108 protein-coding genes, 3 tRNA genes and 3 pseudogenes (2 of these 114 only partly in view) are annotated in these 114347 nt (G+C 69.0%); 62 read left to right on the forward strand and 52 right to left on the reverse strand.

Annotation, left to right across the window (positions count from 1 at the left end; genetic code table 11):
- The 4 genes from AB0367_RS00825 to AB0367_RS00840 form a co-directional block, all read right to left on the reverse strand.
- A protein-coding gene (locus AB0367_RS00825) for a hypothetical protein (protein ID WP_366224080.1) crosses the window boundary here: on the reverse strand, positions 1-743 show its 5' portion. 583 nt of this gene lie to the left of the window's left edge; 743 of the gene's 1326 nt are visible here — the first part of the coding sequence; the start codon lies at positions 741-743; the stop codon falls past the left edge of the window.
- The gene (locus AB0367_RS00830) at positions 733-1635 is read right to left on the reverse strand and encodes a hypothetical protein (protein ID WP_366224081.1); all 903 of its coding nucleotides are present in this window, start codon (positions 1633-1635) and stop codon (positions 733-735) included. The genes AB0367_RS00825 and AB0367_RS00830 overlap by 11 nt, the downstream gene beginning before the upstream one ends.
- A 248-nt stretch (positions 1636-1883) precedes the next feature.
- Positions 1884-2117, reverse strand: a complete 234-nt coding sequence (locus tag AB0367_RS00835; RefSeq protein WP_366224082.1) for a DNA-binding protein — start codon at positions 2115-2117, stop codon at positions 1884-1886.
- Positions 2118-2151: 34 nt separating this feature from the next.
- The gene (locus AB0367_RS00840) at positions 2152-2376 is read right to left on the reverse strand and encodes a helix-turn-helix transcriptional regulator (protein WP_366224083.1); all 225 of its coding nucleotides are present in this window, start codon (positions 2374-2376) and stop codon (positions 2152-2154) included.
- 90 nt (positions 2377-2466) lie between these two features.
- Between AB0367_RS00840 and AB0367_RS00845 the strand changes: the two genes are divergently transcribed.
- A complete protein-coding gene (locus AB0367_RS00845) occupies positions 2467-3315 on the forward strand; it encodes a hypothetical protein (protein WP_366224084.1) in 849 nt (282 codons plus the stop codon).
- Complete coding sequence (locus AB0367_RS00850) at positions 3312-4688, forward strand: site-specific integrase (RefSeq protein WP_366224085.1); 1377 nt, start codon at positions 3312-3314, stop codon at positions 4686-4688. The genes AB0367_RS00845 and AB0367_RS00850 overlap by 4 nt, the downstream gene beginning before the upstream one ends.
- A gap of 104 nt (positions 4689-4792) precedes the next feature.
- Here the strand turns inward: AB0367_RS00850 and AB0367_RS00855 are convergent.
- Positions 4793-4880: transfer RNA gene (locus tag AB0367_RS00855), tRNA-Ser, on the reverse strand.
- A 657-nt stretch (positions 4881-5537) separates the two neighbouring features.
- Here AB0367_RS00855 and AB0367_RS00860 point away from each other — a divergent pair.
- A complete protein-coding gene (locus AB0367_RS00860) occupies positions 5538-6491 on the forward strand; it encodes an NAD(P)H-quinone oxidoreductase (RefSeq protein WP_366224086.1) in 954 nt (317 codons plus the stop codon).
- Here AB0367_RS00860 and soxR read toward each other — a convergent pair whose 3' ends face one another.
- Together soxR and AB0367_RS00870 are read right to left on the reverse strand one after the other, a co-directional pair.
- Positions 6492-6938: a redox-sensitive transcriptional activator SoxR gene (gene soxR / locus AB0367_RS00865; protein WP_366224087.1), complete on the reverse strand. Its 447-nt coding sequence runs from the start codon at positions 6936-6938 to the stop codon at positions 6492-6494. It abuts the gene before it with no gap.
- Entirely contained in the window at positions 6935-7633 is a 699-nt protein-coding gene (locus AB0367_RS00870) for a glycosyltransferase family 2 protein (RefSeq protein WP_366224088.1), read from the reverse strand. Before AB0367_RS00870 ends, soxR begins: the two co-directional genes overlap by 4 nt.
- Before the next feature lie 112 nt (positions 7634-7745).
- Here AB0367_RS00870 and AB0367_RS00875 point away from each other — a divergent pair, with 112 nt between their 5' ends.
- A complete protein-coding gene (locus AB0367_RS00875; protein ID WP_366224089.1) occupies positions 7746-8135 on the forward strand; it encodes a PPOX class F420-dependent oxidoreductase in 390 nt (129 codons plus the stop codon).
- Between the two features lie 111 nt (positions 8136-8246).
- Here the strand turns inward: AB0367_RS00875 and AB0367_RS00880 are convergent, their stop codons facing one another.
- Positions 8247-8456: a BldC family transcriptional regulator gene (locus tag AB0367_RS00880; protein WP_033365012.1), complete on the reverse strand. Its 210-nt coding sequence runs from the start codon at positions 8454-8456 to the stop codon at positions 8247-8249.
- A 649-nt stretch (positions 8457-9105) separates the two neighbouring features.
- On the opposite strand from AB0367_RS00880, the gene AB0367_RS00885 reads away from it, so the two are divergent.
- Positions 9106-9246 carry a hypothetical protein gene (locus AB0367_RS00885; RefSeq protein WP_366224090.1) on the forward strand — a complete coding sequence of 47 codons (141 nt, stop codon included), beginning with the start codon at positions 9106-9108 and terminating at the stop codon, positions 9244-9246.
- A 287-nt stretch (positions 9247-9533) separates the two neighbouring features.
- Here the strand turns inward: AB0367_RS00885 and AB0367_RS00890 are convergent, their stop codons facing one another.
- Positions 9534-10373, reverse strand: coding sequence for a hypothetical protein (locus tag AB0367_RS00890; RefSeq protein WP_366224091.1), 840 nt, complete (start codon positions 10371-10373; stop codon positions 9534-9536).
- 146 nt (positions 10374-10519) lie between these two features.
- Between AB0367_RS00890 and AB0367_RS00895 the strand changes: the two genes are divergently transcribed.
- Positions 10520-11578: a Glu/Leu/Phe/Val dehydrogenase dimerization domain-containing protein gene (locus AB0367_RS00895; RefSeq protein ID WP_366224092.1), complete on the forward strand. Its 1059-nt coding sequence runs from the start codon at positions 10520-10522 to the stop codon at positions 11576-11578.
- Positions 11579-11798: 220 nt separating this feature from the next.
- Positions 11799-12026, forward strand: a complete 228-nt coding sequence (locus AB0367_RS00900) for a DUF3073 domain-containing protein (protein ID WP_350554942.1) — start codon at positions 11799-11801, stop codon at positions 12024-12026.
- A 196-nt stretch (positions 12027-12222) separates the two neighbouring features.
- Here AB0367_RS00900 and amcA read toward each other — a convergent pair whose 3' ends face one another.
- The 5 genes from amcA to AB0367_RS00925 all read right to left on the reverse strand — a co-directional run bounded on the left by amcA (position 12223) and on the right by AB0367_RS00925 (position 17081).
- The gene (amcA, locus tag AB0367_RS00905) at positions 12223-12420 is read right to left on the reverse strand and encodes a multiple cyclophane-containing RiPP AmcA (protein ID WP_366224093.1); all 198 of its coding nucleotides are present in this window, start codon (positions 12418-12420) and stop codon (positions 12223-12225) included.
- On the reverse strand, positions 12404-13495 hold the full coding sequence (gene amcB / locus AB0367_RS00910; protein WP_366224632.1) for a cyclophane-forming radical SAM peptide maturase AmcB: 1092 nt from the start codon (positions 13493-13495) through the stop codon (positions 12404-12406). The genes amcA and amcB overlap by 17 nt, the downstream gene beginning before the upstream one ends.
- A gap of 231 nt (positions 13496-13726) precedes the next feature.
- Positions 13727-14881 carry a phosphoribosylformylglycinamidine cyclo-ligase gene (gene purM, locus AB0367_RS00915; RefSeq protein WP_366224094.1) on the reverse strand — a complete coding sequence of 385 codons (1155 nt, stop codon included), beginning with the start codon at positions 14879-14881 and terminating at the stop codon, positions 13727-13729.
- Positions 14882-14941: 60 nt separating this feature from the next.
- A complete protein-coding gene (purF, locus tag AB0367_RS00920) occupies positions 14942-16507 on the reverse strand; it encodes an amidophosphoribosyltransferase (protein ID WP_366224095.1) in 1566 nt (521 codons plus the stop codon).
- A gap of 220 nt (positions 16508-16727) precedes the next feature.
- On the reverse strand, positions 16728-17081 hold the full coding sequence (locus AB0367_RS00925) for a sterol carrier family protein (protein ID WP_366224096.1): 354 nt from the start codon (positions 17079-17081) through the stop codon (positions 16728-16730).
- Positions 17082-17559: 478 nt separating this feature from the next.
- Here AB0367_RS00925 and AB0367_RS00930 point away from each other — a divergent pair, with 478 nt between their 5' ends.
- The gene (locus tag AB0367_RS00930; protein WP_366224097.1) at positions 17560-19635 is read left to right on the forward strand and encodes a carboxypeptidase-like regulatory domain-containing protein; all 2076 of its coding nucleotides are present in this window, start codon (positions 17560-17562) and stop codon (positions 19633-19635) included.
- Positions 19636-19721: 86 nt separating this feature from the next.
- On the opposite strand, the gene AB0367_RS00935 is transcribed toward AB0367_RS00930, so the two are convergent.
- Both AB0367_RS00935 and AB0367_RS00940 read right to left on the reverse strand, forming a co-directional pair.
- Positions 19722-20246: an NUDIX hydrolase gene (locus AB0367_RS00935; RefSeq protein WP_366224098.1), complete on the reverse strand. Its 525-nt coding sequence runs from the start codon at positions 20244-20246 to the stop codon at positions 19722-19724.
- A gap of 94 nt (positions 20247-20340) precedes the next feature.
- Entirely contained in the window at positions 20341-21123 is a 783-nt protein-coding gene (locus tag AB0367_RS00940; protein WP_366224099.1) for an IucA/IucC family C-terminal-domain containing protein, read from the reverse strand.
- Between the two features lie 358 nt (positions 21124-21481).
- Between AB0367_RS00940 and AB0367_RS00945 the strand changes: the two are divergent.
- Together AB0367_RS00945 and AB0367_RS00950 are read left to right on the forward strand one after the other, a co-directional pair.
- Positions 21482-22435: pseudogene (locus tag AB0367_RS00945) on the forward strand (helix-turn-helix transcriptional regulator); the annotation flags it as partial.
- Positions 22436-22564: 129 nt separating this feature from the next.
- Positions 22565-23278, forward strand: a complete 714-nt coding sequence (locus AB0367_RS00950; RefSeq protein WP_366224100.1) for an HAD family phosphatase — start codon at positions 22565-22567, stop codon at positions 23276-23278.
- On the opposite strand, the gene AB0367_RS00955 is transcribed toward AB0367_RS00950, so the two are convergent.
- Positions 23198-23812 (reverse strand): peptide deformylase, encoded by a 615-nt coding sequence (locus AB0367_RS00955; protein ID WP_366224101.1) that lies wholly within the window; start codon positions 23810-23812, stop codon positions 23198-23200. The two genes, AB0367_RS00950 and AB0367_RS00955, sit on opposite strands and share 81 nt — an antisense overlap.
- A gap of 547 nt (positions 23813-24359) precedes the next feature.
- Here AB0367_RS00955 and AB0367_RS00960 point away from each other — a divergent pair.
- Together AB0367_RS00960 and AB0367_RS00965 are read left to right on the forward strand one after the other, a co-directional pair.
- Positions 24360-25472: a globin domain-containing protein gene (locus AB0367_RS00960; RefSeq protein WP_366224102.1), complete on the forward strand. Its 1113-nt coding sequence runs from the start codon at positions 24360-24362 to the stop codon at positions 25470-25472.
- 62 nt (positions 25473-25534) lie between these two features.
- The gene (locus tag AB0367_RS00965; RefSeq protein WP_366224103.1) at positions 25535-26281 is read left to right on the forward strand and encodes a CPBP family intramembrane glutamic endopeptidase; all 747 of its coding nucleotides are present in this window, start codon (positions 25535-25537) and stop codon (positions 26279-26281) included.
- Between the two features lie 69 nt (positions 26282-26350).
- Here AB0367_RS00965 and AB0367_RS00970 read toward each other — a convergent pair whose 3' ends face one another.
- The gene (locus AB0367_RS00970; RefSeq protein WP_366224104.1) at positions 26351-27322 is read right to left on the reverse strand and encodes an EcsC family protein; all 972 of its coding nucleotides are present in this window, start codon (positions 27320-27322) and stop codon (positions 26351-26353) included.
- 508 nt (positions 27323-27830) lie between these two features.
- Between AB0367_RS00970 and AB0367_RS00975 the strand changes: the two genes are divergently transcribed.
- Together AB0367_RS00975 and AB0367_RS00980 are read left to right on the forward strand one after the other, a co-directional pair.
- Positions 27831-27921: transfer RNA gene (locus tag AB0367_RS00975), tRNA-Ser, on the forward strand.
- Positions 27922-27957: 36 nt separating this feature from the next.
- Positions 27958-28030, forward strand: a tRNA-Arg gene (locus AB0367_RS00980).
- Between the two features lie 404 nt (positions 28031-28434).
- Here the strand turns inward: AB0367_RS00980 and AB0367_RS00985 are convergent.
- The gene (locus AB0367_RS00985) at positions 28435-28776 is read right to left on the reverse strand and encodes an SDR family NAD(P)-dependent oxidoreductase (protein ID WP_366224105.1); all 342 of its coding nucleotides are present in this window, start codon (positions 28774-28776) and stop codon (positions 28435-28437) included.
- Positions 28686-28955: a hypothetical protein gene (locus tag AB0367_RS00990; protein WP_366224106.1), complete on the reverse strand. Its 270-nt coding sequence runs from the start codon at positions 28953-28955 to the stop codon at positions 28686-28688. Before AB0367_RS00990 ends, AB0367_RS00985 begins: the two co-directional genes overlap by 91 nt.
- Before the next feature lie 192 nt (positions 28956-29147).
- On the opposite strand from AB0367_RS00990, the gene AB0367_RS00995 reads away from it, so the two are divergent.
- The 6 genes and pseudogenes from AB0367_RS00995 to AB0367_RS01020 all read left to right on the forward strand — a co-directional run bounded on the left by AB0367_RS00995 (position 29148) and on the right by AB0367_RS01020 (position 37624).
- Positions 29148-31883, forward strand: a complete 2736-nt coding sequence (locus tag AB0367_RS00995; RefSeq protein ID WP_366224107.1) for an FtsX-like permease family protein — start codon at positions 29148-29150, stop codon at positions 31881-31883.
- A gap of 80 nt (positions 31884-31963) precedes the next feature.
- Positions 31964-32563: an ABC transporter ATP-binding protein gene (locus tag AB0367_RS01000; protein ID WP_366224633.1), complete on the forward strand. Its 600-nt coding sequence runs from the start codon at positions 31964-31966 to the stop codon at positions 32561-32563.
- Positions 32564-32933: 370 nt separating this feature from the next.
- On the forward strand, positions 32934-33206 hold the full coding sequence (locus AB0367_RS01005) for a hypothetical protein (protein ID WP_366224108.1): 273 nt from the start codon (positions 32934-32936) through the stop codon (positions 33204-33206).
- 959 nt (positions 33207-34165) lie between these two features.
- On the forward strand, positions 34166-34321 hold the full coding sequence (locus AB0367_RS01010; protein WP_366224109.1) for a hypothetical protein: 156 nt from the start codon (positions 34166-34168) through the stop codon (positions 34319-34321).
- Positions 34322-34718: 397 nt separating this feature from the next.
- Positions 34719-34856, forward strand: a pseudogene (locus tag AB0367_RS01015) (flavohemoprotein); the annotation flags it as partial.
- Between the two features lie 131 nt (positions 34857-34987).
- Positions 34988-37624, forward strand: a complete 2637-nt coding sequence (locus AB0367_RS01020; protein WP_366224110.1) for a VaFE repeat-containing surface-anchored protein — start codon at positions 34988-34990, stop codon at positions 37622-37624.
- A 427-nt stretch (positions 37625-38051) separates the two neighbouring features.
- Here AB0367_RS01020 and AB0367_RS01025 read toward each other — a convergent pair whose 3' ends face one another.
- Complete coding sequence (locus AB0367_RS01025; protein ID WP_366224111.1) at positions 38052-38939, reverse strand: NAD(P)H-binding protein; 888 nt, start codon at positions 38937-38939, stop codon at positions 38052-38054.
- A 39-nt stretch (positions 38940-38978) separates the two neighbouring features.
- Between AB0367_RS01025 and AB0367_RS01030 the strand changes: the two genes are divergently transcribed.
- On the forward strand, positions 38979-39359 hold the full coding sequence (locus AB0367_RS01030; protein WP_366224112.1) for a MerR family transcriptional regulator: 381 nt from the start codon (positions 38979-38981) through the stop codon (positions 39357-39359).
- Between the two features lie 216 nt (positions 39360-39575).
- Positions 39576-39926: a hypothetical protein gene (locus tag AB0367_RS01035; RefSeq protein WP_366224113.1), complete on the forward strand. Its 351-nt coding sequence runs from the start codon at positions 39576-39578 to the stop codon at positions 39924-39926.
- A 246-nt stretch (positions 39927-40172) separates the two neighbouring features.
- On the opposite strand, the gene AB0367_RS01040 is transcribed toward AB0367_RS01035, so the two are convergent.
- From AB0367_RS01040 to AB0367_RS01065, 6 genes are all read right to left on the reverse strand, one after another.
- Positions 40173-40913, reverse strand: a complete 741-nt coding sequence (locus AB0367_RS01040; RefSeq protein WP_366224114.1) for an SDR family oxidoreductase — start codon at positions 40911-40913, stop codon at positions 40173-40175.
- Entirely contained in the window at positions 40910-41575 is a 666-nt protein-coding gene (locus AB0367_RS01045) for a type 1 glutamine amidotransferase domain-containing protein (RefSeq protein ID WP_366224115.1), read from the reverse strand. The genes AB0367_RS01040 and AB0367_RS01045 overlap by 4 nt, the downstream gene beginning before the upstream one ends.
- Positions 41576-41586: 11 nt before the next feature.
- Entirely contained in the window at positions 41587-42627 is a 1041-nt protein-coding gene (locus AB0367_RS01050; protein ID WP_366224116.1) for a hypothetical protein, read from the reverse strand.
- A gap of 34 nt (positions 42628-42661) precedes the next feature.
- Complete coding sequence (locus tag AB0367_RS01055) at positions 42662-43090, reverse strand: DJ-1/PfpI family protein (RefSeq protein ID WP_366224117.1); 429 nt, start codon at positions 43088-43090, stop codon at positions 42662-42664.
- Between the two features lie 188 nt (positions 43091-43278).
- Positions 43279-44244 carry an ROK family protein gene (locus tag AB0367_RS01060; RefSeq protein WP_366224118.1) on the reverse strand — a complete coding sequence of 322 codons (966 nt, stop codon included), beginning with the start codon at positions 44242-44244 and terminating at the stop codon, positions 43279-43281.
- Positions 44237-45085: a cupin domain-containing protein gene (locus tag AB0367_RS01065; RefSeq protein ID WP_366224119.1), complete on the reverse strand. Its 849-nt coding sequence runs from the start codon at positions 45083-45085 to the stop codon at positions 44237-44239. The genes AB0367_RS01060 and AB0367_RS01065 overlap by 8 nt, the downstream gene beginning before the upstream one ends.
- Positions 45086-45337: 252 nt before the next feature.
- Here AB0367_RS01065 and AB0367_RS01070 point away from each other — a divergent pair, with 252 nt between their 5' ends.
- Complete coding sequence (locus AB0367_RS01070) at positions 45338-46054, forward strand: GntR family transcriptional regulator (RefSeq protein ID WP_366224120.1); 717 nt, start codon at positions 45338-45340, stop codon at positions 46052-46054.
- Between the two features lie 22 nt (positions 46055-46076).
- Here the strand turns inward: AB0367_RS01070 and AB0367_RS01075 are convergent, their stop codons facing one another.
- From AB0367_RS01075 to AB0367_RS01085, 3 genes are read right to left on the reverse strand one after another with little or no spacing between them, the layout of a single operon-like run.
- The gene (locus tag AB0367_RS01075) at positions 46077-46901 is read right to left on the reverse strand and encodes a carbohydrate ABC transporter permease (RefSeq protein ID WP_366224121.1); all 825 of its coding nucleotides are present in this window, start codon (positions 46899-46901) and stop codon (positions 46077-46079) included.
- Positions 46898-47851: a sugar ABC transporter permease gene (locus AB0367_RS01080; RefSeq protein WP_366224122.1), complete on the reverse strand. Its 954-nt coding sequence runs from the start codon at positions 47849-47851 to the stop codon at positions 46898-46900. The genes AB0367_RS01075 and AB0367_RS01080 overlap by 4 nt, the downstream gene beginning before the upstream one ends.
- A complete protein-coding gene (locus AB0367_RS01085) occupies positions 47844-49004 on the reverse strand; it encodes an extracellular solute-binding protein (protein WP_366224123.1) in 1161 nt (386 codons plus the stop codon). The genes AB0367_RS01080 and AB0367_RS01085 overlap by 8 nt, the downstream gene beginning before the upstream one ends.
- Before the next feature lie 478 nt (positions 49005-49482).
- Here AB0367_RS01085 and AB0367_RS01090 point away from each other — a divergent pair, with 478 nt between their 5' ends.
- The gene (locus AB0367_RS01090) at positions 49483-51144 is read left to right on the forward strand and encodes an IS1634 family transposase (RefSeq protein ID WP_366224124.1); all 1662 of its coding nucleotides are present in this window, start codon (positions 49483-49485) and stop codon (positions 51142-51144) included.
- Positions 51145-51244: 100 nt separating this feature from the next.
- Here the strand turns inward: AB0367_RS01090 and AB0367_RS01095 are convergent, their stop codons facing one another.
- Both AB0367_RS01095 and AB0367_RS01100 read right to left on the reverse strand, forming a co-directional pair.
- Positions 51245-52189, reverse strand: coding sequence for an amidohydrolase family protein (locus AB0367_RS01095; RefSeq protein ID WP_366224125.1), 945 nt, complete (start codon positions 52187-52189; stop codon positions 51245-51247).
- On the reverse strand, positions 52186-53151 hold the full coding sequence (locus AB0367_RS01100) for an acetylxylan esterase (RefSeq protein ID WP_366224126.1): 966 nt from the start codon (positions 53149-53151) through the stop codon (positions 52186-52188). Before AB0367_RS01100 ends, AB0367_RS01095 begins: the two co-directional genes overlap by 4 nt.
- 156 nt (positions 53152-53307) lie before the next feature.
- On the opposite strand from AB0367_RS01100, the gene AB0367_RS01105 reads away from it, so the two are divergent.
- On the forward strand, positions 53308-54387 hold the full coding sequence (locus AB0367_RS01105) for a C45 family peptidase (RefSeq protein WP_366224127.1): 1080 nt from the start codon (positions 53308-53310) through the stop codon (positions 54385-54387).
- A 43-nt stretch (positions 54388-54430) separates the two neighbouring features.
- Positions 54431-55108 (forward strand): FadR/GntR family transcriptional regulator, encoded by a 678-nt coding sequence (locus AB0367_RS01110; protein WP_366224128.1) that lies wholly within the window; start codon positions 54431-54433, stop codon positions 55106-55108.
- Between the two features lie 186 nt (positions 55109-55294).
- On the opposite strand, the gene AB0367_RS01115 is transcribed toward AB0367_RS01110, so the two are convergent.
- The gene (locus tag AB0367_RS01115) at positions 55295-55972 is read right to left on the reverse strand and encodes a hemerythrin domain-containing protein (RefSeq protein WP_366224129.1); all 678 of its coding nucleotides are present in this window, start codon (positions 55970-55972) and stop codon (positions 55295-55297) included.
- 110 nt (positions 55973-56082) lie between these two features.
- Between AB0367_RS01115 and AB0367_RS01120 the strand changes: the two genes are divergently transcribed.
- Positions 56083-59346 carry a BTAD domain-containing putative transcriptional regulator gene (locus AB0367_RS01120; protein ID WP_366224130.1) on the forward strand — a complete coding sequence of 1088 codons (3264 nt, stop codon included), beginning with the start codon at positions 56083-56085 and terminating at the stop codon, positions 59344-59346.
- A gap of 6 nt (positions 59347-59352) precedes the next feature.
- Here AB0367_RS01120 and AB0367_RS01125 read toward each other — a convergent pair whose 3' ends face one another.
- Genes AB0367_RS01125 through AB0367_RS01150 form a run of 6 tightly spaced genes read right to left on the reverse strand, consistent with a single transcriptional unit; the run spans position 59353 to position 64153 of the window.
- On the reverse strand, positions 59353-59658 hold the full coding sequence (locus AB0367_RS01125; protein ID WP_366224131.1) for a DUF2470 domain-containing protein: 306 nt from the start codon (positions 59656-59658) through the stop codon (positions 59353-59355).
- Positions 59655-60326, reverse strand: coding sequence for a biliverdin-producing heme oxygenase (locus tag AB0367_RS01130; RefSeq protein WP_366224132.1), 672 nt, complete (start codon positions 60324-60326; stop codon positions 59655-59657). The genes AB0367_RS01125 and AB0367_RS01130 overlap by 4 nt, the downstream gene beginning before the upstream one ends.
- Complete coding sequence (locus AB0367_RS01135) at positions 60323-61210, reverse strand: heme ABC transporter ATP-binding protein (protein ID WP_366224133.1); 888 nt, start codon at positions 61208-61210, stop codon at positions 60323-60325. The genes AB0367_RS01130 and AB0367_RS01135 overlap by 4 nt, the downstream gene beginning before the upstream one ends.
- Entirely contained in the window at positions 61207-62292 is a 1086-nt protein-coding gene (locus AB0367_RS01140; RefSeq protein ID WP_366224134.1) for an iron ABC transporter permease, read from the reverse strand. The genes AB0367_RS01135 and AB0367_RS01140 overlap by 4 nt, the downstream gene beginning before the upstream one ends.
- A complete protein-coding gene (locus AB0367_RS01145) occupies positions 62289-63332 on the reverse strand; it encodes an ABC transporter substrate-binding protein (protein WP_366224135.1) in 1044 nt (347 codons plus the stop codon). The genes AB0367_RS01140 and AB0367_RS01145 overlap by 4 nt, the downstream gene beginning before the upstream one ends.
- Positions 63329-64153, reverse strand: a complete 825-nt coding sequence (locus AB0367_RS01150) for a hypothetical protein (protein ID WP_366224136.1) — start codon at positions 64151-64153, stop codon at positions 63329-63331. The genes AB0367_RS01145 and AB0367_RS01150 overlap by 4 nt, the downstream gene beginning before the upstream one ends.
- A 193-nt stretch (positions 64154-64346) precedes the next feature.
- Between AB0367_RS01150 and AB0367_RS01155 the strand changes: the two genes are divergently transcribed.
- The 3 genes from AB0367_RS01155 to AB0367_RS01165 all read left to right on the forward strand — a co-directional run bounded on the left by AB0367_RS01155 (position 64347) and on the right by AB0367_RS01165 (position 67932).
- Positions 64347-65843 (forward strand): HtaA domain-containing protein, encoded by a 1497-nt coding sequence (locus AB0367_RS01155; protein WP_366224137.1) that lies wholly within the window; start codon positions 64347-64349, stop codon positions 65841-65843.
- A 68-nt stretch (positions 65844-65911) separates the two neighbouring features.
- Positions 65912-67075: a DUF916 domain-containing protein gene (locus AB0367_RS01160; RefSeq protein ID WP_366224138.1), complete on the forward strand. Its 1164-nt coding sequence runs from the start codon at positions 65912-65914 to the stop codon at positions 67073-67075.
- Positions 67072-67932: a hypothetical protein gene (locus tag AB0367_RS01165; protein WP_366224139.1), complete on the forward strand. Its 861-nt coding sequence runs from the start codon at positions 67072-67074 to the stop codon at positions 67930-67932. Before AB0367_RS01160 ends, AB0367_RS01165 begins: the two co-directional genes overlap by 4 nt.
- A gap of 5 nt (positions 67933-67937) precedes the next feature.
- On the opposite strand, the gene AB0367_RS01170 is transcribed toward AB0367_RS01165, so the two are convergent.
- Positions 67938-68951, reverse strand: a complete 1014-nt coding sequence (locus AB0367_RS01170) for a hypothetical protein (RefSeq protein ID WP_366224140.1) — start codon at positions 68949-68951, stop codon at positions 67938-67940.
- A gap of 11 nt (positions 68952-68962) precedes the next feature.
- Positions 68963-69451 carry a SigE family RNA polymerase sigma factor gene (locus AB0367_RS01175; protein ID WP_366224141.1) on the reverse strand — a complete coding sequence of 163 codons (489 nt, stop codon included), beginning with the start codon at positions 69449-69451 and terminating at the stop codon, positions 68963-68965.
- A 315-nt stretch (positions 69452-69766) separates the two neighbouring features.
- Between AB0367_RS01175 and AB0367_RS01180 the strand changes: the two genes are divergently transcribed.
- Positions 69767-70255 carry a hypothetical protein gene (locus AB0367_RS01180; RefSeq protein ID WP_366224142.1) on the forward strand — a complete coding sequence of 163 codons (489 nt, stop codon included), beginning with the start codon at positions 69767-69769 and terminating at the stop codon, positions 70253-70255.
- A 175-nt stretch (positions 70256-70430) separates the two neighbouring features.
- Here the strand turns inward: AB0367_RS01180 and AB0367_RS01185 are convergent, their stop codons facing one another.
- Positions 70431-71756 carry an acyltransferase gene (locus tag AB0367_RS01185; protein ID WP_366224143.1) on the reverse strand — a complete coding sequence of 442 codons (1326 nt, stop codon included), beginning with the start codon at positions 71754-71756 and terminating at the stop codon, positions 70431-70433.
- Between the two features lie 304 nt (positions 71757-72060).
- On the opposite strand from AB0367_RS01185, the gene AB0367_RS01190 reads away from it, so the two are divergent.
- Genes AB0367_RS01190 through AB0367_RS01215 form a run of 6 tightly spaced genes read left to right on the forward strand, consistent with a single transcriptional unit; the run spans position 72061 to position 77582 of the window.
- The gene (locus tag AB0367_RS01190; RefSeq protein WP_366224144.1) at positions 72061-72807 is read left to right on the forward strand and encodes a UDP-N-acetylglucosamine acyltransferase; all 747 of its coding nucleotides are present in this window, start codon (positions 72061-72063) and stop codon (positions 72805-72807) included.
- 20 nt (positions 72808-72827) lie between these two features.
- Positions 72828-73067 carry an acyl carrier protein gene (locus AB0367_RS01195; RefSeq protein ID WP_366224634.1) on the forward strand — a complete coding sequence of 80 codons (240 nt, stop codon included), beginning with the start codon at positions 72828-72830 and terminating at the stop codon, positions 73065-73067.
- The gene (locus AB0367_RS01200; RefSeq protein ID WP_366224145.1) at positions 73060-73812 is read left to right on the forward strand and encodes an SDR family NAD(P)-dependent oxidoreductase; all 753 of its coding nucleotides are present in this window, start codon (positions 73060-73062) and stop codon (positions 73810-73812) included. Before AB0367_RS01195 ends, AB0367_RS01200 begins: the two co-directional genes overlap by 8 nt.
- Complete coding sequence (locus AB0367_RS01205) at positions 73809-75260, forward strand: AMP-binding protein (protein WP_366224146.1); 1452 nt, start codon at positions 73809-73811, stop codon at positions 75258-75260. Before AB0367_RS01200 ends, AB0367_RS01205 begins: the two co-directional genes overlap by 4 nt.
- A gap of 25 nt (positions 75261-75285) precedes the next feature.
- Positions 75286-76347 (forward strand): acyl-protein synthetase, encoded by a 1062-nt coding sequence (locus AB0367_RS01210; protein WP_366224147.1) that lies wholly within the window; start codon positions 75286-75288, stop codon positions 76345-76347.
- Positions 76344-77582: an acyl-CoA reductase gene (locus AB0367_RS01215; RefSeq protein WP_366224148.1), complete on the forward strand. Its 1239-nt coding sequence runs from the start codon at positions 76344-76346 to the stop codon at positions 77580-77582. The genes AB0367_RS01210 and AB0367_RS01215 overlap by 4 nt, the downstream gene beginning before the upstream one ends.
- A 49-nt stretch (positions 77583-77631) precedes the next feature.
- Here AB0367_RS01215 and AB0367_RS01220 read toward each other — a convergent pair whose 3' ends face one another.
- Positions 77632-78678, reverse strand: a complete 1047-nt coding sequence (locus AB0367_RS01220; protein ID WP_366224149.1) for a YbhN family protein — start codon at positions 78676-78678, stop codon at positions 77632-77634.
- A gap of 307 nt (positions 78679-78985) precedes the next feature.
- Here AB0367_RS01220 and AB0367_RS01225 point away from each other — a divergent pair, with 307 nt between their 5' ends.
- From AB0367_RS01225 to AB0367_RS01245, 5 genes are all read left to right on the forward strand, one after another.
- Complete coding sequence (locus AB0367_RS01225; protein ID WP_366224635.1) at positions 78986-80086, forward strand: DegT/DnrJ/EryC1/StrS family aminotransferase; 1101 nt, start codon at positions 78986-78988, stop codon at positions 80084-80086.
- Entirely contained in the window at positions 80083-81054 is a 972-nt protein-coding gene (locus tag AB0367_RS01230; RefSeq protein WP_366224150.1) for a Gfo/Idh/MocA family oxidoreductase, read from the forward strand. The genes AB0367_RS01225 and AB0367_RS01230 overlap by 4 nt, the downstream gene beginning before the upstream one ends.
- Before the next feature lie 172 nt (positions 81055-81226).
- Positions 81227-83284: a hypothetical protein gene (locus AB0367_RS01235; protein WP_366224151.1), complete on the forward strand. Its 2058-nt coding sequence runs from the start codon at positions 81227-81229 to the stop codon at positions 83282-83284.
- 438 nt (positions 83285-83722) lie between these two features.
- On the forward strand, positions 83723-85603 hold the full coding sequence (locus tag AB0367_RS01240; RefSeq protein WP_366224152.1) for a hypothetical protein: 1881 nt from the start codon (positions 83723-83725) through the stop codon (positions 85601-85603).
- On the forward strand, positions 85600-86214 hold the full coding sequence (locus AB0367_RS01245; RefSeq protein ID WP_366224153.1) for a hypothetical protein: 615 nt from the start codon (positions 85600-85602) through the stop codon (positions 86212-86214). The genes AB0367_RS01240 and AB0367_RS01245 overlap by 4 nt, the downstream gene beginning before the upstream one ends.
- A gap of 161 nt (positions 86215-86375) precedes the next feature.
- Here AB0367_RS01245 and AB0367_RS01250 read toward each other — a convergent pair whose 3' ends face one another.
- From AB0367_RS01250 to AB0367_RS01270, 5 genes are all read right to left on the reverse strand, one after another.
- Positions 86376-87008, reverse strand: a complete 633-nt coding sequence (locus AB0367_RS01250; protein WP_366224154.1) for an acyltransferase — start codon at positions 87006-87008, stop codon at positions 86376-86378.
- Positions 86995-88209 (reverse strand): glycosyltransferase family 4 protein, encoded by a 1215-nt coding sequence (locus tag AB0367_RS01255; RefSeq protein WP_366224155.1) that lies wholly within the window; start codon positions 88207-88209, stop codon positions 86995-86997. Before AB0367_RS01255 ends, AB0367_RS01250 begins: the two co-directional genes overlap by 14 nt.
- Positions 88210-88255: 46 nt before the next feature.
- Positions 88256-89188, reverse strand: coding sequence for an NAD-dependent epimerase/dehydratase family protein (locus AB0367_RS01260; RefSeq protein ID WP_366224156.1), 933 nt, complete (start codon positions 89186-89188; stop codon positions 88256-88258).
- Between the two features lie 13 nt (positions 89189-89201).
- The gene (locus tag AB0367_RS01265; protein WP_366224157.1) at positions 89202-90347 is read right to left on the reverse strand and encodes a DegT/DnrJ/EryC1/StrS family aminotransferase; all 1146 of its coding nucleotides are present in this window, start codon (positions 90345-90347) and stop codon (positions 89202-89204) included.
- 178 nt (positions 90348-90525) lie between these two features.
- Positions 90526-92004, reverse strand: a complete 1479-nt coding sequence (locus AB0367_RS01270; protein ID WP_366224158.1) for a DUF2142 domain-containing protein — start codon at positions 92002-92004, stop codon at positions 90526-90528.
- A 318-nt stretch (positions 92005-92322) separates the two neighbouring features.
- Between AB0367_RS01270 and AB0367_RS01275 the strand changes: the two genes are divergently transcribed.
- From AB0367_RS01275 to AB0367_RS01305, 7 genes are all read left to right on the forward strand, one after another.
- Entirely contained in the window at positions 92323-92940 is a 618-nt protein-coding gene (locus tag AB0367_RS01275) for a PadR family transcriptional regulator (RefSeq protein ID WP_366224159.1), read from the forward strand.
- Positions 92937-93659: an ABC transporter ATP-binding protein gene (locus AB0367_RS01280; protein WP_366224160.1), complete on the forward strand. Its 723-nt coding sequence runs from the start codon at positions 92937-92939 to the stop codon at positions 93657-93659. The genes AB0367_RS01275 and AB0367_RS01280 overlap by 4 nt, the downstream gene beginning before the upstream one ends.
- Before the next feature lie 77 nt (positions 93660-93736).
- Positions 93737-96157 (forward strand): FtsX-like permease family protein, encoded by a 2421-nt coding sequence (locus AB0367_RS01285; RefSeq protein WP_366224636.1) that lies wholly within the window; start codon positions 93737-93739, stop codon positions 96155-96157.
- Positions 96158-96176: 19 nt separating this feature from the next.
- The gene (locus AB0367_RS01290; RefSeq protein ID WP_366224161.1) at positions 96177-96908 is read left to right on the forward strand and encodes a hypothetical protein; all 732 of its coding nucleotides are present in this window, start codon (positions 96177-96179) and stop codon (positions 96906-96908) included.
- 230 nt (positions 96909-97138) lie between these two features.
- Positions 97139-97675 (forward strand): hypothetical protein, encoded by a 537-nt coding sequence (locus AB0367_RS01295; protein ID WP_366224162.1) that lies wholly within the window; start codon positions 97139-97141, stop codon positions 97673-97675.
- Between the two features lie 160 nt (positions 97676-97835).
- The gene (locus AB0367_RS01300; protein WP_366224163.1) at positions 97836-98699 is read left to right on the forward strand and encodes a PhzF family phenazine biosynthesis protein; all 864 of its coding nucleotides are present in this window, start codon (positions 97836-97838) and stop codon (positions 98697-98699) included.
- Between the two features lie 171 nt (positions 98700-98870).
- Positions 98871-99356: a GNAT family N-acetyltransferase gene (locus AB0367_RS01305; RefSeq protein WP_366224164.1), complete on the forward strand. Its 486-nt coding sequence runs from the start codon at positions 98871-98873 to the stop codon at positions 99354-99356.
- Between the two features lie 62 nt (positions 99357-99418).
- Here AB0367_RS01305 and AB0367_RS01310 read toward each other — a convergent pair whose 3' ends face one another.
- Positions 99419-100315 carry a sigma-70 family RNA polymerase sigma factor gene (locus AB0367_RS01310; RefSeq protein WP_366224165.1) on the reverse strand — a complete coding sequence of 299 codons (897 nt, stop codon included), beginning with the start codon at positions 100313-100315 and terminating at the stop codon, positions 99419-99421.
- Between the two features lie 127 nt (positions 100316-100442).
- Between AB0367_RS01310 and AB0367_RS01315 the strand changes: the two genes are divergently transcribed.
- From AB0367_RS01315 to AB0367_RS01340, 6 genes and pseudogenes are all read left to right on the forward strand, one after another.
- A complete protein-coding gene (locus tag AB0367_RS01315; protein ID WP_366224166.1) occupies positions 100443-100901 on the forward strand; it encodes a carboxymuconolactone decarboxylase family protein in 459 nt (152 codons plus the stop codon).
- Between the two features lie 303 nt (positions 100902-101204).
- A pseudogene (locus AB0367_RS01320) lies at positions 101205-101432 on the forward strand (arginine--tRNA ligase); the annotation flags it as partial.
- A 136-nt stretch (positions 101433-101568) separates the two neighbouring features.
- On the forward strand, positions 101569-101790 hold the full coding sequence (locus AB0367_RS01325) for a DALR anticodon-binding domain-containing protein (RefSeq protein WP_366224167.1): 222 nt from the start codon (positions 101569-101571) through the stop codon (positions 101788-101790).
- 57 nt (positions 101791-101847) lie between these two features.
- Positions 101848-102360, forward strand: a complete 513-nt coding sequence (locus AB0367_RS01330; RefSeq protein ID WP_366224168.1) for a hypothetical protein — start codon at positions 101848-101850, stop codon at positions 102358-102360.
- 43 nt (positions 102361-102403) lie between these two features.
- A complete protein-coding gene (locus AB0367_RS01335) occupies positions 102404-104539 on the forward strand; it encodes a tetratricopeptide repeat protein (RefSeq protein ID WP_366224169.1) in 2136 nt (711 codons plus the stop codon).
- Between the two features lie 11 nt (positions 104540-104550).
- A complete protein-coding gene (locus AB0367_RS01340) occupies positions 104551-104703 on the forward strand; it encodes a hypothetical protein (protein WP_366224170.1) in 153 nt (50 codons plus the stop codon).
- A 3-nt stretch (positions 104704-104706) separates the two neighbouring features.
- Here the strand turns inward: AB0367_RS01340 and AB0367_RS01345 are convergent, their stop codons facing one another.
- Genes AB0367_RS01345 through AB0367_RS01355 form a run of 3 tightly spaced genes read right to left on the reverse strand, consistent with a single transcriptional unit; the run spans position 104707 to position 106585 of the window.
- Positions 104707-105024, reverse strand: a complete 318-nt coding sequence (locus tag AB0367_RS01345) for a DUF5808 domain-containing protein (RefSeq protein WP_366224171.1) — start codon at positions 105022-105024, stop codon at positions 104707-104709.
- Positions 105021-106247 (reverse strand): sigma-70 family RNA polymerase sigma factor, encoded by a 1227-nt coding sequence (locus AB0367_RS01350; protein ID WP_366224172.1) that lies wholly within the window; start codon positions 106245-106247, stop codon positions 105021-105023. The genes AB0367_RS01345 and AB0367_RS01350 overlap by 4 nt, the downstream gene beginning before the upstream one ends.
- Positions 106244-106585, reverse strand: coding sequence for a YciI family protein (locus AB0367_RS01355; RefSeq protein ID WP_366224173.1), 342 nt, complete (start codon positions 106583-106585; stop codon positions 106244-106246). Before AB0367_RS01355 ends, AB0367_RS01350 begins: the two co-directional genes overlap by 4 nt.
- 130 nt (positions 106586-106715) lie before the next feature.
- Between AB0367_RS01355 and htpG the strand changes: the two genes are divergently transcribed.
- The 7 genes from htpG to AB0367_RS01390 form a co-directional block, all read left to right on the forward strand.
- The gene (gene htpG / locus AB0367_RS01360; protein ID WP_366224174.1) at positions 106716-108566 is read left to right on the forward strand and encodes a molecular chaperone HtpG; all 1851 of its coding nucleotides are present in this window, start codon (positions 106716-106718) and stop codon (positions 108564-108566) included.
- A gap of 83 nt (positions 108567-108649) precedes the next feature.
- Entirely contained in the window at positions 108650-109837 is a 1188-nt protein-coding gene (locus AB0367_RS01365) for an aminoglycoside phosphotransferase family protein (RefSeq protein ID WP_366224175.1), read from the forward strand.
- A 75-nt stretch (positions 109838-109912) separates the two neighbouring features.
- Entirely contained in the window at positions 109913-110401 is a 489-nt protein-coding gene (locus AB0367_RS01370) for a hypothetical protein (RefSeq protein ID WP_366224176.1), read from the forward strand.
- Positions 110401-111792, forward strand: coding sequence for a hypothetical protein (locus AB0367_RS01375; protein ID WP_366224177.1), 1392 nt, complete (start codon positions 110401-110403; stop codon positions 111790-111792). Before AB0367_RS01370 ends, AB0367_RS01375 begins: the two co-directional genes overlap by 1 nt.
- Positions 111789-113090 carry a VWA domain-containing protein gene (locus AB0367_RS01380; RefSeq protein WP_366224178.1) on the forward strand — a complete coding sequence of 434 codons (1302 nt, stop codon included), beginning with the start codon at positions 111789-111791 and terminating at the stop codon, positions 113088-113090. Before AB0367_RS01375 ends, AB0367_RS01380 begins: the two co-directional genes overlap by 4 nt.
- A gap of 10 nt (positions 113091-113100) precedes the next feature.
- Entirely contained in the window at positions 113101-114213 is a 1113-nt protein-coding gene (locus AB0367_RS01385; protein ID WP_366224179.1) for an AAA family ATPase, read from the forward strand.
- Positions 114210-114347, forward strand: the beginning of a protein-coding gene (locus AB0367_RS01390) for a DUF5682 family protein (RefSeq protein WP_366224180.1). Its footprint extends 2685 nt past the window's final position; 138 of the gene's 2823 nt are visible here — the first part of the coding sequence; it begins with the start codon at positions 114210-114212; its stop codon lies off the right edge, out of view. The genes AB0367_RS01385 and AB0367_RS01390 overlap by 4 nt, the downstream gene beginning before the upstream one ends.

Genomic DNA, 114347 nt, shown 5'->3' on the forward strand with positions numbered 1-114347 from the left:
ATGAGGGTCGCTGCGCCAGCGGTGAGTGCCGGCCGGATGACGGTCCGGCGGAACTTGGCGACAGCAGCCTGCCCGTCGCCGCCGGTGACGTCGAGGCCGAGCAGCGCGGCGCCCTCTGTGAAGCCGTCATAGACAACCAAGTCGGCGGTACCGCCGCCGAAGGTGATCGCGGCAGTGATGTCGTCTTCGCCAGGCGCGGCTTCTGGCCGGATGTAGCGGAACTGGTCGCTATCTCGCCGAAGCCGTTCCTTGATCAGGCCGAGGTCGAGGAGCCTGCCAACAACCGTGCGGGCATCGTCCTCAAAGTCGACGTACGTGACCCGGTGGCCCTTCTTGAGCACCTGGACGACGATCATCAACGCGAACCATGTCTTGCCCGACTCCGGTTCCCCGGCGATGCCGTGTTCCTTGCCCCGGTACAGAATCGGCACGCCGTCAGCGCGATGGCCGAGCTCGGTGACGACGGGATCGCGGGTGCCGTCGAGAACGTCGCTAATGTCCTCGGGCTGCCACGTGTTCCGACCGCCGTGCTTCTCGGCCGCGACCCGTGCGGCGGTCTCGGCGGCCACGATTTCTGCTGCCTTGGCGTCGGCGCGGCGGAAGACGGTTCGCTCTGCGAGCACCCGTTCGAAGTCGAGCGCACGAGGTATGCGCTCTTCCTCCGGAGAGGTCGGCGCAGCTGACGCCTCGCCCTTGCCGTTGACGTGGGGCAGGAAGTTCGGGACGACGAGGTCAGTGGACACGAAGGGCCTCGTACTCTGCCGCAGTGGCGTCGGCGTCGGCCGCGGGCAGGGGCATCCACACGGTGATGCGCTGCCGCAGAGGCAGGCCTGCATCGATGTGGTCGGAGATGTCCTTGCCCTCGGCGGCCTGGACGACCTCGATGGACCGGGCGATGGGCATGAGCGTTTCGACTACCGTCCGGGCGTGCTGCTCACCGGCGGTGTCTCGGTCGGCGACGATGACGACGTCGGCACCCGCGAGCCAGGCGGCGTGCCCCGCCATCCACTTGCCCGCGCCTTGCGGATTGGTGGTGGCGGGGTGCCCAAGCGACCAGAGCCGATTGGCGTCTTTCTCGCCCTCGACGACCCAGATGTTGACCTGCTCGAGGAACGGCCGACGCAGGTTAGCGAGCACCTCGGGCAGGCGGTAGATGAGGTCTGCGCCGACCTCGGTGCCGTCGTCTAGCGTGGTTCGCCAGGTCCGCCCGCTCCGCTTGGCCGGGTCGGGCCGCCATTGCCGGAAACACTTCTGCACGCAGCGAGACACGCCCCGAATGAGGGTGCCGTGCTCGTCGGTGTAGTCGTACTCGGCCTTGACGGCATGGTCCCGGACGGGCTCCCCGTCGCGGATCATGCAGGTCATCCAGGGCGCACGCTCGCGCCGCTCAGTGTCCTCGCGCGGTCTGGACAGGGCTTCCCATGTCAGACCGAAGCCGCGAAGGACGTCGTCGGCGTGGCAGCCGGCGTGGCAGTGAAGGACGACGGGCTGGTCTCGGCCGGGTGAGATGCTCAGGCTGGCGGTGCCGTCGTCGTGTGTGGGGCATCGAACCATGAAGCCTTGGCCACGCTTCGCAATTCGGTCGCACAGCGGCAGGATCTGTCCGCGGACGATAGCGTCGTACGTCGAGCTCATGCGACGTACCCGCAGTCGACGATGCCGCGAACTTGCTTGCGATGCCGCGCCTCTTCCACGGCATGGAGCGCTTTCGCTATCCTTGTTGTCAACGTGGTCCTTTGCGGGACGAGATGGTGGCGGTGCCGGGTCGTGGGGGCTCGGCGCTTGCTTTTTTCTGAGGTCTTTTCTCGGCCGGTCGGAGGGGGCTCGCGGCTGAGAACGTGTGCGCTACGCAGCGCGCTGGCCGGTGGTGCGCTGCGTCGGCTTCACGCCGATCCGGCTCCCAGGAGCTGGAGTAGCGGGCGGGTGGGACATACGACTCGCCGACCGACCTTGATCGCAGGAAAGTCCAGCTCGCCGGCGTGGTACATCTCCCACGCCTTGTTCTTGCCGATTCCGTAGGCGATCTGGCATGCCGTCACAAGGTCAGTTCGCAGGCCGAGGGCCTGGACTTCCTCGAGCGTCCAGGCGCGGCGGGCAGTTGGGGTTGCTGCGGTCACAGCGACCCGCCTATGGCGATCCGACCGGCGGCGTTCATACCGCCCCCTGGAAATGCACTGTGATGTCGGTGACATTGACGCCCAGGGCGTCGGCGACCCGCTTGAGCTTCGGAGGGGTGAGATCGCGCCGACCGCACTCAGCGTTGCCGAGGTGGGACTCACTGATGTCGACGTGGCTTGCGAATCCGCGCAGGTCCCAACCCTTGGCCTGGCGGATGGCGCGCAGGGCGCGGCCGTCGGTGGATAGCTTGTTCCGCATGACATGAACGATAGCGAATGAAGCCGAAAGAAGCCAATTGCTACGTGTCGGTCGTTCGGAATCATTCAGGTCCGTGGCAGACTCGGCAGCGTGGAGTGGACTGATCTGGGTAAGGCGATCACTCAACGTCGCGTCGAACTTGGGCACCACACGCTGGTGTCTTTTTCCAAGATCGTCGGGCTGAGCACGCGAATCCTTGGCGACCTGGAGGGTGGCCGCCGGGACTCCTACGATCCGGCCACGCTAGTGCGCATCGAGCGGGCGCTGCGGTGGCCCGCCGGGACCGTTGATGCAGTTCTTGCTGGGCGGCCGGTCCCAACAGATCCACAGGCCGTTGCGGTCACCCTGAGTGCCAGCCCTGCTTTGACTGTTTCAGGCAGTCGCAACCCTGAACCGTCCCGTCGCGAGATACACGGCGGACAACCGATCCGACAGGTACGCGTCGGCGACACAGTGATTTCGAGGCTCGCTGACGGTCGGGTGTCGGTCGAGAACATCGGCGAATCCGGTCCGGACCCGGAGTCATTCCAGCCATCTCCGCCGGAGCGCGCCGACAACGAACGCCGCATCATCCACTACGACCCCGACGACACGTCCCTGCCCGGCCTGCACCTGCCGCCCGGCTACGACACGTGGCGCATCCCGCATCCGCTCGCGGGCCTGATCCTGCTCCTCGACGACCCGCGGCTCACCCCGCCGAAACGCCGGCAGGTGCTGCTTGCCCTGGAGCAGCAGCGGCTGATGATCGGGGCGATGCTCAACGTCAACGACCTCACCCCGGAGGAGCAGTTCCGGGAGACGGTGGACGCGCTGGGGCAGGGCGAGCCGAAGGGGCGGCCGGTTCCGCCGGAGGCGCCCGTCGAGCGGCGGGAGCCACCGAAGCGGGAGCAAGCAATGCGGGAGAAGCCGGTCGAGCGCCACGGCGGTGGTCGGCCATGAAGGGCTCCGTCAAGCGCTACTGCACCTGTGTCGACCCGAGCACCGGCCGCCAGCTCGGCGCGAAGTGCCCGAGCCTTTCCGACTCCAAGCACGGAGAGTGGAACTACCGGGAGCGGCTCACCACGTCGACCGGGGTCCGGGAGATGCGCCGTCGCGGTTTCGCGACTCGTACGGCCGCGAACAAGTTCCGCGACGACGTTCACGCCCTGGTCCGGCTGGCGGCCGGCGACCCGGGCGCAGAAACGCGGATCGTCGACCTCATCTTCGACCGCACAAAGCGCGGCGGGCAGCTGCCGGACGCCGAGGACGTGAAGCGCCGCCTCGGCCTGCGCGGGCCGCTCGACCGGTCGATGACCCTGGGGGAGTGGCTGGAGCAGTGGATCGACGGCAAGCGGAAGCTCCGCGACTCGACTAACGACTCGTACGCTGGCCACATCCGCGTGTACCTCAAGCCGATGCTGGGGCACATCCCGCTCGACCGGCTTGCTGAGCAGCACATCTACGACATGTTCGACCGGATTGAGGAGTGGAATACCGAGATCGAGCTGGCGAAGCAGGAGGGTCGCAAGCCCGCCTGCGACGGCGACCAGCGACGCCGCTCCATGACCGTCGGCATCGCCACCCAGCACCGGATCTTCGCGACCCTCCGCAACGCCCTCAACGCGGCCCGCAAGAGCCGCCGCGTCGACGTCAACGTGTGCGAGTTCGTGGAGCTTGAGCCGGAGACCCGCCTTCCGGCCCGAGTGTGGACGCCCGAGCAGGTCGGACACTTCCTGGAGTTCACCGAACACGACCGGCTGCACCTGCTGTGGCGACTGGTCCTGCTGCGCGGGCTGCGCCGAGGTGAGGCGATCGGCCTGCGTCGGGAAGACCGGGTTGCCGAGGGCAAGGTGCTGCTCATCCGGTCCACGATCCTGCAGGTCGCTGGCCGGGTCGTCACGGGCGTGCCGAAGACCCGGGCCGGGGAGCGCGAGGTCACGCTGGATGCCGAGTCGTCCCGGCTGTTCGCCCTGCACCTCGAAGCGCAGGACGAGGATCGGCGTGCACTCGGCGACGCCTACTCCGACCTGGACCTGGTGTTCGCGTGGGAGGACGGCACGCCGCTGCGGCCGGACTACGTGACCCGCCGCTTCAAGATGCTGTCCGTCGCGGCCAGCCTGCCGGAGATCACCCTGCACATGGGCCGGCACACCGCGGCGACGCTCGGCCTTGAGGCGGGCCTGGATGTGAAGGTCGTCTCGGACCAGCTGGGCCATGCGAACACGAACATCACCCGAAACCTGTACCAGCACGTGCGCCGGGCCGTTCACGACGCGGCGGCCGAGGCTGTGGTGGCGCTGCTGCCGCCGCGCGTTCCGCGGCCAAGCGAGTAGCCTCCCGTGCGCCGTGGCCATACGGTGGCCAAAGGCGCCAAGATCGCCGGTACGGCGGGGGCGTGCAGGGGTGGCGGCGGGGAATGTTCCCGCAGGCCAGGGAGCGGAGGGCGTGGGATTCGAACCCACGGAGACGCGGAACGCCTCACCGGTTTTCAAGACCGGCGCCATCGGCCACTAGGCGAGCCCTCCAATGGAACGACGCTAAGTGTGCCAGATCCCCGTCCGTCCGGCCTCGTCACCCACATGAGGGACGTCGTTCGTGGCGTCCGGGTAGCTGGGCGGGGAACTCGGGCTGATGACTTCTCGGACATGCTGTCGCAAATGTCCGACTATCCGAAGGTGAGCTGCCGCTGACTCGAGGTCTACGGCAGATCGGACGGGGGAACGGGACTGTGCACCTCTTCTTCAACGATCCTTGCGCGGCGTACGTCACAAGGCGCCGCAGAGCGGTCGGGGTTGGGGCGGCCGCGTACGACCAAGGCGTCGGGACCTCGCCGCTGGCGAGCGGAGACAGGGGGCCAGCCATGCCCGTTGCCGCGCTGCCGCCGACACCCCCGATGCGCGATGGGCCGCTTGCGTTCGCGACTGTGCCGGTGGACACCCCAAACGGGCGCGAAGCGCCGCCGTGGAGTCGTGGGGCACAGAGCCGAGCTGGGCACGGGACCAACCGCGACGCCGACGCCGGACCAACGGCCCCGCCGACGGAAGACCCGACCGGGGCACCGAGCGCAGATCAAGGTACGGCCCAAGACTGGGGCCGGGGGCGCAGGGCGAAATCGAGGCGAGGGTCGTGCGGGATGGACCACCACGGGTGGCGTCCCTGGTGGGACCGGCGATGATGGAGCCGTGTATGCGATCACGATCGAACGGCCAGGTGGACCCGAGGTGCTGCGGTGGACGGAGGTGCCGGACCCGGCACCCGCCGCGGGCGAGGTACTGATCGAGGTGGCGGCGGCCGGCGTCAACCGCGCCGACGCGCTGCAGCGGCAGGGGAACTATCCGCCGCCGAAGGACGCGCCGCCGTACCCGGGGATGGAGGTCTCCGGGCGCATTCGTGAGCTTGGCGAGGGCGTCCACGGGTGGCATGTGGGTCAGGAGGTGTGTGCGCTGATCGGCGGGGGCGGGTACGCGGAGCTCGCCGTCGCGCCCGCCGGCCAGGTTCTGCCGGTGCCGAAGGGGGTCTCGGTCGTGGACGCGGCGGGGCTGCCCGAGGTCGCGGCGACCGTGTTCTCCAACGTTGTGGACGTGGCGCGGCTCAAGCCGGGGGAGACGCTGCTCGTGCACGGTGGCGGCAGCGGGGTCGGGACGTTCTCGGTACAGCTGGGAAAGGCTCTTGGCGCGACGGTCGTCGCCACGGCGCGGGCGGTCAAGCGGGAGCGGCTGCTGGAGCTGGGCGCGGAGCGCGTGATCGACTACACGGCGGAGGACTTCAGCCAGTCGGTGCGGGCCGACGTCATCCTCGACATCATGGGCGGGAGCTACCTGAAGCAGAACGTCGACGCGCTCAAGGTCGGCGGGCGGCTGGTGGTGATCGGGCTGCAGGGCGGGCGCCGCGGTGAGCTGGATCTGGGCCAGCTGCTGGCCAAGCGGGCCACGGTGGTGGGAACGACGCTGCGCTCGCGCTCGGCGGCGGAGAAGGCCGCGATCGTGCGCGGGGTGCGCGAAGAGGTGTGGCCGCTGGTGGAGGAGGGCATCGTGCGCCCGCTGATCCACGATCGGTTCCCGATGGGGGAGGCCGCCGAGGCGCACCGGCTGCTCGAGTCGAGCGAGCACTTCGGCAAGATCCTGCTGACTCGCTGATCAGGGCCGGGTGAGGATGACCGGGCCCGGGCCCTTGGCCGCGAGATCGTCGTCGGTGTTGACGAGGCGGCACGTCTTGAGCGACAGGCAGCCGCAGCCGATGCAGCCGGTGAGCGTGTCGCGGAGCCGCTCGAGGAGCTTGATCTGCTCGTCGAGGTGGCCGCGCCAGCCGGCCGAGAGCCGGGCCCAGTCCGCCTTGGTCGGCGTGCGGTTGGCGGGCAGCGAGGCGAGCGCCTCCTTGATGGTCTCCAGCGGCACGCCGACCTGCGCGGAGATGCGGATGAAGGCGACCCGGCGCAGCTCGGTGCGCTCGTAGCGGCGCTGGTTGCCACTGGTGCGCGTGGAGCGGATGAGGCCGAGTTTCTCGTAGAACCGCAGGGCGGACGGCGCGACGCCGCTGCGTGCTGAGAGCTCTCCGATGCTCAGCAGCTCAGGGGGGCGGCTCAAGCGGGGCGGTACGGCTTGCGGACGCGTTCGCGGGACAGAATCCACAGCGCCTCGACGCCGTCCTTCCAGGTGATCTTCTTGCCTTCTGCGCGGGTGCGGGCGCGATAGGAGATCGGCACCTCGTACGGCCGGTGCCGGTTGCGCAGCAACTTGCCCGTCACCTCGGCCTCCATGCCGAAGCCGGCCGAGCGCACCCGTAGCGAACGGTACAGCGAGATCGGCATGAGCTTGAAGCAGGTCTCAAGGTCGCCGAGGTAGCAGTTGAACAGCATGTTGGCCGCGGTCGTGACGGCCTTGTTGCCCATGACATACCAGAACGAGAAGGAGCTGTGGCTCCCGAACGTCCGGTTGCCGTAGACCACCGTGGCCCGACCGTCCAGCGCCGGCTCGAGCAGCTTCGGGATGTCCTGCGGGTCGTACTCGAGATCGGCGTCGAGGATGACCATATAGTCCCCGGTCGCGTTCTCCACCGCCGTGCGGATCGCCGCGCCCTTGCCCTTGTTGCGCGGGTGGACGAACACGCGAAGCCGATCATCGCTCAGCCCACTGAGGATCTCAGCCGTGCGGTCGCGGCTGCCGTCGTCGACGATGACGAGCTCGATCTCTGTCGGGTAGTTCACGTCGAGCGCCTGCTTCACGGCGTTAGCGACGCGTTCCTGCTCGTTGTAGACCGGCATCAGGATCGATAGCTTCATCATGATCTCCGGGCCGCTGGCGCTGAATTTCGGGCTGGGCCATCAGACTAACTCCCCGTCAACCGGGCGCGTGATGGCCATTGGTGGTAGCGCGGCTCGTACGGTGTGTCGTATGACGAACACTCCCGCCGCCATTGAGCAGTTGGGCGAGGAACAGTATCTCCTGGTGACGACCTTTCGCCGGGACGGAACGCCCGTACCCACCCCGGTCTGGGCCGTGCGTGACGGCGACGCACTGCTGGTGTGGACCGTGGGTGACTCCGGCAAGGTCAAGCGCATCCGCCGCGACGGCGCGGTGACCGTCGCGCCGTGCAACGTGCGGGGCGTGCCGAAGGGCGAGCCGGTCCCGGCCCAGGCGACGCTGCTCGGCCCGGACGGCAGTGCTGCGGTACGCGAGCTGATCAAGAAGAAGTACGGCCTCAGCGGCCGCCTGTTCGTCTGGGCCAGCGTCCTGCGTCGCGGCGCCGACGCCACGGTCGGCATCCGCATCACGCTGGTGTGAATAATCCTCAAACGAAACGACGCGCTCGGATCACCGGGGTGATGATCCGAGCGCGTCGTGGAGACAAGCTTGGCGTTTGGCGCCTGGGGGTTACGCGAGGTACTGTCTGCGTCAGTCGCCTTGGCGTTGCTGGGGAATCTGGCCCTGGAGCAGCGCTCGCACCTCGGACTCGCGGTAGCGTCGGTGGCCGCCGAGCGTGCGAATAGCGCTTAGCTTGCCGGCCTTCGCCCAGCGGGTGACGGTCTTCGGGTCGACGCGGAACATCGACGCGACCTCAGCCGGCGTTAGCAACGGCTCAGGTTCATGCGTGCGAGATGGCATCGGTCACTCCTCCACAGGTACCCAGGAACGTCGGACGGGGTCCCGCCGGCCGACGCGTTTCCTATGGTCCGGCTAGTCCCCGATGTCCGACATGGGCCGAACGGCTGAAGGTCCCTGTATGGACGGATGATGAATAAGTGATTTTTGCCAATTTGGCGGCTCAAAATGGGATAAAAGGTGACCTGTTGCGACGGAGGGTGAGTGGGTAACCACGAATCTATCTCACACTCTGGGGTGTTGGGTACCTCATAAACCTCATTCAATTAGGCATAACGGACACTGGTTAGACGTGATTCGGTCGCTGAGAGTGACACCCGATCGGGTGAGTGACGAACTGGACATTGAATTTCGTCATGTTCATGGCTCCGGTCCGTGCAACGCACGGCCGCTCCTCATTGGGGAAACCGTTGTTGCCCGGCTTTGGATGGGCCGGGTGCACCTGGGCCGTCGGTCCACCGCCTACCGTTGCTGCCCCTGTGAGGGCTTGCGGGAGTGTGTGCGGGGGCTGGCGGTCCGGGACGTCCCGACTGGCTACAGGGCTACTGCGCCGTTGAGCGCCGGTCAATGAGCGTCCGGCAGTGATGTCCCGAACCTCCAGGTGCACCTTGCGCTGGTTGAGCAGCGGTAGGAGCAGCTTTGAGTGTGACCGATGAACGGTCTGCCGGCGATCACCACGTACGCCAGCGCCAGCGCCGCCCACCAGCAGAACGACACGGCCTGGAGCCAGACCTTGCACACCTGGCCGGACGGCCATCGTCGGCTGGGCCGGGATCGCGGCGGGTTTCCGTGATCACGGAGTGAACGTGCTGCTTCTGAGCCTGGCAAGGTTCGCCTGCGACGTGCGTCGGCCCGGTCGACAAAGGCCGCAGGCGCGGCCGGCGCCGAAGGTCCAGCTGGAGGTCGTGTTAAAGCATCATATGTCGGATTTTCTGTGGCTGCCCGGTTGCCGCGGCCCGCAGGCCGCGGGTTCTTGGCACCGCGGACAAGGCAGTGAGGGCCGCCAGGCCCGACCGTTGTCTCACTGATGCCCGCCGCCGGTGGCCGAGGGCGGCCTCGGCACTCGGCGCGAGCCGCGCCTCAGTTGCAGCGCTCCAGCAGCTGCACGGCCCGCCACCGGTCGACGAGCCGCTCGTACACCTCGGTGGCCGCGTCCGCGTCCCCGCGCGCGACGTCGGACAAGCCGGCCGAGACCAGCCCGGGAGAGTCGTCCGTGGCGAGGGCGTCGTCCGACATGAGGTTCACGAGGCCGCCGTAGTCGAGCTCGACGATCGAGCGCGAGTGGAACTCCTCGAGCCACCGGGCCGTCTCCTCGACGGCGACCGTGATCGGCGCGTCTCCTATGGCCCGCCGAAGAACGGCGTAGGCCCGATGCGCCCGCCGGCGGGCCTTCGAGATCTCGGTCCGGTAGCGCAGGACTCGCCGCCCTGGGCGCAGCGACAGCTCGCGCTCCTCGAGGTCGACGAAGACGAACCAGCGCAGCGGCACGCCCCACGTCGCCACCTGCTCGTGAACGCGCGGCAGCCCGCGCTCGAGGACGTGGTCGCCGCTGCGCCAGTCGTCCACGACGGTCTGCGCGAGGCCGGCGAGCACGGGAGGTACGAACGCGTCCGCGATGACGCTGGGCACCCCGTCCCGCGCCGTCAGCGCCGCCTCGGCGACCCGGATGCGCAGGTTCCACGGGCAGACGAGCAGTGTGTCGTCGGCCTCCAGGACATACGCCTCGTCCGGCAGCGCCGGCAGCCGGGTCCAGCCGGCACCGAGCGCCTCGAGCACCGCGGTCCGCTGCCGGCCGGGGCCGTCGGACAGCGCCACTGCGCGCCCCTCTTTGACATAGCGACGCCAGTACAACTGGTGGTCGCGGTCGAAGGCGGCCAGCGGCTCGTACACCCGCAGGTATGACGCGAAGAGCGACGGCACGGCCCGATCGTCGCACGAAATGACCTGAAGGCGCGAAGCCGCCCTCGACCCGACTGCCACGTGTCGGGGTTAGGGTCAGATCACCGCACTCCGTCTGCGGCACCGTCTCACGAGGACTAAGCCGCACGTCGCCCCGGGAGCATGCATTGGGTGTCTTCACCAGCAACCACGAACAGGTCGTGTTCTGCCACGATCCGCACTCCGGCCTGCGGGCCATCATCGCCGTGTACTCGACCGCCCTCGGCCCGTCGCTCGGCGGGACGCGGTTCTACCCGTACGCCACCGAGGAAGACGCGCTGCACGACGTGCTGGAGCTGTCGCGCGGCATGGCGTACAAGAACGCCCTCGCCGGTCTCGACCTCGGCGGCGGCAAGGCGGTGATCTGGGGTGACCCGGAGAAGGACAAGAGTGAGGCCCTGCTGCGCGCCTACGGGCGATTCGTGCAGTCGCTCGGCGGCCGCTACTACACCGCGTGCGACGTCGGCACGTACGTGCAGGACATGGACATCGTGGCCAAGGAGACGAAGTACGTCACCGGCCGCTCCGAGTCGCACGGCGGCGCGGGGGACTCCTCCGTGCTGACCGCCTACGGCGTCTTTCAGGGCATGCGCGCCGCCGCCGAGCACCGCTGGGGCACCTCGTCGCTCGCCGGCCGCCGGGTCGGCATCGCCGGCCTCGGCAAGGTCGGCAAGCACCTGACCCGCCACCTGCTCGAGGACGGCGCCGCCGTGCTCGCCACCGACGTCTCCGAGCGGGCCCGGGACTGGGCGCGCTCGACATATCCCCAGGTCGACCTGGTCGAGGGAAATGAGGACCTGATCACCTCGGCGATCGACGTCTACGCGCCCTGCGCGCTGGGCGGCGCTCTCAACGACGAGACCGTCCCCGTCCTGCGGGCGAAGATCGTCGCCGGCGCGGCCAACAACCAGCTGGCTCACCCGGGGGTGGAGAAGCTCCTCGCCGAGCGTGACGTGCTCTACGTGCCCGACTACGTGGTCAACTCGGGCGGGGTGATTCAGGTGGCGGACGAGATCGAGGGCTTCAACTTCGCCCGGGCGAAGGAACGGGCGGGGCGGATCTACGACACCGCCCGGCAGATCCTGCAGCTCGCGGAGGCCGAGGACGTGCCGCCGGCTCTGGCCGCGGACCGCCTCGCCGAACGGCGGATGGCCGAAGTCGGAAGGCTTCGTACCATCTTGGTGTAAACCATGCACGGGGGTGCAGAGCGGGCGTTACGACCCCTCCCGACATGTGGTGCTTACCCGACCGGTCCGGTCGGGTAAGCAACGCCACCGAAATGGTCGGTAGGGCCGAGATGCCGAAAGGTGCCCGCGACATGTACCGTAAGAGCCACGAGAGATGCCTGACGTTGTCGGGGCCTGCCGGTAATGGCTGCCCCGTAATTCTGTGCGAGGGGGTCGAGCCATGGGGCGCGGCCGTGCGAAGGCCAAGCAGACTAGGGTGGCCAGGGAGTTGAAGTATCACTCCCCAAACACCGACCTCGAAGCGTTGCAGCGCGAGCTCGCGGCGGGTGGCCCTAAGTCACGCGACGACTACGCCGAGTATGGTGGTGAAGTCGATGATGAGGCTGACGACGAGGACGACTACGACGACCCCTCTAGCGACAGTGATTGGCGCTCACGGGGTCGTTGACCATCGGTCAACCCGGCTCACGGGCACGTGGACAACCACGTGCCCGAGTCGTGTCTATAGCACCCGCACGGCGGCCGTTCTCTCGACGGACCGCCATGCGGGTGTCTCGGCGTAGGCATCGCCCCGGGGTGGTTTCCACCCACCTCGGGGCTCCATGCCCAGCCCGGCTCGGCGGCCATGACGACGCGAACAACCCTCAACGGGGACGGTTGTTCCAGTTGTAGAACGTCGGGATGTTCTCGAAATGGTTCCAGGCGCAGACGGCGCTCGTGCCGTCCTGTCCGCTCGCCTCCGCGCGGGCGGCCCGTGCCGCGGCAGCCTCCTCGAGCAACACACGAAGGCCGTCCGCGGCCTCGTTGACGCGTTCGGTGACCGGGTCAGCGTGCTTTGGCATGGTCCAGCACTCCCTCCAGAAGGCGAATCTTGCTGTTGCGGCAGTGGTTCGTCTCGGTGCCGTCGAACCTGCCGTGCTCGAAGTAGCGGTTGGCCGCGTGCGCGCCACCGCAGAACCCGAAGTACGGGCAGCTCGTGCGGCATGCCTCGACGCCCCGCAGGTACTCCGGCACCCACCCCGCCGAGGTGGCCGCGCCGGCCAGGATCGTGGCGAGCGGGGTGCGCAGGACGTTGCCGGAGGAGAAGTCGCCGTAGCGCGCGTCGGTGAACCCGGCGAGCTCCGGCGAGAGCAGGAAGACCCGCCCGTCCGCGGCGATCGTCGGGATCGGGTCGAGCGCGCCCGGGAGGATGCCGTCGGCCGTGCCGGTGAGCACCGCCCCGGCGTACCGCAGCGTCCACTCGATCTCGCGCACGTGGATACGCGGCTCGAGCCGCCATGCGGCCACCAGCTCCGCCCAGAACGTCCGCACGGCGTCGTCGGCGAAGTCGTTGACGCGCGCGTTGACGCCCTCCTGCTCCTCGATGTTGACCCCGAGAACGTCGCAGCCGAGGTCGAGGAAGTACTCGTAGAGTCGCGCCGCCAGCCCCGGCCTTGGCTGGGCGACCACGCAGAGCGCTGAGAACGGCACGCCATGCCGCTGGAGCGCCTCGACGCCTCGCAAGATCGTTCGGTATGCCGGGGCGCCGGCCCGGTTGACCCGCTCCCGGTTGTTGGACTCCGGCCCGTCGACGCTCACGCTGACCCGCACGCCGCGCTCGGCGAAGAACTCGCACCATGCGTCGTCGATCAGGGTCGCGTTCGTCTGCACGTGGTGCTCGACGCCCTCGAACGGCGCCATGAGCTCGGCGAGGGCGTCCCGCCCCGCGGCGAGCGGCTCCCCGCCGTGCCAGACGACCGAGAAGCGCTTGTCGGCCGCCGCCCATCGGTTGACCGAGGCGGCCACGGCCGCGGCCACAGCGGGGCTCATGCGGTCGTTACGCGCCCGGAAGGGGAGATAGCAATATGTGCAGTCCAGATTGCACAAGGTCGTTGGCTGCAGCACCACATAGCTCGGGATCGGCGAGATCCCCCGCATGCCGCTCCACGACACCGCCCCATCCTCCTTTTGGGTATAGGGACGTGTCGCTTCAGCCTAGGTCCATCCCTGCGCCGCGGTAAGCCCCAGTTGATCGAATGAGCGAGAGATTTCTCCGTCTCCGTGCATGCCGACAGCTGCTCTTCTTCAATGACGCACAGAGGGGCGGCGCCGGTTGCCCCGGCGGCCGCCCCCGTTTCGTTCCGTCGTGTGCCGTGCGTGCCGCGGGCCTCAGCCGCGGGTGTGCGATCCGACCATCTGCACCGTGCCGGTGCCCTCGATGACCTCGCCCACCTGCCAGGCATCCAGGCCGCGGCCGGCCAGGAAGGCCAGCGTGCGGTCGGCGTCCTCGGCGGAGACCACGGTCAGCATGCCGACGCCCATGTTGAAGGTGCTCTCCATCTCCGAGTCCTCGATGCGCCCCTTGGTGCGCACCAGCTCGAAGATCGGCTGCGGCCGCCAGGTCGAGCGGTCCACGACCGCGTCGAGGTGCTCGGGCAGCACCCGGACCAGGTTGCCGGGGACGCCGCCGCCCGTGACGTGCGCGTAGGCGTGGATGTCGGCCTCCTTGATCAGGTCAAGGCAGTCCTTGGCGTAGATCCGCGTCGGGGTGAGCAGCTCCTCGCCCAGCGTGCGCTGGCCGCCGAACTCGTCGATGACGGTCTCCAGCCGCATCCGGCCGGCGCCGAGCAGCACGTGCCGGACCAGCGAGTAGCCGTTGGAGTGCAGGCCCGTGGAGCGCAGCGCGATAACGGCGTCGCCGACCTCGACCCGGTCGCGGCCGAGGATCGCGTCCTCCTCCACGACGCCGACGCCGGTGCCGGAGATGTCGTACTCGTCAGGGCGCATCACGCCGGGGTGCTCGGCGGTCTCGCCGCCCAGCAGCGCACAGCCGGCGTAGCGGCAGCCGTCCGCGATGCCGGCGCCGATCTCGGCGACCCGGTCGGGCACGACCTCGCCGCAGGCGATGTAGTCGAGCAGGAACAGCGGCTCGGCGCCGCAGGCGACCAGGTCGTCGACCACCATGGCGACCAGGTCGATGCCGACCGTGTCGTGGATGCCCAGGGCCTGGGCGATGGCCAGCTTCGTGCCGACACCGTCGGTCGAGGAGGCGAGGATCGGGCTCTTGTACTTCTTCAGGTCGAGCCGGAACAGCCCCGCGAACCCGCCGATGTCGCCCATGACCTCGGGCCGGTGGGTCCGGTGCACCTTGGTGCGCAGCAGCTCGACGGCCTGCTCGCCGGCGTGGATCGACACACCCGCGTCCGCATAGGTCACGGTCTTGCGGCGGCCCCGGCCGTTGCCGGCCGTCCACAGCTGCCGCTCGGGGGTGCTGCCCTGGCCGGACTGACCGGACCTGTCGGCGAGCTCATCCACGTGCGTCACTTTCTCCCCTTTTGATTGCCTTTGCGGCGGCGGCCACCGCGGTATGTCTCGGGTGGGCGGTCACGGTCGCAGCAGGGCGCCGGAGCCGCCCAAGCTGGCGGCGACGCTGGCCGCGCCACCGTCGGTCGTGGTCGGCGCGGCCCCCGCAGCGCGCGCGACACTTTCCAGGACGTGTTTGCCGATCACGTTGTCGGCCGGTAGCTCGATCGGGTATTGCCCGTCGAAGCACGCGCTGCACAGCCGCGACGCGGGCTGCTCGGTCGCCGCGACCAGCCCGGCCAGCGACACGTAGCCGAGCGAGTCCGCGCCGATCGAGCGGCGGATGCCGTCCAGATCGAGCCCGTTGGCCAGCAGCTCAGCGCGGGTTGCGAAGTCGATGCCATAAAAGCATGGCCACTTGACCGGCGGTGAGGAGATTCGCACGTGTACCTCGATCGCGCCCGCCTCGCGCAGCATGCGCACGATCGCGCGCTGGGTGTTGCCGCGCACGATGGAGTCGTCGACGACGACGAGCCGCTTGCCCCGCACGTTGTCGCGCAGCGGGTTGAGCTTGAGCCGGATGCCCAGCTGACGGATCGTCTGAGACGGCTGGATGAAGGTGCGCCCCACGTAGGCGTTCTTGATCAGGCCGTGGCCGAACGGGAGACCCGACTCGGTTGCGTAGCCGATCGCGGCCGGGGTGCCGGACTCCGGCACGGGGATGACCATGTCGGCCGCGACCGGGTGCTCCCGTGCCAGCGTGCGGCCGATCGCGACGCGAGCCGCGTGCACGTTGCGCCCCGAGATCGTGGTGTCGGGGCGGGCCAGATAGACGTACTCGAAAAGGCAGCCCTTCGGGTCGGGCGTGCCGAACCGGCTGGAGCGCAGCCCGTGCTCGTCGATCGCGATGAGCTCGCCGGGCTCGATCTCGCGGACCACGCTCGCGCCGACGATGTCCAGCGCCGCGGTCTCGCTCGCCACGACCCAGCCGTGCTCGAGGCGCCCGAGCACCAGCGGGCGCACGCCGTTGACGTCGCGCGCCGCGTAAAGGGTGTCCTCGTCCATGAAGACGAAGCTGAACGCACCACGCAGGGTGGGCAGCACCTCCAGCGCGGCGGCCTCGACGGACAGGTCGGGGCGCGCGGCGAGCAGGGCCGTCACCAGGGCGGTGTCGTTGGTGGAGTTGATCGCGTCGGGCTCGATGTCGGGCAGCTCCGCGACCCGGCGGGCCAGCTCGGCGGTGTTGACCAGGTTGCCGTTGTGCGCCAGCGCGATCGTGGTGCCGGCCCGGTCGTGGCCGCCGCGCGTCGAGCGCAGCGTCGGCTGCGCGTTCTCCCAGGTCGATCCGCCAGTGGTGGAATACCGCGCGTGGCCGATCGCGATGTGGCCGCGCAGGCTCGCCAGGGTCGGCTCGTCGAAGACCTGCGACACCAGGCCGAGATCCTTGTAGACAACGACGCCGGATCCGTCGGACACCGCGATGCCGGCCGCTTCCTGCCCACGGTGCTGCAACGCATACAGCCCGTAGTAGGTCATCTTCGCGACCTCTTCGCCCGGCGCCCAGACGCCGAACACTCCACACTTGTCCTGTGGACCTGGACGCTGGGGGTCGAGCTCGTGGCTCAACCGGCCATCGCCTCGGGGCACGTGCCGCTCCTGTCGTCGCAGTTGCCGTCTGGCTGTTGAGATGGCTGCAAGATGGCTTTGAGGTGGACGCGGCCGCAGAGGTGGTTTTCCGGGCCGGCTGCTGGTCGACGCCGCACGCTGGGTCGCCGTCGCGGAAAACAGTGTACGCGAGGTTTCTGGCATGACGCAGAGCCACAACTTGTGCGCCGTTGGTGAGCGGCCTGTCCGGCGGTTCGGGTAGTTACAAGGGAAGATAAGCCGATAAATCGGCCCGAACCCCGCTCGCGCGGATCTTCCCGGCGATGACGGCTTCGTGCCACGATTTCCGACCCGTGGCGATCTCGATCCACGTGGTCGGGTCGGTCTCCACGACGTTGGGTGGCGTACCTCTCGTATGCCTCGGCCCTTCGATGCACTGAATCGCGCCGTACGGAGGAATCCGCACCTCCACCGAACGTCCCGGCGCGTGTGTCCGCAGGTCGGCGAGGAGTTCGCGGACGGCGTCGCGCAGGGCCGGACGACTGGGTTCGACCCCTTTTTCGAGGGCGTCAAGGACGTTTTGCACCGTGTCGGAATATCGGTGCGCAGTGGACATACCGGGACGATACGGCCGCCTCCGGGACGGTTGCAACACGTCTCGGGTTTCGCCGACCCCTCCGGACAGGGCATAGTTTGCTCCGGCGCACCATGCAAGGCGAGGCTCGCTCGCATGTTGGACCGTAAACGGACATGCTCGGCAGCGAAGCTCGGGTGAAAGTCAAGATCCGGAGGGGTGTGACGTGACCGCGCACCGACGAACCCTGCTGCTCAAAGTGGGGGCGGTGGCCGTTCTAGCCATGGGCGCTCTGGTCGGCATAGCAACGCCGGCGTTCGCCGACGTGACGATGACCTCCCCTCAGGGGTCGATCGACATTGGTGCCGGGGAGTCGAAGCCGTTGAAGGTGACAATCAGCGGCACCCCGACCCCAAATGTGACCGTCACGATGACCGTGCCGTCCGGGAACGGCAATCTTACGGTTACTGCGAGTAGCACTCCGAACGGGGTGGACTGCGGTCAACAGGGCGGCACCACTGTGAAGTGCACCTTCGATCTGGCGTCCAGCCCCGTGGACATCGAGTTCCAGATGATCGCGAAGAGCCCCAGCGGCCTGCAGCCTGGGCAGAACCTGACCAATCTCGAGGGTTCTGTGAGCGCCACAGGTGCAGGCAACAAGAAGTTTTTCGTCAATCTCAAGGGACCCGCGGCGGCGTCGCCTTCCGCGTCGGCGTCGGCGTCGGCGGTGCCGACTGTGACCGAGGTCTCCGGGACGATCACGGACTCGGAGACCGGTAAGCCGATCAAGGGCGCGACCGTCATGCTGGAGGACTCCGCCGGCAAGAGCCGGCAGGTCACCACCGGCGAGCGTGGCACCTACCGGTTCCCCGGCACCGAGGCCAGCCCGATCGCGCCCGGGACGATCAAGATCAGCGCCGGCGCGACCGGCTACGACAACTTCTCCAAGCAGGTCACCGGCACCGCCGGCAGGGCCGTGAACAGCGTGAACCTCGGCCTTCCCGCGCTCGCCGAGTCCCAGTCGCCGCCACCGCCGCTGACCGCCAGCGACCTGGCGACCGACGGCCAGTCCAGCGGTGGCGTCGTCCCGCAGAACAACGCGACCACCAACGCCGCGAACAACGGTGGCGGCGGCGGGGTCTCCTGGATTCTCATCGCGCTCGGCGTGCTCCTGGTGGGCTTCGGCATCGTGGCGATCGTGCTGCTGCTGCGCCGCCGCGGTGACGACGACGATGACGAGGGCGACGAGGACACCGGACCGCGCCGCAACGTGCCCGCGCAGCGCCCCGGCTACCGCGCCCCGCAGGCCGACCCGACGATGGTCGGCGCCATGGGCCCCGCCCCGACGATGATCAACCGTGCCGGCGCCAACGACGCGACCGCGATCGTGCACGCCGGGCAGGTGTTTGACGACGTGCCGCCCGATCCGTACGGTGCGCCACCGCCCGGGGCCGGCGGCTACCCGTCGGCGGGCGGCTACAACGACCAGGCGGGCTTTGCCAGCGGTGGCTACGGGGGCCCGGGCGGCCCCGCAGGACCGGGCGGCGGGAGCGCCGGGGCCGGCTACGGCCCGTCGTCGCGCCCGCCGGTCGACCCGTATGCGCCCGACTACGCCGGGGCCGGTGGTGGTGGCGGTTACAGCGAGGCGACCCAGCGGTATGAGCCGGCCACCGGCGGCAACAACAACTACGGCGCCAACGGCTACGACGGCCCGTCGGCCGGCGGCGGCTACAACGGTGGGGCCCCCCAGGGCGGCGGCTACGACCAGCGCGGCGGCTACGACGGCCCGTCGGCCGGTGGTGGCTACAACGGTGGCGGCCCCCAGGGTGGCGGCTACGACCAGCGCGGCGGCTACGAGGGCCAGCCCTCGCCGGCCGGCGGCTACGGCCCGTCCTCCGGCGGTCCGGGTGGCGCGGGGAACCCGGGTGGCTATGGCGGCGGGAACGGCTACGACGGTCCCTCGGCAGGCGGCGGCTACGGCCCGTCCTCCGGCGGCGGCGGGTACGGCGCCAACGGCTACGACGGCCCGTCGGCCGGTGGCAGCTACAACGGTGGCGGCCCGCAGGGCGGCGGGTACGACGGCCCGTCAGCCGGTGGTGGCTATAACGGTGGCGGTCCCCAGGGTGTTGGCTACGACGGCCCGTCGGCAGGCGGCGGCTACAACGGTGGCGGCCCGCAAGGCGGCGGCTACGACCAGCGCGGCGGCTACGAGGGCCCGTCCGCGGGCGGCGGGTACGGACCCGGCGGCCCGGCGGCAGGCGGCTATGGCCCGCCCTCCGGCGGCCCGGGCGGCTACGGCGACAACGACCCCGGCCCTAGCGCGGGCAACGGCTACGGGCCATCGGCCGGTGGCGGCGACTACGCCGGCCGCGGCGGCTACGAGCCGCGCGGTGGATACGCGCCCGCCGCCGGATACGAGCGCGACGGCTACGAGCGCGCGCAGGAGCCCCCGAGGGCCGGCAACGGCTACAGCGGCGGGGGCGAGTACGAGCAGCGCGGCGGCTACGGCCCGAACACCGGTGGCGGTGGCGGTGGCGGGGATGACGCCCGCCAGCGGGGCGACAACCGCCGGCCGTTGGACTGGCTGGACGACTGACCGGACGGGTCTATGAACGAAGCGGGCGGGGCGGCCGGGTGGCCGCCCCGCCCTCGTTTCGGCCTCGGTGCACGCTCACGCAGCAGTCACGCGGGGCTGAGTAAATGCCCGAACTCGGCGTGCAGGGTCGCTCCGGTCGAGATGGCCGTCAATGCCAATTCGAGCCGGCGGTACACCGAGGGCCGAAGGTCGGATCGAGCATCAGCGAGCGTCGCCCAGCGAAACCCGGTCAGCTCGTCGCCGGCGGGGCGGATCGTCGCGGAGGGATCGAGCACGCCGCCGTCGAAGACGAACTGCAGCTGATCGCTCCACGGCCCGCGGCCCGGCGTCCAGTCGACGACCAGGAGACGGCCGACGGCAATGTCGAGGCCGAGTTCCTCGCCGACCTCCCGCGCGCAGGCCGCTGACGGGGGCTCGCCCGTCTCGACGATCCCGCCAGGGATGTCCAGGAACGGCTTGTAGTTCGGCACCACGAAGAGAATGCGCCCGCCGGGGTCGCGGATCAGGGCGCCGCTCGCCACGGTCTTGTGCGCCATGCGCCCGGCCACGCCGGCGTGAAACTCCCGCTCCGGCTCGCCGTCGAGTTCGAAGTCCGCGCTGAAGTCGCTCATCGCCCCCGATCCAACTACTGAGGCGGGCGGTTCGTCCATCCAACGGGGCTACGCCGGTCCGTTCGCGGTTCACGGCTCACGACGGAGGTGGTGCTCAGTGCGAGCGGATGCAGCAGGTGGTGCAGACCTTCGGCGTCGGCAGCGTGAAGGCCAGGCAGCAGGTCCGCCGCTGGATGTCGAGGCCGCCACCCGGGCGCGGGGTCAGGTCCACCAGGTCTTCCGCGTCGAGCGCGGTCAGCAGCCGGTTGGCGATGTCCATCGTCCTGCCGGGCAGGGAGTCGGCGGCGCGCGACAGACCATACGCCACGCCCGAGGCGACCGAACCCCACAGCGTCCGCCGGCCGATGCGGGCCCGCTTGCGGAACTCCTCCAGCAGCGGGTCGAGGTGCGCGTCGACCAGCGACCTGCGCAGCACGCCCAGCAACTCCGCCTCGTCCTCGACGATGAGCAGGCCGGGGGCGTCCGTCGCCACGATCGGGTCGGTGGCCACCACTGCCGTCACCGGGGTCCTCAGCGCGAGGGTGAGGAACGGCTGGTGGTCGGTGTAGCGCACCAGCACGTGATCCGGCGTCATCAGCGGCACCCGCCGGGACGCGGCGAAGCCCAGCACCGCCGGCAGTGCCAGCCAGTAGGAGTAGCACTTCCAGGCCAGTGCCGCCGCGGCGTGCGGCTGGGCGCTCCAGCGGTGTGCCGCCGCGTCGAGCAGGTCGCTGACGTCGAGCTCGTCGGCCGACCGCCACTGCGGCCCGCCCGGGCCGACCAGGCCGGGCACCAGACCCTGGAGCGAAGCTTCACCGTGCCGGGTGCGCAGCGCGCCGAGCGTCGCGACCACCGGCGCGAGCGGCTCGACGCCCTCGCGGCTGATGAGCGCGGTCACGTTGCGTCGCCGATGAGGGCCGGGGGCACGGCATGACGGCACCGCGCCTCGGTGCGCGTGCTGTGCGGGCGGTTAGTGCTCACCACCGTTGCGTACCCCCAGATGTGCATGCCAAGCGCCCACGATACAGCTATTAGGTAAGGCTAACCACTCTTAGGTAGACGGACATCGGTGACGCCGTCGTGGTGACGGTGTGTCACCGCAATGGAGGCGGGCGGTGATCGAATTGCTTGATCAACACTGATGGGGCGGTGTTGTCAACCATTTTGTCAGGAATCCGTCCGGCTGGCCTGGTCGACAGCTGGACTCGTGGACACTAATCGGACAGGGGCCGTCTCCCTGTAGGGCTGGACCGGACATGACCACGAGCGACCCCTCTCCCGTGCAACGGGCGTCGGAGGCGTTCGTCGCAGAGTTCGCGCGGTGGCGCGTGGAGCGCGGCATGTCCAAGAAGCAGCTCGCCGCCGCGATGGGCTTCGACGCCTCATACGTCAGCCACGTCGAGGCCGGCCGGCACCGCCCGACCGAGGACTTCGCGCGCCGCGCCGAGGCGATCCTGCAGAGCGGTGGCGCGGTCTGGCAGCGGTACAAGGAGTACGACGAGCTGCGGGCCACGGCGCGCAGCCGCGTCGGCGTTCCGGGGCGCGACCCGCCGGTGCCGGATCAGTGGCTGCCGCCCGGAACGGGGCTCGTGGTCGAGCGGGAGACCGCCCGGCTCTCCTATGTCGACGGCAAGTATCGGTGCACGGTCCGCCGCACGCTGTACAACGCCGGCACGGAGCCGATCACGCGGTACCTCGTGCGGATCTCGGTCGACCGCTACCCGGACGACCCGGCGCGCTCCAACCGCCACCACCACGACCACCCGCTGTCGCTCGACGAGCTGTCGCTGGTGGCCTCGTGCGCCGGTGAGCCGATGGAGTGGCGGGCCAAGACCGACCGCGACACGCTCAAGGAGCTGTGGCTGCTCTTCGAGAACGCGCAGGGCCGCTTCCCGCTGTACCCCGGGCAGCGGACCACCATCGCGTATTCCTGGCACATCGGCATCGACAAGTGGGGCAACTGGTTCGAGCGGGCGATCCGCCTCCCGACCCGCCACCTCACCGTCGAGGTCGAGTTCCCGGCCCGGATGCGCCCGGTGGTCTGGGGCGTGCAGACGTCGCTGTCGGCCGAGGAGGTGCCGCTGCGCACCCCGATCACGCAGGAGCTGTCGGAGGACGGGCGCGCGGTCTTCTCCTGGCACACCGAGGCGGCGACGCTGCACGACTACTACCGGCTGGAGTGGCGCTTCCGCGGCAGCCGGCCGGAGGGTGCGGTGGAGGAGCCCGATGACCGGGTCGACCCGCCGCACGGGTCGCAGAGCACGCACGACGAGGACCACCAACTGTCCGCGTGAGGACCGCAACTGAGGCGCGCCGCGGCCGTCGCTACGATGGCCCGCGTGGCGGTTGCGGTCCTGTTCGATCTTGACGGCACGCTCATCGACAGCGAGCCGATCTGGGGTGCGGCGAACACCGGCCTGGTGCGATCCCGCCGCGCCGAGGTCACCGATGAGCTGCTGCGCAGCCTGAGCGGGCTGGACGCGACGCTCGCGATGCACCGCATCCACCGGCAGCTGGGCTGGTCCGGGTATGACGTCCAGGACGACGTGGCCTTCGTGCAGCGGCAGGTCCGTGAGGCGTACGCCCGCGGCGTGCACTGGCTGCCCGGCGCTCGCGAGCTGATGGCCGAGGCGCGCGCCGCCGGCCTGCACACCGCGCTGGTCACCTCGACGTATCGCGAGCTCGTGCGGTACGTGCTGGCGGAGGCCGGTCCGGGCGCGTTCGACGCGGTGATCTGCGGCGACGACGGGCACCGCCCGAAGCCCGACCCGGCGCCCTACCTCGCCGCCGCGGACGCCCTGGGCCTGCGCCCCGCTGACTGCGTCGCCGTGGAGGACTCGGCGCTCGGCGTGGCGAGCGCGCACGTGGCCGGCTGCGCGGTGCTCAACGTGGCGCCGGTGGTCCGCTCCGATCTCGCACACGCGTGGGCACCGTCGCTGGAGCGGGTGGGCGTGGGGGAGATCCGCCGCGCGCTACGCGAGCGAGACCGCCGGGGTGCCGGGCTCGACGTGGTCGACGCACAGCACGCCGCTGAGGTGGTCCACCTCGTGTAGCACGTCACGGGCCAGCCGGCCGTGGTCGAAGGTGGCGATCGCCTCGCCGCCCGCCGGCGTGCGGTAGCTGATCACCGCGGTGCGCGGCCGGCGCAGTACGCAGCGGAAGTCGAAGAAGCTCAGGCACCCCTCGGTCGTCTCCTCCCAGTCCAGCGTGCTGGCCGGGCCGACCTCCATGACCTGCGGGTTGATGAGCACGAGCTGAGGCGCCCCCGCGGCCCGGAAGATCGCGATCGAGCGCGGCTCGCCGATCTGCGGCGCGGCCAGCCCCATCGCGCCGGTGGTGAAGTCGTGCACCCGCTCGACCGCGTCGGCGACCGCCGTGAGCCGGTCCAGGATGCGCAGGACCTCGTCGCGCTCGTCCGGCAGCACGAACGGGCGGGTGGCCGTGGTGAGGACCGGGTCGCCCAGCTGCACGATCCCGAGCGCCGCCATCACCTCGCTCGGCCTGCGGGCGCCGAAACCCAGGTTCGGCATGGTCTTGCGCTCCGCCGTTCGGTCTGTCATTCGGTCATCGGCCACGTCACTGGTCATCGCTGCTCCTCAGGGGCGGGTTGCCGAATCGCCACGTGAACGGGCGCGAGCCGGGCGCGCAAAAAGCCGCGGTCTGGCGGGACCGCGGCGCGAAGAATCGTACGGTGCAAAGCAACGGAAATGCGACGGCCCGGCGCACAGCCATCCACCCAGTGTGGGCGGCGGTGAGCCGGGTGTGAACCCCTTTCGGCCTCGTTGAACGTGAATGAATGTGTGCGATTCTTTTCTGCTTATGGCGCGTTTAGTGCGGGACGGTCGGTCGAGTTCGTCCGCGGCCGGCGTGTACGGCCCTTCGACGTCAACGGTGATCCGGCGCGGACGCCTGGCACCCATGGATCGCATCACCGTGCGGGGGAGTCGCACGGCTGGTGTGACGCCGTCCTTCGGCCCGGCATGTTCAGGCCGTGTCAAGGCCCCGCGAGACCGGCGCGTCGCGTGGAATATCGGCCTTGGACACGCCTAGTCGCACATCCAGTGCGATGCGTGGTCATCGCAGGTGGTGACGCTGATTCGTGGACGGCACCTACGTTGACCGCGAAGGGCACCGATGAGCAATCTGTCGCGATTACTGAAGGAGAGTTGGACACTCGTCGAGGAACAGCAGGACAAGCTCGCCAGCTACTTCTACGCGCGCATGTTCCTCGACAACCCCCAGCTGCGGGACCTGTTTCCGGTGCAGATGGACGTCCAGCGCTCCCGGCTACTGGGCGCCATCGTCACGGCTGTGCAGACGGTCGACGATCCGGAGCGGTTCGGGGAGTACCTTCAGGCGCTCGGCCGGGACCACCGCAAGTTTCACGCGCTACGGGAGCACTACGATGCCGTCGGCGCCGCGCTGTTCGAGGCCCTGCGCGTGTATGCCGGCGACCAGTGGACACTCGAGTTCGACCAGGCGTGGCGCGACGCCTACGCCGTCATCGCGGCCAAGATGATCGAGGGCGCCGAGGCCGACTCCGGCAACCCGCCCTACTGGCACGCCGAGATCCTCTACCACGAGCGGCGCAGCCGCGACATCGCCGTGATCACCTGCCGGCCGCTGCAGCCGCTGGAGTTCCAGGCCGGGCAGTACGTCAGCGTCGAGACCAGATACCAGCCGCGGCTCTGGCGTGCCTACTCCGTCGCGAACGCACCCCGCAAGGACGGCTCGCTCGACTTCCACGTCCGCGCGGTCGGCGCCGGCTGGGTCTCCTCCGCCCTGGTGCGCCGCGTGGTGCCGGGCGACATGATCCGCCTGGGTGCCCCCATGGGCCGGATGACGCTGGACCGCCGCTCGACGCGCGACATCGTCTGCGTCGCGGGCGGCACCGGCCTCGCCCCGATCAAGGCGCTCATCGAGGAGATGACCCGCGCCAACCGCACCCGCTGGGTGCACGTGTTCTTTGGCGCCCGCGACCGCGAGGACCTCTACGAGCTCGCCTGCCTCGAACGCTTGGCGGCCCGCTACCCGTGGCTGTCAGTGGTGGCGGCCACGAGCGACGACCCGGACTTCCCCGGCGAGCATGGCAACCTCTCCGACATCGTGGCCCGCTACGGACCGTGGAACAACCACGACTTCTTCGTGTCGGGTTCGCCCCCGATGGTCCGCGCGACCCTGCGCACCCTCGCCGAGATGCAGGTTCCGGTGATCCGGATCAAGTACGACGCCTTCGGTGATTGCTGAGCGCGGGCGAGCCGTCGAATGTGCGGTGACGGCCCGCCCGCGTTCGGAAGTACGCTGACGCGGTGATCGACAGGCGGGCCGTGCGGGCCGAGGTGCTGCTCGTGCTCGGCGTGTCGCTGGGGAGCTCGGCGATCTACGCGATCCTCAACATCGTCAACCGACTCACGTACGTCAAGCCGCTGTCCGAGCAGACCGCCACGCTCAACCCGACCGTCGTGGTCGACCGCCCATGGCTCGACCTGCTCTACCAGCTCGCCGGGATCGGGATCGGCGTGGTGCCGGCGCTGCTCGCCGTACACCTGCTGCGCCGCGCCCACGACCCGCTGGACATCGGCCTCGACGCCTCGCGGCCCGTCTCCGACCTGGGCCGAGGCGCGGCGCTGGCGGCGCTGATCGGCCTGCCCGGGCTCGGCCTGGTCTGGGCGGCTCGGCAGCTCGGCATCAGCGCCCAGATCGTGCCCGAGGCCCTCGGCACGCACTGGTGGTCGGTCCCGGTGCTGATCCTCTCGGCCGTGGAGAACGGTGTGCTCGAGGAGATCGTCATGGTCGGCTACCTGCTGACCCGGCTGCGCGACCTGGGCTGGGGGGCGTGGCCGGCCATCGTCGTGAGCGCCGTCATTCGCGGCTCGTACCACCTCTACCAGGGCTTCGGCGGCTTCATCGGCAACGTCGTGATGGGGCTGGTCTTCGGGTACTTCTTCCGGCGCACCGGGCGGGTCATGCCGCTCGTCGTCGCGCACTCGATCCTCGACATCGTCTCGTTCGTCGGATACGCGCTGCTCAAGGATCATCTCGGATTCCTGAAATAGAGCAAATCCGGATAACTACCCTAGCGACGTGCGTCGCGCTCTGGTCATGATCGAGTTCGTAGCGATATGTCAGCGTTGGGTGTTGCGGTAGAACCGCATCGCGCGCGCCGCGAGTTGTTCGGTGCTGCGCGCGGCCGTGACATAGCCCACGACCGCTCCGGCGCCCGGGACGACGCGCCGCGCGAGCCGGGCCGTCGCGGCCCGCACGATCCCGGCGCCGACCACCCGGGCCAGCGGTACCGTCATGCGCGCGGCGCTGGCCTGCGGGTTCGCCCGCCGGGCGCCGTCGACCTGGACCGCGCGCACCGCCGCCCCGGCGGTCTCGACCGTGCCATGGACGCGTTGCAGGACCAGCAGTTCGGCCGCACGCCGCCGGTCCTCGGGGTCATGGCCGTACGCGGCGGCCAGGTGTAGCACCAGCTGTGCCTGTAGCCAGCCGAGGCCGGCCGCCTCGACGATGAGCCCGGCCGACCCCGCGAGGCCGGCCGCGAAGCCCTGCCGACGCGCCCGCCGGACGAACTCGCGGGTAATGGCCCGCGACACAGCGTCGCCGTTCGCTTCCGGATAGGTGACCTGGTACCACTCGACGCGCCGGCGCGCCCCACCCCCGAGCCGCTCGACGGCCGCGAGCGCGAGCACCTCTGGAAGGAATGCCGGCCTGACGGCTACCGGGATATCGGTGGGTTCAGGTGACTCAACCGTTTTGTCTGGTTGTGCGCTGTGTGAATCACCGGACAATCTGCCACCCGCGGACGGCGCGGCGGCCGCAACGACGGGCTCTGGCTTCGGCCCGGTGACCGCCACGACATCTTCGAAAGCCAGCTGAGTGACGTTCGCCACTATGGCCGACTTCGTTGCGGTCGCCTTCTTCGCGGCACCGGCCTTCTTGGCGGTGGCCTTCCTCACTACGCCCCTCGTCTCGGTGCCCTCCGTCTGCACCGGAGTGGCCTTCTTCGCGGGAGTCGCCTTCTTGGCCGGGGTCGTCTTCTTGGTCGGGATGGCCTTCTTCGCGGCGGGCGTCTTCTTGACCGGGGCGGCCATGACCGGTGGTACCTCGTCGGGTTCCGGCCGCTGGTCCGGCGCCTTCGCGGGCTGCTTCAGCTGCTCCGCAGGTTGTGTGGGCTGCTGTGCTGACTGCGTCGAACGCTCTGGGGGCGGGCCGGTGCGGAACGGGGTGGACGCCACCGTGGGCTGGGCCGGCGCGAACGGGGTCGTCGGCGGGTGGGGCGGCACCTGCGGCACGTCGTCGGCCGACGCGTCCTGCGGGGGTGGCTCGAACCGCAGCGCCGTGTCGCCGAGCGCTTCGGCTCGGGTGGGGCTGGCCTTCGGCGGTACCGATTCCGGGCTTGTGGATTTTCTCGCTTTCCGCCGCTCCGGCGGAGTCGCGTCCTCTCCCATTTCACGAGCGTAATGGCCAATGGCCCTGAGCACCCGTTCTGCGCGGGTCGAGTCCGGCGCCCCGCGGCGTGCCTAGGGGGTGTACCCGCTTTGCCGGTCGCCGTGGGCGGCCTGTATCCTCGGACGGCGGTCCCCGGTGACGGGGGCTGCTGGAGGCTTCGCCTAGTTCGGTCTATGGCGCCGCACTGCTAATGCGGTTTGGGTCTTAAAGCCCATCCCGGGTTCGAATCCCGGAGCCTCCGCGCAAAACCTGGTGTGTACACTAGGCCAAGCACCAAGCGCCCGTAGCTCAACGGATAGAGCATCTGACTACGGATCAGAAGGTTAGGGGTTCGAGTCCCTTCGGGCGCACAACATCAAGAGGCGGTTGACCTGCGGAAACGCAGATCAACCGCCTCTCGCGTTTCGTCCACTGTGGACCTGTTGTGTTCCGAAAGGGATCCGCTGTTTCGCAACGGTTCAGGTCGGGGCGTGCTGGTGGGGATCCGTTCGTGCCGTTTGGTCTGAATCTTGGACAGGGCGCCATGGCGCCAGCCAAGATCAAGCAAGGTCCCCGGATCGTGATCCAGGCCGGCGCCGACCGTCTTCAGTGAAGATCATCTGCCGGGTCGCATCGCCGTGCGGACGCCCGCGACAGCGCCGGCCGTCCGGGCTGTTGGCTCCATCGCGTCAGCCGCACCCCAGTCCCCGCACCCTGGCTGGGGCACCACCGCCAAGCCGACCCCCGTCCGGGCCCCTCACCGCAGCCGGCCGGTTCAGTTGTCCGCGGATCGGCGCGACGGGTGGGGCTGCGACGGCTCTGGCATGGCCAGCTCGGCCGAGGCGTTCGCGTGGTCGGCGTCGGCGAGAAGCTGGGCGAGCCGGGCGTAGCTGTCGCCTCCATAGCCCGCCGCGGCGGCCCGGCAGATCACACCGGCGTTGTTGTCGAGCACGTCGAGCCGGTGGTACTTCTCCAGCACCTCGGCGGCCAGCCGGCGCACTTCCGCCAGGCTCGACATGTCGGCCGTCAGGAGGTCCACCTCGGCGCCGGGCGCCCGATGCCGGATCTCCCTGACGGCCGCTCGCCCCCGCTCGGCGTCGCGCCCGACGACGACCACGCTTCCGCCCCGACGGTCGCGACCGCCGCCGCCCGCGTCCATGCCTCGCCGACGACGTTCATCCGCCGCACCGAGGCGACGAAGGCCAACCAGGCCGACCGGCCGGACACCTTGCCGGCCAGCGCCGACGCGAATACGACCACCAGCACCGCTCGGCCTGCCACCTCGACGTACTGCACGATCGAAACCTAGCCTCCGTTGCCTGCTCGCGACAACCCCCGCCGACAATTCCGCACAAGAATCGACATTGGAGCATGCCGATGGTTCCAATTTATCGACATTATCGTGGCCGGGACAAAGGCGAATTTCTTACATCGAATTCCTTCCTCTAGACTGCTGCGGTCGGGGAAGCGTGACGAACGGGGGTTCGGGTGCGGGGATTCATCCTGGCTGGTATCAGGCGGCGGGTCGGGCGGTCACTGGCGTTGCTGGCGGGCATGCTGCTCGCGTCGACCGGTTTCACCGTCCTGACCGGCGCCACCACGACGTCTCGGCTGCAGGTCGAAGGGGTGGTGGAAAGTGCCGGCCGGCCGGCGTATGACCTGTTGATTCGGCCGCGGGGGGCCCGCAGTGCCGAGGAGGACGCCGGCCGCGTGGTGCGGGCCAATGCGCTGTCCGGTCTGTACGGTGGGCTCACCGAGGATGACCTGCGGATGGTGGCGGGCACGCCGGGGGTTGAGGTGGCCGCGCCGATCGCGATGATGGGTTACGCGAACGCGGATTTCCGCACCGAGTTCGACCTCACCAGCGTGGTCGACCGAGGCCGTGACCGGCAGGTCATCCGGGTCGATCCGACGTATCTGGCGGAACGGGGACTCAGCTCGGCTCGTGGTCTGCCCTCGTATCTTTACGTGACCACGCATCCGTTGCTCTTTCCCGATCTGAAGCCGCCGGGGCCGCCGCAGGACATGACCTACGGGGGTCTGCACGCGCCCAAGAACTCCTGCGGTGGAGACTTCGCCGCCGCCCTGGAAGCGCAGCCGGACGGCTCGTACACCGCCGTTTGCCGGTACCTGCGAAATTCGTTCGAAGCCGGCGCCACCGATCTCAGCGAAGCGCACCTGACCACGCTGCGGCTGCTGCCGGACGGCCGGTTCCAGAGTCGTGCCACCTCGATCGAGGAGCGGGCCCTCATCGCCCTGGGTTGGAGCATGCCGTTGCTGCTGGCCGCGATCGATCCAGTGGCAGAGGATCGGCTGGTTGGGCTGCGCGGGGCGGTCACCAGCGGTGCCTATCCGTCGCCGGGTGACGGGGCGAAGGTCGACAGGGGGGCTATGATCCTCCCGACGCTGGCCGCCGAGCGGCCGCCGGTCGAGGGCGCGATGCGCATCGACTATTCCCGGGTCGACCTCGACGCGTTGCCGGTCGCCGGCACGGGACCGGAGCTGGACGACCTCCTGGGTCGCGCCCCGCATCACCCGCTGGGCCACGACGAGCACGACGCCGCGACGGCATACCAACGCGCCGGGACGGGGCCGGTCGCCGAGCTGGAGAATATGATCCGCACCGGCCCGGTGCAGTACTCGACCGGTCCGGGCGGCGTGCTGCGACCGGTGGGCGCGCCGGCCGATCTGAGTGTCTACCAGGACTCGAATGTGCGGGGCAGTATGGTGTCCTGGCAGGTGGGTGACGTGTCGTTCCGGCCGACCAGACTGCTGACACATCCGGACAAGAACGTGCACCCCGAGGTCGTGGCGGTCGGCACGTATGACGCGAGTCGGCTGACCCGCTTCGATGATCTCACTCGGGTGCCGTTGGAGACCTACGAGCAGACCCCGGCCGTTGGCGCCGACAAGCGGAGCGTGGACCTGCTCGGCGGGAAGGCCCTCAGCCCGGGCGGTAACCCGGCCGGCTACCTGCTCTCCCCGCCGGCGTTCCTGACCACCCTGACCGCCGCCAAGCAGTACCTGGGGGGCTCCACGGATCTGATCTCGGCGATCCGGGTGCGGGTCGAGGGCGTCGACCACTACAGCAAGGTCAACGCGGAGCGGGTCCGGTTGGTCGCCGAACGGATCGCCGCCGCCGGGCTGGACGTGGACATCACCTTCGGTGCGTCGCTGATGCCGCAGACCGTCGAGCTGCCGGCGGGCGCCTTCGGCCGCCCAACGCTGGCCCTCAACGAGAGCTGGGTCCGCAAGGGGGTTTCCAGCAGCGTGGAGCAGGCCGCGGACCGCAAGAGTCTCGTGCTGTTCGTCCTGGTCCTGGTGGTCTGCGCGTTGTTCGTGGCGAACGCGGTCACCGCCGCGGTCCGTTCCCGCACCGCCGAACTCGCCATCCTGGCCTGCCTGGGCTGGCCGGGCCGGCGGATCGGGGCGGCGATTCTCGGCGAGGTCGCGGCGCTCGGCCTGGCCGCCGGCCTGGCCAGTCTCGCCCTCGCCAAACCGGCGGGCGCCGCCCTCGGCGTGCAGACCAGCTGGTCGCGGGCGCTGCTCGCGGTGCCGGTCGCGCTCGGTCTGTCGCTACTGGCCGGACTGGTCCCGGCTTGGCGGGCGGCCCGCACACCCCCGGCCGACCTGCTGCAACCACTGCGCACCAGCCGGCCCCGCGGCCGGCGCCCCCGCACCGTCCTCGGCCTCGGCCTGGCCGGGCTGGTCCAAGTGCCCGGTCGCACCCTGCTGGCGGTCGGGGCGCTGACCGTGGGCGTGGCCGCGCTCACCACGCTCGCCGCGGTCACGTTCGCCTTCCACGGCACGATCGTCGGCACCGCGCTGGGTGATGCGGTCTCGTTCACCGCCCGCCGGGTCGACGTCATGGCCGTCCTGGTCACCGTCGCGCTCAGCGCACTCGCCGTGGCCGACGTGCTCTACCTCAACATCCGCGACCGCGCCGCCGAACTGGCCACCCTGCGGGCCACCGGCTGGCCCGACGCCGCCCTGATCCGGCTCGTCGTCGCCGAAGGCGGCGGCATCGGCCTGCTCGGCGGAATCACCGGCGCCGGGATCGGCCTGCTGGCCGCGGGCCTGCTGGCCGGCGGCGTCAGCGGCCCGCTGGCGGCCACCGCGATCGCCGCGGCCGCCGCAGGCATCCTGGTCGCCATGCTCGCGGCGCTGGCCCCGGCCCTGCTCATCCGGCGGCTGCCCACCGCCGCGCTACTCACCGAGGAGTAATAGTGTCCCACCAGGGAGCCCGGGTCCGGGTCAAGGAACTACGCAAAGTGTTCACCACCGGCGCCGAACCGATCCACGCGATCGACGGCGTCTCAGCCGAGATCGAACCCGGCAGCACCGTCGCGCTCATCGGCTCGAGCGGTTCCGGCAAATCCACCCTGCTACACGTCATCGGCGCCATCGAGACCGCCACCTCGGGCACCGTGACCGTCAACGACATCGAGATCACCAAACTGCGCCCACGCGCCCTGCCCAGCTACCGGCGCGGGATCGGCTTCGTCTTCCAGCGCTACCACCTACTGCCAGCACTCACCGCCCTGGACAACGTGCTGGCCCCGCTGCTGCCATACCGGGTCGCCTTCGACCGAGTGACCCGCGCCCGGGAACTGCTCGCCGAAGTCGGCCTCGCCGGACGAGAGAACGCCCTACCGGCGCAGCTGTCCGGCGGACAGCAGCAACGCGTCGCCGTCGCCCGCGCCCTGATCGGCGAGCCCGACCTGCTCCTGGCCGACGAACCGACCGGCAACCTCGACTCGGCGAACGGGACGCAGATCCTCGACCTACTACTACGACTGCGCGACGAACGCGCCATGACCATCCTGATGGCCACCCACGACCAGCAGATCGCCGACCGCTGCGACCGCATCATCCGCCTAGCCGACGGCAAGATCATCAGGTAGGGCAGCTGCTCCGGTCCGGTGGTGCGAGGCAGCCGTGCGGGAACAGCCGGGTCCGGGCGGGCAGTGCCGGCGCGGGCCGGCAACAGCTGTCTTGGCGGGTCAGGGCAGCTGCGGGTACACCATGCGCAGGTCGAGGGCGAGGACTGACTTGGCGCCGGTGGCGGCGTCGGCGACGAGGATCTCCAGGTCGCCGCGGGCGACGCCGTGAGCACCGTGGTCGCGACGAACGCGGGGTCGAGACCGATCTGGCCCCCAGCCTCGGCGAGGAGATCCGGGCCGACGTCGAGAAGGCGCTCGCCAATCTCAAATCGTTGCCAGGCGAGCTACGCGAACAGCCCCCAGATCCCTGCTGCTGAACGGATACGCCCGCATGCTGCGCGCCAGTGTTAACTTCGACGGCGCAGGCCTCGCACATGCGATCACACTGCTACGCCGTGCCGTTACCCTCGCCCGCCGCAACAGCGACCCGGCGTTGCCTGCCTTCGAGGATCGCCTGGCCTGCGCGTTGATCGCGACCGGACAGGGCGATGCTGCGGCAGAGGCGGTCCAGATACTGGAGCACATCAGCAGCCGAACCGCTTCTGGATCCGTCCACCGGCTGGGTCTGCTGGTCAGCCTCGCCGCCGCCCGCGCCCAGGCGTGACGGACGGTCCGGGATCCGGCTACCGTGCCGGTCGTACGGCTGGCATACGTCGAGGCTGTCGATGCCACCATGACGGCGATGCCGTTTGTCGCGTTGCAGACGCTGACCCAGTGGGCTGGCTGGGCCTTCGACCGAGGTGCTCGCGACGAGGGTGCCCTGATCTACGCCGCAGTGATCCGCCTGGTGTCCCGGTTGGTGTCGGCCGAGACCAGCCGGCAGCACAAAGAGCAGATCGTCCGCCCGCTACCAGAGGTCGCCACCCACCGCCGCGGCCAGTTTGGCCGGTGCAGGGTTGCCAGATGTAGCCGCCCGGTGCCTGGAGTTGGGCCGCGCTGTGCTCTTCGCCGACGCCTTGGATGACGATCCAACTGGAGATCTACCCGAGCCTGAACTGTCGGCACCACCGCAGTTCCGGCGAAGCTGACGTTCGTCCTGGTAACGCCGAAACGGCGGAGAAACGCCATGCGCGACCAGAACACGACTCACCCCGGCAGCCGCGCCGCACGCGTCCATCCGCGCTCCAAGTGACCTGAGGCGCCCTGTCGCCGAAGGCGATTGCGAAGGGCTCCTCAGTGGACGGACAATCCACCAGATTTCCGATGCACTCGGGCCTACCGAACGAAGCCGATCAAGGCTCTGACCAGGAACGTCGACCTGTTGGACTAGTTGAGTCGGCCTGGAGCGCGGTATCAGTGTTGCCGCTGGTCCGTTTCTCCAGGCACCTCCACAGGCCGGGCTCTATCGGGGTCGGTGACGGCGGGTCCGACGGTTCACGCCGCTCGTCTCGGCCCGCCGCGACGCCGCCACGGCACGGTGGTTCTTCCGCCAGGCGTTGAGGGTGAGACCCACCGAGGTGGTCACCGATGCGGTATCGGTTACCCAGCTTGTCCTCGACGACCTGGTCCATCGGCGTGGCACAGCGTCGGACGCTACGCCAACTGAAGCACCGGCTCAGACCCATGCGCGAACTCCGCAGCGACCGAACAGCACAGGCGATCATCGCCGGACACGCCTTCATCCAGGACCTCCGCCGCGGCCACCACGAATTCGGGCTCGACGCACCATCCGGGCTCCGTGTCGCCGCAGCGTTCACCGAACTCGCCACCACCATCTGAGCGAGCCAGGCGAATCAGAGTCACCGCGTCACCCGATCAAACAATTCAGCGGCGCCTGCGATTCTTTTCGGCTCATGGCGCGTTTAGTACGGGACGGTCAGTCGGGTTCGCCCGCGGCCGGCGTGTACGCCCCTCGACGTAAACGGTGATCCGGCGCGGACGCCTGCCGCGCACGGTCGCATCACCGCGCCAGCGGAGTCGCACAGCCAGTGCGACGCCGCCCTTTTGCGCGTCATGTCCAGACCATGTCCAGACCATGTCCAGGCCCTGACACCGGCGCGTCGCGTGGAATATCGGCCTTGGACACGCCTAGTCGCACATCCAGTGCGATGCGTGGTCATCGCAGGTGGTGACGCTGATTCGTGGACGGCGCCTACGTTGACCGCGAAGGGCACCGATGAGCAATCTGTCGCGATTACTGAAGGAGAGTTGGTTCCTCGTCGAGGAGCGGCAGGACAAGCTCGCCAGCTACTTCTACGCGCGCATGTTCCTCGACAACGCCCAGCTGCGGGACCTGTTTCCGGTGCAGATGGACGGTCATTTGTCGCTTTGAACGTTAAGAATTTTGCGGTACACGATTACATTGCACCACTCGTTTGGGGATCGAGGCAGGTACAACGAGGCCTGTGTGGATCCTGGTGCCGACCAGGAAGTTGAGGCTGCTGCATGGCAACCGAAAGAACGGAACCCGTCGCGCGGAAGAGGTGGTGGTGGATCACCGCGTTACTCGCCGCCGTTTCGCTTCTCGTCCCGTCATTTGCGACCACCGCGGTTGCCGACGTAAAAGTCGGCAGCTCGGTCTGGATTGGGGCTAAACAAGGGTATGGCGGTACGGGAGTCTTCCCTGTCTTTTCGAAGACTCCCGTCGATACGGCGAATCCGGGTGAGCCCGGTTACTGGGCCTACTGCGTCGAACACGATGTGAGCGCTAAGACAAAGCTAAATGGGCAAGTAGGAGATCTCTCTAGTTTCCTTGGAAGCAACCACTTCACTAATTCCTCGGTTCAGGGGAAGGTGTTGTGGGTGCTGGCGCACAGCTACCCAGCCTTGAGCCTCCAGAAGTTCGGCACCGCCATCGGCGTTCCGGGAATTTCGCGGAACGATGCGATTGAGGCAACACAGTACGCGATCTGGCGCTACACCGACCTGACTTGGGATGCGTCGTGGAACTGGGAGAACGCTGACTCGCAGGCGGCCTATTGGTATCTGGTCAATGGGGCGAACGCGAACCCCGGCATGACGCCGTCCGATTTCGAGACGACGGTTTCCGTCACCGCGCCCACTGGCGCCCAGACTGCCGGATCGGTTGTCGGACCGTTCGTGGTGCACACCAATAAGCCGACCGCGAGCGTGTCGGTCGATTCCGCGATTGCGCTTACCGACGCGGGCGGGAACACGATCGACCCGAACGTCGTGGTCGATGGTCAGGAACTGTACCTCGATCTGCGTGCTTCGAGCGCTGCCGGTTCCGCGACGGTGACGGCTTCGACTGCGGGTTCAAGTGCGACTGGAAAGGTGACCTCCGTGCCGACCACGGCAGGTGGAACACCGACTGCCAGCAGTCACGCGCAGTCGATCATTCTGGTCGCCCCGGATACGACGATGACGACCGCCGAGGCGAGTCTGCGGTGGGCTGCTTCCTCGACGGAGCCGGAGCCGGAGCCTGCGATCGGGACCACGCTGGTGGATTCTGCGGATCAGGATCATGTTCTGGGCTGGAATGGTGGCACGCTCACGGATACGGTGGCTTACCGGAATCTGACTCCGGGTGTGGAGTACACGGTTTCGGGTGAGTTGATGCGGAAGTCGGATGGTTCGGCGACGGGTATCACGGGTTCGGCGACGTTCACTCCGGCGGAGGCGAACGGTTCTGTTGATGTGCGGTTCGCGGTGCCTGAGGGCTATGCGGGTGAGGTGCTTGTCGCCTATGAGGAGTTGTTCAAGGGCGGCGACGCTGCGGGTGCGGCGGTGGCGGAGCATAAGGACATCAATGATGCGGCGCAGACCGTGACCGTCGAGGGGGTTCCCGCTGGGCCGGGGCCTGCGATCGGGACCTCGCTGGTGGATTCCGCGGATCAGGATCATGTTCTGGGCTGGAATGGTGGCACGCTCACGGATACGGTGGCTTACCGGAATCTGGCTCCGGGTGTGGAGTACACGGTTTCGGGTGAGTTGATGCGGAAGTCGGATGGTTCGGCGACGGGTATCACCGGTTCGGCGACGTTCACTCCGGCGGAGGCGAATGGTTCGGTTGATGTGCGGTTCGCGGTGCCTGAGGGCTATGCGGGTGAGGTGCTTGTCGCCTATGAGGAGTTGTTCAAGGGCGGCGACGCTGCGGGTGCGGCGGTGGCGGAGCATAAGGACATCAATGATGCGGCGCAGACCGTGACCGTTGAGGGGGTTCCCGCGGGGCCGGGGCCTGCGATCGGGACTTCGCTGGTGGATTCTGCGGATCAGGATCATGTTCTGGGCTGGAATGGTGGCACGCTCACGGATACGGTGGCTTACCGGAATCTGACTCCGGGTGTAGAGTACACGGTTTCGGGTGAGTTGATGCGGAAGTCGGATGGTTCGGCGACGGGTATCACCGGTTCGGCGACGTTCACTCCGGCGGAGGCGAACGGTTCTGTCGATGTGCGGTTCGCGGTGCCTGAGGGCTATGCCGGTGAGGTGCTTGTCGCCTATGAGGAGTTGTTCAAGGGCGGCGACGCTGCGGGTACGCCGGTGGCGGAGCATAAGGACATCAATGATGCGGCGCAGACTGTGACCGTTGAGGGGGTTCCCGCGGGGCCGGGGCCTGCGATCGGGACTTCGCTGGTGGATTCTGCGGATCAGGATCATGTGCTGGGCTGGAATGGTGGCACGCTCACGGATACGGTGGCTTACCGGAATCTGACTCCGGGTGTGGAGTACACGGTTTCGGGTGAGTTGATGCGGAAGTCGGATGGTTCGGCGACGGGTATCACGGGTTCGGCGACGTTCACTCCGGCGGAGGCGAACGGTTCTGTCGATGTGCGGTTCGCGGTGCCTGAGGGCTATGCGGGTGAGGTGCTTGTCGCCTATGAGGAGTTGTTCAAGGGCGGCGACGCTGCGGGTACGCCGGTGGCGGAGCATAAGGACATCAATGATGCGGCGCAGACCGTGACCGTCGAAAAGGCGCCTGTGAAACCCGAACCCCCGAAGGGTGGAGGGTATCTCCCGGTGACCGGATTCCAACTTTCGGTAGCGCTCGGCGTTGGGGCGCTACTCATCGTCGCCGGCGGTGCGGCATTGATGCTCGCGAGGCGTCGTTCGGAAGCGTGAACGATGGGTTAGAGTCTCACTTAAGATGGCCTTCAGGGGTCGTATCGACCAAGTGAGATCCTATACAGCGGGGGTTTGAGTTCGGCCGAGCAGCCGAGCCAAACCCCCGCAGTGTGTTTTAAGGATGTCGTTACGCTGCTGTTCCTCGGGATTTCCGCCGGCTTCTTGATCGTAGCGATCGGTGACGCTACGCCGATCCTTCGGCGCCAACATCCAAGCGGTCATGCGCCTGGACGGGCTGCCGATCTGGACCTTCGACGCGATGCCCGGTCACCTGCACGAGCACCCCTGACCTCCGGCCCTTGGGTACGACACGCCACAGGTAACAATGAGTAACCTGGGCGACTGTGCTGGTTGGCGCGTCGCGCGTCGATGAGCGATCGCATGGCGGCAGATTCGGGATGGCGTTCGATGATCCGGGGTGCCGTCAGCGGAAGTCGGCCACGTGGTCGAGTGCCCATCTGGCGAATGTGGTGGCCGGTCGGCCTGTCAGGCGTTCGACGTGATCGGTAACGAGTGTCGATTCGGGCCGGTACCGTGACGCAGAGATCAACGCTTCCACCAGCGCTGCGGGGCGACCGTCGGTGAGCATACGGGTTCGTGCGAGGTCGACGGGGACAGCGTCGAAGTGCAGCCGGCGCCGGAGCGCTGAACCGAGTGTCTCGACCAGGTCCGCGCGGCTTAGCAGTTCTGGACCTGTTAGCAGGTAAGGGCCGCGATCCAGCTGAGTTGGGTTGGTCAGAGCGGCTGCCACGATCGCGTCGGCGACGTCGCGCTCGTCAACCACGGCGGTCCGCGCGATGTCGGGGCCTGTAACAATGTCACCCGCCCGTAGCTGTGCGGTCCAGCCTCGGACGTTGGAGGCCAACGTATCGCTTCGCAGCACCCGTGGACGCAGGCCGGCATCTGCCAACATGGTTTCCATGTCCTTATGTGTCTGCACGATGGGGTCGCTTTGACGGGGGGCGTCGTCGTCGATCGCTGTGGAGGACACATACACGATGCGGGGAGCCGTTTCGGCTAGTTCCTCCATGACAACGCGTGCAGGAGCGGCCTCCAGTAGTGGCCAGATCAGGACTAGGGTTTCGACGCCCGCCAGCGCCGCACGTACCGTGACACGGTCGGTGAGATCGCCTGTGGCCGTTTCGATGTTCGGATCCTGATCGAAGTCGGCAGCGGGGCGGACGAAGCGCCGGACGTGCGCGTCGCGCGCCTGCAGACGCGCGACGACTTCCCGGCCGAGGTTGCCGGTCGCGCCGGTGACGAGGATTGAGGCTACTGGTCGGGGACCCGCCGGCCGAGCGATATCGGGCATGCTTCGGACGTTAGGGGTTCAGGTCGACGTGAAGGCAAGGTGCCGGTGAGCAAGGCGATAGGACAGGCGGCTGCCGAACTAGGTATCGAGGCTCATGTGCTGCGGCACTGGGAGCGGATCGGCGTCCTGGCCGTGCGGCGGTCCGCGAACGGCTACCGCAGCTACGACGACGAGGCATTGGAGCGGGCGCGTACCGTGCTGAGGCTGCGGCGAGTAGGACTGTCCTTGCCGGAGGTCGCCGCGGCCATGGCGCCGACGAGGTCCGTGGCACAGGCGGTCGTACAGGCGAAGATCACCTCGCTGCAGCAGGAGATCATCCGCCGGAAGCAGGCCATCGTGTTCCTGCAGCACACTCTCGACTGTCGCCATCGATATCTCGATGACTGTCCGGACTGCGTAACGTTCGTCCGCGAAGCTTGACCGTCCGACGACGCAGCCCGTCAAGCCGCACCGACCGGTACAGCCGGGTAGGCCAGCCGGTGTCGTCGTGTCGATCATGTGTTCGATTTTGGGTCGTGTTGGTGCTGTCGGTGTGGTGCCGTCTGGCCTACGGTGCGGTGTCGTTGCCGGCCTTTCGGGTGGCCGGCCTGGACCGGACGGGGTGCATTGATGACGGGTGTTCAGCGGGGTGCGTCGGTGCCTGCGTCGCGTGATCGTCGAGCGGTCGGCTGCACGGTGGAGTTCACGCTCGGCGGCGTGCTGGGGGCGATGACTACCGGCCACACGTCAGACGGCGAGCTGCGCCGGGTGGACCTTCGGGCCGGTGTACATGGTTCGGCGTTGGCCGGCTTGGCGGATGCACTTGCCACGGCGATCACGGTCGGTCTGCAGTACGGGGCGCCCCCGGCCGCGTACGGCGACGTGCTGCGTCGCCTCGAGCTGGACCCGCCCGCCGAGGACACTGCCGGTCCGGGGCACCTGCTCGTGGACGCCCTGGCGGCCGGCGCCACCGAGCGGGTCGGCCAGGCCCGGGGTGTGGGCCGTTGACCACGCGGCACAGGTTCGTGCGTGGTCGGCCGATCCGCGCGGAGGCTCACAACGGCGGCGGCGTTGGCCGACGAGGCACTCACGGATTCGGCACGTGAGCAGGAATCGGCAGGGATCCCGCAGCCGGTCGTAGACCTGCCGGATCTGCGGCCACGCGAATGCGAGAAGGGCGTCGGGCAGACCAAGACGAAGAAGGCGAGCAGCCCGGCCGCTCGAAACGCGGCCGGGAGCTTGCGCACCGGATGCTCAGGCGGAGAGAAGGCCGCCATCGATGACCACGGACTGTCCCGTGACGTATGCCGAGGCCGGACTCAGCAGGTGCACGATGAGGGCGGCCACCTCGTCCGGATTGCCCTGCCGGCCCAACGGCACCCGCGCGACAACGCTGTCCACGGCTGCCTCCGCGTCGGCCTGGGCCTTCCAGTACGGATCGTTGAATGGGGTGTCGATCCACCCAGGACACACACTGTTGACGCGAACTCCGCTGCCCGCGAGCTCAACCGCCAATGATCGGGTCAGGCTGATGAGCGCACCCTTGGACGCGGCATACGCAAAAGTACCGGGGCTGCCGCGGTGAGCTGCGGTCGAGCCCGTGAACACGATGCTCCCGCGGGTGTCCGCCAGCGCCGCCATGGCCGCCTGCGCAAGCAGGTACGGGGCTCGCACGTTCACCGCCATTGTCGCCTCCCACGCCTCGACCTGGAAGGACTCCAAGGGAGCGACGACGTGCAGGCCGGCCGTCACGACGACGTGGTCGAGCCGCCCGAATGCCTGCAGGGCGGCGGCCACGGCGGCCTTCGGCGCGTGCCGGTCGGCCAGGTCGTGATGCCCGACGACGATCCGGCCCGGAGCCTCCTGCGCCGCCACCTCCGCCGCAGCCGAGTCATTGAGGTCGGCCAGGTAAACGTCGGTCCCGGCGGCGCGCAGAGCCTGCACTGTCGCACGTCCGATCCCAGTGGCGCCGCCCGCGACCAGCGCGCAGGTCACGCGCCCGTCACCGCGTACGCCCGGTAGTTGGCCGATCCCGGCCCGGCCGCACGGTTCTTCACCACGGCAGCCGCGCGGTACACCGCCGAGCTCGGCGTGGCATCGCGGACGACGGCCGGGACGTCACCGCCCTCACTGCTGCTGTCGGCCAGGGCGTCGAGGATCCGGGCCAGAAACTGGGGCAGGTCGTTCGGCAGTTGCGACGTGATGAGATTGCCGTCGACGACGACGGCCTCGTTGCGCCAGTCGCCACCGGCGTGAATCACATCGTCCTTGATGACCGGGACCGACGTGACGGCACGGCCCTTCACGATGTCCGCGCTCGCCAGCAGCCACCCCGCGTGGCAGATCGCCGCGACTGGGGCGCCACGCTGATCCAGGGTGCGAACGAGCTCGACAAAGCGCGGTTCCCTGCGCAGGTACTCGGGTGAAAAGCCGCCCGGCACGATCACCGCGTCGAAGTCGTCTGCCGACACATCCGCGATGCCGACTTCGGCCACAGCCGGGTAGCCCAGCTTGCTCCCGTACACCTCCCCAGCGCGGGAGCCTACGATCGTGACCTTCACACCGGCCTCACGCAGCCGCAGGACCGGATACCACAGCTCCAGCTCCTGGTACAGGTTCTCGGCAAGGACAGCGACTCGAGCCTTCTGCAGTTCCATCCAGTCCTCCGTCAGACCGCAATCGAAAAGATGCGTCGAGGGTTGTGAATCATGATCTTGTCGAGCTGTTCGTCGGTGACGCCCTTGGACTTCAAGCGCGGAACCCAGCTGGTGAACATGTAGTTGAGGTCGACTTTCTCGTTCTCCAGCTGCGGGTCGGACTCGGTGACCTTCGCACGGGGGTTGAAGAACCACCGATCGAACGTGAGGACGATCCGATCCACGTAGCCGTCCTCGATGAGCTCCACGAGGGCATTGGCCATCGCCTCGTCCAGCTCTTCCGCGCTACTGATGCGCCAGGGAATGCCGATGTGGTCGAGCTGGACGTTCGCGCCCATCTTGAGCACCTCGCGGATCATGCCGAGCTGAGGTGGCACGAAGGCATGGCCGATGATCACCTTTGACAGGTCCATGCCGACCTCGTCGAGGATTTCGAGCTGCTCGCGTCCGGGGTTGGTGACCTCGAAGTCCATCGGGTCGATGTGCGTGTTGATGGCGCAGCCGGTTTCCATGGCCGCCCTGCCTGCGGCCCGGATCAGGCGGTCCTCCACTTCGTGGACGTAGCGACCGTACGCGCCCAGCGGGCTCGGCTTGGGGAAGACGCTCTCCTGGCCGGTGGCGATCTTGATGGCGCCGGCCTTGTACGGCGTCTGCTGCCACGCGAACACCATGCCCTCGGTGAGGTCCCGCACGAAGAACTCTGTGAGCTCCTCGATGGTCTGCCGGCGCCAGTAGTAGGGCACGCCCATGCGTTCCGGGAAGAACCCGGTGATCGCCACTACGTTGATGCCGGTGCGCTTGGCGACGTCCACCATGAACTGCGGGTGACGGCCGACCTCCGCCGGGGTCATGTCGATGAGGGTTTTGTATCCGTGGGGGAGCATGCCATCGGTGATCTGGCTGCTGACCCGTTCCACGGCGGCGGGGTGGTCGAATACGGTCCGGTGGTCCAGCTCGGCCCCTGGGTACCCGTAGAGCAGGTGCTCATGGGTGAGGATGCGGCCGGTCTCCTCGGCCGGGACGTCACCCAGCACGGTTCGGAAGATGTCCATGACGAACTCTCCTTTGACGTCGACGAACGGTGGCTCAGCCGGCCAGCTCGGCGCGCAGCCGGGTGACCAGGGAGGGAAGGGAATCAGCGTCCACCGCGACACGGTCGGGATCGACGTCGAGGACGAGTTCCCGAACCAGGTGAGCACCAGTGCCGCTCGCGAAAATGGGCACCTCCGCGGCGTGCAACCGCCTGAGGAGAGACACCTGCGCTTCGCTGACTGCCGGGCGGCCAACAACGGTTCCCGGCACTACGAGCGCGTCCACCGCCTCGGACACGACTTCGTCTGCGGCCGTGTCCCCGAGGATCGGGTATCCCAGGTGGCTCTCACACGGGTCCTCCCCTGGACCGACGACCTTGACCTCCGCCCCCTCCTCCCTGGCGCGCAGGACTGGGTACCAGAACTCGAGCTCCTGGTAGCCGTCGAAGGCGAAGACGACGATCGAACGATTGGACAAAGTCATGAGGAGTGACCTGGCCTCTCAGGGAACTGGTCTAATACATGAACCAGTTGCAGTGTGCCACACGATTGTGTGGCTGGGAAGGTCCGCCATGAGCCGCGGCAACCGCTTGGCCCGGGTTCGTTATGTAGATGTTGATTGATGGGTGACGGGCCTCGGCGGCAGGCGGGCTGCGGTTCGGACGCGGTGGGTCAGGAGCCGGACTGGGCAGCGGTGAATCTGTCGAGTGCGTACGACGCGGCCCCAAGCAGTGCCGCGTCCTCGTCCTGCTCCACGTGGTGCAGCTCGGTTCGGGCCCAGTGCGGCCGGGTGAGGTCCCAGTGCGCTCGCATCGCTCGGCCGAACCATGTGGTCGGGGCCAGCGTCGCACCGGCCAGGACGATGCGGTGCGGATCGTGCGTCGCGACGATCGTGCGTATGCCGGCGGAAAATGCGATCGCGGACCGGTTGAGTATCTCGGTCGCGCGGCTGTCGCCGTCCTGGGCGGCGTCTTGAAGGTCTCCGGCGTGCAGGACGCGTCCACTCCGGGCGCGCGCGGCGAGCAGGGGACTCAACCCTGCCTCCGCGAGTGCGTTCGCGGCCTCGGCCAAGGTCCGTCCGGAGACCAGCACCTCCAGGCAGCCAGTGCCGCCGCACGGGCAGCGTGGGCCGTCGACATCGATCACCACGTGGCCGAAGTCACCGGCTCCTCCGAGTCCGGGGTGCAGCGAACCGTCCTTGACCACAGCTCCGCCGATGCCGGTACCCATGGCTAGGACGGCGGTCGTCCCGTGCGGCCAGCGCGCTGCCACGCCCAGTGCCGTGGCCTGGACGTCATTGAGCAGGTAGGCGGGCAGTGGCAGGTGCGGACGCAGCGCGGCCGCGATGTCGGTCCCGTCGGTGAAACCGAGGTTATGTGCGGTGCCAACGACACCTTCCTGGACCACACCCGCGAGTCCTACACCCACCGCCGTAGGAAGCTGGCCGAGGTGTGAGGTGGTGTGCAGGACCATGTCCGCGACGGTGGCGTACTGTTCTGCCAGGCTCTTCGGCTTGGCGCGCCGGTCCTTGCGCACGATCCTGCCGCCCGACACGGCGGCCACCCTGATCCAAGTCCCACCCCAGTCGACGGCGGCCACGAGGGTGTCGTGACCGCCGTCGACCGCGAGGTCAGCCAACGCAGCCCGGCCGGTATTCGCCGGCCACCGAGAAGATGCACGAGGCGGGGTTGTGGCTCATGTTGTAGAACGAGTGCTCCGTGCCGGCCGGGATTCGCACACCGTCCCAGGGGTTCAGCTCGACCCACTTCTTCGTGCCGGAGAACTCGACGTGCAGGTTGCCTGACTCCACGAAGACCACCTTGTCCGCGCCGTGGTTGTATACGCCACTTCGCTGGCCGCCCAGGAACGACATCTTCCCGGCGGTGAGGTGTTCCGTGCTGGCCAGGATTCCCACGAGGATCTCGCGACCCCGAATGGCGCCTTCCATGCGCCAGAGGATGTCGGCCTCCCGGATCATCCATGTGGTCTTCTCGCGAGGGGTGTCGCGGGCCATCGGCCAGTTTCCGAGCAGCTCGTCCTGACCCTGCTTCGGCGGACCGTCAAGCGGGGGTTGGGCGCGAGCGTAGGCGCCGCCCGTTCCGGACTTGGGAGCGGGCTGGAAGAACTCGAGCATCCGCAGCTGCTCGTTGCTGTGGTTCCACTGGTAGTGCCAGGTGTCCTTGCGGAAGAAGATGGCCTCACCGGGGTTGACGACGAAGACCTCGCCGGTGACCGGGTTGCTCTGGACCATGCGCCCCTCGAGCACGTAGAAGAGCTCGTCCGCGCCGAACACGGTCGGGTTGGCGGGCGAGGAGATCGCGGAACCGTTCGGTGGCATGCCGACGATGTTGAGGTTCATCGTTGCGTCATCAGCGTAGAACCAGTCGCACAGCCGTCCGGTGGTCTCGTCACCCCAGGTGCGCCGCTCGATGTCTTGGTATCGAAGGACTACCGGCTCGCGGGTGGTCTCGTCTGTCATATCGCCTTCTCGGGTCGGACGCTTTCGCGTTGAGTCCAGTCAAGCGCGTGAGGCTAACTGGTCCATATACTGAACCAGTCTGATGGATCGGGTCGACCGTGTCAAACGATTCCGGCCTGCGAAACAAGCGACTCCCGGGAGCGGGTGGCCTGGCGCTAGGATGCATCCCGGCCAGCGCACCGCAGCGCAGAAACGAACCAAGGAGGGGCAGCCGTGGTGAAGGCACTCGACCTCAAGGTCTCCCCGGCCCGGGTGGAGGGCCGCAACAACGCGGTCGAGGCCTACCGTGTTCTCCAGGAAGCGTTGACCTTGGGGCAGTTCCCGGCCGGCACGCGGTTGCCCGGTGAGCGCACCTTGGCGGCCGAGCTTGGGGTCAGTCGTGCGACGCTGCGACAGGTGCTCAGCGCCCTGGCCGATGCCGGACGGATCATGCCATCACCACAGCGCGGCTGGTTCGTCGCCGAAAACCGGCTCGTGCACGAGCCCAACCGGCTGCGTGGGCTCAGCGAGGTCGCACGTGAGCGCGGCATGGAAGCGTCGTCCCGGGTCATGCGGGCCACGGTTCGCCAGCCCACATTGGCCGAAGCGGAGGTCCTGGGAATCGACACGTCCCAGCCGGTGGTCGACCTGCGCCGGGTCAGGTTCCTGGACGGGTCGCCGCTCAGCGTCGACGACTCGTGCCTCGACGCCTCGCGGGTCCCCGGCATCGAGGACATCGACTTCACCGGCCAGTCGCTCTACGACGTGCTGCGCGACCGTTACGACATTGCCGCCAGCCGGTGTGACTACGAGCTTGCGGCGGAGGCGGTCAAAGCCAGGGAGGCCAAGCTGCTCGGACTCGAGCCCGGCGATCCGGTGCTGGTCGGTTATCAGAAGACTTTCGACCAGCACGACCAGTGCTTTGACGTGGGCCTTCAGCTGTATCGCGGGGACGCCTACCGGTTCCAGGCGTCGCTGTTCCGGTTCTGAGCCAAGGCGGCGCCGCCGACCGTCAGCCCTTCATCGCACCCGATGCCATCCCCTGCATCAGCCTCTTCTGCACGAAGAGGAAGAAGATCACCACAGGGATAGTGAAGATCACGCTCGCTGCCATCACTCCTCCCCAGTCCGTGTAGTAGCTGGAGAAGTACTGCTGCAGGGCGACCGGGAGCGTTTCGATCTCCGGCCGCTGCATGTACGTCGCCGAGAACATGAGTTCGTTCCACGATGTGATGAACGCGTAGACGGAGCTCGCGGCCAACCCCGGCCAGGCCAGGGGAAACACGATCGACCATACGGTTCGCAGCCGGCTCGCCCCGTCGACCAGGGCGGCCTCTTCGAGTTCGAACGGGATGTCGACGATGAACGATCGCAGCATGAACGTGCACAGGCCCAGGGTCAGGGCCAGGTGGCTCAAGGTCAGCCCTTGAAATGTGTTGAGCAGGTCGGCGTTGCGGAACAGCGTGAACAACGGGATGACGAGGATGGTCTGTGGGAGCAGCTGCGTGACGAGGATGACGACCGTGAGGATGTGCCGCGTCCGCAGCCGGTAGCGGGCCAAGGCATAGCCCGCCAGCAGGGCGATGAAGCCGGTCAGGACCGTAGTCGCCACGGCAACGATGAGGGAGTTCCGGAATTGGGTGGGGATGTTGCCGTCGAGCAGATGCGTGTATCGCTCCACGGTCGGTGACGTGACGATGAAGCGGGGGGTGCGGGTGAACAGCTCGTTGTCGGGCTTGATCGACGTGACCAGCATCCAGAAGAACGGAAAAAGGCTGCTCAGCACGATCACGGCGACCAGAAGGCACAGCGCACCACGGCGCAACAGTGAAGTCATCGAACGTCCTCCCGGTTCAGCCGGACGTACAGCACGCTCACCGCGGCCAGCATGAGGAACAGGACCACGGCCATGGCCGTGGCGGAGCCCTGGTTGAGCTGCGCGAAGGCCTCGAGCCAGGTCAGCAGGGACAGCACCTCAGTCGAGTGGTTCGGGCCGCCAGGTGGTGTGGTCATCACAAGGAAATGGTCGAAGGACTGATACGCCCAGATGGTCGAGATCGTGGTCATCACGACGAGCAGGGGACGGATCATGGGCAGCCGGATGTGTCGCAGGATCTGCCAGCCATTGGCGCCGTCGACCCGTGCCGCCTCCACCACTTCACCGTGGGTGCCTCGTAGCCCGGCGAACAAAGAAACCGCCACGAAGGGAACCGAGTGCCAGACGACGGCGACCGTGATGGCCACCATGGCTGGCGTACCCGTGCGGAACCAGGAGTAGCCGTTGAAGGAGTCGATTCCGAACACGTTGACCAGCAGCCAGTTGACCACGCCGTACTGGTCGTCGAACATCCACTTCCAAACGATGCCCGACGCGACCCGCGGCATTGCCCATGGGAGCAGCACGATGACGCTGAGCACCTTGGCCGCGCGCGGTGCGGCATCGAGGACCAGGGCGATTGCCAGGCTCAAAAGGATCGTGGTGGCGACCACCGCGACCGCGAACACTGTCGTGCGCAGGAGGGCGGCGGTGTAGTACGGGTTGGCAAAGATGTCGCGGTAGTTCTGCAGCCCGACGAACGGTCCGTTCTGCAGGTACTCACCCTCGTGGAACGACAGCCAGATCGTACGTACCACCGGGTATCCGACAACGCCGACGATCACGACGAGCAGCGGTGTCAGAAAGGCCCACGGCAGGAGTCTCTTCTCAAGGCTGTGCTGCCCGCGCAGTGCCCTCGGGGTGGCCGAGGACACTGCGCGACGGATAGTAGTCTTCACGATCTCAAGCAATGGCTTGGTTGATCTGGTCCGAGAGCTCCTTCATGGCGTCATCGGCACTCTTCTTACCACTCATGATCGACTGCATGGCGTTCACGATGGCGTTGGCTCCCTCCACCTTGCCCCAGCTGGCCACCGGGGGAATGGAACGGGTGTGGTCGGCCTGCTCGGCGTAGGCCTTGAGCAGCGGGGTGGAGAAGGATCCGGTGGACTTCTCCTGTGCCAGCGCGTCGTTCGTCGCCGGGAGCAGACCCAGGTTCGCGGTGACCGGCACGAGGTTTTCCTTGTTCATCATGAACTTCACGAAGTCGTTCGCAACCGGCTTGTTCTTGCACTCGCGGAACACGGCGAGGTTGCTGCCGCCCGCGAACGTGTCGTTGTTCCCACCCGGGCCCTTGGGGAGGATGGCCGTGGCCAGCTTGCTCTCCAGGTCAGGGTTCTGCTTGAGGATGGTCCGCAGATCCCACGACCCGCCGACCATCATCGCCGTCTGGCCCAAGGCGAATGACTTGTCGACGTCGGCTGCGGTCCAGGCGGAGGCGCCCTTGGGCGACAGCTGATCCTTGTTCAGCAGGTCGGCGTAGAACTGGAACGCCTGGACGGCCTGCGGTGACCCGGCCTCGGACACCCACTTGTCACCGTTCTGCTTGGCGATCTCCCCGCCCCAGTTCCAGATCAGCGGCAGGTAGTACCAGTGGGCGCCACCGATGATTCCGAACCCGTTGACATCCTTGTTCTTCGCCTGAATGGCCAGGGCGTCCGCGCGCAGCTCCTCCCAGGTGGTGGGTGCCGTGGACTTGCCGATCGACTCGAGCAGGTCCTTGCGGTAGATCAGGGCGCGGACGCCGGTGTCGTAGGGAACCGCGTACGACTTGCCCTTGAAGATGGTCGAGTCGATCATGCCGGGCACGTAGGTGCCCCGGAGAGTCTTGGGGTCGTCCGCGTATACCTCGAGGGCGTTCAGTGCCGCGAATTCGGGGGTCCAGGTGTTGCCGATGAGTGCGACACAGGGAACGCTGCCGCCGGCGATCGAGGTCAGGTACGTCTGGTGTGCGTCCTTTCCGAGGAATCGGAGGTTCACCTTGGTCCCTGGATGTGCTGCGGCGTAGTCGTTCGCCAGCTTCTGCATGATCGGCTGCTGGGTGTCCCCGATGGGGTCGCCCATCCAGAAGTCGATCGTTCCCTTGATCTCGCCCGAGGCGGTTTCGCTCGAGTCATTCGCCTTACCGCAGGCTGAGAGGGCGAGGGCCCCCGTCAGCCCAATGGCAACGGCGGCACGGCCGAGCCAAATGTTCCTTGCACGCATCCGTGCTCTCCTCTACTGGGACCGAACACCTGCTAACGCGGGGTTCGCGATGCCTCCGTACGACTTGTCGACCTGCCCGGCTGTCAGACAGCCCTATAGGTTGCCACCAGGGTGCACCGTAGTGAGGTGGATCGCAAGAGCCTCCGCTATGTTCGTTATGAAGTTTCCTTGCGTCCGAGTTCCGTGGTTCGTAGACACACGGGCGTGATCGGTCTTGGACCGCTGCTGGTCAGGGGGTCGCCGGCGGTGGTGGAGCGGCTCGGAGGGCTGAAAGTGTAGTAACACGACTCGCGCGCTGTCCTTGTGCTGTCAGGTCAAGGGTGGTTGAGTCGTAGTCATGTTCCTGCGGTTCACGTCGCGGACCAACGCCGACGGCACGGTGGTGCGCTACGTAGCCCTGGCGCACAACCGGCGGGTGGACGGGCGGATCAAGCCGGACGTGCTGATGAACCTGGGCCGGGTCGACCAGGTCGACGTGGCCGGCCTGCGGCGGCTGGCCGCGTCGATCGGCAGGCGCTTCGGCGACGGCGACGGGCCGGCCGACGCCGCAGAAGCGGACGCGGCCGCCGGTTCCATGCCGCTGGAGGTCGTCGACGCCCGGACCATCGGGGCCACCTGGCTGCTCGACGGGCTGTGGCACCGCCTCGACGTGGGCGCGGCAGTGCGAGCGGCCACCGACGCGCGGCGGTTCACCACCAATATGGAACGGGTGCTGTTCGCGCTGGTCGCCAACCGGGCGATCGCGCCGATGAGCAAGCTGTCCGCCGCCGAATGGGTGCGTGAGGACGCCGCCGTCCCAGGATTGTCCACGATGGACGAAGATCACGCCTACCGGGCGATGGACCTCCTCGTCGACGCCGACACCAATGACCGGGTGCAGGAGTCGGTGTTCTTCGCCGTGGCCAACCTGCTCAACCTGGAAGTCGACCTGCTGTTCTTCGACACCACCAACTTCGAACGCGACGACGAAGACAGCGGCGGCGACCTGCCGCAGATCGTCATCGGTCTGGCCGTGACCAAGGAAGGCATCCCGGCGCGCTGCTGGTGCTGGCCGGGCAACGCCAGTGAACCGTCAGTCCTGGCCAAGGTCCGCGACGACCTGCGGGACTGGAAGCTGGGCCGGGTCATCACCGTGGCCGACCGTGACTTCTCCAGCGCGGACAGCCTGGCCTATCTGCGCCGCACCGGCGGACACTACATCGCCGGGATGCGCATGCGCGCCGGCAACCCCCTCGTCGAGGCCGTGCTGTCCCGCCAGGGCCGTTACCAGCACGTCCGCGAGAATCTGCGCGTCAAGGAAGTCCGTCTCGACGGTCAGGACGCCCGGTTCGTCATCTGCCACAACCTCGACCAGGCGCAGCGCGATCAGCAGCACCGCGACGAGGTGATCGCTCGCCTCCAGGTCGAACTGGCCCGCATCGCCGAGCAGCGCGCCCGTGACGCCGGCCGTCCGCGCGGCGACAGGATCCGGGCCCGCAACGAAGCCGCCCACGTGCGTGCCGAGTGCGCGCTACGCGATCACCCCACCCTCGGCCGCTGGCTGGTCCAGCAGCCCAACGGACGCCTGAAGCTCAACAGGGCGAAGGTCAAGGCCGAGGCCAGACTGGACGGCAAGTACCTCATCGCCACCTCCGACCCGGACATCAGCGCCGAAGACGTCGTCCTGAGCTACAAGAACCTCCTGGAAGCCCAACGCGGCTTCCGTGACCTCAAGACACAGCTGCTGCTCCGCCCGGTCTTCCACCGTCTGGAACACCGCATCCGCGCGCACGTGCTGATCTGCTGGCTGGCACTGCTGCTGACCCGCGTCGCCGAACGCTCCAGCGGTCAAACCTGGCGAGACATCAACCGGCAACTCGGGCGAATCATCCAGGTGACCCTCGCCGGCCCGGCCGGCACGGTCACGCAGACCACCCCGCTCACTCCCGAGCAGAAGGCCATCTACCAGGCGCTTTCCATCCAACCGCCAGCCCGGGTCACCGCCTCCGACCCTGCCTGATCAAGACCAGGAAAGGCCGGGACGGCGTAGACACACGCCACCTTCCACGTGTCGCTACGAACTACGGAACCCGGGTTGCCGCACCACGTTCAAACGATCGTCAGTCGACGGTCCTGCGGTCACCGAGGAGTGCACGGGCGTTCGCGCTGAACACTGCGGAACGGCGCGTGTCGCCGAGGAATTCGGACAAGAGGGCGAAACGCTCAGCCACCTCGCCGGCCGATGAGAACGGGAAGTCCGTGCCGAGTACCACCCGCGTGTCGTCGATGAAGGACAGCAGTGCGCCGAGGTCGGCAGCGGTGTGGGAAAGGGCCGTGTCATAGCTGAAAGCTGCCAGAGCGTGCAGGACACCTTGCGGACCGACGTTCGTGAGCTCCGGCATGCCTTCGGCCAGAACCATGCGTGGAGCGACGGCAGGCATCGCGCCGCCGCAGTGCGAGAAGGTCCACCGGATTCGCGGAAATCTGCGCGGCACATCAGTGAGGAGAAGATTCGTGATGAGGCGCGTCGAGTCGAAGAGGTACTCCAGTACCGAGGGCCGAATGGGGATCTCACCCTCGGGCCACCACGCGGGCAGCACCGGGTGCACAAGCACAAGAGCACCGCGGTCGTTTAGAGCCTCCAGAAGGCCGTCAAATCGGGGGTGGCCGACGTATGACCCGGCGTAGCTGGTGAGCAGGCCGACGCCGACGAACTCCGGTCGGTCGAACACCCGCTCGACCTCGGCGAGCGCGGCGTCGACCGAAGGCAGTGGGAGGCATGCGACTGCCGCGAACCGCCCGTCGCCGTCGCGGACCACTTCGGTCAGCTCGTCATTGGTGTCTTGACACAGGTCTGTGGTGAAAGTCTGATCGCCGAAGTAGAACCCAGGTGAAGCGACGGACAGGACGGCCAGGTCGATGCCTAACCGGTCCATCACCCGGACTGAGTCCGCGGGTTCCCACACCGGAAATGGGGCGCCGGGTTGAGCCTGGATTCCCAGCGCGGTCAACCGGCTGACATAGGACGCCAATGGTGCGTGGTGGTGAAAGTCGACGATGGTCATCGCACCAGCTTTCGGACGGCTCGAATGGTTCGCAGGGTGTCGTCGGGCCCTCCCGCCTCGTGGCCGTTGAACTGCCACACTGTCATTTCCTTGGGCCCGGCAAAGGCATTGTACGCAGCAAAGACGGTGGAGGGCGGGCTCACGACGTCGTGAAGGGCGACACAGAATTCGCCGCGGCAGGTGGCCCGCCGGGCGAAGGATACGGCGTCGAAATAGGCAAGCGTCTCGAATGTTCGCTCCACAGAATCACGGTGGGCGGCCAGCCATTTGACGATTTCCCCGTGGGGACTGTGGTCCGTCACCTGTAGCGCTCGCCGGAAGGCGGACAGGAATGGCACATGAGGCATCGCCAGCCGCACATCGTCGCGCAAGCCGGCTGCCACGAGCGCCATGGCACCGCCCTGGCTGCGTCCCGTCACCACGACCTGGTCGTGGGCCACGGCTTCGTGGGTTGCCACGGCATCGACGAATCGGTACGCGTCGGTGAACAGGCGGCGGTAGTAGTAGCGCTCGGGGTCGAGGATGTCCCGGGTCATGAACCCTGGCGCGGAGGGTCCCGCCCCATGCGGGTCAGCGGTGTGGCCGGCACGCAGAGCACTGCCCTGTCCGCGGGAGTCCATGATGGCGTGTGCGAACCCGGCACTGGCGTAGGCGAGGGACTCAACCGGGTGCCCGCGTCCGCTGCCGTATCCCAGGTACTCCACCACGAGGGGCAGGGGGCCGGTTCGTTCGTGCGGAAGGAGCAGCCACCCCTTCACGTCGTCCCCGGCGTACCCGGCGAAGGTGACGTCGTACACGTCGACGGTCCGCACCAGCGCGTCCACCAGGGCAAAGCGCGGATCAAGGGGATGGGCGCGCTGTTCGTGCAGTGTCCGACTCCAGAAGGAGTCGAAGTCATCCGGCTCGGGGTACGGGTACTCGTACTCCATGAGCTGATCGAGGGGAAGATCTACCCGCATCAAGCACCTCCTGTCTGACAGCCAGGCAGGAGTGTAGCAATGGTTCCTCGTCAAGAGCGACAACCTGTCATACAACCTGATAGCCTGCTAGGCAGGCGGAACTAGGACCTACAGTGAGGTGCGGGAATGGCGCGGACAGTCGCCTCCGGGTACGACATCGTGACCGTCACGGGCGACCCGGACGAGCGGGGACACCAGTACGGTCTCGCCGCGAGGACTCGGATTGAGCTCGCGTTGCGGACCTATGCCGACGTGTTCATGCACTACGCGTCGTGGGAATGGGCAACCGTGCGACGACATGCACTCCGGTTCGCCGATCCCATCGAGGACTTCTCACCCGCGTCCGCGCGCGAGATCCGGGCGATCGCCCGCGGGGCCGGCGTCGAGGTGGCCGACATCCTGGCCCTGAACACCCGCAGCGAGATCATGTTCGCAGCTCCGGGACGTGCCAGGGCCGTCGCGGCCACCGAGTGCACGTCGTTCGCGTTGACACCCGAACGCACGGCTTCCGGTGTCACGTTGATGGGTCAGAACTGGGACTGGATCGAGGGAGCCCGGGAAACCGCGATCGTGCTCCAAGTGCTTCGTGACGACGGCCCGGACTTCGTCACGGTGGTCGAGGCCGGGATGCTGGCGAAGGTTGGGATCAACTCCAGCGGTGTCGGCCTGTGCACCAACACCCTCATCTCGGACGGGGACGAGGGTCGGTTCGGCGTTCCATACCACGTGCTGCTGCGATCAGTTCTCGACAGTGACAGCGGTGCGGAGGCCGCACAGCGGATCAAGTCGACATCACGAGCCAACTCCGCAAACTATCTCATCGCCGACGCGGGCGGGTTCTGTGTGGACGTGGAGACCGGACCAGGCGATGGTGCGTGTGGCGCGATCATGCCCGTCGACGGTGCGGTCACGCACGCCAACCACTTCCTGGTCGACGGTCTCACCAAGGTCGACCGCTACCTCGAGCGAAAGGCGCACACGCGCAACCGGCTGCACCACCTGACAGCGCGCGTGCAGCAACATCGCACGCACACGATCGAGAGCTTGCAGGAGGCGCTCGCCGACCACGAAGACGCGCCAGACAGCGTGTGCCAACACCCGGACGCGACCCAACCCCCTGCCGAGCGCACCTGCACGGTCGCTGGGATAGTGATGGATCTCTCGACTCGCTCGCTGGTGTATGCCTCGGGCAGCCCGTGCGAGTCGACCTGGTCAGCGCCAGTGCGAATCGATGCCTAGCTCTGACCGGTCAGCTGCCCGGCAGCCTGTTAACCTGGCAGCCGTGAAGGTGATCCCTGTCGCGCAGCGGACAGCCGCGGAACACGTGCGATCGCAACTCGTTGAACTGATCGAGTCGGGTGAGTTCGCAGTTGGCCAGCGGCTGCCCTCCGAAGCCGAGCTGGCCAAATCATTCGCGGTCAGCCGTTCGGTGATCCGTGAAGCGCTCCACAGTGTGAACGCGCTTGGTCTCACCCGTTCATATGCTGGCAAGGGCACCTTCGTCGACGCGCAGTTCGCGCCGTCCCAGCTGCTGACCGGTAAGTACCTTCCTCGCGACCTGCACGAGGTGCGCAAGACGTTGGAGGTGCCACTGGCCGCCCTCGCGGCGGAGCGCCGTTCCCGGGCAGACCTCAAGGCGATGACCGCGCTGCTCACAAAGTTTCGTGAGGAGGAGGATCCCTCCGTGCGGGTCGGCATCGATGCCGACTTCCACGTGGCCATCGCCACGGCGACCGCCAACCCTCTGTTCCCTCGGCTGGTCTCAGAACTCCGCACGGTTCTGCAGGAGCAGGCCATAGCCGCGGCAATCGTTCCGGGCCGGGCGGCTCGGGCGGCCGACGAGCACGACGCGATCCTTGCGGCCATCTCGGAGCGCAACGCTCAAGCGGCGGCTGATGCGATGAAGCTTCACCTGGCTGCTGTGGAGAACACCGTGACTTCACTTGGACGCCGGAAGTAACACCCGCGCCAAGGGGAACACTTCACGCGCAAAGGCAGGGCTCGCCACTGCGGGCCCTGCCTTTGCCGAATGCGGCCGGCTTCGAAGCTGGACTGCCTACGTGGCCATGTCGCCGAGTGTGACCAGCGCCGGAGGGTGCGGACCGCGTCACCGCGGTCCGCACCCGTCGTTCGATCACGCGAGTGGTCACGGGGTGGCCGACCCGTGGATCGCGAGCGCGTGCTTGCGGAATGCGCGCCGGCCCAGGCGCGGAACGAGCACCCTGACCGGGAGCGGCGCCGGGGCGAGCATGGTCGCGACGACCTCCGGGGCCCCTTCGTACATCATCATCCCGAACACCAGCGCCGTGTGCTTGCGCGGGATGCCGTTGCGCCCGGCGTCGCCCAACGCGGCCCACTCCTTCGGCGTGATGCACCGGGCGACGAGGGGTAGCACCCGGGCTTCCTCGGCGTCGAGGTGTTCGGACAGGCCCGCGTACAACTGGTCGTAGCAGTCCGCGAGCTCCTTGCCTTGGGCGGCGGCCGGCTGTTGCGCCCATCGTGGCCGGAGCGCGCCGATGCGTACCAGTAGGTGGTCCACCTGCTCGTGCTGCGCCTCCATCAAGCGCACGATCGGGGCGAGTTCGTCGGCGACGCGGTCGAGCAACTTCGGCCAGAGCAGCTCATCCTCCGCCGTGTGGTGGTGGTGGAGTACGTCCTCGATGAGGGCGAGATGGGCGGCGACTTCGGCGGCGCGCCGGACGTCGCCGGCCGGCACACCGCGAACGAGTCCACCGGCGAGGCGCATCTCACGGCGGAAGAGGGAGTGGATGACCAGCATCTCGCGGGTGTCGAGCAATGGCTGCTGGGTCTGTATGGCGCTCATCGGGGGTTTCCTCCGGATCTTGTCAGGCATCGGATGACTGCGACGATGTCCGGCCGCACTTGCAAAACGGCTGCACGCCACTTGGCGATCAACGGGCCTACCATCTTGGAGTGCAGGTACGGGTGCTCGGCGACCTCCAAGTGCTCCGCAGTGGTGTGACGCTGCCACTCGGGGGCGCGAAGCCGCGGACGCTGGTCGGCATCCTCGTCGCCGCGCGTGGCCGCACCGTCACCACTGAGCGCCTCATCGATCAGCTCTGGGGCGACGACCCACCGCTCAAGGTCCTGACGGCGCTGCAGGCGTACATCGCGAAGCTGCGCCGCCAGCTCGAGCCCGATCGGGGACCCCGGCAGCAGCCCCGGGTACTGGTGACCCGGCTGTCCGGTTACACGCTGCTGGTGCCGGAAGCCGAGATCGACGCGTGCCGGTTCGAAGCGCTGGTCACTCGGGCCGGCGGTACCAGCGACGCGGTCGACGCCGAGCGGGTGCTCGACGAGGCCCTCGGGCTCTGGCACGGCCGGGCCTATGCCGGCCTGACCGCGGCGCCTGTGCTCGCCGCGGAGGCGGCGCGGCTCGAAGAGCTGCGTCTGGGCGCCCTTGAGCAGCTCTGGTCGGTCCGCCTCGACCGCGGACGGCACGAGGACGCGGTCGCCGCGCTGGGCGTGCTCGTTGCCGAGCACCCGTCGCGTGAGCGGCTGTGGGCGATTCTCACGCGGGCCCTCTACCGCTGTGGTCGGCAGGCGGAGGCGCTCGACGCGCTGCGCCGGGTCCGCGCGTACCTCGCCGAGGAGCTGGGCATTGACCCGGGCGCCGAACTGCGCGGTCTGGAGACCGCGGTGCTGCGCCAGGACGACGCGTTGCTCACCTCCGCCGGCCGCGTCTCGCCCGACGCGGACCGGGTCCGCGCGGACCCGCCACCCGCGGAGCACCTCCCGGGCCGGGCCAACCCGCTAGCCCTGTCCCAGCGGCTGGTGACGCGGGCCGCCCGCGGATCGGGCGGCGTCCTGCTCGTCACGGGCGAGCCGGGCATCGGCAAGACCCGCCTCGCTGAGGCGATCGCGGCGCAGGCCTCCACCGCCGGCCTGCGCACCGCGTGGGGCATCTGGGAAGCGGAGGGCTCGCCGCCGCTGTGGGGGTGGTCCCGTGCGCTCGCCGCACCCCTCTCGTCCGCGGTGGCCGAGGACGACACGGCGTCGGCCACGTTCCGGTTCGCCGATCACGTGCTCGGGTTGCTCGCCGGCGACCCGGGGACCTGCGTCGTCCTCGACGACGTGCAATGGGCCGACGCCGACAGCCTCCGGCTGCTGCGCCGCCTCGCCGACATGGTGACCGACGTACCGGTCCTGCTCGTGGTCGTCTGCCGGGATCCGGGCGCGGATGACTCGCCTGCGGCGAATGCGCTCCTCGCCGCGCTCGCCCGCCTCGGTGTCGAGCGGATCACGTTGAGTGGCCTCGCCGCAGGGGATGTCCGCGCCCTGGTCCACGAACGCACCGGCCTCGACGTCGGCGAGACGCTGGCTCAGAGGATCCGGGAGCGCACCGAAGGTAACCCGTTCTACGTGCACGAATTGGTCCGGCTGCTCGTCGAGGAAGGAGCGCTGAGCGACGCCGGCAGCCCAGCCTGGCGCAGCGTTCCCCACGGCGTGCGCGACACGGTACGCCACCGCCTGAGCGAGCTACCGGCCGATGTCGGTCACGCCGTCCTGGCTGCCGCCGTCCTCGGGCGCACGGTGGAGCTGGACGTCCTGGAGGAGTGCTGGGCGGGCGAGCCGGCGGCGCTCGACGTCGCGCTGGCGGCCGGGTTGATGGTCGAGCACGACACCGGGCGCATCGGGTTCGCCCACGCCCTGGTCCGTGACGCGGTGTACGGGGAGCTGTCGCCGCTGGCCCGCCGCCGCATGCACGCGCGCGCTGCCGCGGCGATCGAGCGATGCCGGGTCGGGCACCTCGACGAGCACGCGGCGGCGCTGGCCGAGCACTACCGCCTCGCCGGCCCAGCGCATGCGCGCTCGGCGTGGACGTACGCCGCGCGGGCAGCACGGCTGGCTACGGCGGCCGGCGCGCATGCCGACGCCGCACGGTTGCTCAGTTCCGCCGCGGACCTGCTCCTGGCCGACGGTCTCGCGGACGCCGCCGAGCGCGGGTCGTTGTTCGTCGCCCTCGGTACGGCGTTGCGCCGGTCCGGACGCGTCGCCGAGGCCTGGCTACCGCTACGCGTCGCCGCCGAGTCGGCGCTCGAACGCGGCGACGTGCGCGCCGCCGCCGGTGCGTTACTCGCGGTCACCGAGAACGTGCTCTGGAGCTGGCGTACCGAGCACGTGACGGACGAGGCGGCCGTCGCCCTCTGGCAGCGGGTGCTCAACGCCGTACCCGCCGAGGAGATCGGAGTGCGCGCGCGAATCCTCGCGGCGCTGGCTGTCGAGGCGATGCACGACCCGCCGGCCGGCCGCTGCGCGCAATGGGCTGACGAGGCGCTCACCCTGGCCCGTCGTCAGGGGGACGTCGCCGTGCGGATCGACGTGTTGCAGGTGGTGCTCAATGCCCTCCGCCGGCCGGACCTGTTGCCCCGCCGGGTCGCGGCGGCGGACGAACTCGTGGAGCTGTGCGTCAAACGTGGCGACGAGCGGGCGCTGGCCGTCGCGCTGTGTAAGCGGGCGCTCAACTACAGCGCCTTCGGCCGGCCGGATGCCGCGACCGCCGATCTGCGGCGCGCCCTCGTCCTCGCCGAGCGCCATCACCTGGCGACCGCGCTGATGGTCATCCACCTGGGCTTCGCCGTGCTCAGGCAGGCGCAGGGCGACTGGACGGCTGCGGAGGAGGCGCTGCGGACGGCGGAGACGGTGCAGTCGACCATCTCGATGGCCGGCGCCGGGATCGGCTTGAGCGTACGCGCGACGGCGTGGTACGCACAGGGCCGGCTCGTTGAGGCGGAGCCGGCTCTGCGCGCGGCGGAGCCGGTGCACCCGGCGATGCGTGATCTGCACGCGCTGTCCCTGATCTGCGGTGGGCGGGCTGCCGAGGCCCGCGCCCTGCTCGGCCCCTGGCGCGAGCAACCGGAAATGATCTGGGACTACCTGTGGCTGTCGGGCACCGTGTTGCGAGCGCTCGTGTGGGCCGAGCTCGGCGACCGTGACGCGGTGGCCGCCCTGCGCAGCCAACTCGAGCCGTTCGCGGATCGAATCGCCGACGGGGCGATGGCCGCATGCTTCCTCGGGTCCGTACCGCACGCACTGGCCAGCCTCGCGCTCGCTGTCGGCGAGCACGAGGCCGCACGCCGATGGGGGAGAGCGGCCCGCGCCTTGCATCACCGGCTGGGTTGGGCGCCCTGGGAGCGCCTCTCCGACGAATTGCTCGCCCGCGTCCCGACCGAATAGCGGCGGTCAGTCGGCCGACCGTGGCGTGATCCCCAGTTGGTGGCAGGCCTCCCGATACATGCGGACCACCTCCTGGCGGATCTGCGCCCGCTCGGTCAGCCTGGCGACGAACGGGATGCGCACCGGCACCTCGGCGCCGTCGACGGTGACGGCGAACTCCATGCCGTCGGCGTCCAGCCCGGTGGTCCGGGCCTGGGTGGCGGCCGGCTGGCCACCGAGGGTACGGCAGATGAGCAGTGCGTCGTCGGCGTGATCATCGTTCATGTGCCGGCCGACGGCGGCGACCACCTCCGGCGGGAACCCGGTGCTCATGCGGCGCCCTTTCGCGTGGTGGCTGGGACGAGCCGGGCCAGGTCGGTGAAGACCGCGATGTTGTGCCCGTAGGCCACGAGGACTTCGTCGAGCAGGGCGGTGCGGCCGTCCTCGTCAAGCGCGAGCGCGTCCAGTCTGGCCCGGTAGGCCTCCTTGTACGACTTCTGGTCGGCGATCTGGTCAAAGGTGTAGAACGCCGCGCCGGCATCGCTGGTGACCCCGTAGTGCCGGGAGACGCATTGTCCGACGTGTCGCCCGCCGGAGAGGTCGCCGAGGTAACGGGTGTAGTGGTGGGCGATGAACCGCTCGGCCGATCCGGCGCAGACCGCGTTGATGCGTGCGGCGTAGGCGGCCGTCGCCGGGGTCGGCTCGATTCGCTCCTGCCAGCCGGGGCCGAGAAGGCACTGGAGGTCCCTGGCGAGCGCGGGCAGCCGGGTCAGCGCGTCGTCGACGAACGGGCCGGCCAGCGGGTCGTGGCGCATCGTCTCGGCGACGCCCTCGAGGGCTGCGTAGATCGCGTGGTGCTGGACGACGAGCGTGATGTACCCGGCCAGGTCGAGGTCGCCGGCGGTCAGCGCGGAGACGTACCGCTGGGACTCGGTCGTGTGGTGCGCCTCCCGGGTCTCGGCTCGCAGCCGGGCCGAGAACGGGGTGGTGAATGTGTTCATTGCTTCTCCTTGGCGACGTGTGTGCTTTCCTGCCGGTCGCGTCGGGGGACGATCAGCGGCAGTCCGGTTCGGGGATGAGGAACGGCCTCGACGTCGTGCCGGTAGACCTCGCTCAGCAGCGGCGCGGTGAGGACCGCGTCCGGGGGGCCGGCCGCTCGTACCCGCCCGTCGGCGAGCAGGGTCACCCTGTCCGCGTACGCCCCGGCCAGGGCCAGGTCGTGCAGCACGACGACCACGGCGTCGCCGGCCCGCGCCCGGTCCCGCGCGATTCGCATGACCAGTTCCTGGTGGCGCAGGTCGAGGGCGGCGGTCGGCTCGTCGAGCAGCAGCGTGGTGGCCTGCTGCGCCAGGACCCGAGCCAGCGCGGCGCGGGCCTGCTCCCCACCCGAGAGCGCCGGGTACGGTCTGGCGGCGAACTGGACGATGTCGCAGCGCTGAAGCGCGTCGGCAACGATGCTGTCGTCGTGTTCCTGTTCGGGCCGCCCGGCCCACGGAGCCCGCCCCATCCGCACCACCTCGTCCACGGTGAACGGGAAGCTCAGGGTGTTGCGCTGGGTGAGCACGGCCCGCCGCATCGCCAGCTCCACGGGGGTCCACGCCGCCTGGGGCAGCCCGTCGACCTCGATGGCGCCGGCCGCGGCCGGGAGATCACCGCTGATCGCGGCGAGCAGGGTCGATTTGCCGGCTCCGTTCGGCCCGACCAGGGCGTGCACCTCGCCGGCCCGGACCCGCAGGTCGATCTGGTCGAGCACGGCCCGGCCGGCACGCTCGACCCGCAGCCCCGCGACCTCGATTCGGGTGTGCCCCGCCGGCACCGGGACCGGCATCCGTGGGGCGGAGAACCGGCGCAGCATGCGCGGGCGGGTGCTCGCGAGCGGGCTCACCCCCAGCCTCCGGCCCGGTTCCGGGTCCGCCGCAGCAGCCAGAAGAACGCCGGCCCGCCGATGACCGCGGTGAGCACGCCGAGTGGCAGCTCCTGGTGCTCGACGAGGGTACGCGCGGCGAGATCGGCGGCGATCACCACGACGGCCCCGCCGAGCGCGCTGGCCGGCAGCAGCACCCGGTGTCCTGGCCCGGCGATCATCCGCACCAGGTGCGGTATCACGAGTCCGACGAAACTGATGATGCCGGTGAAGGCGACCGCGGCGGCGCCGAGCAGCGCGGTGACCACGATCATGCGGATCCGCAGGCGTTCCACGTGTACACCGAGATGGCGGGCGGCGGGTTCGCCGAGGGTGAGCAGATCGAGCCGGCGGGCGTCGGCGTGGGCGACGGCGAGGCCGACCAGCAGACACGGCGCGGCCAGGGTGACCGCCGACCAGTTCGCCTGGGCCAGGCTGCCGAGGTTCCAGAAGGCGATGGCCTGCACGCCCGCCACGTCGGTGGCGAACATGAGCAGCCCGATCACCGCTCCGGCCACCGCGTTGACGGCGACGCCGGTCAGCACCAGGGTCACCACCTCGGTCCGGCCGCCGGAGCGGGCGAGCAGGTAGACCAGGTACGTGGTGGCAAGTCCGCCGGCGAAGGCGGCGACGGGCACGGTCCACCCGCCGAGGACGGTGACGCCGGTGACGATGGCGAGGGCCGCGCCGACCGCCGCCCCGGCGGAAACCCCGATGACGCCGGGCTCGGCGAGCGGGTTGCCGAAGACGCCCTGCATGACGGCGCCGGCGCAGCCGAGTGCGGCACCGACCACGGCCGCCAGCAGCACCCGGGGGAAGCGGACGATCCAGAGGGCGTTCTCGCCCTGCGGGGCCGCCGGCAGCGGACCGATCTCCAGGCCGAGACGGTGGAGTACGGATCCGATCACCTCGGCGGGGGAGATCTGCACCTGGCCGCGTCCCGCGGCCAGCAGAACGACCAGCACCAGGGTGACCCCGAGTCCGGCCAGCAGCGCCGGCCCCCGGCCGCCATTGCGCCGGACGGCGGCTGGGGCGCGTTCGGGTCGGGTCCGCACCGAGGTCACGACGGGTCCGCGCAGGAGTAGACCGCGCGAGCCAGGGCCTGGACGGCCCGGCCGGACCGGGCGCCGAAGCTGAGCAGGGCGCCGTCGTCCATGTCGACGATGCGCCGGGCCATTCCGGCCGGGGTCTGCGCGACCCCGGGAAGCTTCACCAGCCCGTCGACCCCGCCGACGGAGGCGAGTCCTTCGCTCATCACCAGGATCACGTCCGGTGCCGCGTTGATGAGTCCCTCACTGGTCATCGGGCGGAACTTGGCCAGGCCGGCCGCGCTTCCGGCGTCCACCCCGCCGATCGCCTCGATCATCGCGTCCGATCCGGCGCCCCGGCCGCCGATGAGGTAGACCCCGGCGGTACCGCGCAGATAGAGGAATGCGATCCGCGGTGCTTGGCCCTCCGGCGCGCCGCGCCGGGCCGCGGCGATCTCGCCTTCGACCCGGGCCACGAGCTGCGCTCCGGCGGCCGGAACACCGAGCGCCGCGGCTATCGCGCGGATGTGCCCCGGTACGGCGTCGAGGGTCTGCTCGGCCTTGACCAGCACCACCGGGATGCCGGCCGCGCGGAGTTGGCGCAGCGCCTCAGGTGGTCCGATGCTGTCGTCGGCAAGGACCACGCTCGGGTTCAGGTTCAGGACCGCCTCGGCGGACAGGTCGTGTCCGGCCGGAGTGACCACGGGCAGGTGCGCGGCGGCGCGGAAGGTGGTCGAGGTGTCCCGGCCGATGACGTTGGCGCCGAGGCCGAGGCTGAAGACGATCTCGGCGATCGAGCCGTAGAGGTTGACCGGGAGGATGCGGCTGATGTCGGTGACCGTCACCGTCCGGCCGTCACTGGAGGGCACGGTGGCCGGTAGGACGGGCGCCGGTGCCGGGCGCAGCGGGTCGACGTCGGTGCTGTCCAGGGTGGCGGTGACCGGCCCGCAGTCGGCGGTGGACGTTGGCGCCGTACCGGGGCCCGCTGCGGAGCAGCCGGTGCCCGGTACGGTGATGAGCAGGAGCAGCGCGAGCAGCGGCTGCCGGAGCCGACGGGGGCGGCGCAGGCGGGTCATCGGACGGCACCGCGGCGACGCCGCCACCAGCCCAGGCCGAGCAGGGCGACCGTAGCCAGCCCGACGGCGGCCAGCCCGATCGTCCAGCCGCGTCCGGCGCCGGAGGCGTCGCTGACCCGGGTGACGTGGAGTTCGGTGGCACCGGCACGGGCGGGCGTGCCGCCGGTATCCGCGGCCGCGGTCAGCGGCCCGCCCGAGGTGGGTGCCGCTGCGGCCGGCGTCAGCGGCGTCGGGGTGCTCTGGCCCGCGGCGGTCGCCGGCGGTGTGGTCGCGTGAGTGGTGGCGGTCGTCGGCGCCGGGCCGGCCTTCGTCGGCGTGCCGCCGGCGGTGAAGGTCACCGGGACGCGGACGTCCTGGGAACGGTCGGCGGTGCGGGTGTGGTCGGCCCGTGTGATGACCGCGCACCGGCGGACGGTGCAGTCGACGTCGCCGATGGTGGCGGTCACCTTCAGCGTCGCCGTGAACGATCCACCGGCGCCGTACGGCACGGCCAGGCCCTCGGCGTAGGAGGGCGGGTTCGAGGAGATCCAGTGCGAGGCGCCGAGGGAGCCGCTCGTGTCGGCGCCGCCGCCGCACGGGGTCGGGATCGCGCCGGCTCCGTTGTCCACGCAGTACGCGACATAGATGCCCTTGGCGACGTCGTACCCCCGGCCGGAGATGGACACGGTCGCTCCTGCCCTGCTCAGGCCGGTGCTCGGGGAGACGGTCAGGGTCTGACCACCGCTGCCGCGACCGGTGTCGGCGTACGCCGGGCCGGGCGAAGCGGTCACGGCCGCGGCGATCAGGGCCGTGGCCAGGATGGCGCAGTGCCGCGCTCGCATCGGGCTCCTCACGACATGAGCGGTCGGTGAACCCGACCGGAGCAGAAACTTAGGTTCGGCTAACCTAAGCTGCAAAACAGCAGCTCGCAAGGGGGCTCTTCGGTTCAAGATCTTCGGACGTCCCGAGGATGATCTTTGAGATTAGGTTTGCCTAACCTAATTAATCTCCTCGCATCGTTCGAAAGGAAGCAGCATGGTCATGTTCAAAGCCGGCGCCGTCCGGTATCGGTCGATGCGCTGGGCGGCGGCACTCGCCCTCGGCGCGTCGGCCGCGCTCGTGGGCGCCGGCCCCGCCGCCGCGGCCGACATCACCGGCGGCAGCCTCACCTGGGGGTTCAAGTCGAGCTTCCGCAGCTACGTCAAGACCGGCAACGGAAACCCGCCGATCGCGGTCAGCAACGGCGCCACCGTCAACACCGACGGGACCTTCACCTTCCCGTCCACAGGAGGCACGCGCGACGCCGGCAGCGGCACGACCAATGCCACCTACGGGGGCAAGGTGGTCTTCTCCTACCCCGCGCACTTCTTCACCATCACCCTGGCCAACCCGACGGTCGCCATCTCCAGCGGCACCGCCGCGCTCAAGGCGGACGTCGACCTGGTGACCACGGAGTCGGAGCCGGTGTCGGTGAAGCAGGCCACCATCGCCACCCTCACCGTCTCCGGCAGCAACCCCGCCACCAGCGGGAACACGGTGACCGGCAGCAACATCGCAGCGGTGCTCACCAGCCAGGGGGCCTCGGCGTTCAACGGCTTCTACAACGCGGGCGACACGCTCGACCCGGTCTCGTTCACCTTCTCCACCGGTAGCACCGCACCGGCCGGGCCCACCGTGACCGTCACCCCCTCCCAGGGGTTGGACCCGGCTGGCGCGACGATCACCGTGCGGGGCTCCGGCTTCGACCCGGACGCCAACAACGCGGCGGGCTTCTATGTCTCGTTCGGCCCGAAGGTCGACGAGCACTGGGCCAACTCCAGCGTGCTGCAGGTCACCAAGTGGGTGAACAAGACCAACGAGCCGACGGACGCCCGGGACCGCCTGGCCACCGACGGCAGCTTCAACACCACGCTGCCGATCAGCGCGGTCTACACCGACCGCAAGGGTAACCAGGTCGACTGCATCCAGGTGCAGTGCTACGTGATCACCTTTGCCGCCCGCGGCTCCGCCGACCGTAGCCAGGACACCTTCACCCCGATCACCTTCACCCGCCCCGGTGGCGCCGGGGGCACTGCCCAGCAGCGGATCACCAGCACCGTGACCGGCGGACCGCTCACTCTGAGCGTCGCCGGCTCCACCGTTGAGCTGCCGGCCGTCGGCAAGGGCGAGTACGCCAAGGCGCCGTTGAACACGACCACGGTGGCCGACCTGCGGGGCATCGGCACCGGGTGGAGCCTGGTCGGGCAGGTCTCCGACTTCAACTCGGCCGGCGGCGTCATCGCCGCGAACAGTCTCGGCTGGGCTCCGACGGCGACGGCGGTCGTCGACCCGATCGCCGGCTCCTCCGGGGTGGTCACCCCGGGTGCGGTCGCCGCTCCCGGAGCCGGTCTCGGCGAGGCCCGCGCGCTGTGCACGGCGGCGGCCGGGGCCAGCAACGGCATCTTCACCTGCGGCGCCGAGCTCAACCTCGGTGTGCCGGCGTCCGCCGCGGCGGGCGACTACGTCGCGACCCTCACCCTGACCCTCTCCTGACCGGATAACTGGCCGCACCGGTGGGGCGGAGGTGACGCTCCGCCCCACCGGTGAGCCGGTGTGGCGCTGTGCCCACCGGCCGGCTCACCGAGACCGCCCCGGAGCACCGCATGTCGCTCGTCACGCTCGCCCCCCAGCCCCGATCCCAGGCCGCCGCCCGGGCCGCCCGGGCCGGCGCCGCACTCGCCGCCGGGTTGCTCGCGGTGGTACTCGGAGCACCGGCCACCGCCGAAGCCGCACCCACCCTCCAGGCCAACCACACCCTGGAGGCACCCAGCCCGTCGCCAACGACCGGCCCCGCGGGCGCCGTCCGGTGGGCGGTTCAACCTTCTGTGCCGCAGGGCACGACCGGACGCAACTACTTCATCTACGACCTGAACCCCGGCACCAGCATCACCGACCACGTCGCAGTGACCAACCTCAGTGACCAACCGCTCACCTTCGCGGTGTACGGCACCGACGCGTACACCACGACCGACGGCGCCTTCGCGCTGCTGCCGGCCGACCAGACGGCCACCGACATCGGCACCTGGATCACCGTCCAGCAGCGGAGTTGGACCGTTCAACCGGGCAAACGACAGGACATCCCCTTCCGCCTGACGGTGCCGCAGAACGCCACGCCGGGCGACCACGCCGGCGGGGTGATCGCCGCCATCGCCCAGGTCGGCGTCACCGCGGACGGGCAGCAGGTCCGGCTCGACCAGCGGGTCGCCGCCCGGGTCTATCTGCGCGTAAGCGGAGAGCTCCTTCCCGCGGTGACCGTCGAATCGGTACACGTCGGCTACGACACCCCGATCAACCCGCTCGGACGCGGCGACATGACGGTCACCTACCGGCTACGCAACACCGGCAACGTGCGCATCGCAGGCACCGGCGGCGTGATCGTCGACGGGCCGTTCGGCTGGACGTTGGCCCGGACCGCCCCGGTCGACCTGCCCGAGCTGCTGCCTGGCGCCACCTTCACCGTCACCGAGCGGGTCGTCGGAGTACCACCCTCGCTGCGGTTGACCGCAACGGTGGACCTCGCACCCACCACGGTCGACGCAGCGCTGCCGCCGGTTCAGCGCGCCGCGAGCGTCTGGGCGGTGCCGTGGCTGCTGCTCGCCCTGCTGGCGGCGGCCGTGGCCTGGCTCTACCTGCGCTGGCGCGGACGTCGTCGCCCGGCCTCGCCCACGGCCGCACCACCCGCAACGGAAGAGGCGGCACCAGTGGCAGCAGCCGGCGCCCGGTGAACCCGTTCCTGCCGGCCACGGTCGCGATGCTGGCGCTGGCCGCCCTGACTCCGGACCCGACGTCGTCGCCCACCACGTCCGCCGCCGCGCAGGCATCGCCCGAGATCGTCGTACCGTCCGGCCCGCTCCCGCTCGGGCAGCAGATCATGGTCACCCTCCACCACTGGCCGGCCGGCCCGGTACAACTGGAGATCTGCGGTAACAACGCCCGCCGCGGCACCCTCGACTGCGCCAACGACCAGGCCATCAACGCCCAGGTCCCGGCGGCGGGCACGGCCGTGACGCCGATCCTGCTGGTGGCACCACCGGTCGCCTGCCCCTGCCTGCTGCAGGCCCGTCATCTCACCGGTGCCGAGCGGGCCATCGCCGCGCTGCCGCTGAACGGCGTAACCGCGGCACCGGCCCCAGCCCCGGCCGCCGCACCGGAACTGGTCATCGACGAGCTGCGCGTGGTCGAACGCATACCGCTGCGGGGCTGGTTCGGGCTCCCCGAGGAACTGACCGTGCGCCTCACGCTGCGCAACCCCGGCCCGGCCGACGTGGTCGACCCACCGTTCACGCTGCTGTTCGGCCCGGCCGGACAGGCAAACACCATCGTGGCGGCCCCGACGCTGGGCACCATCGACGCCGGACAGACCCGGGATTATCGGATCAGGGTTCCGATGGACCTCGCCGTCATCGGAAAGCACGAACTCCACGGCCGGATCGACCTGCCTGAGCGTCCCGTCGCTTTCGTGATCGAAACCACCCGGCAGCCCTGGGGCCTGCTCGTGCTGGCTGCCATTCTGGCCGCCATACTGATCGCCCTTCGGCCGCGCGCGATCCGCCCACTGCCAGAACCGTCCACTGAGGACTGACCGGCTCAGGCCGTCACGCTCACGTCGACGCCGTCGGTGGCCAGGTTCGCGATCCCGACGGTACCGTCGGCGAAGATGGCCATCCACCGCAGTCGGACCTTGCCCGGCCGGTCCGGCGCGGCGATCGTCATCGCGAACGTCGTGCGCGAGTGGGCGGGCAGCCGCCTGGGGGTGCAGTTGAGCAGGTAGGTGCCGGCGGAGTCGCCAAGGCTCTGCCGGACTTGCGGGCACGGCTCGAGCGACATCGCGCGGTTCTGCGGGTTGACGATCGTGACGGTGTACATCAGGGGTTGCCCGGCGGCGACGGTGGCGGGCGCCTGCATGGTGACCGCCAGAAATGCGTTCAGCAGCGGCGGCTGGACGTACCACTCACCGAGCTCGATCGGGCACGACAGGTTGATGCCCTCGAGCGGGTAGGCGCGGCCGGCGATGTCGACTTCGGCGTCGCGGTACCGGATGGCGGTGCGACAGGCCGGGCCGACGCTGAAGTCGAGGCGCGCGGGCTCGCCGGCATCGACGGTCGCCGGGTACTGGTGGACCGGGTCCGACGACCTGGGGAGCGCGCCGCTCGGGACGACCGTCCGTTGCCCGGTCGTGGTGTCGACGGCGGTCACCGTTGGGCGGCCGCTCAGGGTGCAGCGCCCCAAGAAATTGGGGCTGACGAGCAACGTGCCGTCGGCGGTCCACATGTCGCTGAGGTCGGTGCCCTTGCATGGCGGGGCGTCCGGGCGCGGGCTGCGGCGCTTGACCTCGTACCGCTCCTCGACCGGTTGGCCGATCCAGGGCACGACGCCGCCGGACGGTGCGGCCGTCTGGCCGGTGTCGCCGCGGGCGGTCAGCAGCGCCGTGCCGATGAGCGCCGGCAGCACCGCCACCGCGGCGGCCGACGCGATGATCGCGGCTCGCCGGCGGCGGCGCCTGCGGATGCCTGTGGTTACCCGGGCGACCGCGTCGTCCCATGCCGGCAGGGCGCGGCGCTCGTCGGTGAGCGTGTCGCGTAGCTGGGTTTCCAGGTCCACTGCGGCCTCCCTCATGCCCGGTTCGCGGGCGTCAGCGCGCCGCGCAGCTTCGCCAGGGCGCGCGCGGCATTGCTCTTCACGGTGCCGACCGCGCAGCCGAGGACGTCGGCGGTCTCGGCCTCCGACATGTCCGCGTAGTAGCGCAGCACGAGCGTGGCGCGCTGCTGGCGGGGCAGCGTCGCGAGCAGCTCCCAGAGCGTGTCGTGGCGCTCGTCGGCGGCGGGCGCGGGGCGGTCCGGTGGCTCGGATACGAGCCGTTCCCGTTTCCCCCGGCGCAGGCCGTTCAGATGACAGTTGACGATGATTCGCCGCACGTAGCCCTCGGGGTCGTCGTGCTTGCGGATGCGCCGCCAGGATGTGCCGGCCCGCACCAGCGCGTCCTGGACCAGATCCTCGGCGGCGTGACGGTCGCCGCTGAGCACGTGACCGAAGCGCAGCAGGGCGACATGCCGAGCGCGGACGAAGTCCTCGAACTCCAGCGGCGCTTCCCAGCTCGTCATGCCCCAAGGACACCAGAGCCCCGGCAAAGGTTGCATGCTGCGGCTTTTGGCACCACGAGCCCGGCGAAGGCCGTCAAGCCCCGGGTTCGCCCAGCCTGTCCGGCCGGCTTCGCGGCGCGACAGGCCGGCGCTGACGCGGCCGGGCTGAGGCCGGCGCGCGCCGCGGTGGCGGTTCGTCGATGCCGATATCTTCCCGTGACATTTGTGGACACCTTCGCTTGTTTACATGCTGATACCGTGTGCCCGGGATCGATCCACATCTCGCCTTTTTCCGCCGACGCAAATGATGAGGGAGGATCAGTGCGTCGATTTCTCGTGGCCGCGTTGCTGGCCACGTTCGCATTCATCGTGACCCCGGCCACGACCGCATTCGCGGCGTGCCCCGAGGTAGGCCAGGTTTCTTATTCGTTCAGCAGCGTCACCACAAGCAAGATTCTGTCGAACCTGCGCAGTGACTACCTGGCAGGTCCCGGCACCATCACGTACACGAAGACCACCACAGGTCAGGTCTCGGCGTCGATGACGGCCACGGTCAGCGCCGAGGCTGGCATCGTGTTCGCCAAGGCCAGCGCGTCGATCGGGGTCACCGTGGGGGCGAGCTGGTCGAAGTCGGACACCTGGTCCTACAGCAAGCCGGTGCCGGCCGGAAAGACCGCCCGCCTGGTGATGTGGCACGAGTCCCGCAAGTTCGTCGTCAAGAAGACGCAAATCGTTGCACCGTGCAACGTGAAAACCGTTTACACCGAGACCGTGAACGCGCCGCTCACGTCGAACATCAATGTTTGGGACCTGCAGTACCTGTAAGGTCTGCCGGACGGGGACGGCGTCGGTGCGGACCGGCGCCGTCTTTTATTGCCGCCGTTTGTTTATTCCGCCACCCGGAAGACCCTACGGGCTATTCCCGACGTAATTCGGAATGCTGCGTGGTGCTCGGATACTTGCGACCGACCGCGCCGCGGGAACGTGCGGGACCCGTCGGTCAGTTCCTTCGCGAGCCGCTCAGTAGCGGGGCGACGCCGGCATCACTGCCGAAGCGGGTTTCGATGCGCCGGGCGAACGCGGAGCCCCAGCGCTGGAACGGGTCCTCGACAAATCGGTAGGTCAGTGTGGACAGCGCGAGCAGCAGGGAGATGAGGACAGCGGCCAGGCCCACCTGGGTCAGGATCGGCAGTTTGTCCGGTTCCCCGACGATGGCCAGCATGATGAAGATCAAGACCGAGTGGAGCAGGTACACCGAGTAGCTGATCCGGCCGAGCCAGGCCAACCATCCGGGAACGCGGGACGGCCGCCACTTGAGTCCGATGCTGAAGAGCGCCACGGCGAGCAGGGTCGCGGTCAACCACGACCACCTCGGCTCGTCCCTTGGTACTGCGAACCAGCGGGGCGCCGGCAGTGCCATCATGAAGGCCAGCAGCACACCGACGATCGTGGTCACCGCAATCGCGCGCGGCCAGGGCATCTGCCCGCGCTCAGCGCGGTAGAGCACGGTCCCGGTGAACATGAGCGCCAGCACGCCGATATTGCGCCAGTCGCCAAGCAAGCCACTGGTCGACAGCAGACCGACACAGAGTGCAACGGCGGCAACGGCGCCGATCGCGATGGTCAACCGGCGGCCGATCAGGAAGCCGGCGATGGCGATGGCGAACAGGCCGGCCACTGCGAATGCGGTCTTGTGGTGCGCGGTAGCTGTGCCGGCCGCCGGTTGCACGACGAACCCTAACAGCGCGGTGGCACCGATGAGGGTGAGCGCCCATAGGCCGCTACGACGGTGCAGGCCGGTCACGAACAGGGCGCTGACGAGCAGGTAGAAAACCATTTCGAAGGACAACGTCCACAGCAACTGCATGACGGGCTGTTGCTCGATGAGGCTCTGCAGCATCGTGAGGTGTCCGAGGGCGGTGCGCACCGGATGGTCGGTGTGGTAGGCACCGATGCTGATAAGCCCGGCGGCCGAGAGCAGGCAGATCGCGCCGACAGCGACCGCCCAGATCGGGTACAGCCGGAAGATCCGGCTCAGCCAGAAACGGCGCAAACTGCCTCGCCGCTCCAGCGACGCCGGGATGATGTAGCCGCTGACGAGGAAGAACAGTGCGACGCCGAACCAACCCGGGTAAAAATAGGCAAAAGCTGTTGTCTTCAGCTCGATAAGGGTGAAGTAGGTAAGATGGTCCACCACGACCGCCAGTGCTGCGATGCCACGCAACGCATCGAGCCAGCCCAGCCGAGACCCGGAATCGCTGTTCCGCGAGCCGGACGGGCCCGACGGAGCGGATAGGTCTGTTACCAGTGCGGGTGTGGTAGGCACCCGCGGATACTAGCGGCGGACGCCGAATGGTGTGGTATCCGGCTTGGTTTGGTTGACGGCGTGCCTCAGCCCGGTTAGTAGGGCAACGGCGTCGTGGTCGTCTCACCGCGCAGGTGGCGTTCGAGGACCGCGATCTGGTGTCGGAGAGCCGGGATCCCTGCGGCTTTGGTCTGGTCGTTCACGGCCTGGAGCCGTAGCAGCGCGAGGCGTTGGTCACGCCAAGGTACGCCACGCACCGGGGTACCGGTGCCGGGTACACTGCCGCAGGTCATCCGGCGGCTTGCGAGGGTCGGCCGGTTGAGTCATGGTCAAGGATGTCCGTGGACCGCCGGAGAGAGGCGAGATCGGCATAGTGGTGAACAAAATCCATCCCACTGCTGTGATTGGCGCTGGCGTACGCCTCGGCGACAACAACGTCATCGGCCCCTACACAGTGATCATAGGTCCGACCAGCATCGGTGACGGTAACCTGATCGGCCCGCACGCAGTGATCGGCACTCCCGCGGAGTACCGGGGCGGTCCTCACCCGACCGGCTGGGACGGCGAGATCGAGGGCGCCGGCGTCGCTATCGGTAATGGCAACATCATCCGTGAGTTCGTGTCGATCCACCAGGGCACGCACGAGACGACTACGGTGGGCGACGACTGCTATCTCCTCGCTCGCAGTCACGTTGGTCATGATTGCGTGCTGGACAATGCCGTGACGTTGACAGACGCGGTGCAGCTGGGTGGGCATACTCACGTATGGAGCTGGGCGAACATCGGCCTGGGTACCGTCGTGCACCAGCGATCCCAGATAGGACCAGGCGCGATGGTCGGGATGGGCTCAGCTATTCGCAAGGATGTTCCGCCCTTCACCATCGCCGTTGGCAACCCCGCACGGGTCACCGGCGTCAACCGGGTCGGCTTGTCCCGGCGTGGTTGCACGGACGAGGTGGTCGATGAGGTCGCCGCGTTCCTGGCGGGTAAGTCGGCGATTCCGGGCGATCTGCCGCCCGAGCTGGCCGAGCAACTGGCTGCTTGGATCAAAATTCAGACACAGCAAGGCTGACGAGGAGTACGAACATGACCGTGGAGCTCACTGACCAGCTGCGCAAGGTCTTTGTTGAGGCGCTTGAGCTGCCTGCAGATGTCGATGTCGAGAACCTGAAGTACCGCGACATCGAGCAGTGGGACTCGCTGGGACACATGACGCTCGTGGGTGCGATCGAGGACGAGTTCGACGTTCAGTTCGACACCGAGCAGGTGATCGACATGAGCAGCTTCAAGGTCGCCCTCGACATGCTGCGGGGAATGAGCGTCGGTGGCTGACGTCACGCCGGGCAACCTGGCGGGACGGGTCGTCGTCGTCACCGGTGGCACGCGCGGCATCGGGCGGGCCACGTCGGATCTCCTCGCCCAGTCCGGCGCTGTGGTGGTGATCACCGGCCGCGACGAGGTTCGTGTCAAGGCAGTGGCCGAGGAGCTGTCCGAGGCCAACGGTGTGCCGGTGACAGGGGTCGCCTTCGACGTCGCGGACTTCGACGCGGTTGGTGCCGCGTTCAAGGCGATCGCGGCGCAACACGGGCGGATCGACGGCCTCGTCGCCAATGCGGGGATACTCGACGAAGCGTTGATCGGCATGATCAGGCCCGGCTCGGTTGAGCGCCTGCTGGCCACCAACGTGGCTGGCACGATCGCCACGGTGCAGGCCGCCGCCAGGGTCATGATGCGCAAGGGCGCAGGGTCAATCGTCGTCCTCGCGTCGATCGTGGGGGAAAACGGAGCCGTCGGACAGACCGCGTACGCAGCGTCCAAGGCGGCTGTGGCGACCGTGGCGCGCTCCGCGGCGAAGGAACTGGGGCCGCGCGGCATCAGGGTCAACGCGGTAGCTCCGGGCTTGATCGACACGGAGTTGATCGCGCACTTGCCCAAGGATGATCGCGTAGCACAGACCCCGTTGCGGCGCCTCGGCGATCCGGTGGACGTGGCGCGAGTGATCCGGTTCCTGATCAGCGACGAGGCGGCGTTCGTGACGGGTCAGGTCCTGGGCGTCGACGGCGGGCTGGTGCTGTGAACACGTCGCTGGTCGCCCCGGGAGCACGACTGGTTGACGCGACGACCGGCGACACGCTCAGCGGGGAATCGCTGGCCGGCGCCATCGGCGCCGTCGCCGGTACGGTCGCCGGTTTTCCTGCCGGGGCGGTCTTCGCACGCACCGGACTGACCGTTCGTGCCACGCTGTCCTACCTGGGTTGCTGGGAAGCGCACCGACCCGTCGCCCTGCTTGACCCGGCGCTGAATCCTCAGACTCTCGCCGACATGGTGCGCCGTTTCACACCGGCGGCGATCGTCGGGCTCGACGAGGGTGGCGCCGGCGCCAATCCCGGCGAGCTTCCGCCCGGTTACGAGCGTCGAGTGTTCGAGTCGATCGGACCTGCCTGGGTTCGACGTAGCGACGCCGCGCCGACGTCGCAGCCGCATCCGGACCTTGGACTCATGCTGGCGACCTCCGGGTCCACGGGCGACCCGAAGCTCGTCCGGCTGTCACGCGCCGCGATCGTGTCCAACGCCGTGGCCATCGGCCAAGTGCTGCACCTCGACAACAACGAGGTCGCGCCAACGAGCCTGCCGCTGTTCTACAGCTACGGCATGTCGGTCCTCAATAGCCACCTGGCCGCCGGTGCGACCGTCGTCGTGGTCGACGGTGGCGTCCTGTCGCGCGACTTCTGGGCAGCCGTCGACCGTTACCAGGCCACCTCACTAGCGGGAGTCCCGTACAACTACGAGATGCTCGCCAAGATCCGGTGGAGCCCGGCGAAGCACCCGAGCCTGCGCACGCTCACCCAGGCCGGGGGCCGGCTCCGCAACGAGATGATCCTGGCGTACCACGAGAAGATCCAGGCGCTCGGCGGCCGGTTCTACGTCATGTGGGGCCAGACCGAGGCGGGTCCCCGGATGAGCACATTGCCCGCCGACCGGCTCCCGGAGCACGTGGGCTCTCCGGGGTGCGCGGTTCCGGGCGGCAGCTTGTCCGTACGCACGGAAGACGGTAGCGAGACCCAGCAGGCCGGCGTCGAGGGCGAGATCATCTATCGCGGTCGCAACGTGATGATGGGGTACGCCGACAATGCCGCCGACCTCAGCCGCGGCGACGACCTCGACGGCATCCTGGCCACCGGTGACCTGGGATACCTGGACGAGGAAGGCTTCCTGTTCCTCACCGGTCGGCTCAAGCGCATCGGCAAGGTCTTCGGCATCCGCGTCAACCTGGATGACATCGAGAAGATGATCAGCCGGAGCGCGGTGGACGGCGTCGGACCGGTAGCCGCCGTGCCTTCGGGAGACGGCGTCGTCGTCTGGTGCGAAGGCGACCTCGACGCGGCTCGCCGCGCGGAGATCGCGAAACTGCTCGCCGAACGGATGAAGGTCCACCGCTCCGGATTCGACGTCCGGGCCATCGACGTGCTGCCGCTATTGTCGAATGGCAAGGTTGACTACAAGGCCCTGGAGGCGAACACATGACCGGCAACTCCGAGGCTCTCCAGCGATGACTCTCGCCACAAGCGTTTTCAGCAAGTCCCAGGCACAGCGCGAGGCAAACCTGCTCGACGAGCTTGTCGCCCTCACTGACCACCACCGGGCCAGAAGCCTCGAATACCGGCGGATCCTCGAGGCCACCGGTCATCCGGCCGGGCGCACGTATGAGCGCGTCGCCGATTTGCCTTGGCTGCCGGTGCGCCTGTTCAAGACGCATGCCCTGAAGAGCGTGCCAGACGACGAGGTGTTCAAGCTGCTCACCTCCAGCGGCACCACGGGTGCCGAGGTGAGTCGCATCTTCCTCGACAAGGAGGCCGCCGCACTTCAGCAGCGCATGCTGTCGGCGGTCCTGCAGCAGGTTGTGGGGCCTCACCGGCTGCCGATGTTGCTGGTCGACACCAAGGCGTTGCTGAAGAACCGCCGTTCGTTGTCGGCTCGTGGTGCGGGCGTCTTGGGACTGATGAACTTCGGTCGTAATCACGTGTTCGTGCTCGACGAGGAGGACCGGCCCGATGTGGAGGCCGTCCGCACGTTCCTCGACAAGCACGGCAACGAGCCCTTCCTGATCTTCGGTTTCACGTTCATGGCATGGCTCTACCTGTACGAGTTGGCCAGCAAAGAGGGCTTCGATCTGTCCAACGGCATCCTCATCCACAGCGGTGGCTGGAAGAAGCTGATCGACCGAGCGGTCGACAACGCTGAGTTCCGCCGCCGGTTCGCCGCTGACACCGGGCTTACCAAGATTTACAACTACTACGGCATGGTCGAACAGATCGGCACCATTTACCTGGAAGGTCCGTCGGGCGACGGGCTCTACTGCCCGGACTTCGCGGACATCATCATCCGCGATCCGGTCACCTGGGCCGAGGTGCCGGTCGGCACGCCGGGTGTCGTCGAGGTGGTGAGTACTCTGCCCCGCTCGTACCCGGGACATGTCCTGCTCACCGAGGATCTGGGCGTCATTCACGGGATCGATGACGGATCCTGGCCGGGCAAGCGCTTCTCGATCATTGGGCGACTGCCGCGGGCCGAAGCTCGGGGCTGTAGCGACACCTTCGAAGGGGCGTCATGACCAAGCTGGAGCAACGCTTTCCGGTTGGGGCGCCAGTCAGCGTGGACGAGCTCCTGGCTGAGATGGGAGACGAGCCGGTCGGCGGTCGGCTGCGCGTCGGCGACCCCCGGGTGCGCGAGTTCCTGGTGGCGCTCGCCCGCCGCCTGCTCGCGCCGGCCACCGCGCGCCGGTTCCCGGAACTGGCCTCACTCGGCTTCTTTCTCCGGCGTGGCGAAATTGACAAGATTATCGACTCCGTCACGCCGGGCGATGACCAGTTGCGGTTCCCGCGTGGCTTGGTCTTCCACGTGCCACCGGCCAACGTCGATACCATCTTCGTGTATTCCTGGGCGCTGTCGGCGTTGGCTGGCAACTCGAACGTCGTACGGATATCCCCGCGCTCGGCCGGAGCCGCGACGGCAGTCCTCGACGCGCTGAACGCAACGCTTGCCGATGCACATCCGGCGATCGCGCAGACGCAGCGGATGGTCACGTTCGGCCACGACGACGCGTCATTCGCGGCTCTCTCCCTCGGCTGCGATCTGCGGGTGATCTGGGGTGGCGATCAGGCGGTTTCGCAGATCCGGCGCCACCCGCTGCGGCCGTCCGCGCGTGACCTCACGTTCCCCGACCGCGCGTCGTTCGCGGTCATCTCGGCCGCCGGATGGCTCGCCGCGGACGCGGCGGCGCGGCGAGACGTGGCGACCGGCCTGTACAACGACTCGTACTGGTTCGACCAGGCCGCGTGTGCTTCGCCGCGCGCCGTCTACTGGGTCGGTGACGCTGAGTCGGTGGGCCGCGCGCAGCGTGAGTTGTTCGCGTTGTTGGACGACGTGGTCACGGCCAAGGGCACGGAGGTCGGCCCAGCCATGGCGATTGAGAAGCGAGTGTCGACCTACGGCCTGGCGGCCGAGGGCGTGGCCAACGAGATCCGGTTCACCGGCAACGCGATCGCCACGCTGGACCTCACCGCACCTGAGTTCGTCCCGCGACGTTGGCTCGGAGTCGGCACGTTCCCACAGGCTCGGCTGGAATCATTGACCGATCTGGTCGGCATCGTTGAACGGCGAGACCAGACGGTCAGCCATTTCGGTTTCGCCAGGGAAGAGCTGGTGACCTTCGCTGAGCAACTGGCCGGTCGCGGTGTTGATCGCATGGTGCCCATCGGTGCGGCGTTGACGTTCTCGTCCACCTGGGACGGCTACGACCTTCTGCGTGAGTACACCCGACTGACCGTCGTGCAGACGAAGAGCTAATCGCACGACGCGCGATCGTGATCCTCGCGGGACATGCATCCCGCGAGGATCACGACGATGTCTCGGCCGCCGGGTCCGGACGCTGTTGTGTCCGACGCGTAATCGCGATCGAAATGGCGGCCCCCGCCGCGGTCAACGCATCCGCGAGTATGAACAGGATCCGCGACGCGAGCGCGATGCCGAGGGCGGTTCCGGCGGCGTTTGGTGCGGGCAGGGCTGGCACCAAGGCGGCTACCAGCACGGCCTCGCGCACACCGAGTCCGGACGGCGCGAAGATGGCGAACAGGCTGATCGTCAAGGCGAGGGCGAAGGCGCCGACAGACCGGATGAGACCGTTCACACCGGGGGTCGCTTGTGCGTTGGCCAGCAGCCAGAGGTGCACCCCGAAGCAGATCCAGCCAATCGACGCCCACCCGACGACCCGGAGCACACCGGACCAAGTCAGCGAATGTGTGAGTGGCGGCCGTCGCAGCAAACGCAGGAGCAACTGGACAAGACGCGTCAGCACCGGCGGAACGGCACAGAGGATCGCGACTGGAAGCAGCGCGATCATGGCATAGAGAGCGAACCTCACCGGCTCGGCGTAGGTCGCATCGTCGCTGGTGCTGCTGATCAGTGCCGGCACAGCGAGCGTGCCGAGGCCGAGAGCGGCGGTGGTGCCGAGGCCGACCGTGACTATCGACGCCAGAAACGCGCGAGCGCGTGGCAGCCCGGCACGGCGGCCGAGCTCCATCTGCATCACGTACGCCCACACGCTTCCAGGCAGGTACTTGCCCAGGGCGCCGATGAAGTTGATCTCGGTTGCGGCGATGAAGGACACGTCGTGCTCGAGATCCCTCAGGCTCGCCTTCCAGGCCATCACGTTGGCCAACATGCCAATGACGAGCGCCACGAAGGACAGCAGCACGGACTGCCATGCCAGGCCGAGCCAGGTCTGACGGACCTCGGCCCACTGCGTAACGACGGCGTAGGTCATGAACGCGGCGATGGCGAGCGCGAGCACGATCTTCAGTGCGGCTACGACGATTCGTCGCGCATTCGATACTGGGCGTTCGGGCGGTGCCGACGCACTTACCGTCGCAACGGTGTTCACCACAGGTTAGGCCTCCGTTTGCGTTCCTTGCCGAGGCGCCCGTTGCCCTGACCAGGACAGGGGGCAAACGTGCCGAGTGTAGTCACCGCAGCCGGCGACGGGCACCCCGCCGTCAATAAATGTGCCGCATCTCCGGCCCGTTCGCACTGCTCGGGGTACTACAGACAGTGAAAGTGGCGATTACTCTCGCCAGAAGATCGGCGGCTTTTGTCGTTTCTGCGGAAAAAGTACCGATCGACTATGGCGGGTCCTAGAGCGGGAGCATGTAGTAGAGTCCCGCGCGGCACAACCCCGGCCAAGGAGTTTCGCAGTGATCCCCATTTCTTCAGTCCGTATCAGCGAGGAAGCGGAGCGTCTCGCTGTTGAGGTGATCCGCTCGGGCATGCTGGCTCAAGGCCCGATGGTCGCTCGCCTCGAGCGTGAGTTCGCCGAGTTTGTGGGCGTGGAACATGCGATCGCGGTGAACAACGGCACGACCGCGCTCGTCGCGGCCGTCCAGGCGCTCGACCTCCAGCCGGGTGACGAGGTGATCACCAGTCCGTTCACGTTTGTCGCGACCCTCAACGCAATCCTCGAGGCCGGAGCCGTCGCTCGGTTCGCCGACATCCGGGAAGACGACTTCTGCATTGATCCCGAGGCCCTCGAAGCCGCGATCGGCCCGCGGACGAAGGTGCTGATGCCCGTACACCTGTATGGGCAGACCGCGGACATGGAGAGGATCGCGCCGACCGCGCAGCGACACGGCCTGGCCCTCATCGAAGACGCCGCCCAGGCGCACGGCGCCACGATCGGTGGGCGCGGCGCGGGCAGCTTCGGCATCGGTACGTTCTCGTTGTACGGCACGAAGAACATCACAACCGGCGAAGGTGGCGTGATCACCACCAACGACGACCAGATCGCGGACCGTCTTCGGGTGCTGCGCAATCAGGGTATGCGGCAGCGCTACCAGTACGAGATGGCCGGCCACAACTACCGCCTGACCGACCTGCAGGCGGCGCTCGCCATCCCGCAGCTCGCGAGCTACGACGAGTTGGTGAAGCGGCGCAAGGAGAACGCCGCTCGGCTCTCGGCCGGCCTGCAGGGCATCCCGGGCGTGCGTGTCCCGGCCGAGCTGCTCGGCCGTTCGCACGTGTGGCACCAGTACACGGTGCTGATCACCGACGAGTCGCCCATCGGCCGCGATGAAGTCGTGCGGCTGCTGAACGAACGCGGCATCGGCTGCGGCATCTACTACCCCAAGGTCGTGTACGACTACGAGTGCTACGCGACCAACCCCAACGTGATCCCTGATCCGGCGCCAGTTGCCGAGCGGGTCGCTGCGCGGTGCCTGTCGTTGCCGGTGCACCAGCACCTGACCGACGACGAAGTCGATCAGGTGATCGAAGGCGTGCGGGCGGTGGTGACGGCATGAACGCGGCACGCCCCAAGGTCGTTCTGGTCGGAACCGGCTCGATGGGTTCTCTGCACGCACGGGTTCTCTTTCAGTCCGAGCGCTGCGATCTGGTGCGGGTCGTCGACCCCAACCGAGAGGCCGGCACGAGTGTCGCGAACCGGTTCGGCGCGCGGTGGACGCCGGAGCTGGGCGACCTCGACGACGCCGATGCCGTGGTCCTCGCGGCTCCGACGGAGCACCACTACAACGTCGCCCAGGAAATCCTCGCCGCGGACAAGCCACTGCTCATCGAGAAGCCCGTCTGCGCGAGCCTGGCCGAGAGCGAGGAGATCGTCGACCTGGCCGAGAAGCGCGGCCTGCCGCTGGTCTGCGGTCTTCTCGAACGGTTCAACCCGGCCGTGATGACGGCGATGGCGCTGGTCGACCAGCCGGTCCATGTGGCCGCCATCCGGCACTCGCCGTATGTGCCACGCATCCGCACCGGGGTCGCGTGGGACCTGCTGGTGCACGATGTCGACCTGGCCATCCAGATCTTCGGCGGCGCCGAAGCGATCCGGGTGCGTGGCACGCTCGGGCACTTCCACCCGCGCTCGTTGACCGCGGCCGAGGACGTGGCCGAGACGGTCATGACCTTTGCGGGGGGCGGCCTGGCGACGGTGTCCGCCAGCCGCATCAGCCAGCGCAAGATACGTGGCTTGACCATCTCCGAGATCGACCGCCTCATCGAGGTGGACCTGCTGCGCCGGGATGTGACCATCTACCGGCACGTCTCGCTCGACGCCGCCACCCCCGATGGGCGCGGCTATCGCCAGCAGAGCATTATCGAGATTCCCGAACTGACGACCAGTCGAGAGCCGCTGGCGGCCCAACTCGACCACTTCCTGGACATCATGGAAGGTCGTAGCGACGCTCAGGCCGAACGCGCCAGGATCCTGCCCTCGCACCGCGCCGTCGCGCGGGTCATCGGCGATCACCAGGCCGAGTAGGCCACGAGTCCGCGACGGTGGTGCCGCCTCAGCGCGGGGCGGCACCTACGGACGCGGTGGTCTATGCTGCGCATCCGGTGGACCGGCCGTCGGACAACCGCCCGGCGAGCCTGGATGTCAGTCCACGTGGAAAAGCTTGCCGATCCAGTCGTGCACGACCACGGAGCGTTAAATGACATCAGTGGCGGAAAGGCCCACCGGGGAACACCGCGTCGAAGCACCGTTGCGCACTCGCCGCTCCGGTGTCGCGTGGGCCGCCCTTGCGCTCGTGTTGTCCTGGTCCGTGCCATTGCTCACACATGCTCTGCGCATCGACTGGGTGCTTCCCATCCTCCTGCTGGTTGCGACCGCGAGCCTCCTGCGGTCGGGACGGACCGCGCTGGATCGGCTGGTGCTCGCCGCGGGGTTACTGGTCGGAGCCACCTGCGCCGCCGGGCTGCTCCTGTCGGTGTGGCCCTGGCATCTCGAGCCGGTGCCGGTCGCAGGCACAGCGTTTTCCGTCCTCGTGGTAGCAGCGCTGATGCTCCGCCGGCGGCCGAGCCTGCCCACGGCCTTCGGGCTCGCCGACATTTTCGTGGTCGGGTTGTGGCTTCTCGCCTCAGTGGTGCCTCTCTGGGCGCTTCGTTACACCGCCCCCGGCTGGCTGCTGGGCCGGGTGGCCTTTGGTGACGATTTCTCCCGCCACTACATGCTTTTCGACGCGATCCGGTCCCTCGGCGGTTACGTCTTCCTGCATCGCACCAGCGCATCGTCATGGGTCCCGCCCGAACACATGGCGTACCCGCAGGGCTCGCACTTCCTGTACGCGCTGCTTGAGAATTTCGTCCTTTCTTCGTCGCAAGCAACCTCAACACTCGACACGTTCAACCACCTGGTGCTGTTCCTGATCTTCACTCAGGTCTTCCTCTTCCTCACCGTGCTGTGGGCGATCCGCTGGGTGGCCGGGATCTGGCTGTCCGGCTGGGCCGCGCTGCCGGTGCTCGGAGCCGCGGCGACGTATCTCGCCTTCGGTGACCCGATGAGCCTGGTACCGGACGCATTCGTCTCGCAGGTACCCGGCTTGGCGGTGATGGTCATCGGTGTCGCGCTGCTGGCCCGGCCGGTGCGCCGTACGCGCGAGCAGCTCGTGTTGGTCGGCTGCCTGGTGATCGCGAGCTCCTTTGTCTACTACCTGTTCCTGCCGCTGGTGCTGATCAGCGCCTTCGCGTGGTTGATCCGGTACCGGCGGCGGCTGCGCCAGCACCGGGTGGCGCTCTTGATCACCATTGTCATCGCCGGGGCGTTCGTCCTCGTCACACCGCTGCTCAACATGAGCGTCAACACCGGTGCCCAGCTGCTGCTGCCTGGTGGCGCGAGCATCGTGAGCCGCTGGCTCGTGGTCGGTATTGTGGTCGTTCCGCTCGCCGCGCTGTTCCTGCGGAGGGTTCGCCGGCTACCGGTGTGGCAACTCGCCGGCCTCCAGGTCGGCTCGGCGGCGGCGATCACCCTGACGCTTTACGGTTACCAAAGCGTGACGATCGGTCACAGCATCTACTACTTCGAAAAGGTGCTGCTGCAGCTCGCGTTGGTGGGCCTGATCGCCGGCGGTGCTCCGGCGGTGGCAGTGCTGTCGGCGTTGCGGTCGGGTGCCCGACCGGCTCGAGTGTCGTGGCCGCGCTTCGTCGTGGCCGCCAGCGCGACAGCGGCGTGCGTGCTCGCCGCTCTCGTTGTCGTTGAGAAGCCCGCCCCGGGCTTGGAGACCAATCGGGGCGCCTTCTACCTGCGTGACCAGCGCGCCACGCCGTATGCCGGGGATGCGGTGGTGCAGACGCTCCAGCACTTTCCAGACAACGACGGCTACCTGAACATGGTGTTCTTCTATCCCCTCGACGGGGGGTCGCCGACGGGCTGGTGGACCCGCGCGCAACAGAGCTACGCCACCCTGTACATCGGAACCATTCAGCGTAACTACTATCAGGCGGGGTGGATGTACGGTTGGATACATCCGGCGAACAACCCTGAGATGACACCCGAGACACTCGTGCGATACCTCGCCGACCAGCCCGAGGCACTCGTGCGATACCTGGCCGAGCGGCGCATCCGAGCCAGGATCATCACCGAGCAGCCCGAGCTCATCGACCAATACCAACGGTTGGCACGGGAATACCCAGAGGCCGGCCTTGTGGTTGTGGACAGCCGGAGCTGGTGGCAGGAGCCCACCGACTCCAGAGTGCGGTCCCGTTTGTGGTAGGCCAATCCGGGCAACCAGCCGTGTGTACGACTCGGCCATTCCTGCCGACAAACGGATCACGCTTATATGCGCACTCCGATATGTGTTGGCGTCGTGGGCCGGCCGTCTCAGATCGCGGCGTGCCCTAAAGGCGGTGAATGGCCGGGGAAGATTAGCGTTCGTCATCTATTTACGAAAAGGTCACGACGCCTTCTACCAGGCCGTGAGGCGTGTCTAGCGCCCTCAACGCCATACACCCTGTGGTGTAGAATCCCGGATCGTGCCAGAGATCGTGCCAGAACTCCACTGCAAACGTATCCGGTTTCGCCAGTACACATCTGGGCACGAAGGGTGATGTCGGATGTGATTAGCTCCGGCGAGGACATGGGGACCGGAGCGTCTCACGCGACGTCAAACAAGCGCCGCGCTGGGCGGTTGTCGGGTGCCCGGTTCATTGGCGTGGTCGCCGCTCTTATCGTGGCGGCGTGGCTCATTCCGGCGCTCTGCATGGCCCTCGGGGTCGGCTGGCTGTTGCCGTTGCTGATCTGGACTGCGACGGCCTCCCTGATCAGGTGCGGACGGAACATCCTCGACCGGCTGGTCCTGGCCCTCGGTTTGCTGGTCGGGTTGACCTGCGCGGTGGGGCTCGTCCTGTCGCTATGGCCGGTGACGCTTCGGCCGGTCCCATCCTCCGGGCTGGCGCTGACCGGCCTGGTGCTGGCCGCCGTGCTGGCCGGGCGCCGACCGGAGTTCCCGACGGCGGGCCTTGGCTGGCCCGCAGTCGCCATCATCGGTGGCACACTCGCGTGCGCGGGCTTCGCCGTGCGGCCGTTTCTCGGTCAAGACTTCGCCGGGCGGCTGAGCATCCTCGCCAATGGCGGCGACCTGGCCCGGCACTTCACCATCTACGACACGATCCGAAGCGTCGGTGGGTTTCTGTTCATGCATCGGGAAGTGCCGATGCCGAACATCGACGCCGGCTACGAGAGTTACCCGCAGGGTAGCCATTTCATCTATGCCTTGCTGGCCAACGTAATGCCGCAGGGTGCCGACCGCGGTGACGCGGTCGCGTCGTTCGGGCTGCTCATCACGCTCGACATCGGTACCTTCGTGGTGTTGTGCCTGGCTACGCTGTGGGCCACCCGCTGGGTGGCTGGGCCGCTGCTGGGCGACTGGGTCGCGCTGCCGTTCCTCGCCGCAATCTGCGGCTACCTCTGCTTCGGTGACCCGATCACCCTGCTGACGCGCGGGTTTCCGTCGGAGATGGCCGGCTGGGCGATGCTCGCGATACTGGTCGCGGTCGTCGTCCGGCCCGTCGCCCGCGTCCGAGAACAGATCGTCCTGGTCGCTGCGCTGGTCGTAGCCATCTCATTCACGTACTTCCTGTTCCTGCCGTTCGCGCTGACCGCCGCGCTCGTCTGGATGATCGGCGCGCGACGGCAACTGTCGCAGCGGTGGATCATCGCTGGCAGTGTCGTCTTGGTCGCTATCGCGCTGGCCGCGGTTTCGCCGGTGGTGAACACCGTCCTCAGCCCTGCTAGCGTGGGTGACCGGCTGCTGCTTCCGGGCGAGATCAGCAAGGTGTCGCGACAGCTGGTCGTCTTCTGGCTGCTCATCGCGATCGCCGCGCCGGTGCTCAGGTGGCAGCGCCGTTCGCCGATTTGGCGCACTGTCGTCGTGCTCCTCATGCTGACCACGTTGCCGGCAGCAGCGATGTTCGGGTACCAGGTGCTCACCGGGCGCGCCCAGCAGACCTACTACGTGGACAAGTTGTTCCACGAGATGCTTATTGTCACGGTGGTTTGCTCGGGCTCGATCCTGCTGATCTTGCGCCCGGCGGCTCGAGCTTTCGCAGCACGCCGCCTCATCACCGTCGCGTATGCCTGGATGCTCTCCATCGCACTCGTCGTCAGCGTCTCCAATCTGGCATTCGACGCGCCGGCCGGATCGGGTCGCCTGCATTTCCAGCAGCGCAACGCCATCTGGGAGGCCGGCAAGGGAACGGCGAAGACCATTCGGCTCTACCCCAAAGCCGACGGCCGGCTAACCTGGGTGCAGCTCGGCACCCGCGCCGATCTCGGCCAGCGCGAAGCCAGCCATTGGGCGACGTTGTATACCGCCGTCCTGCAGCGCAACTACCGGGCAAGTTGGTCGCTCTTCTACTGGGGCTATCCGTGGCTCGCCACCAGCGACGCGGAGATGGCCGAGTTCATGCTGACCTCGCCGATGCCTTACCGGGTCTTGGTTGACGACACGATGAGTTTGGAGATGTTCCGGCGGATACAGACCGAATACCCAGCACTGGACTTGGAGATCGTGGACCTGCGAGGCCGGTCGTGAAGCGGCTCGGGATGGCCATCGGTGCCGCCGCTCTGCTCGGGTCGTTGCTGGTCGGCTGTAGCAAGCCCGCGCAGCAACAGACCGAATCGGTCACGTCGGCGACGCTCAAGAAGAGCTCATGCTCTGCCTTCACCACGCAGACGATGTTGTCCGTGCTGAAGCCCGCGCTTCACGGTGCCGGTTGGCCCGCCATGGGCCCCGTCCGCCCGCGGGGACTCGACCGCTTCAGCGACAACGTCCAGCGCTGCCTTTACGAGCTGCGCCCAGCGGACCAGAAGCTCAGCGGCGACCAGCGCCTCAACATCTACCTCTACAACGAACTGCAAAACGGAGGTCGGCTGATGTCGGCCTGCATGACCCGCCCGCTGGCCACCTCGGCGCCCGTGCGGATCGGCGACGAGACGTGCGTCGATAAGACCGGACAGCTGCGATTCCGGATCGGCCAGGACTATGTGTCGATATTGGTCGAGACTCCGCCGCGAACGATCAGTAACACGAGGGAAATCGCGCCTGGCGACACGAGCACGTTCGTCGCCCCCACGGATCCGGCCGCCCGCGCGGCGCTCGCCGTGGTGGTGGCGCAGGACCTCGAACGACGGTGGGCCCGGTAGGAGAGAGCACCCCGCTGGAGTGTTCTCTCCGAAGCCGGAGAGCCTTGTTAAGCCGTCATCCTCACCAGCTCGCGCATACCCTGCTCGACGGACACCACATGGCGTACGCCATGTGGTGTCCGCGGCGGCGAACACGTTGTGACGGGTATGAAGAGGCCCGGTCAGCCGGTCTCGTCATCGAAGGCCGGCGGTGCGAGCCAGCCGGATACGTCGATGCCGCGGCGCTCGGCCTGCTCTCGGCGCGCGGCGTTCTCCGCGCGGACCCGCTCCGCCTCGGCCTTGATGTACTCCGGGTCGAACCGCTGGAAGACCCGCGCCGGATTCCCCGACACCAAGGAGTAGTCCGGGACGTCCTTGGCGACGACCGACAGAGGATTGATGGTCGCGAAATCGCCAATCGTGACCCCGGGCATGATGACGCTGTTGCCACCGATGAAGCATCCCTTGCCGATCCTGACCGGCTTCCGCTCGATCAGGTCGCTGCCGGAGTGGTTCTCCAGCATCATGTTTGACAGCCAGCTCGAGTGAGTGAAGATCAGGCAGTTGAGCCCGATGCTCGTGTGCTCACCGATGGTGAGGCCGCCGCTGGCATCGAGCACCGCGTCCTCCCCGATCCAGCAGTGCTCGCCCAGCTTGAGGTTCTCGACGCTGATGACCTTGGCGCCCTTTCGGATACGCGTGGTCTCGGGAAGGCCCAGCAGCCGCGCCCGTTCGACGTCGTTCATCAGCTCACCGACGAAGTCGGTGAGGATCTGGGGGCGGAGCCGATTGCTGCGCTCGTCATCCAGGAACATGCTCACTACTTTCCGCGGCGTTGTTGAACATACGATCGAAGGCGTCGAGATGCTGACGGGTAACCACATCCATCGTGAAATGCCCGTAGATCAACTCTCGCTGCTGCTTGGCGATCGTCTCCCGCTCCTGCGGATCCTCCAGCAGGCGGATCAGTGCGGCAGCCAACTCCACCGGGTCGTTCGGCTTGACGAGGATGGAATTCTCCCAGTTGTTCAGCCTGACACCGGGAAAGTTCGTCTCCGTGACAGTGGCGATGGTGGCCCGGCCGGTCGCCATCGCCTCAAGGCTTGCCGTGCCGCAGCCGCCGCCCTGCAGATCATGCGCGACGACATCGGCGGCCGCGAAATACGAAGGCACGTCCTCCTTCGGAACCGGGCCGGTCGTGATGATCGCATCAGACACGCCGAGCTCGGCCGCCCGCTTGGCGAACGCGTCGTAGTAGACGCGCCCGATGATCATGAGCTTCGTGCGCGGCTGCCGGGCCAGCACGGTAGGCAGTGCGTCGATCAACGCGAGCCGATCGCGCAGAGGGATGATATGGCCGAGCGACACGATCAATGGGTCGTCGCCGATGCCGTGCTCCCGCCGCACGTCCTTCGCCGGAGGTTGATTGAACCGGGTGGGATCGACCGCCACCGGAATGTACTCGAAGTCCGCTGTCGTCGCCTTGTAGCGCTGCTCGCAATATGTGGCGGCCAGCTCGTCCATAATGACGTAGCGCGGCCGGTAACGGCGTAGGATCGGCTTGACCAGGAACCGGTCGAGTCCTTTGAACAGCGCCATGTATTTCGGATCCGGGCTCTCCAGCCGGGTGTGGATGGAGAGCAGCACCGGCACGTTGCGGCGCCTGGCATACCAGCCGGAGATCCAGGCGAGGTCGAGAAACTGACCGTGCTGATGGATGACGTCCGGCTTGAACTCGTCGAGTAGACGGAATACCCGCCGCCAGTTTCCTGGCCGCGGTGAGGTGAACGTGATGTCGAAGTCGATAGAGAGACCGAGCTGCGGCATACCGACAGCGGGCAGCCGATGCACGCGGTATCCGCCCCGCCACTCCTCGGCAGGAGCGTCGCGGTAGGCGGCCGTGAGCACGATCACCTCGTGCCCGGCGGCCACATACCGTTCCGCGAGTGCCGCAGCCAAGTGTGAACTTCCGCCCGCTCGGGGTGGAAAAAAGTTGTTGACGACGGCGATGCGCAAGACCTGCTCCTGTGGGGTGACGAGAAAGTCGGAATCGCTCGATAGATCAGGCCGACATCTTCACGAGCTCGCGCATGCCCTGCTCGACCGTGATGGTCGGCTCCCAGCCGAGCACCTCACGGGCCCGGGTGATGTCCGCCGCCCGGCGGCTGACCAGCACCTCACGGCCGTTGAAGATCGGCTCGACGTCGACACCGACCGCGTCGATGAGGATCTTCGTCAGCTGCGCGATGGAGGTGTCGATGCCGGTGCCGATGTTGAAGGGCAGGCCGTCGCGCTCGCTCTCCAGAGCGGCGACCACCGAACGGGCCAGATCGGTGACGTGAATGAAGTCCATCGACTGCTCGCCCTTGCCGTCGATGATCGGCGCCTGGCCCGAGCGGAGTCGCTGGATGAAGGTGTTGATGACGCTGGTGTAGTAAGCCTCGATCTTCTGGCCGGGGCCGTACACGTTGAAGAACCTCAGCGCGTTCCAGGAGAGACCCTTGTGGCGCTGGTAGAACGCGAGGAGGTCCTCGCCGGCGCGCTTGGAGATGCAGTACGGCGTCAGCGGGTTGAGGCGGTCGTCCTCGTGCATCGGCAGCTTCTGCGGGTCGCCGTACACAGAGGCAGAGGACGCGAACACGACTCGGCGCACGCCGTGGTCGGCCGCGGCGGCGAAGACGTTGTGATTGCCGACCATGTTGATGTCGATCGACTCGTATGGGTCGGCCAGGCTCTTGTTGATCGACACCGTCGCGAAGTGGATGACATGGGAGCAGCCCCGCATCGCGGCGTGTACGGCACCGCCGTAACGGACGTCCTGCTCGACGAGCTCGACCTCACCCGTCTCGATGAGTGCGTTGACGGCCGCCCGGTCGCCTCGCGCCATGTTGTCGAAGATCCGGATCCGGTAACCCTTCGCCAGCAACAACGGGATTGTGTGCTGGGCGATGAAACCAGCGCCACCGGTGAAGAACACGGTCCGACCGTTGGACATGGTCAAAAGCTCCTCAGAGACTGCGGGATGAACGGACAGCGGTGACAACCTCGCGCACCGCGGATGCGACGGTCTCGACCTGAGTATCGGTCAGATTAGCGTGCATCGGGATGGCCAGATGCCGTGCAAAGATGTCGGCCGATACCGAGCAGGCGCTGCTCGCGCCATAGAGAGGCTGAACGTGCGACGCGTATGTCCCGAAGTTGCACTGGATGCCGCGCTCACGCAGGCGCAGCGCGACCTCGCTCCGGTCAACCGTCGGGTCGAGCGTCAGGATGTATGCCTGCCAGGTGTGCTCGCGGTCGGGAGCCTCAATAGGAAGAGTGACCAGATCGAAGTCCTTCAGCAGCTCGGCGTAGCGGGCCGCGACCTGGCGACGGGCGGCGAGCAGATCGGGGAGCCGATCGAGCTGGGCGAGCATCATCCCAGCGGCCACGTCTGACATGCGGTAGTTGTACCCGAGTTCGTCGAAGGAGGGAATCGGCAGCTCACGACTCGCCTCGCGGCTCAACGCACCTTCGATCCCGTAGGTGTGCAGCTTCCGCGCGTGGGCGGCGAGGTCCTGCCGGTCGGTGACAAACGCTCCACCCTCGCCTGCGGTGATGCCCTTGCGTCCGTGGAAACTGAAGGTCGCCACATCGGCCAGGCTGCCCGCCGCTCGGCCCCGGTATGTCGCGCCCGCCGAACAGGCCGCGTCCTCGACAAGGAAGAGGCCGTGACGATCCGCGATGGCACGCAGCTCGTCGTAGTCCGCGCATTGCCCGGCAACATCGACGGCCACGATTCCGACGGTCTTCGGCGTGATCGCCGCCTCCACGGCGGCGGGCTCAAGCGTCCAGATGTCCGGGCGCACATCCCCGAACACCGGCTTCGCGCCGGCATACATCACGGCGTGACCGGTAGCCGGGAAGGTGTAGTCCCCGACCACGACCTCATCGCCCGGCTTGACACCCAGCGTCAGCATTGCCAAGTGCAACGCCGCGCCGCAGTTGCTGGTGGCCAACGCATGAGACGCACCCGCCACCGCTGCGAAACGCTGCTCGAACCGCGCGCAGGTCGGGCCCGCACCAGCAAGCCATCCACTGCGCAGCACCTCGGCGATGGCCTCGAGTTCCGCGTCCCCGACCGTAGGTTGACCAAGTGCGATGACTTCCGTCACGATCACTCCCATCGTGCTACACAGTTCGTCCTGCCAGCGGCCGGTGCGGACGGGCAGGTCCCGCTGGAGTCTAGGCGTGCCGGGCCTGCTGATGCGACCCGGAGCCACGTTCGGTGGATGCCAGCACTCGGCGCCACAAACCTGATCATCGGTACGTTCAACGCGGCTGGACGAGGCATCAGCCGACGCTGACTTTCTCGGGCTCCGCGACGGGACGCGCAGCGCGCACGAGGACTGTGGAGGTGAGCAGCAGCCCACCCAGCAAGCACGCCAGCAGCGGCAACACCGGACCGCTCGCCGGCTGCCACGAACCGCCGAACGGCTGAAGCCCGGCGTTGATGCCCACCTGGAAGCGCGTCATGACACGAGCCAGCGCGTACAGGTCGAGCGGCACCGTGATGGCCACGAGCGCGAGCACCACCGAGTCGAGCCAGCCGCGTCGCGTCAGCCACGCCGCGAAGCCGTCCACGTACGCCGCCGCGATGACCACTCCGACAGCGAGCGGCATCACATACCGGCCGTGGGCGTACCAGCCACGCAGCGGTACGAAATGGACTTCCAGACCGATGAGCAGCAACGCGCTGACCACCGCGATGCCGCCGATCGCGAGCCGGACGCGCCAGCTCCCGAGCCAGAGCGCCGGGATCACGAGCGCCGCCATCAGCACGTACCACAGGAGAATCATGACTGGCGAAACGGGGGTCTCGCCGTAGCTGAACTGACCGACGATCTGTCGGAGATAGAACACGCCACGTGTGGTGGCGATCCCCTTCAGGATGTCGCCAAGGCCGAGCTGTAGCCCCCGGTCGGGCGTAACGTCCGTGACGCGCGAGCTCAGCAGCCAGAACACGTAGAACGCCACGCCGGCCGCGCTGAGCCCGCCGAACCACGTCAGGGTGTCGCGCCGGCGCAGCAGGGCCAGGGCAAGCCCGCGCCCAGCGAAGAGCACGCAGGCGAGCACCACGAAGGCGAACAGGACCGGGCCGAGGCTCCGCACGGTCAGCAACAACGCCGAGGCGACGCCGGCAACGATCAGCAGCGGTCTGGTGGGCGATCGTAATGCGGCCAGCAATGCGGTGAACAGCAGCACACCCGCGCTGATCTCCAGCCCGTTGGGGTTGATCGCGCCGGCGAGGTTCATCGCCAACGGGGTGCTCACCAGCACCAGGGCGGCGAGCAACAGCTTGTTGCCCCGCTGGGCGGCGATGGCCGCGGCGGCCGCCAGGAGCAGCGCCGAGGTGGCCGCCGACAGCAGCCGGGCAAAGACCAGGCCGGTCGAGTCCGGACTGAGGCGCAGCGGGAGGCCGACGGCGAGGTAGTACACCGGGCTATACAGGCCGGCGGTGGTTGGCACCGGTCCGTCGGTGCGGTCGGTGACCGGCAGCTGACACGACGCCGGCTTCGGTGGCTTGGGACGCCACGTGCAGCTGACGTTCTGCGGCAGCAGACTGCGCGGTGCCTCGACGACCTCGGCGGGCGTGTCGGCGTCGTCGACGCCGCGCGCATGTGGATAGAACTGGCCGGTCCAGACCGCATAGGCTCGCACGAGGTGCTGGTGCTCGTCATACGTTCCGTTGGTGGGCAGGGCGAGCGCCCAGGCGGCGGCGAGGAGAAAGAAGCCGACAAACGCCGCGGCAAAGGCTCGTCTCACCGGCACGCGGGACAGGCTACACCCTGTAAAGGGCAGCGATCGATCCCGCGGCTTGGTTCACGTCCGCGGCGAGGCCGGGTCTGCCGCGTCAGACGCACGTCAGGCGCACCACGTCGTCGATAGTGAACCGCGCGTGAACACCTTGGCTACGACGCACGACATGAGTGCCATCGGGCACAGTGAGTGACGTGCCAGTACAAAAACTGTTCTGATTTTCCGGGAACCCGAGTCGCGCAGCGGGCTACGGCGGCACCCCGCAAGACGACAGCCGAAGCTGCACGGAGCACCTTACTGAGTAACTAGTTACTTGGTAAGGTGGCCGCCATGCGGAGAGGTGCGGTGCACTGGGGGCTGCTGGCGTTGTTCAGTGATGGTCCGAAATACGGCTATCAGTTGCGGACCGAACTGGACACGCGGACCGGGGGAATGTGGACGCTCAATGTCGGTCAGGTCTACACGACGCTGGAGCGGCTGCACCGTGATGGTCTCGTCGACACGGTAGGACAGAACGACGAGGGCCGGACGATGTACGCCATCACCGAGCAGGGCCAGGCGGCGCTGGCCGAATGGTTCGCCACGCCGGTGACCGGTGCGGAGCGTTCACGCAGCGAACTGGCGATGAAGCTGGCCATCGCCGTGACCACGCCGCATGCGGACGTGACCGGGATCGTCCAAGCTCAACGGGTCGAGTCGATGCGCCAGATGCGTGACTACACCGATCTGCGGCGGCGCGCCGATCCGGAACAGGAGCAGGCCTGGATGCTGCTGCTCGATCACCTGATGTTCGCCCTGGAGAGCGAGCTCCGCTGGCTCGACCACATCGAGGCCACGGTGTTGCGCCGCAGGCGGGCAGCCGGTTCACCGGCGCCCGCACCGGTAGATCGCCGGCCGGGCGCGCTCGCGGAGGCCGCGGAGCAGCCGCCGGCGGCAGGCAAGCGATGAACGACGTCGTGCTCCGGTTCGCGGATGTGAGTCGGACGTTCCGCTCCGGCGATGACGACGTCCAGGCGCTCGACGCGGTGGGTTTCGAGGTCCGCGCGGGTGAACTGGTCGCCATCATGGGCCCGTCGGGTTCTGGCAAGTCGACGCTGCTCGCGATCGCCGGTGGCCTCGATCTGCCGACGTCCGGGGTGGTGTCCGTGGAAGGCATCGCCCTGGGCGGGCTGACCGCGACCGAGCTGGCCCGGTTGCGGCGCGACCGGATCGGCTACGTCTTCCAGAACCTCAATCTCGTCGCGGACCTGACGGCGGCCGAGAATGTCGCGCTGCCGCGCGAACTGGCGGGCCTGAGCGCCCGTGTCGCCCGGCGGGAAGCGCTCGCCGCGCTCGCCGAGGTCGGTATCGCGCACCTGGCGCATCGGTTCCCGGACCAGATGTCTGGAGGGCAGCAGCAGCGGGTCGCCATCGCCAGGGCGCTGATCGGCGAGCGACGGCTGGTGTTGGCCGACGAGCCGACCGGCGCGCTGGACTCCCGCACCGGCGAGGCGGTCCTGGAGGTCCTGCGCAGCAGGGTCGACGGCGGCGCGGCCGGGGTCCTTGTCACGCATGAGCCGAGGTATGCGGGCTGGGCCGATCGCACCATCTTCCTGCGCGACGGCCGGCTCATCGACACCACCGGACCGCGCGTCCCGGTCGAGCACCTGCTCGGGGGTGCCTCGTGAGTGCGGCGGCAGCGCCGCGGCCCAGATCGGGGTACGGCGGCTCGTGGCGCGTCGCGCTGCGCGTCGCTCGGCGTTCGATGTGGCGGAACAAGGCGCGCAGCATCCTGATCCTGCTCATGCTCTTTGTGCCGGCATACGCGGCCGTCGTCCTCGTGGTCTCGTGGGGAAATCTCAGCGGCACGTCCGCGCAGGAGGCGACGTTCAAGCTGGGCCGGGCCGACCTGCTGGTCGGCGCGGACAACCTGGAAAGCGTGGCCGCGTCGCTGCCGGCCGGCAGCCGCACCGAGCCGGTCGCGGACGGTCGGACCGTGGTGCGGACCCCGCAGGGGCTGGGCGCCTACGACTACGAGGCCGTCGACATCACCGGCGTGATCGCCGAGGGGCTTTATGTCCTGCGAGCCGGTCGGGCGCCACAGGGCAGCGCTGAGGTGGCGCTGACCACGGCGCTGACCCGGCAGTTGCACGTCGGCGTCGGCCATCAGATCGAGGCCGGCATGCCGATGCGGCAGCTGACCGTTGTGGGTGTCGTCGACCTGAGCAGGTCGTTGCGGAGCCCAGCGCTGATCGTGTCCGCGAACGAGCGGCTGTCGGCTGGCGCGCGCCGGCAGCTGCTCGTCGACCTGCCCGGCGACTCGGCATCCTGGCAACCGCCCGGCACCAACGTGCCCGGGCTGAGCTCCATGGACCGCAGAGACATGCAGCCCAACATCCGGCAGCGGGCGATCGAGGCCGCGGCCACGACGGTCGTCGTGGCGTTCGCCGGCGCGCAGGTCGTCCTGCTCGCCGGTGCGGCATTCGCGATCGGTGCGCGACGCCAGCGGCAGCAGTTGCTGATGCTGTCCGCGGTGGGCGCCACGTCGCGCCAGGTCGGCCGGGTCGTCCTCGCCGCCGGCCTGATCCTCGGCGCCGCAGCCGCAGCGCTCGGCGTCGTGCTCGGTCTGCTGACGTTCGCGCTGGCCGGGCCAGTGATCGAGCGGATCGCCGATCACCCGCTGATCGACGTCTCGATTCCGCCTGTGCCAGTTGCGGTGGTCGCGTTGCTGGTGGTCGTGATCGGCCTGCTCGCCGCGTACCTTCCGGCGCGTACCGCAGGAAATCGTCCGGTCCGGGCCGAGACCAGCGCGAACCGGTCCCGCTCCACCGGCGACCTGCGCTGGCTGGTCGGTGGGCTGCTGTGCGCGGCTGCCGGGACGGCCGTGCTGTGGTACACCGCGAATCCGGATGGGCGGCCGGAACTCATCGCGGCGGGCGGCGTCGCACAGCTCGCCGGCATCGTGGCTGTCATCCCGGCACTCGCGCGCCGCGGCGCCGGCCGCGCCGCGCGCGTGCTGCCGCTCGCCGCCCGGCTGGCAACCCGGCACGCGGCGCGGCACTACCTGCGCACCGCGTCGGCGGTAGCCGCCGTGACCGCCGCGCTTGCCGGAACGGTGGCGTTGACACTCGTCGGCGACGCGCGGGGGCAGAGCACACCCTCGCAGCAGAAGGCGCGCCCAGGGCAGGTGATGCTCCCGGCCGAGGCGGCGGATCTGCTGGGCGAGGACGGTCTGCGGCGCCTGGGATCGGCCCTGCCCACTCGTAATCTCATCAGGCTGGAGATCGTGACCGGTTCGCCGGGCGGCCGGATCTTCATCCCGATGGGCTCGCACATCGAAGGCACTGCCGACGTCGCCGTACTGGCCGCCATGGAGCAGCGCGGCATCGCCGTCGGAGGCGACGAGACCATTCAGTTGGTCACCGGACGCGCGGCGACACCGGCGGAGTCGGAGGCGCTCCGCACGGGTGGCGCGGTGGCGTTCAACGACACGCTGGTCAGCGGTGGCAGGGTCACCCTGGGCTCCGACGGGGGTGCCGAACACGTGCTCCCGGCGAACATCGCCGTCAGCGGAACCTACTTCACAGCCCTTCCCGGCCTGCTCGTCTCGCCGGCCACCGCACGCCGGCTCGGTCTCACCACCGCCGTCAACGCCGTCGTCGTCGACACCGTCCGACCACCACTCCCGGCTGAGCTCGCCGCCGCGACCGAGCTGTTACTGCAGGCACAGCTGCACGCGAGCCAGGTCCCGGGGGCGCCGATCGTGCCGGACGTGATCGGTGCGCGGGGCCGGCCGGTCACCGAGACCAGCACCATGTTCTATGTCCTCGCCGCGGTCAGCGCGATCGTCACCGCGATCGCGAGCACGGTCGCCGTCGGGCTCGCGGCCACCGAGATGCGTGGCGACCTGGCCACCATGGCCGCCGTCGGCGCCACGCCGAACATCCGCCGACGCATCCGGGCCGGCCAGGCCGCGTTGATCGTCGGTCTGGCCACCCCGCTCGGTCTGGCCGCCGGGGTCGGACCAGCCGCCGGCTACGTCGCCTACAACGTCGAGGTCGACTGGCATACGCCGTGGCTCGCGTTGCTGCTGGTCGTTGCCGTACCACCGGTGCTCGCCACCATCCTGGCCGCGCTGCCCAACGGCGGGCGATCGGAACAGGCGCGCTCGGGTGCGGCCGGCTGATGTGCAGTACTGTGGCGCCGTGGGCACGGGTCTCCGTCTGACGTGCGCGACATTGACGGCCGTCGTCGCATTGACGGGCTGTGCGACCGGGCCGGTCGACGGCGACTCGCTCGCGCGGGACAGCGCGGAGCAACAGGCGGCGCGCCTGAATGACAAGCTCGGTCACCGAGACCGGGTCCGCGACGCCGAGTACATCGCCGCGACCGAGATAGCGCCCAGTGCCACGCCGGTCGGCTGGTCCGGGCGGACCACCGGGGACGAGAAGGCCACCGTGGACGTCCGGTTCGAGGTGACGGTGCCCGAGCGGGACGTGGTCTCGATTGGCGACCGCGGCAACTCGGCCGGCAGCGCCACGCGGTGCTACCGCTATGTGCTTCAGCTCTACCGCTACACCGAATACCACGAGATCGGTTGTCCCGCGATCGCGACTCCTCCCGTCCCGTCTGCGTCGCCGGTGCTGACGCTGCCCGCCGACGCGAAGGACCGCCTCGACGCGGCGCTGCGCACCGCCACGCCCGACACGCTCGCAAGCGTTGTGCGGGCAGCGTTCCCCCAGGACGGCATCAAGGTCGACACCGTGACGCGCGAAGGTACCCTCGTGGCGGCGGTGGGCGTGCCAGCCGAGCGCGACTGCATCGTGATGATCAAGACTGCCGATGGCGCGATCCAGCAGGTGGGGTACAAACGCGTCCAGCTGGAACCGGGCGAGCTCGGGTGCTCAGTCGGCCTGTTCACCAACCCACCCCGCTGAAAACGTGCCTTGCCACCCTGCGGGTCCTGGTCGCAATAGGCGTCCTTCACGGCACCGCAGCGTAGTCGCCTTGCGGTGTGCGTGCTCTCTGACGGCGATGTGACTGCCGTACGGATGGCTTGCGTCGGCCATCCGGCGACGAAAAATGGCGAAAAATCATGAGTTGTGTGTGGTTTATCGCCGGTTACCGAGTGGTATCGGGACTGTTGGTCCAGGTGAGGAGGGGGACCATGTTATGCAAGCGAATAGGCCTCGCGCTCAGCACCGCGGTGCTCGCCGGAGTCGGTGCGGTCGCCGCGCCGGTGGTGGCGAGTGCCCAACCCAGCCCGTCCCCGCCGGGCGGTGGCACGCCCACCACGGCACCCAGCCCGGGCGCGACAGGCTGCGCCGAACACCACGGCGACATGCTCAAGGGTGTGGAGCACGGCGAGGGCGTCATCCAGACAAAGCAGGGTGAGGTGCACGTGGCCATGCAGCAGGGCACGCTCACGTCCGTCTCGGGCTCGTCGGTCACCGTGAAATCGGCTGACGGATGGACCAGGACGTGGACCCTGGGCGAAAACCTGCGGGTCTACGAGCTCCGGCACACGCTGCAACCCGGCACCCTGACGACCGGTTCGATGATCACGATCGCCGGAACGACCAGCGGCACCGGAGCCAACGAGACCTTCACCGCACGGATCGTGCGGCTGCACGAGCACGCCGGTATGCAGCCCACAGCCCCGGCATCACCGTCGCCGGGCGCGCCGTCGCCCACCGGCATGTAACGCCACCATTGAGCCGATCTGAGAGGGGCTCGCGTCACTCGAGAAGACGTGGCGGGTTCGGTCGCGCTGGCTGATGCCATCGACCGGACCCGCTCGATGGTGGGCCGGCTACTCGTTCGAGCAGTGTCGCGCCGCGCGCGGGGCTGCTTACGCTGCTGCCGTGTACGGCTATGTGATCGCCGACGTTTTCACCGACACCGCCCTTGAGGGCAATCCGCTCGCGGTCGTCCCGGATGCCACCGGGCTGACCACCGGGCGGATGCAGCGCATCGCGCGCGAGATGAACCTGTCCGAGACGACGTTCGTCTTCCCGCCCACGGCCGGCGGCGACGTGCGCGTGCGGATCTTCACCCCGATCGGCGAGCTTCCGTTCGCCGGCCACCCGACCTTCGGTACCGCCGCGGTCCTGGCCGCGACCGGCCACCCCGGCGTCCGCGACGGCGAGCTGCGGATGGAGACCGGCATGGGGGTGGTGCCATTCCGCTTCACCGGGGAGTCCGGCGAGGGCCGTGTCAGGACCGCCCGGATGTTCCAGCCGATCCCGGTCTGGGAGCCCTACGACCGGGCCGCCGAGCTGCTCGACGCGCTAGGGGTGTCCTCGTCGACCCTTCCTGTCGAGGTGTACCGCAACGGCCCGCGCCATGCGTTCGTCGGCCTCGCCGATGTGGCCGCGCTGACCGCCCTGCGGGTCGACCTCCGCGCGCTGGCCGACCACGACGACCTGGCCGCGAACTGCTTCGCCCCGACAGGCGACCCGCTGGTCTGGCGGGCCCGCATGTTCTCGCCCGCTTATGGCGTGACGGAGGACGCCGGCACCGGGTCCGCGGCCGGCCCCCTCGCGCTGCACCTGGGCCGGCACGGGCGGGTGCCACTCGGCGCGACGATCACAGTGCGGCAGGGCGTCGAGATGGGCCGCCCGTCGACGATTCGCGCATGCGTCTCGGTGCTCGACGACGGTGTCGTCGAGCGGGTCGAGGTCGCCGGCAGCGCCGTCGTCGTGGCCAACGGCCGGCTATTCGTCTGACGCCGCATCCGCCTGGGTCGCGCCGAACGTGATCGATGACGTCGTGCGCGGCCTCATCGGGCCCCGAGAGGCCCCGGCCTCGGGCGGTGGCGGCTGCCGTGCCGGCCTCGGCCACCCCTGCGGGCTGGCCGCTCGGGCCACTTGCCGATGCGCCGGTGATACGTTGACCGCATGTCGCGGCCGTGGAGTCTACGCCCGGCCACGTCGGCGGACGCGCCGTGGCTCATCGACCTCAGGGCCGCGACGATGCGGCCGGACCTGGAGCGGGTCGGGCGCTGGGACGCCGGCCGCTCCCGGCGACGCTTCCTCGAGGGCTTCGTGCCGGCCAACACCGACGTCATCGAGGTCGACGGCCGGGCGGTGGGCTCCGTTGCGGTCCGTCCCGAGCGCGACGCGCAGTGGATTGAGCACTTCTATCTCGACCCCGGACTGCAAGGCCGGGGCATCGGTGGGCAGGTGCTGCGGCACGTCATGGCGGCGCACCGCGACGCGCGGCCGTTCCGGCTGGTCGTCCTGCGGGGCAGCGCGGCGCGAAGGCTCTATGAGCGCCTTGGCTTCGTGCACGCCTACGACGACGACAATGGCATCGACGAGATACTCGACGCCCCCGGCGAAGCCGGGTATCTGCTCGACAACGCCCAGGCAAGGCCGGCCTGACCGAGAGCCCGCTGGACGTGGCGACCTCCCGCCCCGGTTGAGCCGGCGAGCGGCGGGCGGCACTACGCCAGGATCCGCACGTTGAGGATCTCCAGGTCGGCCGGGTCGGCCACCACATCGATGCCGATGATCCGGCCGCTCGTGACCGTGAAGCTGATCGCGATCCGGGTCCGGCCGTCCACTTGGACCACGGCGCCGGTCGCGCCGTCGATGTCGGCCGGGCGGGCGCCCTGGGCGCGGCCCGAGAAGAACGCGGCGACGACCTCCGCGCCCCGGGACTCGCCGGCCGAGCCCATCCGGGCCGCCGTCGCGTCGGCGCGCATGATGACGTCCGGGTCCAGCAGGGTCAGCAGCGCGGCCATGTCGCCACCGCGCGCGGCGACGAGGAACGCGTCCACGACCTCGCGCCGGCGCTGCAGGTCGGCGGCCGCCGAGCCACTCGGGCTGTCCGAACCGGCCGAACCGGCAGAACCGCCATGGACGCGGCGGCGCGCCCGGCTCGCCAGCTGGCGAGCGGCGGCGGGGCTGCGGCCGACGACGACCGCGATGTCGTCGAACGACACGGCGAACATGTCATGCAGGACGAACGCCAGGCGCTCGGTCGGGGTGAGCGTCTCCAGGATCACGAGCAGCGCGACGCCCACCGAGTCGGCCAGCAGGGCCTCCTGCTCCGGGCCGGCGTCACCCGCCGGCGGCTCCCCGGCGCGCAGTTCGAGCGGCTCCTCGCGGCGGTTGGTCCGGGAGCGCAGCATGTCGAGGCAGATCCGGCCGACGACCGTGGTCAGCCAGGCGGCGAGGTTGTCGACCTCGCCCGCGTCCGTGCGGTTCAGCCGGAGCCAGGCCTCCTGTACCGCGTCGTCGGCCTCGCTCGCCGAGCCCAGCATCCGGTGCGCCACCGCCCGCAACCGTGGCCGCAGCGCCTCGAACCGCTCGGCCAGCCGGTCGTCGCTCTCGCTCACGTTCGATGCCTTTCGCCCGAATTTGTGGCCAGATTTATGACCTGGGCCACAATTGTCACAGGTTCCCGTGGCGGGTCGTCATACCGGCGACGAACCAAATCGCAGCGATGTGACAAGGGAGACGATGATGCAGGCACGGATGACCAACCCGGCGGCGCTCCTGCCCGACGCCACCAAGGCGATCAACCTGCTGTACAAGGCGGCGCACTCGGCCGGCGTGCCCGGCGCCACGCTGGAGCTGGTCCACCTGCGGGCCAGTCAGATCAACGGCTGCAGCCCATGCGTGGACTCGGGTGCCCGCAGCGCCAAGAAGAACGGCGAGTCCGACGAGCGGCTCTTCGCCGTCGCCGCCTGGCGGGACACGCCGTATTTCACCGAGGCCGAGCGGGCCGCCCTGGCCCTCGCCGAGGCCGCGACCCGGCTGGCCGACCGGGCCGACGCGGTGCCGGACGACATCTGGGAGGACGCCGCCAAGCACTTCAGCGAGCAGGAGCTCGCGGCGATCGTGCTGTGGATCGCCACGACCAACCTCTTCAACCGGCTCAACGCGCCCACTCGCCAGCCCGCCCCGCAGAACTGGGGCTGAGCCGCCACTCGGAAGCCGCCGGCCCGGAGGTGAACCGGGCCCCGCAGGCAACTCGCCCCGGTGGGTGAAGGCCCGGCCACCACCTGCCACGATAACTTCCGGTCCATGCGACGAATGCTGCGCGTAGTGGTAACGACGTCGATCTGCGTTCTGCTCATCGTCACCGGGCCGGGAGTGCTATCCAGCTGGTCGTAGCCCGCGCTTGGCGCCGGCCTTCGCCAGCGGGTAGCTCTGGGCGTGCGCTCGCCACCTGGCGCTACAACCAGCGGCGGGCGCGCACCCGGGTCGGTACCGTGCGAGGGCATGGCTGACATCGGCAAGGCGCTGCGGGACAGGCTCGCGGCCGCGTTCGAGACCGTGACCGGATCGACCGTCGACCCCGCGCTGCGCCGATCCCGGCACGCCGACTTCCAGGCCGACGGGGCGCTCGCCCTGCCGGGGGACCGGCGCGAGATCGCGGCGGCCGTGGCGCGGGCCGCGCGGCTCGACGACCTGTGCGCGAAGGTCGAGGTGGCCGGGCCGGGGTTCCTCAACCTGACACTGGCGGACGCGGCGCTGGACCGGATGCTGGCCGAGGCCGCCGCGGACGAGCGGCTCGGAGCGTCCACTGTGGAGCCCGAGACCGTGGTGGTGGACCTCGCTGGTCGGTGTTTCGCGGCGGTACCTCTTGGGCGTCTACGACCGCCTCGGCGTACGCCTCGAGTTCCATCGCCTCACCGGCTACCTGTACGGGCTGGCGACCGCCTTCACCGCGTTTTTCGAGAGTTGCCCGGTGCTGCGGGCGCCGGAGCCGGCGCGCGGCGGCCGGCTGGCGCTGTGTCACCTCACCGCGCGGATCCTCCGGACCGGCCTCGACCTACTCGGGATCGAGGCCCCCGAGCGGATGTAGGACACTAGCGTCCCCGAGCCAATGCCGGGACCACCAACATGGAGGAGAACCTCAATCGTGCGACGGTTACTGACCGTGGCGATCCTCGCTGCCCTCGTGAGCACCTCTGCGGCCTGCTCGCAGTCCGATGAGAGCTCGACGTCCGCGGCGAGCCCCACGTCCTCGTCGAGCCGCACCTCCTCGCCGAGCCCGACGGTTGACCTCAAGGCCAACACCAAGGCGGTCTGCGACAAGGCCGCGAAGATCGTCACCGAGGACACGGTGAAGCCGATCGGCACGCAGATCGGTCTCATGATCGCGGCGCGGCAGCAGAAGAACAAGGCGGCCGAGACGCAGGCGGTGAACAAGGCGAAGGAGCTCACCGACGCGCTGGTCAAGCAGGCGCGCGAGCTCAAGGCTGAGGCGGCCGACCCGAAGCTGCAGGCCGCCCTGGACAAGGCCGCCGACGGCCTCGCGCTGTTCGGCTCGACGGACCACCTGGCGAAGATCAAAGCGCTCGGCGACATGGACAAGCTGTTGGCCGACATCCAGGCGGCGAGCGCGGACCTCGACACCATCTGCGCCTTCTAGCCGTCGCCGCGCCGGATTTGGCGCGCTGTGGCAGGCTTCCGGGGTGGTAGATCCATCGGGTGTATCCACCCTCGACGAGCTCGCCGGGCTCCTGCGCGACCTGCGTCGCAGGCACGCCCGGCGGGCCGGCTCGTCACCGCTGACGTTCGGCGAGCTCGCCGCCCGCACCGGCTGGCCCGGCGCGGCCATCGGCTTGTACTTCGCCGGCCGCGCACTGCCACCGGCCGAGCGCCTGGACGCCCTGCTCCGGCTGCTCGGCGCCAGCCCGGCCGAGTGCGGCGCCTTCGCGTCGGCGCGCTCCCAGATCGCTGCCCTCGACGGCGCCGTCGCCCCGGCCCCGCCTATCGTCCCGCTCTGGCCCCTCGCCCTGGCCTCGCCTCTCGCGGACGAGCACGGGCTGCCGGCCGCCCCAACGTACTTCGCCGGCCGGGCCGGCGCGATCGCCCGGCTCGACCGGATGCTGCCCGGCGCCCGGGCCGTGTTCGTCGGCGGCGACGCTGGCGTCGGCAAGACCGCGCTAGCCGTCCACTATGGATACCGGATCGCCGGCCGCTTCCCGGACGGGGCGCTGTTCCTGGACCTGCGCGGCTCCGACCCGGCCGGCCCGCTGCCCGCCGCGGAGGCGCTGCGAACGCTGCTCGCCGCGCTCGGCGTGGCACCCGCGGACATGCCGCTGGGCCTGGCCGCGCGCACCGGGATGTACCGCGGCCTGACCGCCCGCCGCGGCGTGCTGCTCGTGCTCGACGACGCCGCCGACGCGGCGCAGGTGCGGCCGCTGGTGCCGGCCGCGGGCGACAGCGTCGCGCTCGTCACGGGCCGGCACGGCCCAGCCTGCCTAGCCGGGCTAGCCGGCTCAGCCGGGATCGACGCGGCCGGGCTGATGCTCGACGTGCTCGACCGCACCGAGGCGCGGGCCGTGCTCGCGGCGCGGATCGGCGCCGAGCGCACCGCCGCGGAGCCGGCCGCCGTCGATCGCATCATCACCGCGTGCGGGCGCCGGCCCATGGCGCTGACCGTGTTCTCCGCCCGCGCCGCGCTGGACCCCGAGCTGTCGCTGGCGGCCGCCGCCGACGCGCTCGCCGAGCGGACCGCGTTCGCCTGGTCGTATGACCAGCTTTCCCCGGCCGCCCGGCGGCTGTTCCGCGGCTTCGGCGCGCACCCCGGCCCGGATCTGGGCGAGCGGGCCGCCACCATCCTCTTAGGACGGTCCAGTGTGGAGGCGCTGAACGAGCTCGCCCGGGCGCAGCTCGTCGCCGAGTGCCGGCCCGGGCGGTATGCCATGCACGCCCTCCTGCGCGAGCACGCGGCTCGCGGCACGCCGGACGCCGAGCGGGCCGATTTGCAGGACCGCCTCGTGGCCCACCATGCCGAGTACGCCGATGGGCACCGGACAGCGCTCGCCGTGCTCGGGCTGGCCATGCGCCGCGGCCGGTACGGCGACGCCTGGCGCATCGCCGAGGCCCTGGACAGCCCCCTCGACGCCGCCGGCCGCTGGGACGAGCGGATCGCGGTGCAGGAGACCGCGATCCAGGCCGCGGAGCGCCTCGGCGACCCGGCGCTGCTCGCCCGGGCGCAGCGCGCGCAGTCCGCCGCGTACCTGCGCACGGGGCAGCACGAGGCGGCGCTGCGCCGGCTGCGCGAGGCCGCCGACTGCTTCCACGCCCAGGGCGAGGCGGGCGCCGCGGCGGCGTGCCGGCAGGACCTGGGCGCGGTTCTGGAGTCGATGGCCCGCTTCGCCGAGGCGATCGTCCACGACGAGATCGCCCTGGCCCTGTTCCGCCGGGCCGGCGACCGGCCCGGCGAGGCGTCCGCGCGCGCCGCGGCCGCCTGGCACTACGCGCAGGCCGGGCGCGCCGCCGAGGCCGTCGCCCACGGCGAGGGGGCGCTCGCGCTACGCCGCGAGCTGGGCGACCCGCACGAGACCGCCGCGGCGCAGGCCCACCTCGGCCGGGTACACGCGGCGCTCGGTGACCGGGAGCGCTCGGTGGAGCGCTACCGTGCGGCCTTGGAGTGCTTCACCGAGCTCGGCGACCGGATCGACGAGGCAGAGACCGCGACCCGGCTCGGCGACGCGCTGGACGGCGCCCCGGCGATCGGCCTGTGGCGGCGCGCCCTGGCCATCTACGAGCACACGGATCACCCGGCCGCGTCGGCCGTCGCCGCCCGCCTGGGCCTCTGAGCGCGGCGTCGGTGCCGAAAGCGGAGCCCACGGGGCGTTCGTGCGAGGTCGAGCAGACCTGGATCTTGACCCTGCGGGCGGGCAAGATCTCGCAGATCCGGGCGGTCAGTGACCGCCTCGGCATGTTTCTGCAGCTGGGATGGGACTGGCTGACCGCCGGCTGACGGTCAGCTCCGGCCGGGTGCCGCCGCGAGGGTGCCCAGCGTGATGCTCAGCGCGATGACGGCGAGGATGCCGAAGACCGCCTGCCAGGCGCGGCGGTGGCCGAAGTTGATCGTCCAGCCCGGGCCCAACCGTTTGGGGACGAACAGGTTGGGGTCGTCGGGGTTGGCGTAGATGAAGCCGTGCCAGCCGCGCTCGTCGCGGCCGCCCCGGGCGCTGATCGGCGCGCCTCGGCGGTTGATGGGGATCACGACGACGGCCAGCGCGACGATCGCGACGATGAGCGCGATCGCGAGCAGCTGGGCGAGCACCGGGTTCGTCATCCTTCGAGCATCTCACCCGGTGTCACGGCGGTCGAGCCGTCGGGCTCGGCGAGGGAGCGCAGATACCTCCGCTCGGCCGCGTTGCCGGCGAGTTCCGCGGCCGTCGCGTACGCGGCCCGGGCCTCGGCGGAGCGACCCACCCGGCGCAGGAGGTCGGCGCGCACGGCGTGAAACACGTGGTACCGCGGCAGGCTCAGGCCCTCGACGAGCCGCAGCCCGGCGTCGGGCCCGTCGACCTCGGCGACCGCGACGGCGCGGTTGAGCGCGACGACCGGCGACGGGGCCACCGCCATGAGCTGGTCGTACAGCTGGACGATCTGCGCCCAGTCGGTGGCCTCGGCGCTGGGGGCGTCGGTGTGCACGGCGCTGATCGCCGCCTGGATCTGATACGGGCCGGGCCGGTTGCGCCGCAGGCACTCGCGCACGATGCGATGGCCCTCGGCGATCGCCGCCCGGTCCCAGCGCGTGCGGTCCTGCCGGGGCAGCGGCACCAGGGCGCCCAGCGCGTCGACGCGCGCCGGGCGCCGGGCCGCGGCCAGCAGCATGAGGGCCAGCAGGCCGGCGGCCTCCGGCTCGTCGGGCATGAGGCGGCGCAGCATGCGTCCGAGCCGGATCGCCTCCGCGCACAGGTCGTCGCGGACCAGCTCGTCGCCGGAGCCGGCCGCGTAGCCCTCGTTGAAGATCAGGTACAGCACCGTGAGCACCGCCGCCAGGCGGTCGGGCCACTCGGCCTCGCGCGGCACGCGGTACGGGATCCTCGCGTCGCGGATCTTGCTCTTGGCGCGGACGATGCGTTGCGCGAGCGTCGCCTCGGGCACCAGCAGCGCCCGCGCGATCTCCGGCGTGCTCAGCCCGCCGAGCAGGCGCAGCGTGAGCGCCACCTGCGCGTGGCGGGCCAGCGCCGGGTGGCAGCACGTGAAGATCAGCCGCAGCCGGTCGTCGGGCTCGTCCGGGGGTACGTTGTAGATCAATTCCGCCTCGGCATGTTTCTCGGCGCGCCTGGCCTCGCGCCGGAGCCGGTCGATCGCGTGGTTGCGCGCGGTCGTGATGATCCATCCGGCCGGGCTGGGCGGCGTGCCGCCATCCGGCCAGCGCTGCAGCGCCGCCGCGAACGCCTCCTGGACCGCCTCCTCGGCTAGGTCGATGTCGCCGAAGCTGCGGACCAGGACGGCGACAGCGCGGCCGTACTCCTCCCGGAAGACCCGCTCGACCTCGCGGCTCACCGGAAGGGCCGCACCTCGATCGGCAGCGTGGTGGCCGCCACGGCCCGCCGCGCCCACTCCAGCGCCTCGTCCAGGTCCTCGCACCGCAGGACCATGAACCCGCCGAGGTGCTCCTTGCCCTCCGCGTACGGCCCGTCGGTGATCAGCACGTCATCGCCCTTGGGTCGCAGCGTGGTCGCGGTGCCCGGCTGGTGCAGCCCGCCGTTGAACACCCAGACCCCGGCCTCCTTGACGGCGCGGTCGAGTTCCTCGACCCGCGCCGTGATCCGCTCCATCTCCTCGGCGGTGGGCGGCTCCCCGGTGCTCGGCTCGACGACGCTGAGCAGGTACTGCTTCATGACGTTCCTCCACGTTTGGTATGTCGCCGGCTCGTCGGCGTGTTGCTGGTCTCTACACGAACGACACTCCTCGGTTTCGACATCGCGCCAGTATTCTTTTCTGCGGTCGTAGCCTCGAGAGGGAGTCGAAGTGAGCGAGACGCTGGAGTTCCAGGCCGAGACCAGACAACTTCTACAGTTGATGGTCCACTCGATCTACTCCAACAAGGACATCTTCCTGCGGGAGTTGATCTCCAACGCCTCCGACGCGCTGGACAAGCTGCGGCTGGAATCGCTGGTGAACAAGGAACTGGACGTCGACACCGACGATCTGCACATCCGGCTGGAGATCGACAAGGACCAGCGCACGCTCACGGTGCGGGACAACGGCATCGGCATGTCACACGATGATGTCGTCTCGCTCATCGGCACCATTGCGAAGTCCGGCACCGCGGAGCTGCTGAGCAAGCTGCGGGAATCGCCCGAACAGCAGCAGCGGGCAGAGCTCATCGGGCAGTTCGGCGTCGGTTTCTATTCGACGTTCATGGTCGCCGACAAGGTGACGCTGGTGACCCGCCGCGCGGGCGAGAGTCAGGGCACCCGGTGGGAGTCGGCCGGCGAGGGCACCTACGAGATCGAGTCGCTGGAGGACGCGCCGCAGGGCACCACCGTGACGCTGCACCTCAAGCCGGAGGACAGCGAGGACCAGCTGTTCGACTACACGGCGGAATGGAAAGTCCGGGAAATCGTCAAGAAGTACTCGGACTTCATCGCCTGGCCGATCCGGCTCGACGATGCCGACACGCCGCTGAACTCGATGAAGGCCCTCTGGGCGCGGCCGCGCAGCGAGGTCGCCGACGAGGAGTACAACGAGTTCTACAAGCACGTCAGTCACGACTGGACCGACCCGTTCGAGACCATTCACATGCGGGGCGAGGGCACCTTCGAATACGAGGCCCTGCTGTTCATTCCGGCGCGGGCGCCCTTCGATCTGTTCAGCCGCGACGGCAAGCGCGGGGTGCAGCTGTACGTCAAGCGCGTGTTCATCATGGACGACTGCGAGGCGCTCACCCCGCAGTACCTGCGATTCGTCAAGGGCGTCGTCGACGCGCACGACCTGTCGCTCAACATCTCCCGCGAGATCCTGCAGCAGGACCGCCAGATCCAGGTCGTGCGGCGGCGCCTGGTGAAAAAGGTCCTCACCACGCTCAAGGAGATCAAGGAGAAGGATTCCGAGCGGTACGGCACGTTCTGGACCGAGTTCGGCCGACCCCTGAAGGAGGGCCTGATCGACGACGCCGAGAATCGCGAGGCGCTGCTCGATCTCGTCCTGCTTTCCTCGACCCACTCCGCGGAGCAGCCCACCTCGCTGCGCGAATACGTCGAGCGCATGAAGGAGGGGCAGAACGACATCTACTACATGACCGGCGAGTCGCGCGCCACGGTGGAGAACTCGCCGCACCTCGAGGCGTTCCTCGCCAAGGGCTACGAGGTGCTCATCCTCACCGACCCGGTGGACGAGGTGTGGGTGGATCAGGTCGCGCAGTACGACGGGCGGCAGCTGCAGTCCGTGGCGAAGGGCCAGGTCGACCTGGGCGCCGAGGAGATCGCCCCGGAGCGCAGCGAGGGCTTCGCGCCGCTGTTGTCCTGGCTCGGCGCGAAGCTGGAGGCCGACGTCAAGGAGGTGCGGCTCTCCACCCGCCTCACCACCTCGGCCGCCTGCATCGTGGGCGACGCGGACGACATCACGCCTACGCTGGAGAAGATGTACCGCGCGATGGGCCAGCCGATGCCGCACACGAAGCGAATCCTGGAGCTCAACCCCGACCACCCGCTGGTCGGCGGTCTGCGTGACGCGCACGCCGCCGACTCGGACACGCCCGGGCTGGCCGAGACCGCCGAGCTGCTCTACGGCATCGCGCTGCTGTCGGAGGGCGGCGAGCTGGCCGACCCGTCGCGCTTCACCCGGCTGATCGCCGACCGGCTGGCGAGGTCGCTGTGACGACAGCGGAGGCTTGGCACCTCGACGACACCCGCAGGTGGCGGATCGTCGCCGCGCACGGGAGCGCGGTGTAGGAGCCGGCTGTGCGCACGGTGACGCTGGTTCTCCTCGACGCATCGGGCACTGTGCTCGGCGCGCTGCCGGCGTTCACCGTCGAGGTGCCGTACTGGCCCGAGGTCGACGATGTCGTCGCCGGGGCGCGGGAGCGCTTCGGCGCCGACGTGAGCGTGCTGCGGCTGCTGCACGCCGACCGTCCGCGCCCGCACGGCGGGGCGGTGAGCTATCTCGCCCAGCTCGACGGTCCGGCGTCCGCGGTGGTGCCGGAACTGGCGCCGGTCGACTTCCGGCCGGCGCCGCATCCGCTGCGGGCGCCCTATGCCGAGGTGGGCGGGCCGGCCGAGTCGGTGCGCTGGGCGCTGGGCGAGATGCGTGGGCTCGGCCTCGGTCCCGCCCGCAACGTCATGCAGCGCAAGACCTGGAACCTTTCTGCGCTGTGGCGGCTGGACGCGGCCGGCGGGCCGGTGTGGCTCAAGCACCTGCCGCCGTTCATGCGGACCGAGACCGAGGTCCTGGCGTGGCTCGGCGCGGTGGCCCCCGGCGCCGCGCCGAGGCTGCTCGCCGCCGACGGCACCGGGCGGCAGCTGCTCACGCACCTGCCCGGCGAGGACGGGTTCGGCGCGCCCGCCGAGGCCCGGTTCGCGATGGCGGACCTGCTGCACGGGCTGCAGCGGCGGGCGCTGGACGACCTGCCGCTGCTGGCCGGGCGCGGGGTGCGCGACCGGCGTGGCGGCCGGCTGCGCGAGCAGATCCTGGTAGCCGCGGAGCCATGGCTCGGCGAGATCTTCGGCCTCGACGCGCTGCTGGCCGGGCTCGGCGACCGGCTGGCCGCCGTCGCCGCGTGCGGGCTGCCGGACACGCTCGTGCACGGCGACTTCCACCCCGGCAACGCGCGTTTCTCCGCGACGGTACCGCCCGCGGTGCTGGACTGGGGCGACGCGTTCCTCGGCAACCCCGCCTTCGACATCCTCGCCCTGTGCGACGGGCTCGAGCCGCCCGAGGCGGAGCCGCTCGTGGCGCACTGGACGCAGCAGTGGCGGCGGCTGGCGCCCGGCAGCGACCCGGCCGCGGCCGTCCGGCTGCTGCGCCCCGTAGCGCCGCTGCTCGGCGCCGTCATCTACGCCGGGTTCGTGCACAACATCGAGCCAAGCGAATGGCCTTATCACTCCGAGGACGTTCCGACCTGCCTTCGGATCGCCGTCTCGCTGGCGTAGCGGTTTTTTTTGTCATACCCATGCGGTACAACTACCGGCGTCTAGGACCACCCCGAATGCTGGAGGTCGAGGGTCTTGAGCGTCGAAACGCGCTCGACGGCGGTCGTCATACCGCCCGTGGAGCCACGCAAGCTGGCCAAGGTGCCGTTCGTCGAGCTGGCGGACGGGCGCCTGCAGGGCGTGGTGTCGAGCGGGTCGGACATCGAGCGGGTCTACGTCTCGTCGATCGGCGCGGGCACCCACGGACTGAGCTGCAGCACCAACAACAACCGGCCCTGCGGCGGGCTGCGCGGCGCCTACCCGTGCAAGCACCTGCATGCCCTGCTGGACGAGGCCGAGGTGCAATACGGCCGCGAGCGCGTCGCCCGCTATCTGCGCCTCGACGTCGAGGACGGCCGGTCGCTGGCTGCCGGGCTGAAGGCGCGCCACGAGCCGGCGCCGGCGGCCACCGTGTTCAGCGGGTTCCTGCGCCACCTGGCCTATCTGGAGCTGCCGGGCAGCGGTGAGCCGATCCCGGAGCTGCACTGGTTCCCGTCCGTCACGCGGGTGGAGGAGGAGCGCTGATGCTGTCCTCGCTGTTCGCCGGCGAGCCCGATTCCGGCATCGGCGACGCCCTCGGTCTCGCCGCCGCCGTCGACGACGGGCTGGTGCACGGCTTCGCCCGCGTGGACGAGGACCGGGTCGCGGCGCTTTCCGCGCTGGCCGCCGGGTTCGGCGGCAGCCCGCTGCGCGAGGCGGTCGCCGAGGCCGCCGACAAGATCGCGGCCGGCTCGATCGCCGACGACCACCTCTTCGCCCTCGCTGCGGCGCGCATCGCGCTGTTCGGCGCGGTGCACGACGCCCTGCTCACGCGGGCCGACGCGGCGCTCGGCCGCAAGCGCGCCGAGTGGAAGGGCGAGCCCGGCCCGGCCGCCTGGTCTGGGTCGGTCAGCGCGGAGCCCAATCGAGCCAGACTGGGCGGAGCGGCCATGGCCCACCTGCTCGCCGGGGCCCGGTCGTGGCTGCGCGAGCTCGCCATCACCGGCTGGCGGGGCGTCGACGACGACCTGGTCTCCGCCTCCAGCCAGGCCATCGAGGCCGCGCTCGCCGAGCCGGAGCTGCGCCGCCTCGCGGTGCTGCTCGACGGCCTCGCCGCGGAGCTGCGCGCCGGCAGCCCGATCGCGACGATGGAGCACCTGCCCGTGCGCCGCTGGGCCGACCTGTGGAGCCGAGCGCTGCTGCTGGCCCGCGACGGCGGCCGGGCGCAGCGGGCCGAGCAGGCCGAGCCGGTCTCCGGGCGGCTGTTCGTGCTGGGCGCCGACGTCCACGAGCACCCCACCGCGGTGCAGGTTCAGGTCCACGGTGTGCTGGAGACCTCCGGCGGCGCCACGCGCCTGGTGCGGGCGAGCGTCTCCGCCGCGAAGGTCGACACGATCGTCGGCCCGGCGATCTGGCGGCTGCTGGCCGGCCACCAGATGCTGCTGACCGGGCTCGCCGAACGGCGCGCCCTCGACCTCACCGACATGCCGCTGCTCGCCGGCGGCGACCTGATCTGGCGCGACGATCGGGCCCGGCCGGGCGAGGCGGCCGACCCGTTCACCACGGCCCGGGTCCACCTCGGCGCCGCGCTCGCCCCGGCCGCGCCTCCGCTGGAGCGGCACCCGGCTCGCATCGCCGAGCCGGTGTTCGTCGAGGACCTCTCCGGCGTCCCGCTCGACACGCGCAGGCTGCCCGCCTGTGGGCCGCTGACGCCGCAGCTGCTGGCCGGAGCGACCGCCTGCGTCGGCCTGCTGCGCTGGGACGACGGAGCCTGGACGGTGCAGCCGCTCGGGGTGGAGACCACCGTCAAGAAGAAGCGGGTCGGGGTGCACACCAGCGACTGGGCGCTCGGCCCCGCCGATCCGAAGCTGGCCAAGGCGGCCGGCGAGGCGGTCGAGGTGCTGCGCGAGCGGGCCGGAAGGTTGCTGCGCAAATGACCACCGACGATAACCGCCGCCAGGTGCTCTACTGGCGCATGCTGGGCCGGCTGTTCGAGGCCGATGAGCAGCCGTCCCTGGAATCCGCGAGCGTCGCGATCGTCGACGACATCGGGCTGCCGCCGGCGCTGCTCGACCCGGGCGTGACCGTCGACAACCTGGTCCAGCGCCACCCGGAGCTGGCCGGGGAGTTCGAGGGCCTGCTGACGCAGGGCGACGGGGCCGGCGAGGCGACCGGTCTCGAGGTGCGCCGCGCCGCCCTCGTCTCCAAGCTGCTGATCAACGTGTTCAACACCGGCAACGGCAGAGTGAGCGCCACCCAGCTGGCCAACTGGCAGGCTGACGCCGGGTGGTTCGAGAAGGCCCTCGGCATGGACCCGGGCGAGCTGCGCGGGCGCCCCAGCGCCGGCGGCCTGGCGGGCGTGCTCGGCGGCATCGAGGGCAACCTGGTGAAGCGGATGCACCTGCGGGAGGTGCTCGCCAACCCGGCGCTGGCCAAGCAGCTGACCCCCAGCATGTCGCTCATCGAGCAGTTACTGCGGGACAAGAACAATCTCTCCGGCGTCGCGCTCGCCAACGCCAAGGCGCTCATTCGCCGGTTCGTCGACGAGGTCGCCGCGGTCCTGCGCACGCAGGTCCAGCAGACCAGCGTCGGCGAGATCGACCGGTCGGTGCCGCCGAAGCGGGTCTATCGCAACCTCGACATCGAGCGCACGATCTGGAAGAACCTCACCAACTGGAGCCCCGAGGACGAGCGGCTCTACGTCGACCGCCTCTACTACAAGCAGACCGCGAAACGCACCACGCCGGCCCGGCTCATCGTCGTGGTCGACCAGTCGGGCTCGATGGTCAACGCGATGGTCAACTGCACCATCCTCGCCTCCATCTTCGCCGGGCTGCCGAAGGTCGACGTGCACCTCGTCGCCTACGACACCCGCGCCCTGGACCTCACACCGTGGGTGCACGACCCGTTCGAGGTGCTGCTGCGCACCCGGCTCGGCGGCGGCACCGACGGCACGGTCGCGATGGCGCTGGCCCAGCCGAAGGTGAGCGACCCCCGAAACACGGTCGTGGTGTGGATCTCCGACTTCTACGAGTCGCAGTCGCAGGTCCTGTTCGACTCGATGCAGGCTTTGCACCGATCCGGGGTCAAGTTCATTCCGGTCGGCTCCGTCAGCAGCGGAGGCCAGCAGAGCGTCAACCCGTGGTTCCGGCAGCGCTTCAAGGACATGGGCGCGCCGGTGCTCTCCGGGCACATCAAAAAGCTTGTCACCGAACTCAAGAGCTTCCTCGCATAGGAGACCCCTCATGACCGACATGCTCCGCGCCCCCGCTGAGGTCAAATACGCCGAGGAGCTCGACTGGCTCGAGTCGATCGACGACGCGCCCAAGCCGTTCTCGTGGCGGCTCAGCCCGCGGATGATCCGCCTGTTCGTCCTCGGCTCGGAGCGCGCCGACGGCCTCGACCGCGAGATCTCCCCGAAGTGGTTCGGCGACCGTAGCTTCGTCGAGCGCAGTATCGTCACGCTGGCCTCCGACCGCGGCCTGCTGCTCATCGGTGACCCCGGCACCGGCAAGAGCTGGCTGGCCGAGCTGCTCGCCGCGGCCATCTCACGCAACTCGACGCTCGTGGTGCAGGGCACGGCCGGCACGACCGAGGACCACATCAAGTATTCGTGGAACGTCTCGATGGTCATCGCCAAGGGCCAGTCCCGGGCGTCGCTGATCCCCTCGCCGATCATGACCGCGATGGAGAAGGGCGTCATCGGCCGGTTCGAAGAGCTGACCCGCTCGACCAGCGACGTGCAGGACGCGCTCATCTCGATCCTGTCCGAGAAATACGTGTCGATCCCGGAGCTGGACGACGACAACATCGTCTTCGCGCAGCCCGGCTTCTCGATCATCGCGACCGCCAACAGCCGCGACCGGGGTGTCAACGACCTCTCCTCGGCGCTCAAGCGGCGGTTCAACTTCGTGCGGATCCCGGTCGTGACCAACAAGAAGAGCGAGGCGGAGATCGTTCGCTTCCGCACCACCGAGCTGCTGCGCCGGCACCGCATCGAGCTCGACGTGCCGCCCAACCTGCTCGACATCCTGCTGCAGAGCTTCGCCGACCTGCGGGCCGCGGCCGCGTCGGCGACCAGCGACGACGACAAGCTCGAGTCGGCGCTGTCCACCGCCGAGCAGATCGGTGTGCTGGAGGACGCGATCCTGCACAGCACGTTCTTCGGCGACCGCAGCCTGCGCGCCGAGACACTCGCCGGGTCGCTGGTCGGGTCGCTGGCCCGGCGCAGCCCGGAGGATCTCGCGATTCTCAACAAGTACTGGCACGGCGTCGTCGAGCCGCGCAGCAAGGAGGACGGCGGGGAGTGGCCCGCGTTCCTCGAAGGCGGCCGTCAGGCGATCGCCACTCTGTCATGACCGAGACACCACCGTTCGGTGCGCTACGGTCCCAGATGGTGGAGGCCGCCACGGCCTTCGCCGAGGGGCCGGGCGCGGTCCCGGAGATTCTGGCCGGCATCGTCGACGACGTCGACCGGGCGCTGCGTGAGGAA

It is taken from the genome of Dactylosporangium sp. NPDC051484 (assembly GCF_040689395.1).
Lineage (GTDB): Bacteria > Actinomycetota > Actinomycetes > Mycobacteriales > Micromonosporaceae > Dactylosporangium.

What these genes read in the sequence shown, in the direction of transcription:
- AB0367_RS01385 (WP_366224179.1), top strand. Translation starts at nt 113,101, where the DNA reads ATGACCGACATGCTCCGCGCCCCCGCTGAGGTCAAATACGCCGAGGAG.
- AB0367_RS01380 (WP_366224178.1), top strand. Translation starts at nt 111,789, where the DNA reads ATGACCACCGACGATAACCGCCGCCAGGTGCTCTACTGGCGCATGCTG.
- AB0367_RS01025 (WP_366224111.1), bottom strand. Translation starts at nt 38,939, where the DNA reads ATGCCCGATATCGCTCGGCCGGCGGGTCCCCGACCAGTAGCCTCAATC.
- AB0367_RS01355 (WP_366224173.1), bottom strand. Translation starts at nt 106,585, where the DNA reads ATGAAGCAGTACCTGCTCAGCGTCGTCGAGCCGAGCACCGGGGAGCCG.
- AB0367_RS01305 (WP_366224164.1), top strand. Translation starts at nt 98,871, where the DNA reads ATGTCGCGGCCGTGGAGTCTACGCCCGGCCACGTCGGCGGACGCGCCG.
- AB0367_RS01005 (WP_366224108.1), top strand. Translation starts at nt 32,934, where the DNA reads ATGCTGCGCGCCAGTGTTAACTTCGACGGCGCAGGCCTCGCACATGCG.
- AB0367_RS01190 (WP_366224144.1), top strand. Translation starts at nt 72,061, where the DNA reads ATGGTCAAGGATGTCCGTGGACCGCCGGAGAGAGGCGAGATCGGCATA.
- AB0367_RS01055 (WP_366224117.1), bottom strand. Translation starts at nt 43,090, where the DNA reads ATGACTTTGTCCAATCGTTCGATCGTCGTCTTCGCCTTCGACGGCTAC.
- amcB (WP_366224632.1), bottom strand. Translation starts at nt 13,495, where the DNA reads ATGCGGGGGATCTCGCCGATCCCGAGCTATGTGGTGCTGCAGCCAACG.
- AB0367_RS01285 (WP_366224636.1), top strand. Translation starts at nt 93,737, where the DNA reads ATGTGGCGGAACAAGGCGCGCAGCATCCTGATCCTGCTCATGCTCTTT.
- AB0367_RS01090 (WP_366224124.1), top strand. Translation starts at nt 49,483, where the DNA reads ATGTTCCTGCGGTTCACGTCGCGGACCAACGCCGACGGCACGGTGGTG.
- AB0367_RS01215 (WP_366224148.1), top strand. Translation starts at nt 76,344, where the DNA reads ATGACCAAGCTGGAGCAACGCTTTCCGGTTGGGGCGCCAGTCAGCGTG.
- AB0367_RS01375 (WP_366224177.1), top strand. Translation starts at nt 110,401, where the DNA reads ATGCTGTCCTCGCTGTTCGCCGGCGAGCCCGATTCCGGCATCGGCGAC.
- AB0367_RS01210 (WP_366224147.1), top strand. Translation starts at nt 75,286, where the DNA reads ATGACTCTCGCCACAAGCGTTTTCAGCAAGTCCCAGGCACAGCGCGAG.
- AB0367_RS00885 (WP_366224090.1), top strand. Translation starts at nt 9,106, where the DNA reads ATGAACGGTCTGCCGGCGATCACCACGTACGCCAGCGCCAGCGCCGCC.
- AB0367_RS00960 (WP_366224102.1), top strand. Translation starts at nt 24,360, where the DNA reads ATGAGCAATCTGTCGCGATTACTGAAGGAGAGTTGGACACTCGTCGAG.
- AB0367_RS01145 (WP_366224135.1), bottom strand. Translation starts at nt 63,332, where the DNA reads ATGACCCGCCTGCGCCGCCCCCGTCGGCTCCGGCAGCCGCTGCTCGCG.
- AB0367_RS01155 (WP_366224137.1), top strand. Translation starts at nt 64,347, where the DNA reads ATGGTCATGTTCAAAGCCGGCGCCGTCCGGTATCGGTCGATGCGCTGG.
- AB0367_RS01250 (WP_366224154.1), bottom strand. Translation starts at nt 87,008, where the DNA reads ATGTTCCTGGATGACGAGCGCAGCAATCGGCTCCGCCCCCAGATCCTC.
- AB0367_RS01065 (WP_366224119.1), bottom strand. Translation starts at nt 45,085, where the DNA reads ATGACAGACGAGACCACCCGCGAGCCGGTAGTCCTTCGATACCAAGAC.
- AB0367_RS01020 (WP_366224110.1), top strand. Translation starts at nt 34,988, where the DNA reads ATGGCAACCGAAAGAACGGAACCCGTCGCGCGGAAGAGGTGGTGGTGG.
- AB0367_RS01280 (WP_366224160.1), top strand. Translation starts at nt 92,937, where the DNA reads ATGAACGACGTCGTGCTCCGGTTCGCGGATGTGAGTCGGACGTTCCGC.
- AB0367_RS01315 (WP_366224166.1), top strand. Translation starts at nt 100,443, where the DNA reads ATGCAGGCACGGATGACCAACCCGGCGGCGCTCCTGCCCGACGCCACC.
- AB0367_RS01260 (WP_366224156.1), bottom strand. Translation starts at nt 89,188, where the DNA reads ATGTCCAACGGTCGGACCGTGTTCTTCACCGGTGGCGCTGGTTTCATC.
- AB0367_RS00870 (WP_366224088.1), bottom strand. Translation starts at nt 7,633, where the DNA reads ATGAAGCTATCGATCCTGATGCCGGTCTACAACGAGCAGGAACGCGTC.
- AB0367_RS01045 (WP_366224115.1), bottom strand. Translation starts at nt 41,575, where the DNA reads ATGGAACTGCAGAAGGCTCGAGTCGCTGTCCTTGCCGAGAACCTGTAC.
- AB0367_RS01235 (WP_366224151.1), top strand. Translation starts at nt 81,227, where the DNA reads ATGACATCAGTGGCGGAAAGGCCCACCGGGGAACACCGCGTCGAAGCA.
- AB0367_RS01150 (WP_366224136.1), bottom strand. Translation starts at nt 64,153, where the DNA reads ATGCGAGCGCGGCACTGCGCCATCCTGGCCACGGCCCTGATCGCCGCG.
- AB0367_RS01115 (WP_366224129.1), bottom strand. Translation starts at nt 55,972, where the DNA reads ATGAGCGCCATACAGACCCAGCAGCCATTGCTCGACACCCGCGAGATG.
- AB0367_RS01130 (WP_366224132.1), bottom strand. Translation starts at nt 60,326, where the DNA reads ATGAACACATTCACCACCCCGTTCTCGGCCCGGCTGCGAGCCGAGACC.
- AB0367_RS00955 (WP_366224101.1), bottom strand. Translation starts at nt 23,812, where the DNA reads ATGACCAGTGACGTGGCCGATGACCGAATGACAGACCGAACGGCGGAG.
- AB0367_RS01295 (WP_366224162.1), top strand. Translation starts at nt 97,139, where the DNA reads ATGTTATGCAAGCGAATAGGCCTCGCGCTCAGCACCGCGGTGCTCGCC.
- AB0367_RS00880 (WP_033365012.1), bottom strand. Translation starts at nt 8,456, where the DNA reads ATGCCATCTCGCACGCATGAACCTGAGCCGTTGCTAACGCCGGCTGAG.
- AB0367_RS01095 (WP_366224125.1), bottom strand. Translation starts at nt 52,189, where the DNA reads ATGACCATCGTCGACTTTCACCACCACGCACCATTGGCGTCCTATGTC.
- AB0367_RS00925 (WP_366224096.1), bottom strand. Translation starts at nt 17,081, where the DNA reads ATGTCCACTGCGCACCGATATTCCGACACGGTGCAAAACGTCCTTGAC.
- AB0367_RS01275 (WP_366224159.1), top strand. Translation starts at nt 92,323, where the DNA reads ATGCGGAGAGGTGCGGTGCACTGGGGGCTGCTGGCGTTGTTCAGTGAT.
- AB0367_RS00875 (WP_366224089.1), top strand. Translation starts at nt 7,746, where the DNA reads ATGACGAACACTCCCGCCGCCATTGAGCAGTTGGGCGAGGAACAGTAT.
- AB0367_RS00850 (WP_366224085.1), top strand. Translation starts at nt 3,312, where the DNA reads ATGAAGGGCTCCGTCAAGCGCTACTGCACCTGTGTCGACCCGAGCACC.
- AB0367_RS01125 (WP_366224131.1), bottom strand. Translation starts at nt 59,658, where the DNA reads ATGAGCACCGGGTTCCCGCCGGAGGTGGTCGCCGCCGTCGGCCGGCAC.
- AB0367_RS00900 (WP_350554942.1), top strand. Translation starts at nt 11,799, where the DNA reads ATGGGGCGCGGCCGTGCGAAGGCCAAGCAGACTAGGGTGGCCAGGGAG.
- AB0367_RS00970 (WP_366224104.1), bottom strand. Translation starts at nt 27,322, where the DNA reads ATGGCCGCCCCGGTCAAGAAGACGCCCGCCGCGAAGAAGGCCATCCCG.
- AB0367_RS01010 (WP_366224109.1), top strand. Translation starts at nt 34,166, where the DNA reads ATGCGCGAACTCCGCAGCGACCGAACAGCACAGGCGATCATCGCCGGA.
- AB0367_RS00830 (WP_366224081.1), bottom strand. Translation starts at nt 1,635, where the DNA reads ATGAGCTCGACGTACGACGCTATCGTCCGCGGACAGATCCTGCCGCTG.
- AB0367_RS01230 (WP_366224150.1), top strand. Translation starts at nt 80,083, where the DNA reads ATGAACGCGGCACGCCCCAAGGTCGTTCTGGTCGGAACCGGCTCGATG.
- AB0367_RS01175 (WP_366224141.1), bottom strand. Translation starts at nt 69,451, where the DNA reads ATGACGAGCTGGGAAGCGCCGCTGGAGTTCGAGGACTTCGTCCGCGCT.
- AB0367_RS01075 (WP_366224121.1), bottom strand. Translation starts at nt 46,901, where the DNA reads ATGACTTCACTGTTGCGCCGTGGTGCGCTGTGCCTTCTGGTCGCCGTG.
- AB0367_RS01050 (WP_366224116.1), bottom strand. Translation starts at nt 42,627, where the DNA reads ATGGACATCTTCCGAACCGTGCTGGGTGACGTCCCGGCCGAGGAGACC.
- AB0367_RS00840 (WP_366224083.1), bottom strand. Translation starts at nt 2,376, where the DNA reads ATGCGGAACAAGCTATCCACCGACGGCCGCGCCCTGCGCGCCATCCGC.
- AB0367_RS00935 (WP_366224098.1), bottom strand. Translation starts at nt 20,246, where the DNA reads ATGAGCGACTTCAGCGCGGACTTCGAACTCGACGGCGAGCCGGAGCGG.
- AB0367_RS01345 (WP_366224171.1), bottom strand. Translation starts at nt 105,024, where the DNA reads ATGACGAACCCGGTGCTCGCCCAGCTGCTCGCGATCGCGCTCATCGTC.
- AB0367_RS01085 (WP_366224123.1), bottom strand. Translation starts at nt 49,004, where the DNA reads ATGGGCGACCCCATCGGGGACACCCAGCAGCCGATCATGCAGAAGCTG.
- amcA (WP_366224093.1), bottom strand. Translation starts at nt 12,420, where the DNA reads ATGCCAAAGCACGCTGACCCGGTCACCGAACGCGTCAACGAGGCCGCG.